Origin of the sequence: Sphingopyxis italica, assembly GCF_011926545.1 — a bacterium.
Lineage (GTDB): Bacteria > Pseudomonadota > Alphaproteobacteria > Sphingomonadales > Sphingomonadaceae > Sphingopyxis > Sphingopyxis italica.
In genome coordinates, this window is the sequence record NZ_JAATIT010000002.1 from 113,113 (window position 1) to 226,316 (window position 113,204).

Sequence of the window (113,204 nt, forward strand, 5' to 3'; positions counted from 1 at the left end):
CGCCGGCGCTCTCCGACCCGAAAAGCAGGACGTCGCCCGCGCCGAACTCGAAATCGGGAAGCGGCGTCGCGCCCGCGGTCGTCAGCAGGACGACGCGCTGCCCGCCGATCACGGACCATTGCCGGAACGCGTCCCATCCCGGGTGCCGCCGGACGTTGGCGCGCACGGCATAATCCATGCCAGCCCGCTTGAGCGCGGCGTCGCCGAACGGAAAACCGCAGGGTTCGATGATATGCGCCGGCGCGCCGAAACAGGCGGCGGTGCGCAGGATCGTGCCGACATTGCCGGCGATGTCGGGCTGAAACAGGGCGATTTCCATGGTGCCGCCATAACGGCGAAGGCGCCGCGAATCGAGAGGCTTGGCTGCATGGGGGCGAGCCGGCGACGGAAGGGGAAATTGCCTGTTGGCAAGCCCGGACAGTGCGGCTATCAGGCCCGCAATTCCCGGAGGGGCCGCCGGGTTGTGCGCTTTCGTGCGCGTGCAACAGGGGCGGCCATTACTTCGAGAACTTTGTTAGTTCACCCATGCAAGGGCAGTCGAATGGCCAGTGAATCTGAACTCAACGCCGGTATCGAGGATGGCGTACGCCGCCGGGATTTCATCAATATTGCGGCAGTGAGTTTCGCTGGTGTCGGTTCGGTCGCGGTGGTGCTGCCGCTGCTCAACCAGATGAACCCGTCGGCCGACGTGCTCGCGCTGTCGACGACCGAAATCGACATTTCGGCGATCCAGCCGGGACAGGCGATCAAGACCAGCTGGCGCAAGCAGCCCGTGTTCGTGCGCAATCTCGTTGCCAAGGAAATCGCCGAGGCCAAGGCCGTTCCGCTCGGCGACCTGCGCGACCCCGAAACGATCGACCAGCGCACCAAGCCCGGCAAGGAAAACTGGCTGATCACGCTGGGCGTCTGCACCCACCTCGGCTGCGTGCCGCTCGGTGCCGCGGAAGGCGAGAACAAGGGCGATTTCGGCGGTTATTTCTGCCCGTGCCACGGTTCGCACTATGACACCGCGGCGCGCATCCGTAAGGGCCCGGCACCCAAGAATCTGGTCGTGCCGCCCTATGATTTCACCAGCGACACCGTCGTGACGATCGGCTGAGGAGCGAGATAAGATGAGCTTTCCCTGGGCCAAACCCTATGAACCGACGCATCCGCTGATGAAGTGGATGGACGAGAAGCTGCCGATTCCGCGCCTCGTCTATAATGCCACGGGCCCCGGCTATCCGGTCCCGCGCAACCTCAATTATTTCTGGAACTTCGGCGTTCTCGCCGGCGCCGCGCTGATGATCCAGATCATCACGGGTATCGTTCTGGCGATGCACTATGCCGCGAACGCAAGCGTCGCGTTCAACTCGGTCGAGCATATCATGCGCGACGTGAACGCCGGCTGGTTCATCCGCTACGCGCATATGAACGGCGCGAGCATGTTCTTCATCGTCGTCTATCTCCACATCTTCCGCGGCCTTTATTACGGTTCGTACAAGGCGCCGCGCGAAATGGTGTGGCTGCTCGGCGTCGTGATCTTCCTGCTGATGATGGCGACCGCCTTCATGGGCTATGTCCTGCCGTGGGGTCAGATGAGCTTCTGGGGCGCGCAGGTGATCACCGGCTTCTTCTCGGCGATCCCGCTGGTGGGCGAACCGGTGCGCCAGTGGCTGCTCGGCGGCTTCGTCCCCGACAATGCCACGCTCAACCGTTTCTTCTCGCTGCACTATCTGCTGCCGTTCGTGATCCTGGGTGTCATCATCCTGCACATCTGGGCGCTGCACATTCCGGGTTCGTCGAACCCGACGGGCATCGAGGTGAAGGGCGAACAGGACACCGTCCCGTTCCACCCCTATTACACCGCGAAGGACGGCTTCGGCGTCGGCGTCTTCCTGCTGATCTTCGTCGCGCTGACCTTCTTCAGCCCGAATATGCTCGGCCACGCCGATAACTATATCCCGGCGAACTCGCTCTCGACCCCGGCGCATATCGTTCCCGAATGGTATTTCCTGCCCTTCTACGCGATCCTGAAGGCGTTCACCTTCAACTTCCTGTGGATCGACGCGAAGCTGTGGGGCGTCATCGCGATGTTCGCATCGATCGCGCTGCTGTTTTTCCTGCCCTGGCTCGACAGCTCGCCGGTCAAATCGTCGAACTATCGTCCGCTGTACCGCATCTTCTTCTGGATCCTCGTCATCGACGTGCTGCTCCTCGGCTGGTGCGGCATGCAACCCGCGGAGCAGCCGTGGGTGATCCTCAGCCAGATCGGTGCGATCTATTATTTCGCGCACTTCCTGGTGATCCTGCCGATCGTGTCGCGGATCGAACGCCCGCTTCCGATGCCGAATTCGATCACCGAAGCGGTCCTCGCCAAACACGCCACCGACGCGCCGTCGGCTTCGGCAACGGCCTGAGCGCCGGACTTTAATAGGAGCTGATACAGCCATGGTTCGTCCGCTCGGTTTTCTCGTCGGTCTCGGTTTCATTACCGCGCTGGTGCTCGCGATCCTCACGACACCGCTCAGCAATGAAGCCAATGCCGCGCACGAGTTTCACAAGCATCCCAAGCATCTGAAGCTGGCCAGCGACGGCATTGTCCTGCCGCACTGGGACCAGGCGCAACTGCAGCGCGGGATGCAGGTGTACAGGGAAGTCTGCTCGGCCTGTCACAGCCTGAGCCTCGTTGCGTTCCGCGATATTCAGGATCTCGGCTATACCGAGGGCCAGGTGAAGACCTTCGCCAAGGGTTTCCAGGTGCCGTCGATCAACCCCGACACGGGTGAACCGGCGACACGCGACGGCATGCCGTCGGATTATTTCCCGTCGCCCTATGCGAACGAGGTCGCCGCGCGCGCCGCGAACAACAATGCGCTGCCGCCCGATCTCTCGCTGATCACCAAGGCGCGCGAGGGCGGCAAGGACTATGTCTATTCGCTGCTGACGGGCTTCCAGAACCCGCCGAAGAATCTTCCCGCGGAGCTGAAGCCGGGCACGGGGCTGCACTACAACCCCTATTTCGCGAACCTCAACCTCGCGATGGCGCCGCCGCTGACCAAGGGTCAGGTCACATATGCAGACGGCACCGAGGCTTCGGTCGATCAAATGGCCAAGGACGTCACCGCGTTCCTCGTCTGGACCGCCGAGCCGAAGCTGATCAAGCGCATCCAGGTCGGCTATGCCGTCTTCTTCTTCCTGCTGATCTTCACGGTGCTGACCTATCTGTCGTATCGGAACATCTGGGCCGACAAGAAGCATTGATCGATACGGGCAAGGGAAGGGCGATTGTGACCACATGATCGCCCTTCCGCCCCGTCCGGACCTCGACCTCGCGTCGCTGGTCCGCACGATCCCCGATTTTCCAAAGCCGGGCATCCAGTTTCGCGACATCACGACGCTGATCGGCGATGCCGCCGGTTTCAGCGAGAGCGTGCGCCGGCTGAGCGCGCGCGCCGCGACCTATCGCCCCGATCTCATCGTCGCGGTCGAAGCGCGCGGCTTCCTGTTCGGCGCCGCGATGGCGACCGCGATGGGCCTCGGCGTGGTCCCGGTGCGCAAGGCGGGCAAGCTGCCCGGCGTCACGATCGGTGTCGATTACGAACTCGAATATGGCGTCGACCGCCTCGAACTGCACGAAGGGGCGGTGTTGCCGGGGCACCGCGTCATCCTCGTCGACGATCTGCTCGCGACCGGCGGGACGATCCTTGCCACCACCGCCCTGATGCGGAGCGTCGGCGCCGAAGTCGCGGCGGCGCTGTTCGTCATCGACCTTCCCGATCTCGGCGGGTCACAGCGTCTCGCGGCGGCGGGGCTGACGTGCGAAACGCTGATCGCCTTCGACGGGGATTAACGCCCGCGATGCCAGTGGGTCGGTTTTGGGGTGGAGAGCTGCCATAGCCCTCTCCCCTTCAGGGGAGATGGTTGGGAGAGGGGGCCGAAGCGGCTCATGCCCCTCTCAACTTCGGCTAGCCGGTAAAACCGGCAAGCCTTCGTATCTCTCCCCTGAAGGGGAGAGAGCAATTACGCTTCGGCCGCAATCGGTCGCTACCGGCTATTCCCCATTTTCGTCATTCCCGCGAAAGCGGGAGCCCAGGGATGGGCCAGCCTGCGCGCGCTCTGGGTTCCCGCTTTCGCGGGGATGACGAGGTCGGGGAGGCAACTGCCGGCCGCTGGCAGTCATCCCGCGCAAAGAAAAAAGCCCGCGCCGAAGCGCGGGCCTCGCCCCCGTGGCAAGCGGGCCGTTCGTCAGAAGGGCAGCCAATTCTGCTTCTTGCGGAATTTCATATAGCCGATGTTCGCGCCGAGCCGCGCGCCGACCCCGACGCGGATCGGGATCAGCACCACATCGTCGCGGCGCAGATAGCTCGCGTTGAAGCCGCCGACCAGATAGGCGGCGCCTTCGCCCGCCGGATAACGCCTGTAGAGGTCCTCGCTGTCGAAAAGATTATAGACGAGGATGAAGGTGTTGGCCGCATTGGCGCCCGCGTCGAAACCGATCGACGGGCCGGTCCAGTAAGCGGGAAGTTCGCCCTCGACCTTGTGGTGGAGCGTTCCCGACCCATAGCGCACCCCGAACACCAGTGCCCCGCCGGCTTCGCGCCCGACGATATAGGCGTTGGGCTCGCCCTGCTCCTTGAGGATGTCCTCAATCAACCCCGCCAGGCCCTGCGCACCCTTGCCGAAGATGCCTTCGGCGGCACCGATCAGATCGTCCTGCTTGTAGGTCGAGCTATCATCGGCGGCGACGTCGGTGGCGGTCATGTCGGCGGGGGCGTTGGTCGGCGCCACAGTGCCGTCGACCGGCACCTCGCTCGTCTGCTGATCGCCGGTCGCGAGGTCGCTGTCGTAAGAGAGGTTCGTCGTCGTCGTGCTGGTCACCGGCGGCGGCGCCGGATTGTCGAGGTCGGAATCGATCTGCATGTTGCTGGGGTCGATCTCGCGCATCTGTGCCGCCGCGGGCAGCGGGGTCAGCGCGAGGCCGAGCGATGCCATCGCCGCAAAGGCAAGGCTGGTGAACGTCTTCCGCATATTGGACCCCCAAAAATCGAACCGCGCCGTTACGGCGAAACCTGCGTTAATCATGACTCGCTTTGGCGCGCGGGCAATGAACGGGCGATGACCCGAGTCGAATTTGCGCCGGATCGAATCATTCGGGCGACGAAAGGACAGCGGCGGCACGAAAAAAGCACAATCTTTGGCGTTGCGGGGCGCGAAGCGCATGGCTATAGCGACCCGCCTAGGCCAGACTGCCGTTAGCGCGGCAGACCATGCGGAGACGTGGGTGAGTGGCTGAAACCAACGGTTTGCTAAACCGTCGTACTGGTAAATCCGGTACCGAGGGTTCGAATCCCTCCGTCTCCGCCACCTTTGCAAACTTTCCAGTTCGCGCCCGTTCACACATCGTTGATTTTCTGCGGTTATTTCGGCCAATCAGTATTGGGCTTGTTCGCGCCGGTTCGCGGGCGTCCATGCAAATCCATGGTACAGGCCATGGTATCGGTTCGGACATCCATGGTATCGGAGACTGCCGTGCTTAACGACGGGAAGATCAAAGCGGCGAAGGCGCGCGAATCTGCTTATCGCCTCGGAGATAGTAGGCAGCTCTATCTCCTGATTACGCCATCTGGCGGCAAGCACTGGCGAATGAACTACACCTTTGGGCGGAATTCCGCGGGAAAGCTTGTTCAGAAGACGCTGAGTTTTGGTTCTTATCCTGCTGTCAGCCTCTTGGACGCGCGCGCTAAGCGCGATGAAGCCAAGCGAGTACTGAGCCAGGGAAGGGACCCAACGGAAGAGCGCAGGGCCGTTGAACGGGCCGAGGCTCTCGAGAGGCAGAATAGTTTTCGCGCGGCCACCGAAGCCTGGTTCGAGCTTCAGAGCGGATGGTCTCTCCAGAAGCTGCGCGAATCAGCAATGGAGAACGAAGGCAAATGGTCGCATCTCCATGCCGACATTTGGACTGTCGACCCCCTCGCTCGTTGGTCGGCAGTTCACTCACGCGATGTCTGGGTGAGCTTGGAACGCGATGTTCTGCCTGTGATCGGGGACGAACCGATCGCCAAATTGAAGGCGCCAGCAATTCTGGCTCTGTTACGAAACGTCGAAAACCGCGGCGCGATCGAGACTGCGCACCGTCTGCGGCAGCGAATTTCAGCGGTGTTTGTGTATGGGATCGCCGCTGGCCTTTGTGACAGCGATCCTGTCGCCACGCTTTCAAAAGCCTTGAAGCCTGTTCCTGAGTCAAAGCACCAACCATCGATAGTCGACGAACAGCCCGACCAAGCCGGACGAATCACTGCCGTTCGTCAGATGTTGTTGGATTGCGAAGCGCAGCGTTGCCGAGCGCAGACCAAACTCGCGCTTCGATTGCTTGCTCTAACCGCAGTGCGGCCCGGGGATCTCATCGGTGCACGCTGGACCGAGTTTTTCGATCTCGGCGGCAATGAGCCGACCTGGATAATTCCGGCTGTGCGAATGAAGGGGACAAAGGCCAGGAAGGACAGCTCTGACTTTGATCATCATGTCCCCCTCTCGATGCAGGCCGTGGACGTACTGAATCAGCTCAGGCGTCTGACCGGCAAGTTCCTGTTTTGCTTTCCTGGCGAACGGCAGGCTAATCGCCCGATATCGGAGAACACACTGAGGGCGCTCCTCATTCGGGCCGATTATCATCAGCGCCACGTCCCGCATGGGTTTCGCGCTGCTTTTTCAACCATCATGAATGAGCGCGCCAAGGAGCTGGGAAATGATGGCGATCGTGCCGTTATTGATTTGATGCTGGCTCACGTTCCGCAGGCGTTGGGCGAACGAAACTCTCCCGGTACGCTGGTTTCGGGTTCCGAGGATGCTTACAATCGCGCGGCCTATAGGCCACGCCGCAGGCAGCTCGCGCAGGAATGGGCCGATATCCTATTCGATGGCTTCTGGCCGGCGGAAACCCTGCTAGATGGACCGATTCGATGGGCGGCAACCGGCCCAGGAAGGCCGCGGTAGCTCAATCTTTTGCTGCTCCAACAATTTCATTGTGACCGCTGCTCATCTCGCCAGCGATTTATCTCCACAAGACTCCATCTCGAAGATGTCCCTCCCGGTTTATAAGGCTTCGGAAATTTTTGCTGGCGGATTAGGGCATAAATCCGAGTTTTTCCGATGCCCGCGATGCGTTTGACAACGTTGAGCGAAACGAGAGGATCGTCGACCTCGGCCGGAGTCGATATGACCTCGAGAGAATTGGCCCTCGTGTTGCATCTTAGGCACGGTGTGGTCACCATGAACTGGTCTAGGTGTCTTTCCTCCATCGCAGCAGCTATCAATTTCAAAGCGGCTGGGCTGGTGGAGATCAATTTAGCCAGCTCTTCCGCGAGGCCGGTTGTGCCGCCATCGCTGTGCGCCGTAGACTTTGGCTTATGGAGGCTGTTGGCTGTTGAGTTCATACCCTAAACATAGTTCTAGGATGATATCGATCACCGGGGGGTGACATCGCGACAATGTTGAATTCTACTAACCAGCGGCTCGAAGTTATTTGACGCGTCGGCGGCTTCGCGCCTCACGTCGGCCGTTCCGACCTAGCTCGCGCCGTTCCCGAAAGCGGCCATTAGATGGGGGCATGGGCACCGACTTCTCGCCTAAGGTCGGTCATCCAACCCAGTCCGCCGCTCGCCGAAAAAGCGGACTTCAGTTGGCTCATGAGAGTGCGGCCGCATTTTTGGACTGTTCAGAACGGCAGGTTGAAAAGAGCGTGACCTCAAGCGGTCTTCTTTTGGATCGTTAGATAATCTGCTTTGGGAGCAGAGGGTGGTCGCCTCCATCCCCGTCTCAGCGTCACGGTTTTTAAGTGGTAAACGTCGTGCACAATCGTTCTCCTTGTGCACCCAGCGACAGCGAGGATTTTCCCTCTGCACCTTCGGTCGAGGAGCGCGGCGCTTGTTGAAATTTTCCCGACAACCTACAACGCCTGTTTGTTTAGGATCGAAGCGGCTAAGGCTATAAGGCTTGTTGCCGAGTGAATTTGGGGGTTAGGTGCCGATACTCGATTGGATGACGCGCGGTGATGATGTTCGCGCGGCTGCGGGGGTTCCGTATCGGCTGCTGGACGCGGTGCCCGCGTTGGACGGCGGCAATGCGACCGCCGAAAATATGCTTATTCAGGGCGACAACCTCGACGCTCTGAAGGCGCTGCTTCCCTATTACAAGGGCGCGGTGAAGTGCATCTATATCGATCCGCCCTACAACACGCGCTCTGCCTTCGAACATTATGATGACAATCTGGAGCACAGCCAGTGGCTGGCGATGATCTATCCGCGTCTGGTGCTGCTGCGTGACCTGCTAGCCGAAGACGGCAGCATCTGGGTTTCGATCGACGACAATGAGGGGCATTACCTCAAGGTCATTATGGACGAAGTATTTGGGCGCAAAAATTTCATCGTCAACGTGCTGTGGCAAAAGCGGATTGGGCCTGACAACAGATTGGCTATCGGAGATGCCCACGACCATATTCACGTTTACGGCAAGTCCGCCCCGCGTTTTCTAACGACTGCGAACCGGCTGACACTGACCGCCGAGCAGGTGGCGGAGTTTCGTAATCCTGACAATGACCCAAAGGGACCTTGGACCTCATCCTCAAACTTCTCGGCACAAGGTTATCGGCCTAATCAGATGTATGTAATCACTACGCCCGGCGGGGCGGAGTATTCGCCACCACCAGGTCGCTGTTGGGTCACCATCGAATCTGAATATCTCAAACTCCGCGCTGACGGCAGACTTTGGTTTGGTCGCGATGGTATGGGGATGCCACGGAAAAAGGTTTATCTGAATGAGCAGCAAGGAAGGGTAAGTTGGTCATGGTGGACCAACTCTGAGGTTGGCAATACGCAAGAGTCGAAACGAGAGATCAATGCTTTGTTCGGCTCAGCCGACGCCTTCGACACACCTAAACCCGAACGCCTGATGCAGCGCATTTTGCACATCGCCAGCAACCCTGGCGATCTCGTGCTCGACAGCTTCCTTGGGTCTGGAACGACCGCGGCAGTGGCGCACAAGATGGGACGGCGCTGGATCGGCATCGAGATGGGCAACCATGCCGAAACCCACTGCAAGCCGCGGCTCGACAAGGTGATTGCGGGCGAACAGGGCGGCGTGTCCGAAGCGGTCGGCTGGACCGGCGGTGGCGGCTATCGCTTCTATCGCCTCGGCGCGCCGGTATTCGACGCCGACGGGCACATAACGGCCGATATCGCCTTCGCGACTCTCGCCGCGCACATTTGGCTCAGCGAGACCGGCACCCCGCTGACCAAGGCTGCCGACACCCCCTTGTTGGGCGTGCATGAAGGCATGGCCTATGCGTTGCTTTATAACGGCATCCTGGGCGACCGGTCGGTCAGCGGTGGCAACGTGTTGACAGCCACATTGCTCGCGCGGCTACGCGAGGAGAGCCGCTGGGACGGCCCGATGACGGTCTATGGCGAATGGAGCAAGCTGGGTGCGGCCCGACTGGCGGACGCAGACGTGAGGTTCAAGCAGACCCCGTATGATGTGAGGGAACGCTGATGGAACTGAAGGATTATCAGCTCCGCGCGCTAGATGCACTGAGGACCTTTCTGGACCAAGCGGCAATACGCGATCATGCCCACGCTTATACAGCCGCCTGTGCAGTGGGCCAACCGGGCGCCTATGCTGCGACCTATTCCCCGTTAGCTGGGCTGCCGGACGTTCCCTATTGCTGCCTTCGCCTGCCGACCGGCGGCGGCAAAACCTTGCTCGCCGCCCATGCAATCGGCGTGGCGCGGGACACCTATCTCGCCCGGCGATTCCCGGTCGTGCTATGGCTCGTCACTTCAACCACCATTGCTGAGCAAACGCTGGGCGCGCTCAGAAAGGTGAGCCATCCTTATCGGCAAGCGTTGGAAACGGCCTTTGGTGGTGCTGTGCGCGTCTATGGCATCGATGAGCGAAGGCAGCTTCGCCCGCAAGACATGGCGGATGCGACGACCGTGATCGTTTCGACCGTGCAGGCGTTCCGCGTGCGCAACGCCGAAGATCGCAACGTCTATCTCGACGACGAGGAACTAGAACCGCACTTCGCCACGCTGCCCACCAGTGCCGATGTTACCCGGCACGAGGATGGCCCGCGCCGGGGCAAGCCGATCGCCAGCTTTGCCAATCTGATGAAGTTGCATCGTCCGCTTGTGATCGTTGATGAGGCGCACAATTTCACCTCCACCCTTTCCGGTGAGACGATGGGGCGCATCGCGCCTGCAGCGGTCGTGGAGTTTACGGCGACACCTGTGCGCTCGAACGTCATCGTGTCCGCCACTGCCGCGGAGTTGAAGGCAGCGGACATGATCAAGCTGCCGATCCACCTTTCGCAGCATGGCAGCTGGCAGCAGGCGATCGCACACGCAATTGATAATCGTGCTTGGCTCGAAGGCATTGCCGTCCGAGACGGCGGCGGTATTCGACCAATCGCGCTCTATCAGGCGCAGCCCGCGCGCGAAGGCGCCGAAGCGACCGTGGATGTCGTCAGACGTCACCTGATCGAAGATTGCCGTATCCCAGAGGACCGGATCGCGGTGGCCACGGGCAACCAACGTGAGCTAGATGGTATCGACCTATTCGATCCGGCCTGCACGATTGAGCACGTCATCACCGTCGATGCCTTGAAAGAAGGTTGGGACTGCTCCTTCGCCTATGTGTTCTGTTCGCTTGCCAGCATTCGCAGCGGCGGCGCCGTGGAGCAGTTGCTCGGCCGCGTGCTGCGCATGCCGTTCGCAACGCGACGCTCGTCAGAGGAACTGAACCGCGCCTATGCCCACGTATCCGAGCGCAATTTCTTTGATGCAGCCGAGGGCTTGAAAGATCGACTTACCGAAATGGGCTTCGATGAGCGCACAGCACTGGAGGCGATCGTCGAACAGCCCGCGACTTTCGAGTGGCGCGAAGACCAATCGCTGTTCACGCGGCCGGAGTTGCCTGTGCTGCACGTCCGGGACCGGCCCGATCAGAGCAATTGGACCCCCGAGATGGTCGCTGCAACCCGGATGGCAGATGACGGAGCAGGTGGAGTTGCGATCACATTCGATACGTCTGCACCGGACGAGGTGCTCCGCGAAGTAGTCACAGCAGTTACAAGCGCCGAAGTCACGCCGACGACGGCGGTGGAGGCTTTTATCGCCCGTCGCGCGGAGTCGCTATCACCTGCTGAGCAGGGCGAGGTCCTGACGTTGCCCCGGTTGGCGATTGAGCGGGATGGGCAGCTCGAAATCGTCTTCCCCGAGACGCTGGTCGACGTGGGAGGATGGGATCTCCGGCAGGTCGACACAGGCCTGCCCGGCTTTGCTTTGACCGAGCGCCCCGACACATTCGAGATGGATGTGGATGGCGACCAGGTGGTCTACAATCGCATCGACGCCGCCGCCGAATTGGCGCTCGACGACGCGACCGATTGGGACGTGGCCGCGCTGTCTCGTTGGCTTGATCGCACGACGCGCCAGCGCGACGTCTCCCAGCCTATATTTCTCGAGTATTGCCGGCGCGTTGTTGAAGGGGTTGTGGAGCGTATCCCGCTGGCGCAGCTTGTGCGCGGTAAATTTGCGCTGCGAAGGGCCATCATCGCAAAAATCGTACAGCAACGCCGCGAAGCCGGCATGCGGGGCGTACAGTTGTTGATGACGGATATCGCACCTGTTCTTTCCTTGGGTGACAACGGCTTCAGCTTCTCAAAGGCTGGCTATGATCCGCGCACGCCGTATTCGGGGCCGTGGCGACCACGGAAGCATTTGTTCGCGCAGGTCGGCGACCTGAGGCATGGCGGTGAAGAATGGATGGCCGCGGTGCAGATCGACGACCACCCGGCTGTGCACCGTTGGGTTCGGAACGTTGATCGGACAACTTGGTCCTATGCACTGCCAACCTCGACAGACCTGTTCTACCCCGACTTCGTCGGCGAACTTACTGATGGGCGTAAGCTCATCGTCGAATACAAAGGGGCTGACCGGACGGACAACGCGGACAGCCGCGAGAAAAGGAACATTGGAGCGCGGTTGCAGGAGGTCAGCGAGGGCAAGGTCGTGTTCCTTTGGGCGGAATTGGATCGCAACGGGTCCGTCAATCGACAGATCGACGCAGCGATCGAGTGAAGAATTGATTCGGGATGAGCTAAGCGAAATACAGCGGCTGAGGGTGAATGGCGGCAATTAGAAGTAAGCTGATACCTTAAGCGGGTGCTCAACTCCTTGAGCTCAATGGTTAAAGGCGACTGAGATCGGCGATGAATGAAATTTGACCTCGAGCGGATCAAGGCGATCCCGATAGCCACGGTTGCATCGGACCTTGGCTTCGTTCTCTCCCCTAAGGGAGCGGGACGATGCCGCTTTCCTGGTCATCCAGATCAACGACCTTCGTTTTCCCTGCGTCCAGCCAGCAATGGTTTCAATTGCTTTGGCTGTCAGCGTTCCGGAAGCGTAATTGACTTGGTGATGGCGATGAACAGTATCGATTTCGCTCCTGCCTGCCGCTGGCTCAATGATAACTATCTCAGCGGAAATGGCGCTTTGTCGCGTTCGCGGGCCCCCCGATTAAAATCTACAGAGACACTGCCGGTATCGGTGCAACCTTCGTCTCACAGGGTTGACCCTGAGATCTATGGTTGGATCCTTGACCAGTCGCCGCTTACCGAGAGCGGCCGATCCTACCTTCAACGAAGAGCATTCAGTGCAGAAACGATTGCACACTTTCAAATTGGTCAGATCGGTGACCGCGCAACATTGTGGCGATCGGCGATAGCAACATTTGGAATGGCGCGTTTGGATGGAGCAGGTCTCGTTATTGAGGGGCGCTACGGGCCCCTCCTTTGTTTCCCTTCTCAATACCTTCTCTTTCCGTTCTTGCAGGACGGAAGCGTCGTTTACCTCCAAGCTCGTCGCACAGACGATCAAAAGCAATATCGCTGGTTTTGCCCTGCGAAGATTCTGCCCCCGCCATTCAATCTTGACGCGCTCGGTAAGCCAGGGCCAACTATTACAGTCTGCGAAGGCATCACCGACGTCCTCTCCGCGCACGAACTCGGCATGCTTCCTATCGGACTTCTTGGCGCAACGCGCGAACTCGAACCACAGATAATCGACTGCCTCATAGGCCGAAACGTCGCGATCTTCACTGATGCCGATCCGGCGGGCCGTGGACTGGCCAAGAGACTCCGTGATCGTCTCGCAGCGCGTGGCATATCCGTGGTCACGAAAAATTTGCCGCCTGAGGCGAATGACTTGAACGATTATCTCCGATCGCGGCGAGGGATCACATGACTTGGTTTGACCTTCTTCTCTTGCCAGAGAACTTGCTCTGGGCATGGCGCAAAGTGCGTCGCTGCTACCGTATGGCGGACGGACTCTACGATCAGGCTGAGGTTGCAGCGTTCGAACTGAATCTGGAAGCTGAGTTAGCCGCCATTCGTCACGACTTCGCGACAGGAAACTGGAAGAACCGGCCAATTAGGTTGGTCCCTCAACCAAAAAAACCGGACAAGGATGGCAGGCCACAGCTGCGGCAATACTTTGAAGTCGCTGTTCGCGATCAAGTAGCATGGGTCGCACTCGTAAATGTGCTGGGCCCGGAGTTGGACCAGAAAATGCCAGCCTGGAGCTATGGAAATCGGCTGTATCGAGCCGCTTGGTATGAAGAAGAGACCTCCGAAGGGCGTCACTCGAGGCTGAATATCGGCCCATATCGGCACTCAGCCGGTTATCTCTACCGCCACTTTAAACATAGTTGGCCCCTCTTTCGACGCCACATCTCACTCACGGCACGAAAGATGGTCGGTGAAAATATTGAGGAAGAGGATCTTGATGCCGGTGAGCGATTAGCACTCGCGCAAAGTGATGGCCTTGCCTACTTCTATCCTTCGTTCTGGAACCGCCCATCTTCCGCCAACGACACACTGTATGCTGCATCTCTCGACCTCAGCAAATTCTATCCGTCGGTTAAAGTCGCCGCTATCCATCGTGGCTTCGATGCTTTGGTTGACGGTTTCACTGATGAACCCCGCCTCTCATCGCTCCTTGCTGCAATGCTTCGTTTCAGCGTCGACGATGGAGGCCTCGACCAAGCGCTCAAGGCCAAAGTGGTTCCGATTGCGCCGGCGGGGCCTTTCGACGGCATCCCAACGGGCTTGTTCGCCGGAGGTTTCCTCGCAAACGTGGCCATGCTGCCGATCGATTCCGAGGTCGAGAAGCTGTTGCTTGAGCATCGCGATATCGCTCATTTTCGGTTCGTTGACGATCATGAGTTCCTCGCTTACGATTTCGACCGTCTTCTAGAGTGGATGAGAGAATATGCCCACTTGCTCGCTCGACACGGCATCGGTGTCGAGATTGAACGAGACAAATATGTGCCGCCGGAACTGAAATGGCTGCTCGATCCTGATCAGACAGATGCACCGATGGATCCGGCGGAGCTTCGATCGGTCGCGATTTCCTCCGCATCTGTCGATGGTCGCAAGCCTACGCAGCTAATGACGCGAACGTTGGCCCAAGTATCGGTGTTAGCGGCGACCGACTTTGACCTACTAACCGACGCGGGCCGCAGCCAGCGGCTGGAACAGCTCGAATGGCTGTTGCTAGCAAATATTCCAGATCAGGAAATCCGCGGGGACACACGGATGGCCTTCGCTGCGGCACGGATTGCACATCTTACCCCTGCTTTATTTCGCCCAAACGAAGAGCTTTTGTTTGAACATCGTCGGCTCCAAGCAGTCACCCGCGGCAAAAAAATCGGAGATCAGGATCCAGCTATTGTCAAACCTATCCTAGATCGCATCGCCGAACTTGAGGACGTTGAGAAGGGCAGTTGGAGCGCACTCGTAAAACGTCATTTTGGGCTGCTGTTTGAGGCCTTTGCGACTCATCCGGACAAAGTCAGACTTTTTACTCGGTTGGTCGATTATTGCCGGGCAACCGGACATGACGGGTTCGACCGTATGCGCCGCTGGATGAACGAACACGCCGACGACGATCACCAGTTCCTAAAATTGTACTTGGGAGCAATGACGTTGCACGTCCTCTCCCGCCACGTTTTAACCGCCAGCGTCGCGCTGTCGCGGCCTGATCTGCTCCACCGTGAACGTGGGGCGGCGCGAGCCTTCCTCGAAAATCTGTTGCGCGCAGATCTTGAGGCTTTCGTCCCCTCTAACGATGCTGCCAAGCTGCAACGATTTCAATGGAATGCTCGTCGGGAATTTCAAGCCGCTTTGTTGCTTGGATCGGCCGAGATTGCGGTGACTGACCCAGCGCTCTCCAATGAGCTACTCGTCAGCGCGATCGGATCAGAGAGGGCATCAGGTGCCAGCTTCGCCATCTTGCTCGAAATGACCGGAGCTCCGCTAGGCGTTTGGTTTCACTGGCTATTCGCGACCACTGACACACATCGCACGCAGCCCCCCGGATACTGGGCAATAGCCGCAGCGAGCTACGAACCAAGCCGTCCTGAGGACTGGAATGGCCTGAGACGTTATCCCGAGCACCTGCCCCCTGCTGCTTGGAAGCGGTTGGCCGAGGATCCTTTCCTTCTCAAGAGTGATGACGAGGGCTGGCTACTGGACGCAGCACGGACGCAGCCAGACAGCTTTGCGAGGCTGCCGGACATATCTCCAGTGATAGGCGACGTTCGTGCGCGGACTTCTCATACGCGCGCCACTCCTTCGTTAGTCGAATGGACCAGGACGACGGCAGCGATGAACCCCAGTGATCCACGGCGATCAGAGTGGACCGCTCTAGAAATTGTGCGGCAGATTCTTGAGCCTATCTTTGATCCCGAAGGGCCCGACATGGATTGCCTTGACCGGCTTCACCCAGAAGACGTGAGCATTCCGTCTGAATGGCTACCTACTGATTGGAAGGTGCTGCCGGATGCAACTGACACAGGCGACAAAATTACGTGGGAAACCTGGCAGAGTACGATGCGCCTCAGCAAGATCGTCCCGTCAGCCGGGTTGAAGGACTATCGCTATCATGAGGTTTTGACATCCGTCGAGGAACGCGCGTGGCCGCGAAGACTACGAGCACTCGGGCAAATTCTCTGGGGTATATTACGACAAAGTTTCATCTTGCCGGCGGCGTGGAACGTTCGCGGGCAGGAGCAAAGTTTGATCGAAATCGTTTCCCGCGATGTTGAGCGACTTCCAATCTCTTCCTTCACCATCGCTATACTCCGAGCCTGCCTGCTCCCTCGAAGTCGAGAATCCTCTATGCTGACACAGTTCCCTATGCTGTTCGGCAATACGAAGGGCCAGTCAGCCGACGACACCGAGTTTGATCAACTCATTGCAGGCCCGGATGCGCTGTTGGCTCAAATCAAGCTGGCACAGGATGTATTGCAGAAAAGCCAGATGACCGTGCTTGAGCATGAACCCCGGCAGCTTATTCCGGTGCGACTGCGTCAGATGGGCGCCTTTGTCGACGGGATGCCAAACGAGGAAGAGCTGGGGCTATGACGACTTCATCTGGGCCCACGCTCGCCTCCTCCCTCAAAGTCGGCATCATCCAGACCTCGCTTGATCCTGCCGCTGCTTGGTTGGGGATACCCAAAATGTCCTCCTGCGAGGAGGAGCGAGCGATCACAGAGATCCGCGGATTCTTTGCAGCATTTCACCAAGAGCAGCCGCCGCCGGACATTATAGTTCTGCCAGAATTATCGGTGCCCACGGGGTACGAAGCGACTCTCAGTAGGATGGCCGACAAAATGCAGTCGGTTGTAATTGCTGGACTCGACTATCGGGCAGGAGAGAAGCTCGGAGAGGTTCACAACGAAGCGTTGCTCATCGTTCCAAAACGGTGGCGCAACCGTAGAATGGGCGCCAAGGTTACCACACGTCGTATCGGTAAGACTTATGCTGCGCCGGAAGAAGATAGGAAGCTCAAGAGCATCTTGTGCGAGTTTAAGCGCGATCCATCAGTCTGGCTGTTCGATGGGGACGAGGTTGGGACCTTCGGCGTGATGGTCTGCTACGATTTTTTAGATCTCGAGCGGATCGCGATGTATCGCGGCAAGGTCCAGCATCTGTTTATACTGGCGCTCAACAAGGATGCGACATCGTTCCGTCACGTCGCGGAGGCAGTTGCGCGCATGGTGTTTTGCAATGTTATCATATGCAACTGCGGGCATTTTGGTGGTTCGCTCGCCGTCTCGCCCTACCGGCTGTCCGAGCGTCGCACCATCTATAAGCATGCAGGAGCGGGGCTGGCCACCGCCCAAATAATTGAATTGCCCGTCGAGAGGCTGGGCCTGCATCAAAAGGGAGGCGACCCGCTCAGGGACGGCGTGAAAGAATTCAAGAGTTTGCCGCCTGGTTACGAGTTCTCCGAAGTCCTCCTCGAAAAGCTGGCAAGCCTCGTCTAATGAAGTTACTTGATCTCCTCAAATCTCGAATGAGCGTCGCGGAAGAGGGAGAGCATCTTGCCCAGAGGCTTTCTCGGATTCCAGGCTTTCGCGTATTGCGTGAACTGCAGTTAACCGGACTTGTCGATCAACTCGCCCACCGATCAGACGACCTTCGGACCGTCGCTATCGTTGATACGGAGACAACGGGGCTCGATCCTAACTGTGATAAGGTCGTGGAGATCGCCATCCAGCGGCTCAGCGTCGACTTATTCGGTCGAATTGTCGAGGTTGAACGTCCTCGGTCCTGGCGCGAGGATCCAGCTCGACCGATGCCCCCGCGACTGACTTTGCTCACCGGTCTTACTGATGAAGACCTCGCTGGATGTGCGTTCGACGACGACGCAATAACAATCCTCCTCGGAGAGGTTGACATCATCGTCGCGCACAATGCGGCGTTTGATAGACCTTTCATTGACCTGCGCTTTCCAATATTACGAAACAAGGCGTGGGGGTGCAGTCTTTCGCAGCTCGATTGGCTTATCTTAGGTTTCGATGGACGTGCCCTTGGACATCTGTTGCTTCAAGCCGGATGGTATTTTCAGGGCCATCGCGCTGAACAAGATGTGCAAGCGTTATCAACGCTTCTGGGCTGCGCTGCGCGCGATGGCCGGACGATAATGTCGCATCTTCTAGAACGCTGTGATCGCCCCAATTTTCTCGTAGCAGCGGTTGGGGCTCCTTTCGATGCCAAAGACCTCCTAAAGGTACGAGGATACCGGTGGAATGCTGAACGCCGCCATTGGTGGCGTGAAATCGATGAGGACGACATTCAGGGCGAAAAAATCTGGCTCGATCAGGTCGTGTACAAATCGTCCAATGGGCAACCAACGTTAACGAAAATCACCGCTAGCGAACGTTTTTCTAGGTTCGTGAACGGCAGCTAGCCGACGATTGTGTTCCGCGGTCGCCACAGCAGCCGACTGAGCGACGCCGGCCACAGGCTAACTGTCCGTTGAAGACAACTCAGAGGAGGACTCCTAGAAAGTGTCGAGGAACAGGAGTTCGGAAAGGTCGGTCGCGGGCTGCCACACGCCTTGTACGCTTTCGAGATAGCGCTGGCAGAGGCCTATAATCTTGCGGCCATCCCCAAGCGCGACCTGCGCGGGCGCGATCTCCATACGTTGAGACAGGAGCGAGTTGCGGAAACCTGAGCTAGACAAGAACAGGCCGCGGTCGGACGCCCGCATGGCGACAACTTCCGCGAAATGTGTGACCATCCCGATGCCGACCTGGGAAGGCGCTGACCAGTGCTTCACTTCAACGAGATAAATTTTCGCGCCTAAATAAAGTTCAATATCGAAACCTCCATCCTTTGCGGGACGCGTCAGGCGCGTCTGAAATCCAATCCCTTCGAATGCGGCAGCCAATGCGCGTTCCAGATCTCGCCACTCGAAGTTCGAAAGATCGCCTGGGCAAACGGCAAGGCGTTTAGCCAAGCTTGCGGAAAAATCGCGAATAATGTCAGGAAATGCCAATAATTCTGTGGCTGATTCTTTCTCGTGGGGGAGCGTTTGTGCCAGTTCATGTACATAGCGCTTGAGGAACGGTAAGCCTCTTGGCTTCGCCGCGATGCGCTCCTCTTCGATCAGCACTTCCGTGCGATCACGCGTATAGCGCCAGCTTCTACCGGTCGGGGGAAAGCTTCCAAGAAGCTCAAAGATTTGCAAAGGACGAATGCCCGTGACAGTCAAATCCGATGCGAGCCAAGGTCCGCTGGGATCGGAGTCAGGATTACTATAGAGGTTGGCGTCTATCGCACTGGTCATGGTGTCAGCGCCCGTGAAATCCATGACCAGAGATCATTTCCGAGCCCCCATAGTTGGCCAGTGGGATCTTCTTGCCAAGTGTTTGGGATTGTCCATCGGCCGTTCCAAGGAAGTGCCAGTGCCGGTGCTAATTCCGCTCGGTTATTGCCTTCGTCGTCCGAATACACAACGGGGGCGGCGATCGCGTCAAAACCTGCCGAATGTGCTGCGTTTAGCATCTCCAGAATATCGGCAATGTCGTCTACGCCCACATGGCTTGGGAAAATAATGAGTTCTCTCTCGCGCCAACCGGGATCGTTTCCGTCGAGCGCGGCGACAACTGATCGCCATTTACCCTTTTCTACTTCCTGATATGAGCGGCCAAAGATGAAGGCATCCACGTGCCGCCCCGCGGTGGTGACCATGTTTCGACGAGCTTTTTTGTGCAGGCCGATCTTCCGCCCGATTGCTTGCGAAACCAAGCTCCGAATGATCGTGGATTTGCCATGGTCGTTATTTGCCATTGGGACCACGAAGAGGCGTCGGCAGATATACATAGTTCCTCCCGCAGTAAGATCGTACTTTCAAGCTTAGAGCGATGCCGCCAGCGTTGCTGCACCGATTATCAAAATGTGATTGGAGCGCGGTGGCTCCGAGATAATCCGGTACGGCAGCGACTACTCAACAATTACCGGCAGTTTAGCAATTGCTGAGCGACATAATCGGACCGCACGATAAATCGTGCGGATGTCCGCTCTTGTTGTGTTTCGCGCGGAAACGGAAGGTCTCCAAACGTTGAGAGTTTCGGACGCCGCTAGGCGTCGGAAAGTCTTCGGTGCCCGAACCGCGGTGGTCATGGGCGGAGCTATGGGGAAAGCTGTTTTGCGCTGATGGTGGGATAGCCCCGTGTTGCCCAAAAGCGGACGTGCGCGATAGCGGACTGTCTGGATTTAGATCGCAAAAGCGGACGCCAAAAAGCGGACGGACCGATTTTGCGGTTCCGGCGTCTGCTTTTTGGCAGCGCCGGCGCGAGCGGGTCCGCTTCCAGGCGCGGGTGTGCCCGGGAGGAGGAAGGCGATGGGCCGTGCCGGATCACGGCGTAGGTGTCCCGGGTGCGAGGGATGGCGGTGGCGGCGCGCGAGGCTGATAACGGCGCTCGAACACCTCGATGACGATCATGATGCCGCCACAGCACGGGCAGGTCGGTCGGGGCTCTGCATCGTCGGTCGGTTCCTCGGACGGGGGAGGCTCGACATCGAGCAGACGTCGCGCGCGTTCGAGATGATCCTTGCGGCGTGCGCTGGCGAGGAGCCCGTAGTGGCGGATGCGGTGGAATCCGCGCGGCAGGGTGTGGAGCAGAAAGCGGCGGATGAACTCGTCGGCGGCGAGCGTCATGACCTGCTGGCGGTTGGCGCCGCCCTGGCGATAGTCCTTGTAACGGAAGGTGACCGCGGCATCGTCGAAGCGGACGAGGCGGCTGTTCGATATCGCAACGCGGTGGGTGTAGCGGGACAGATAGGCGAGCACGGCCTCGGGGCCTGCGAACGGCGGCTTGGCATAAACGACCCAGCGCTTCTTGCGGACAGGCGAGAGGTGCCTCAGAAACGCACGCCGTTCGGCGAGCTGCGTCATGCTGCCGAAGAAGACGAGCTGCCCACGGTCATGGAGGGCGCGTAGCCGGGTCAGGAACAAGCGGCGGAAAAGGGCGCCGAGCACGCGCACGGGCAGGAGGAAGGCCGGGCGTGCGGATATCCAGCGCGTTCCATCGCGCGAGATGCCGCCGCCCGGCACGATCATGTGGATGTGAGGGTGATGGGTGAGCGCAGAGCCCCATGTGTGAAGCACGGCGGTGATGCCGATCCGGGCGCCGAGATGCTTGGGATCAGCGGCAATCGTCAGCATCGTATCGGCCGCCGTCTTGAACAGCAGGTCATAGACCAGCGCCTTGTTGTGGAAGGCGATCGCGGCGACCTCGGCGGGGAGGGTGAAGACGACGTGGAAATAGCCGACCGGAAGCAGGTCGGCCTCGCGGGCCTCGAGCCAGGTGCGTGCGGCGGCGCCCTGGCATCTGGGGCAGTGCCGGTTCCGGCAACTGTTGTACGCGATCCGCCAGTGGCCGCAGTCGGTACAGGCCTCGACGTGCCCGCCGAGAGCGGCGGTGCGGCAATGCTCGATCGCCGACATGATCTTGAGCTGGTGCAGGCTCAGATGCCCGGCATGGGTGGCGCGATAGGCCGGTCCAGCAGCCCGGAAAATATCGGCGACCTCAAGTGAGGTACGCACCGCTCAGCCGTCAGGGACCTCCTCGTCCGGCGCGGCCAGCGCAAGCCTGTCGAGCGGACTGACGACCGACCGAACGGTCTTTGTTGCGACCTGCGCGTAGAAGGCCGTCGTGTTTATCTTGGCGTGGCCGAGCAGGACCTGGATGACGCGGATGTCGACGCCATCTTCGAGAAGATGGGTGGCGAAACTGTGCCGCAACGTGTGCGGTCCGACCCGCTTGCCGATGTCCGCGGCCTCGGCGGCCTCGACGACGACGCGGTAGAGCTGGCGCGTGCTGATCGGAGCCGCTGCGCTCTGTCCGGGAAAGAGCCAGCCGTCGGGACGCAAAATGCCCTGCTGCCGCCCGGCGCGCCACCAATCGCGCAGGAGAAGAAGCAGTCCGTCAGGCAGCATCGCGTTGCGGTACCGCCCGCCTTTACCGCGCTCGATCCGCAGCAACATGCGCTTGCATGCCCTTGCGCATATCCGTATGACCCATCGCTATCCACACCCGCGCGCCGGGCGGGATCATCGCAGCGCCTTCAAGGCCGCGGCTGTCAGCACCGGCGATGCCGAGGCCGCGATGCTGACCCGGGCGCCGCCCGGCAGCTCGATCAGAATCGCGACGCCCGGCACGGACGAAGGCGGCTGCAGCTCGTCGGCCACGATAGCCTCGGCGAAAACGGGACCCGGCAACGCCGCGCGAAACTTGCGCCGCCATGCATAGATCAGGCTGGTCGAAACATCATACCGGCGGCTAACCTCGGCAACGCACGAGCCCGGCGCAAACGCCTCGTTCAGGATCTGAAGCCGCTCATCCTCACTCCACCGCCGACGCCGCTCGGGGCCGCTAAACAGCGTTACCTGGCTCATATCCGTCCTTAAGCTCGCTCATACGAGCACGCTTATGAGCGCGCGAAACCCCAGCCTACAACACGGCCCTCACCGGACGGGTACCATGCAACGCCAGTCAGTTCGGCAGCTTTACGTCCACCGCGGGCAAGCGAACGACAGACTCAAGGCGCCCATCACCGCCACGAAGATGAGGGCATTGCTTGTCTGCTCCGATCGCCGCTCGATCGCCATTGTTCACGAACGACAAGCTGGAGCTGATGCTCCACTTACGTAACTAACACTATTATCAGATCAATAGTTATGATGGGATTTTCGAGGCGCTCGATAGCGCGGAGAGGGAGTGTGACTTTTTGGCGACCAGTGATCATTTTTCGTTAGTGAGCTGTTGATCGCGTCTGCGTTCGCCAGCGGCGCACTTCCCAAATGAAATTCCGGCTGGATATCCCAAAGCTGCGAACCGCCAAGGTCTGCCGTTGGCAAGGCAATATGGTCTGGCGCGATCCAAGCACTTGCCTTTTTCTTCGTAGCTCTGATCAGATCTTGGCCCGGAACATTTCCTATTTTAGTATGCAACTCAAAGGACCCCCGAAGATCATACGGATGCCCCTCCGGGCTAAATGCCGGTGGATATTGTGACGTGATCCAGACGGCCGAGCGCGCCACGAGGATCAGCTTCGCGGCGTCTTTATTCTTAGATCCGGCAAGGCGGCCAAACCAACGTTCATGGCGCTTTGGCCATTCCGTTCGCCCCGATACTATACTTGGAAGCAGCCGCGAAAACGATAACAGCCGCAGACCGGCAAACGCAATTTGTTCGCCGCCCGTCACACCTCCGGCGAGAGCGGTGGTAACGAAAACCCGCATCTCGCTTCGAAGGCTGGCATTTTTTGGATCATGATCCTTGAATGCGCGTTTTGGCTTAGCTCTGCCCATGCACGACCTGATTAAATCAATCCGTGGAGCTAGATAGCCATAGAAAGTGCGGAGTTCGTGGAGCAGGTCAGGCTCGCTCAGGCCCGAGCGTGCGACATACGCTTCCTTTTCGAACTTTTCGCTAAACTCCCTGAGCTGGCTTATGATTTCTAATGGCCTTCCTTTGGACTTTTTATCCGAGAAAACGCCGTCGAGGGCTTTTTCCAGCCCCGCGCTCATCAGAGCAAAATTGTCGATCAAGGCGCCCATTGATCGGCCTTTAGCTTCTTTCTCCTCTCCGAACTGAAATATCTCAATTGCCCGTTGGCGCGCTGCGATAATCTGAAGCTGAAGCGCACCATAGTAGCTCGCAGTTGAGAAGAGCAGATGATTGAAATTCAGAGTATCTAATTTGGGGGTCAGTCGCGAAATTGCTAGCGCGGCCTCATGATCGCCAGCCAAGCATTTGATCGCTAGCTCCGGATGTGATCGATGAAAATCAACGAACCGGTGCGCATCTTCGCTGGGATCAAGCTTGAGTGCCTCAGCAATCATCTCTGCGCCCTGTGCGTGACCGTTGCACAGCATCCTTGACAGAGTTTCGCTGAAGGCGGGGGCATCTCCTGCAAAAAGCGTTCTCGCTTGTTGCTCTGGCATTCGCACACGGTGATCGAAAAGATGACCAATCGGCAGTTGTGCCATGTCAGGGAATTGAAAGAGCTGCCTCTCAAACTCGTCCCGGTTAATTCCGCCATTCAGTCGCTCATCAATTTCATCGCGGATATCGGCAGCTAGTCGGAAAAAATCGAAACTCGATGCGGGATCCATTAATGCCATCGCCTGCTTCAGTTGTACAATCATTCGCTCGCTCAATCGGTGGGATGGGTATTCCGACCTAGTCGCCTAAAAACGCAGATAAAGCATTAATGCGATGTAGCCCCCCGTGGGAGGGATCACGCAAAATGCATACGGCTGACCTGTCGAACAGAAGGCAATCCAGTCTTCACGACAGGAGAAATGGAATGCATACTCATGAAGAATTTGGCGCATTGATTGGAAAGTCTCTGGTCGAAGCCGAGACTAGCGCCGATGTGCCCCGGGTTGCTGCTGCGCAGTTTGTTGGTGCACTCATGGCTGAACATCCGTCGGTAAAACTTCCCGCTCTGCTCGCCAACGTCGACGTGAGGCAGTGGATGAACGACGCTCGCGTGAGCGAAAGCATGTTGCGCACTGCCCTTACCGATGCACGCAAGACAAGCCGGGAAAGCGCGCGCCCAAAGGACGTCGTTCGTGTTCCGCCGCGCTTGCGGAAGAAGGTCAAAGGCGATGGCGACACCAAAGCGTCAGCGAAAGCGAATGCTCCGCAGTCGGGCGCGCAGGATACCTATGTTGTGCAGAATCTTCCGCTAGACCTGCTCTAACGAACAAGCGTTTCGCGCTCGCCTATGTCTCAGGTGAGCCCGCGCTTCCTGAAAATTACATCGAAATCTTAGCCACGTCTGTCGCGCATTACCGGCGGGCGTGGGCATCGATCATCCTTGAAAGGCATTATCATGGCGATGCTTGCATCAAATGCAGACTTTACAAACCCACGAACAAAGCGCCGGCCTATTGTGAGCTTCCTTGGCGATAAAGGGGGAACTGGAAAGAGTTTCGGAGGTCGAGCGGCAACCGGCTGGTTTGCCGCGAATGGGTATCAAATAGCGGCATTCGATGCTGATGGGCGCAATGGCCATTTGTCCCGCTATTATGAGCAAAGCATTGGCGTGACTCGTGTAACGCTGCGCGATCCGTTGGGGTGGACATCTCTTTACAATCATTGGGAGCAGGCAGACGACGACAGTGTGATTGTCGTCGACTATCCCGGCAATATTGGCGCCGAAATGGCCCAGGAAGCCGCGCGTATGAAGAGAGTCGCTGCAGCACTGGATCGAGATCTAATCAGCATCTGGGTTGCAGCAGAGGAGGAAGACTCGATCTGGCTCCTCGAGACCGCTTTGCAGGTCGCCGATGCTCGCCATACGGTATTCTGGATGAACGGCCGTTTCGGTTCCGACCCATCGAAGTTCGAGCTCTGGAATGGTTCGCAAACACGAGCCCGCTTCATCGGGAACGGCGGTATCGAAGCGTTTCTACCTGTCCTACCGATCTTCGTTCGAACTAAGATTGCGAGAGCTCGCGCGCCGTTTCATGACCTTTCGTCGGCGGCCCTTGGGCTCACCGATCAAATTGATTTTGATCTGTGGTGGAGCGCCGTGTCAATGCAGCTTGAACCGCTTGTCGATCTTCTGGGAGGTCCGGCATGAGCGACCTTGCAAAACAGATCATGCGCGATGTTCTGAACCGCGCACCCACCGCTGAAGACTACCGGCAGCTCAATCAGCTTTTGGACGCACTGCCCGCCGAAATACTGAAGAGCCCGGCGGCAATGTACGAAATCGTCGGCCGAATGAACTTTCTTCAGCAACTCGAGGCGACAATCCAAAAGGCCGGGCGACACGCACAGCAGCAGATCCATCATGACCTCCCGATCCGCGTCGACCAGGCAGCGCTCATCGCGGTCAACAAGATCCGCGACACGCTGCCACGAGACGCGGCAGCTTCTGCGCGGCGGCTGTACAAGTTCGCAACCATGGGCACGCTCGCTATCGCAATTGTCACCTGCAGCGCGGGTTGGGTACTCGGCGCCAATCACGTGAAAGCGAAACAAGCAGCGACGCACGCGGCCTCCGATCGCGAGTTCGGTCGGTGCATAGATGCATCCACGGCAGCCTATGCAACAAGTGCGCGGCGCGGCGTTAGGCCGGCGCCAGTCACCAGTGACACGGTGCGCAATGATCTGATGATCTGTGCTGCAGAGTACGCCGACCGGCGCGCAGGAAATCACTAGAGAACTCGCAGCCCCTGACGACTTCTCGTCAGGGGCCCGCCGGTGGCGACGACATGCGTCGCCACGTCCAAGACAATCACGGATTCAAACGGAAATAGGGAGGAAAGAGCAAGGGCTGGCCAACGACTACCGCGCCGCTGCAGCGGCGCTTTGGTCCGCGCTCTGTCGCTTCGCTCTGTCGCTTGTCACGCGTGGCCCGACCTTGTTGGGGAGGACTCTGTCCTCCCCAAACCCCTCCTCAGAGACACCAGAATTTCACCCTAGGGGAAAGAAAATGACCGGACAGAGCGGATCCGAAAATCGCCAGAGACAAATCGTCCGCAGCACGCGCTGGGACGAACAAGAGTTCGCACAGCTCCAGGCGATCGCCGCATACTCAGCATGCAGCGAGGCCGAGGTTCTACGCCGGCTCGTTCGACGAGCGAACAAGCAAATCGTGGTCTCACGCGACCTCGTCCGTGCCGTCCGGCAGCTCGGGAACAACGTCAATCAGATTGCGCGGCGCATGAACTCGAACGAACAGGTTCGTTCGGACGAACTTCTCGAAGCGTACCGAGAACTGCTCCATGCCGTGAAAATCGCAAAGTCATGATCAGCAACATCACGTGGGGTTCCGATTTCGCCGGGATCGTTAGATATCTGGTCGAGAACCGTGACCATGAAGTCCTCGACCTGCGATGCGTGACATCCGTCGAGTTCGCCGCAGACGAGATGGCGGCAGTTGCTGCACTCAGCACGCGCGCGAAAAATATATTGCTGCACATCTCACTGTCAGCAGCGATCGAGGACGGCCCGCTCGACGCGGGCCAATGGCTGCATTGCGCCGACGAAGTCACCGCGGCGCTCAGGTTGGCCGGTCTCCAACGCGTGGTTGTTCGCCACAAAGACAAGGCCCACGACCATGTCCACATCTTCTACTGCACCATTGACTCTGAGACTGGTCAGACGCCCCCAAAGCGCTGGTTTCTAAAAAAGGGCAATGCGGTGCGAAACATCGGCCCGCATGCACTGTCCGATGCGGAAGTCGATGCCGTTCCGCTGTCCGCCCGGGCCCTTCGAACATATGATTTTCGCGCACTCGCGCGCGTGATGGATACATGCCGAAAATTGGAGCGGCAGCTTGGACTTCGGGCTCTTCGAACGCCGGCAGAGGCGGCGCAAGCACGCTTGGCGGGGGGAGCCAAAGACAAAATTTCGGCACAGCAAAGACGGTCTGATCGGGTGGGGTCGATACCGCTCATGGCTCGCGCCGAGGAAATACGAAACGCTCTTGATACGCCCGACTGGACATCGAAACGAGACGCGATTTGCGCCCTCGGCTTAGACTTCGAACCTATATATCGAACCACAAAGGCGGCCGAAGAACTGCGCGGTCTGATCATCTTTGATGTGAATGATCGGGGCAACCGCATCCCGGCATCGGACCTCGATTTGCCCAGCCGCAAATATGGGCTGCGCCGTCTTGAGGCGCGACACGCGGGCGATGTCGAAAGTTTTGAACGCTGGTGGCCGAAGCGTAGAACGACGGGGGCAGGGACATCGCTTGGCCAGGGCACTGATCGCCAGCGGCTTAAGGAAGGCTTCGATCTTTTGGCGCTACAGCATGCTGCGGCCGAGCGGGAAAAGCGTCTTTCGCGCAAAAGGCTAAAGAAGAAACAATCGCTGGAACGTGCACGCAAGCGGAAGGCTTTGATGATGCGCAGGCGCGAGGAGGCGGCTCAGCTTCCTCCAGGTGAACGCCGCGAATTCTATCGCCGGTTTTCGCTTGAGACATCGAAGCCGGAACTTGCGCTCCTGGGCAAGCTCCACTCTCGGCAAACACAGGTGCTCGCACGCTGCCGAAAACCAACATGGCAAGAGTATCTGAAACTATGTGCGAGTGCCGGCGACCTCGCCGCCCAGCGGTTGATCCCTAAGGCTCGCCCGAAGCCTTTGGAACGCGTTGCAATGAGAAAGCAGACGATTGTTCGCGAAGATCAGAGGCTTCCTCAGCCTCAGGCTGCGGTTCCGCCGGTTGCGCAAAAAGGCCCCAACCCCGGTCTCCCCGAACTCGATACGGCGGATCTTCTACTCGCGTACCAAGCGACGAAGCAGCGTGGACGCGATTGATTACCGGGCTCAGCGACGATATACACGGCGCGAAGTTTCTAGCTGGAGGAAAAGAAAATGATCTCCAAAGAGGACGTTCCGGGCGGCTGACCCCGCCGATTTCGTCAACATGAGGCGGCCTAAAATCAGATGGGCTTGGCACAATACGCAGACGACGGACTCTTCGCTCCCAGCAAGATTGCCAAAGCATTGTGCACGACGAGCGCAGAAGTCGCCCGTTCAGCTGGCCTTGGCCGCGACGCTGTCCAACGCAAAGATCGAGTGCGCTCGGATAAAACCCAGCGCCGTCTGCGTGAACTCGTCGAGATACTCAACAAGGTCTGCGGCCGTTTTGGTTCGGAGCTCATGGCTTACGCCTGGTATCGATCTGAGCCCCTGCCGGGCTTCTCAGGCCAGACAGCCATGCAACTCGTCCGAGAAGGGCGGGCCGACGAAGTGCTCGAGTACATCGACGGTGTCGATGCAGGCGTTTACGCCTGATCTCTTCCGTGCACTACCAAGACGAGCTCTTGCGGGCTTTGCTTTTGGCGCTTTGATACAATCCAGCGCGAATCCTCCTTGATATGGCCCCCTGCAATATCTTTCTTGACCAAGCTCTGAAATGCGACCCGATGAGCTTCGGTCAGGTGGGGCGATGAATTAGTGGATACATCGTCGAAGGGCGGCGCAGGATAATTTGCGTCGCCCTTTTTACAATGGCGGGGAAATCCGTTAGCCTTCTCTCAGGCATGCGGCCAATTCATTGTTCGTGGCACCGAAGTCGGGGCTATTTTGCCTTCGTGCGGCCTCGCGGATTTGGTTTGCGTCCACCGCCACGGCCCTTGGTTCCAAGGCCGATTTCTTTAGCTAGCGCCCGGCGCCGTTCCGCGTAAGTGGGGGCCACCATCGGATAGTCCTTCGGAAGGCTCCACTTCGCCCGATAATCTTCGGGCGTCATGCCATAATGCGTCATCAGATGGCGACGCAGCATTTTCAATTTTTTTCCGTCCTCAAGGCAGACAATGTAGTCAGGCTTTACCGAAGATCGAATTGATACCGCTGGTTCCTGCTTGATCTCGGGCTCTGGCTTCACGGCAAGGCCTGCAAGGGCGTGGTGGACGGATTGTATGACAAGTGGGATGTCTGAGATCGCGACGCTGTTATTGCTGACGTGGGCAGCAACGATGTCCGCGGTCAATGTTACGAGCGTCTCCTTGTCATCCATCATATATTCCCTTCGGTACGGTCCCCGGTCATAATAATTCGAGTGCGAACTTTGTCGCGGAAAAATCCACAGACATGAGGCAGTGTTGCCTGAGTTTCGACCTGGTTCCAAGCATGCATGGTTAACCCTATTGGGCAATGGTGTTCGGATTCTCTGACAAATCGAGTATATTGAGTTCATGGCCCACGAGCTTGATGACATCCGCGCTGCAGGAAGTTGCCCTGGCTGTGGGCGAGAATTCAGCGTCAGTTATAAAACGCTACGACTAAAGCGGACGATAGAATGTCCCGGCTGCGGTGAAACTATCCGATTGACTGACGATACTCCCATTTCGGCCGTCCAGCGCCTCATCGACGAGACGTGAGAGGTTGTCCCGCCGCGGGGTCGCTACGCAGCGGGACGATCTGCGCATACCTGTGTCCAATGAAAATTGGGTAACCATGACACTGATTACCCTGAGCCTTTATGTTGAGGGCATGAGAGGACGGCGTCACTATCACTAGCCACGTTACTATATCCGGCGGCGCTCCAACTATCGGAACTCTCGAGGAGGTTCTGCTGGTGGCCTTGTAGCTGGTGCAATGTAAGCGTGGCGACGAAACCGCGTTTATCAGTCGGGGCGGGCCGCGGCGTTGACGGCGGCAGCTATTCCCTGCGCCCGTCGCTTGGCGAGCTTTGCCATGCGTGCGTTGATCTCGTCGGGGCCGATATCGTTGTGATCGAAGACGCCGCCATACCATTGCACCATGGACGCGCGTTCGGGATGGCGCGGCTTGGCCATGGCATCGAGGAACTCCTCAAATCCCGGGGTGCCGCCGACATCTTCGGGCGGAGCCCGCCGTTCGCCATCGACGAAGCGCGGGTAATCGATGCCGGGAATGGCGGGTGTGATCTCTTCGATCTCGATGCGATGTCGCCAGTTGTCCCCGAAATCATAGGTGTAGGCGAAGCTGGTGATGCCGCGCTCGACGAGCTTGCCGATGCGCATATTGGCGGCGTCGCGGGTGCGGACCATGAAAGCATCGTCATCATCGAAGCGGATGCCATAGGCGGCATCGCCCACGTCGAAACGGAACAGATGGTAGTTCTCGAAGAGCATGCAGGCTTGGATCGCGAGGTGCAGGGTCTTAAGACTGTTGGTGACGGGAAGTTCTACGCGGCGCCAGATGACGGGTTTCATGTCTTCGAGCGTGATGCGAATCCGGGCGATCTGATCGGTCATGCCGCCATGCTGACGGGTGCGGTCTGTGCTGTCCAGTTCCACGGCATGAGCCCGTCCACAGCGGGACGCGGGCCAGCCTGATGCGATCTTCTCGATGACATCGGCGATATAAGCCTGCGGTTCGACGTCATTGAGCTTCCCCGTCTCGATGATCGAATAGATAGCGGCGGCGCGTTCGCCGCCTGCCTTCGATCCGGCGAACAGGCAGTTCTCGCGGCCGCTGGCGATGGCGTGGATCGCGCGCTCGGCGGATATTGTCGCGATCTCGGCCATGACCTCGGCAAACGACGGTGCCGGCGTGCGCGTCGCTCCCGTCAGATCGCCGCTAGTGCCTGCCGACGCCACGTATAGAGCATCCCGCTGCCGATGACGTGCCGCTCGCAGGTCGCCGAGGCCGATCCGTCGGGGCCGAACGCCTCGCGCGAGATCGCCAGCTTCTGTTCCACTTACCAACCACGACGACCTCCAACGACCGCGATCCGACTGCTCATACGATCACTCATATGACCGGTCACAAGAGCACTCGCCGCCGTCGCTCCGATATCCTCGTCTATCAGCGCTCCTCGCAAAGAGCGGCTCTCAGCATCCCGCAACAGTTTCCTGCAAGGCGGCCTTCAGAACACGGTTACATAAACGGTGTGCGGCAAGCGACATGTGCTGCCCCCCCCGGCGACTGCAGAAGGGATGACGGTTATTCGCCTTGGCTTTTGCGTCTGCCAATCGAGCGCCCCACGAGCCAGCCAATCAAAAGCCCCGATGCCATGATCAGATAGCGGACAATCGTGCTGGAATGCGAGGCGAAGAGGATCGCGGCAACCGCGGCGACACCCATGCCCACGAAAATCCCCGCCATTGCATATTTATCTTCGGTCGATCGTTTTCCTGCCATCGTCTGCTTCCTCCCCTTGACCAACGACCGCGCTCATACGCGATCACTACGACGAACATTATAGCAGCCAGCGCGCAAGCGGCCGGGTTCAAAAAGCGACGCTTGGGTCACGCTGTCCTCGCGAAGGTCGCGATCCGGGCGCACCGATCGACCGAGACCTTGTAGCCGGCCCGTTGCCAGGATTTGCATTGCGCATGGCGCGTCGTTCGAACGTCCTCATTCGCCCACCATTCATTCTTTTCATAAGCGGTGGGCGGCAGGCCGCCGACCAATTCTCCGATCTGATCGAATGTCAGCGACACGCGCACTTTGTCGCTGCGCGCCAGATAGTCCGCGAGAGGATCATATTTCGCCAAATTTCTCTCCCGGACCGAATAAATCCGGGGAAGAATGGCGCGGAGCGTGTCGGTTTGCAATCCGCGCAGCTAATCATCCTGGGAACAGTCGACGGTTGATGCTGGGCCCAACCTCGACCGATCCGTCACATCGACAGCGGGCGCTCTCCGGTCCACAGCAAGGACAGCTTCTCGGCGATCGCCTTCCAGCGCGCGACGCCTTCGCCATCGCCCGCGAGGGCCAATGCACCGATGCGCTCGGCGATCCAGACACCCGCCTGTTCGCCATGCTGTTTCTCGACGGCAAGGGCGCAGACCCACAGCTCACGCTCGGATGTCATCATCCGAGCAGACATCGCACGGCCGACAGGATCCCGGCAACAAGCGAGCCGAAGACGACCGCGGTCACCGCCCAGAACTCAAGCATGTGAGCCCGGGCTTTCCACTTTGGCTCACGCCTCACTCGCAGCGATGCCCCCGCCAGTACCGATCCCAGCGGGCCGCATAGCCGTCGCGAACCATCGCGCAGGAGATGTCGCCCGATTGCGGCGAGACGCAAAAGACGGCAGTGCGATTGCCGCCGGCGCCACCTGCTGAACGACACCGCATCGTCGGGCCGGTGACCGTGATATGCCCGGTTGAGCGCGTGCCCGTGCGCTTGCCGACCAGGCCGACCAGATGATCGCGAGCCGCGCGGGGATCGGCGGCGGCGCAAGGATGACCGGGGCTGCACGTCCCGTCCATTTCGCGAGCCGCAATGCCCGACAGCCGGACATGCGGCCCCTCGGCGCACCAGATCGGGCCATCGCCATCCCATACGGCGGTAGGAGTGCAGTCGAACGACTGGCCCGACGGGACGATCGAGGCGAGGAATAGAGCTGCGGATATCATGACGCCTCTATTCCAAGCCTGCTCAGATCATGCAATCGCGGCGTGTCGCCGTCACCGAACCAAAAGCCGAACCCTTCGCCTGACCCTTTTCGAACAGGTCGAGATGGACCGTGGCACCCGCGCCGAGGAGAGGGCCATTGGTTTCGCAGATCTTGCGAACCAACTGCCGGCGCCCGCTGTCTGTGAGTATCGCGCCCTTCTGATCGACCAACGCCGTGAGCATGAGGCGATCGCCTTGCGCTTCGATCTTCGACACCGTGGTTTTGTCCATGAACGCCAACGGCGTCGACGTATCGCGCGCAGTCCTCGCCACTTCCGCGGACAGATCGACGGGCGCGGCAGGTGTGACAGACGCCATCGGAATGCCGACATCGGTCGCGGCTGCTTCTGGTGCCGCGGGCGCAGTGACGACCGCCTGCGTGATCGTGAACGCCGGTGCGGGCGTCCCCGGCTTCACCAGCCGGAACGAGAAGGGATAGCGCTCGCCATTCCAGTCCAGGTCGATCGTCACGACCTTCGGCAGCTTCTTGTCCTTGATCTTGGCTAGGACGATCTTGCCGCCATAGCTGTCGTCGGGATCGACGGTCGAAAGCTGGACGACCGAGTTTGCGAGTTCGGCGCGCGTCCGGTCGAGGCGTTGCTGCACATTATAGATCGCATAGCCGGTACCCGCGGTGATGGCGGTAGCCTGGATCTGGCCGGCGACGCTCGGTGCGCTGTAATAGCCATGATAGGTGGCCCGCGGCGTATAGAATGTGCTGTGATAGGTATCGCGCTGGCTGGCAGCGCCTGCCGCGGCAAGCCCGCCGAGCGCCGCAAGGCCGATCTGCGTCCACATCGCACGGTTCTTTGCTTTCTTTTCGAGCTCCTGCCGCGAAAAGACAGCCAGGGTTTGGTCGCCGGCCCTGATCGAGAAGTTCGAGATGTCGATATTCGCGGGCACATGGCCCGCATTATATACGCCGACGTAGAAGGCGAGGCTGCCATGGTCGACGGGCAGCGGCTGAATTTGAACAGAACCCTGGCGGTTGAACAGCTCGACCGTCGCAACGCCCTGCTCGTAGCGAACAGTTTCCGCGCCGACTTGCACCGGCTGAACGACGAACTTTTCCTTCGCGGCAGCCTGGCCGGTTACAGTCAGCGCCATGCTGAACAGGACGATCCCTGCAATATTCCGATACATTGTTACCCCTCCCCGAAATCAATCAAGGTGGGCGCACTTAGATAGAATTGGTTACGGCGAAGAAAACGGGTTCGCAGCTATTTCGGCTATTTGATCCAAATTGGTGCAGTGCGCTCTTGGCGCCCCGAAATCGCCCTGTCGAAGATTGTCCTGCATCGAGGGACGATGAGAGTGGCGCGGCGCGATCACGCACCGAAGTTTCAACGGAAGAGAAGGCGCAGGCTGGCCCTGCGGGAAGGATGAAAACATCTGGCGCTGGGGCTGCCGAGAGCCCCGGCCCCCGGGCTCGTGCAACACGAGTAAGTCCAATGACGATGATAAATTCGCCGGGTAGCGCAATCGATCTCATGATCGAGCCGCACCCAAGCATGTTCGGTCTCGTGATCAAGGGCAGCGTCCCGCTACCGACCGCGACGAGAACCGACATCAAGCTCATGCGCTACCTGGCATCGCTAATGCACAGCCGCGCGAGCCGCGATGTGCTGAATATGGCTGGGCTGCTTGCCGACAGCCTGTTCATCGAGACGCCCGGCGTCATAGTGCGGGCAACGGCTTGCGCCTCGCCCCTGTTCCTCGGCGAGATGGAAGCCGAAGCGATCGCGGCCCGGCATCCGGTCGTGCTGCTGCGGCATTCGCAGGGCCAGTCGGCCAACGATGTCACCATCGACCTCGTTCTTCCGGGCGACGCCGATCTTCGATGGCTTCAGGGCTATCGGCTGTTCCGCGGTCTCGCGGGGGACAGCTGCATCGTGCCGACGGGCGACGGACCCTCGGTCCGATTGCTGCCTCACGGGCTGTTTCTGACCGAGCACGCGCCATACGCCGACGACTGGGACCGGACCGCCGGCATCGAGCGCGCTAACGCGCATCTCGACGCGCATCTGCGCGGAGGATGGTCATGGCGATGAAAAAACGACCCGCGCCTGAGGGACTCGATTTCGTGCCCGTCGAAGGCGGCAGCGATCCCCATATTGCTTTCGGGGTCGTTCGACGTCGGATTGGAAGTGGGGCGATCCAGACCGCGCCCGGCTCGGTGCTCCGGCGTTTGTCGCCGGGACGCAAGGCCGACGTCGCGGCGCCATGGGAACCCACATGCTACCGCTGGGACGTCCTGCTTCCACCGATGGCGCATGACGATTGCCTCGATCCGAAGCGCCTCTGCGAGCAATATGAAGCGCAGGCCTGTGAAGGCCTCAAAGACCTGCTCGTTATGATGACGATCCGTTTTCCTGACGCCGACCGGATCCATGCCATCTGGGAGGATGTGCGCGCATTTGCTCGCGAACGGCTTTGCCGCGAGCGTAATCTCGCCGTCATCGCCGCCTTCCACCTGCCGGTCCAGATTGGGTCGACGAATCCGCCGCATGTTCACCTGATGGCCTTGGCGCGCGAACTCAAAGCTTATGGTTTTGCGGACTTTGTCCGGCCGTTTGCGGCCGACGCAGGCAAGGCGATGTTCGCTGCGGAGTGGGCCGAGTGGCAGGCACATCAAGGATGCACCGCCGGCATCTGACGCGCCGACGGCCTGCCGCCGCGCCACGACCGGCGCCGAGAACAAACCCGAAAGAAGACTGCTCAGCTGTGGCTGGAGCGAAGAGAGGAAAGCAGCCGCTGTCCAGCCAGCGCTGCCAAGGACTGGATCATATATGTCAAAATACCCCACCGCCATCGACCGCGCCGAAGAAATGGAAACGCTGAGGGCCGCGCTCGTTATCGTCCGGATCGCCGAGCTCGAGCTCGACGAGAAAGCGCCGATCTTGCCTGTCAAATGCTCGCACTATCTGATCGCGGCCGATGCCGATCTGCTGATCGTTCCAGCCAATGCTTCGGCCGTCGGCAATCATCATGCCGTCGAGAACATCATGTGCCTTTCTCGCTGCGACGCGCTGATGGTCTATGTCGCGCGGCCGGGGACCGGCAAAAACCGGGTTGTTGTCGACATCGGGATCCACGGCCTCGTGCCCGTGTGGCACCGCGAATATCGGCCCTGCCTGATCGATCGCGTGCTCCATTTCGTGCCTGACCAGGATGCGAGCGGCCCAGCATTCAAGCTGACCAAGCGCGGGTTGAAGCAAGCGGCCGATTTCGACGCGCTAAACCCAGATGGAATCTGACCCGCGACGTGCCGGGTTGCACCGAAAATATGAAAAGGAAAATGTGATGCTAGTGGTGACGGTCGAAGTCTGGCCCTGGGGCCGCGAGGAACGGAAGTACAAAATTGGCGAGATCACGGCCGCGAATATCTCGAACGGTCGCATCGCAACCTACGAGGTTCGCGTCCATTGCGATGGCTACGAGCCGGAAGGCCTGCCTGCCATCGATGAAGAATTCCTGCTTCGCGATCATGACCGCAGCGCCGGTGCGCTGGCGCTCATCCGTGACGCGCTGCTCGTTACCATCCCGTTGCCTGAAGAAGGCGATGGCGCGTCCGATGCCGGGCCCGGGTCAATCTCACCGGACGTGTGAGAGATGGACAAGCACCCCGGTTCCCCGAACTCTGGCTCCGCCGCAAGGACTGCTATCGCACGGTTCGCGCCGGCGAACCGGCGACGCCTGAGCGGGGCTGGCCTGCGCACCTTTCTTGCCATTGCCGATCTTTGGAGCCTGACCGAGGAACAGCGCCGGCTGATCCTCGGCTATCCGGCCCGGTCGACCTATCGCGGCTGGGTCAAGAAAGCTCGCGAGCATCGGGACATCACGCTGAGCGTCGATGCCCTGATGCGGATTTCAGCGATCTTGGGCATTTATAAAGGGCTTAGAATTCTCTTCGCGGATGACGATGAAGGTGTCACCTGGCTCCGGACGCCGCCTGATGCGCGCATTTTAGGGGGCGGACCTCCGATCGATCTTATGATCAGCGGCACGCAGGATGCTCTTCTCACCGTACGCCGCTTGATCGATGCCGCACGCGGCGGGCTCTACAGGTACCCGACATCAGATGAGCGGGATTGGCCGCCCGATGACGATAGCGAGATCAAATTTGTCGGCATGGAAGATGAGGCCGGGGGGAGCGAGGGACTCGAACCCCCGACGCTGGGTTTCTGATCCCACAAACCAGAATTTTTCAACACGGCATAATCGGCTGAAATCCACCGAATTGCGGACATTTGAACGAGACGGTCCTTGGACGACCACACAAACGACGACATATTTGGCGCCTTGCTTCGGTGATTTCGACAACAGTGTTTCGATTTGGTCACATGCTCCGCCAAGGCCGCCCGCCTTTTCCCCGTCCCCCGCGCCGAGAGACACCTTCGGGCGAATTGCACAGCTTCCCTTGAAGGGCTTTCCGAATATCCCTATAAGTGAACCGTTCAAATCGAACGATTGGCTCGATTTGCCGAATGGAGATAATTATGCAAACCATCACGGCCAATGAAGCGAAAACCCGCTTCGGCGAACTGATCGACCGTGTGCAGCGCGAACCTGTGCGGGTGACCCGGCGTAATCGCGTCGTCGGCGTAATGGTGTCGGCAGAGGACTATGCTGCCATGCGAGACTTTTACGCCGACAGGCTCGCGCGCACTCTCGGCGAAACCGCGCGCGAAGCCGCTGAAAAGGGTCTGACCAAGGACGAGCTCGCGCGACTGCTTTCCGATGAAGGGTGACGCGTTCGTTCTCGATACCAATGTCCTTATTAGCGCTGCCCTGTCGGCAGAATCCGCGCCTGCAAAAGTGACATTATGGGTAATCGCCCATGCGCGACTGATCTTCGCCGAACCGACGTTCGATGAGTTTCGTACGCGCCTTTGGCGTCCGAAGTTCGACAGGTATCTGACCATCGAACGCCGCAACCAGATACTCCATGACTTCAGCGCGATCGCCGAATGGGTCGAGATTCAAGAGGTGTCTCCTCCCGTGCGCAGCCGCGATCCCGATGACGATATGTTCGTCGCTGCGGCAATAGCCGGCTCCGCTCGTTGGCTGGTCAGCGGTGACAAGGATCTTCTGGATATGACGGCGCCAAAGGGTGTCACAATCCTCTCACCCGCGGCGATGTGGGAACTGATCTCCAAACCGGCCCGAAGCCTCTCCTAGGCGCCCCAAAGACGCGACTGTGAGTTCCACTCCATAAAGCGGCGATCCTCGGGATTCATATAGGCTTGAGGACGCTTTTCGACGACGACCAAGAAGGTGTCGCATGGCTTCTTCAGCTACATGATGCTCGGGTTTTCGGGGGAGCAGCGCCCATCGATCTCATCACCGGCGGAACTCAAGATGCGCTGTTGACCGTGCGTCGCTTCTTGGATGCTGCACGCGGCGGACTCTATATGGCCCCCTCCTCGGACGAGCGCGATTGGCCCCTTATGACGATAGCGAGATCAAATTCGTTGATAGGGAAGAGTGAGCGGCGCATCCGCAAAACCGGCCCACGTCCCCTCGGGCATCATGCTGAATCGCGGCGAAGCTTCCGTGCCATTCGTTCGTTCCTGATCGCTGCCTCGTGAAGACGGACTGCCAGAAATGGATCGTCGGTCGCGCTCGCTTTCAGGCGAGCGACACGGGCTAGCTGTTCGTAATAAATGGCGTCGCGCTCGGGCTCCATGTCCAACCCGGTATCATAGTCGAATCAACAAATGGCTAAGATAGAGGAGCCCTCGACAGCCAAACTCGCAACGACATAGAAAGCGCGCATTGGAGGCCAAGCATTCCGAGATGATTATGCTTCTATCATAGGCACGCCATGACGTGACAGCGGGAAGGGTTAACTTCGTGGGGTTGTGATTATCACGAAGAACCGGGCGAAGGGGGGGGGGCTGTTGAAAACTCGCGGCCTCAATCCAAATGCAAAGTTTATTTTTCTTGAGTTGGCTTGCAGTTGACCAACGTCACAACCGCAAGTGGCGTCAACATATCGTCGTACTTCTCTGAGATTATACAGCAAAAACAGGTAGATGGATGAGCGATGGCGGCATTCGATCGTTTTCGCGAAACGACTGTCCCGTCTTGAGACCCTAAATTTTTTTAGGTTGGTCATCGGTTTTGTTTCGTTTGTTAATAACTTATTAATTGATGCAACGAGTCGCAGGCCCCATGTCACACAGATGAGGGGCAAAAAATGTTGCATCCGGGGGATCTACGGGGGTGTGTGATTCGTAAATTTTCGATGTTTGCTGCTTTGGCGGCTGGGGGAGCGTTGGCGTCGGTCCCGGTGCATGCGCAGGATCTTGTGCATGAACCGATCAGCCCGACGTTTGGCGGCAATCCATTTAACTCCAATCATATCCTCGGCACGGCTAACGCGCAGAACGACTATCGCGACCCGCGATCCACCAGCTCGTCATCGCAAGCGGACATATTTGCGCGACAGTTGCAATCGCGTCTTCTGTCGTCATTATCGTCGCAAATCGTCGACGCGATCTTTGGTGAAAATCCGCAAGAGAGTGGTACCATCAGTTTCGGCGGACAGACGATCACCTTCTTTCGATCGCTAGATTCCGTCACCTTGACCATTACCAATGACGATACCGGGGAAGAGACCCGGATCGTTGTCCCGCTGTTTGTCGAGGTGAACTGATGCACCGGAGATTCCAGATCGCGGCGATGGCTCTGGGCGCGTTGTCGCTCGGGGGTTGCATGACCGTTTCTAAAAGCGGTCGTGACACTTTCGCAGAGAGCACTAGCCTTGCCTACTTTCCGAAAAAGACACAGACGCAGCTGCTTCTCAACGGCTTGCCGCCGCCTGAGCGCCAGGTCGCGATCGCCGTCTATGGCTTCACAGACCAGACGGGGCAATTCAAGCCGACCGAAGCGGGACAAACACTATCGCGCGCGGTCACGCAGGGCGCCGGTGCGATGCTCGTCAAGGCCCTTCAGGATGCCGGCAAGCGCAAGTGGTTCACTATCGTCGAGCGCGAACGCCTAGATAACCTTCTAAAGGAACGCCAAATCATCACCGAGATGCGCAAGCGCTACCTTGGTGAGGAAGAGCCTGATCGGCGTGCGCTGCCGGCGCTTCTGTTTGCTGGCGTCCTGCTTGAGGGCGGCATCGTAGGCTATGATACCAACACAGTGACCGGCGGCGCGGGAGCGGCGTTCTTGGGCATCGGAGGCCGTACTGAATATCGCCAAGATACGGTGACGGTCTATTTGCGCGCGGTGTCGGTTCGTACCGGTGAAGTGCTGACGACCGTCACCGCGTCGAAGACGATCGCCTCACAGGCAATCGGAGCGAGTGCTTATCGCTTCGTCGCGTTCAAGGAACTGCTCGAAGCCGAGTGGGGCATCACAAGCAATGAACCCGATCAGGTCGCGCTCCAGCAGGCGATCGAAAAGGCAGTTTACGGGCTGGTGATGGAGGGTGTTGAACTGGACCTATGGCAGTTCAACAACATGAAGGCCGCGTCACCGATGCTCGCTTACTACCGCAAGGAGCGCGACGGCCAGTATGAAGCGCGTGATATCCAGGAAGCGGTCGAAAAGGCCGGTTCGCTGTCCGCGCTAAAGATAGTCGAAGACAAGAGGAGGGATGACGGGGGATCCTGAACAAGAATTAAAATGGGGTTCGTTTAATTTCTCCGGGCGGATCCCCGACCGATAAGTCGTAGGAGAATGGCACGCAAAGAAGCGGCAACTTCGATGCGTGCGAGTATAGGCTGCGATAACCTTTGTGAAGCTCGGCGTCTGTTGCGCCGTAGCGCGATGGTTATCGCCTTTTTGAAAAGGTGATGCAACCATGAAGAAGTCAATTTTGGCAAGCGTTTCCGCCGCAGCACTCATGATGGGTGCTCCGGCGGTTGCCCAAGACAACACCAGCACCGTAACTCAGTCGGGTGACGGGCAGTCCGCAACGGTCAACCAGACAGGTGCCAACGACCTTTCGACGGTCACGCAGTCGAACGCCGACAACACGGCGACGGTTAACCAGAACGGGGGCCTTGGCGGTACGTCGCTCGTCACCCAATCGGGCGCCGGCAACACCGCCACTTTGAACCAGACCGACGACGGCGCCGACCTTTACGGTCAGGGCTTCGTTCCGCCGAGTTCGACCTCGACGATCGACCAGTCGGGCGACGACAATAGCGTGACCGTATCGCAGAACACCCAGACGCAGCTGTTTTCGAACGATTCGATCGTCAGCCAGTCGGGTGACAGCAACATCGCTTCGGTGGACCAGTTCGACGACGAGCAGGATTCGACGATCAACCAGACGTCGAATAACAACATCGCCAGCGTGACGCAGGGCCAGAACCTTCCGGGTTCGGACACGACCTATAACAATGCCTCGGTGATCAACCAGGGCGGCGGCGATTTCAACGACGCCAGCGTGTCGCAGACCGGTTTTGACAACAACAGTGATGTCAACCAGCAGGGTGCGGCCAATACGGCGACCGTCATTCAGACGGGTTCCGGCAACACGTCGGACCTCGACCAGCTCGGTAGCGATGCGAGCGCCACGGTCAATCAGGGCGGCTCGGCCAACCTCTCGACCGTGCTGCAGCAGGATGACGCCGGCGGTATCGCCAACGTCGATCAGTCGGGCGATGCCAACACCTCGTCGATCGTGCAGAACTCGGTGGACTCGATCGCGACGGTCAACCAGTCGGGCGACAGCAACGAAGCCGATCTGACGCAGGGACGCAACGCGGGCAATCCCTACCAGACCAACAGCCAGCAGGCGTTGATCGACCAGTCCGGCAACAACAACCGCACGACCGCGAGCCAGACGGGTTCATCGGGCGATTTGAACGTCAACCAGAGCGGAAACGAGAACGAGGCCGATGTTGTCCAGTCCGGTTTCGACAATTCGGCCGGCAACGATACGGCGCTGGTCGGGATCGACCAGTCGGGCAACCTGAACGACGCCATCGTCACGCAAAGCGGCCAGCTTTCGGACGCCTTCGTTTCGCAGGTCGGCGACAGCAACCTCGCGACGATCAGCCAGTCGATCGGCAATGCCCCGAATCCTCCGGGTGGTGCGGATCCGCGCGTTGCAACGGCCGACATCAGCCAGATCGGCGACGACAATGTCAGCAGCATTTCGCAGTTCGGCGGCAGCAGCAGCATTTCTGCGCGGCTGATGGATGCGAGCAATGTCCAGTCGGGTTCGCGGAACGACAGCATGATCAGCCAGACCAACAGCCTGATCGCGGGTGCGTCGGCCGAAAACCTGGCGTCGGTGGTGCAGAACGGCGACGACAATATCTCGTCGGTAACTCAGGATGGCGCGTCGCTGACCGCCGAAGTGCTGCAGGCGGGATCGGGCAATGTGTCGACGATCCTGCAGAGCGGCACCGACAGCAGCGCGAGCGTGTCGCAATATTCGAGCGGCAACACCTCGTCGGTTACCCAGTCGGGCGCAGGCCACAGCGCCACCGTTACGCAGGGCGTTAGCGGCGGTCCCGCGATGTGATGGGATGAGAAGGGCCGGGCGCCTGTCCGGCCCTTCGATCCTCCTCGGTCAGCACAGCCTTAAAAGGTATTGATCATGAAAAAGCTTATTCTGACATCCGCATCGGTTGCGGCGCTTGCGATTGCAGCGCCCGCCGTTGCGCAAACTAATGGCTCGACGGTGCTGCAAAGCGGCGCCAACCAGACGGCCACCGTGGCGCAGGACGGCGCGAACAGCGACTCGCTCGTCGAGCAGTCTAACGCCAACAACGTCGCGAACGTCCAGCAGAAGGCCGCGACCGACTTGGCGGACAGCAAGGTCTTCCAGACTGGCACCGACGAACGCGCCAGCGTCATCCAGGCGAGCGGCGCCGCGCAGTCGCGCGTCCAGCAGTCGGGCGGCGCGCAGAATGCGTCGGTCTTTCAGGACGGGTCGAGCAGCTCGGTGATCGAGCAGAGCATGCGCTACAACGAAGCCAGCGTCAGCCAGACGGGCGACGAAAACACGAGCGTGGTGCTGCAGTCGGGCGTCAATGGCGCGGTCGGCGATCCCGACGGCAATTATGGCTCAGCGGATGCTGCAGCGCTCGTTGGCGTCACGCAGTTCGGTGACGGCAACGGCAGTGTGATCACCCAGACGGGCGACAACACCGTCGCCGACGTGCTCCAGCTTGGCAACGACAACGTGTCGAGCATCAATCAGGCCGGCAATTTCTCGAACGCCGCGGTCAGTCAGACGGGCGACCGGAACAGCGCGACGGTCGTGCGCCAGAGCGCCGACGGCACCGGCGACGGGAACCCCGCGAGCGCGCCGGTCGTGCCCGACGTGTTTGCCGATGCGCTGGTAAGCCAGAATGGCGACGACAATGTCGCGTCGATCACGCAGGATGCGGTTCCGGCCTTTGCCTCGATCACGCAGAATGGCGACGGCAATGATTCGTCGATCGTGCAGACCGGCACCGCATCCGGCGCGGTTGCGACGACGCTCCAGACAAGCGACGACAACACCTCGCGCATCCAGCAGAGCGCCGGTGCGACCGCCAGCGTCACGCAGGGCGGCGGTGTCAACGGGATCGGCGGTCGCGAATGGGACGGCAGCGACCTGCCGCCGCCTCCGCCGCTTGGCAGCGGTGGGACGCTGTATCTCAACAACGTCTCGTTGATCGACCAGTCGGCCGATGGCGCGAGCGCCACGGTGAACCAGAACGGCATCCTCAACCGTTCGAGCATCAACCAGAGCGCCGCGGCGAGCGCCGACGTCGCGCAGGCTGGCGTGTACAACACGTCGGTCATCGGACAGAGCGGTACCGGATCGGCGACGGTCGACCAGAGCGGTGCGCACGCGCGCAACGCTTCGGTCATCGCGCAGTCGGGTAGCAGCGGCTCGGCGAGCGTGACGCAGGTCGGCGCCGATCTGGCGACACCGGAGAACGCGCCGACCAACGTGTCGTTCGTCGACCAAAGCGGTTCGGACAACAGTGCGACGCTCTTCCAATCGGGCGACGAGAATCTGTCGACGATCAACCAGTCGGGCGATGATACCGTGGCGAACGTTTCGCAGACCGGTACCAACCTGACCTCGACCGTCAGCCAAAGCGGCAGCGTCACGCTGGCCGAAGTCACCCAGTCGGGCGATGAAAATAGCTCGACCGTGACCCAGACCGGCGCGTTCAACGGCGCCGAAGTGACCCAGTCGGGCAGCGGCAACGGATCGACGGTGACCCAGTCGTCGACGGCGCTGAGCGGCGCGATCGTCACGCAGGCGGGCGAGGACAACAGCTCGACCGTGACGCAGGGCTTCGTCGGCGGCCATCAGGCCAATGTCCTGCAGGATGGCACCGCCAACGTCTCGACGATCGACCAGGCCGGCCTTGGCAACAGCGCCGGCGAATATGTCGATGCCAACGCTGTGGGTGTGACCCAGTCGGGCCGCCAGGGCCAATCGAGCATCGTCCAACGCGGCAGCCTGCAGAGCGCCTATGTCGAACAGCTCAGCACCAGCGAGTTCGCGCGTTCGGAAATCGATCAGGGCGGCAGTATCGGCTCGGGCCATTCGGCCAGCGTCGTCCAGGCCGGACTTGGCGTCGATTCCGAAATCAAGCAGCGCGGCTATGGCCAGACCGCCACGGTGTTCCAGGGCGGCGAGGAAAACAGCTCGGTGATCGATCAGGGTGCCAATTTCGGCTCGGATCATGTCGCCGACGTGACGCAGACGGGAAGCAGCAACTTCTCCGATATCCTCCAGCGCGGGGACGGGCACACGGCGACCGTTCTGCAGTCCGGATCGGGCAATGAATCGCTTATTGACCAGTTCGGAAGCGACAATGTCGCGGCGGTTACCCAGGCCGGCATGAACTCGCTGTCGACTGTGACACAGAGCGGCAGCTCCAATTCCGCTGTCGTCAACCAGGGACCGGCGGGTATGTGATGGTGGTGCGGGGCAATCTCAAAAGGATTGCCCCGCCCATCGCAGTTCTTGGTTAACCATGATATGATCGACGAGTGGAACTGCTCATGAAAATGGGAAAACCGGATTTGTCCGTATGGAAGCTGATGCTGCTAGCAGCCGCAACGATAGTGGCGACGGCGCCGGTGGCTGCCGAACCCGGCGGCGGGACACCCCCCGTCGAGGAAATCGCGGCGACCGACGATCGCGGCGCCTTTATCGCGCAGATCGGTGCGACCAACCGGGCGTCGATCGAGCAGGATGGCTCGGAACCCTATGCGCGCATCGCGCAGAACGGCGACGATAATCGCGCCGAGGTCCGGCAGCGCGACGGCGGCAATCATTATGCCGAGATCGGCCAGATGGGCGACGACAATCTCGCCGCGATTCTGCAGCGCGGGAATGGCGCCAATGTCCTCAGCCTTCTCCAGGCCGGGAACGCCAATCAGGTGAGTATTTCGCAGTCGAACGACGGGACGGTCTATAATGCCGCGGTGATCAGTCAGACGGGGCAGGCGAACTCGCTTGCGCTGGTGCAGGATGGCCAGGATAATCAGGCGAGCCTGACGCAGAATGGCGACGGCAACATGATGTCGGCGACGCAGACCGGCGACGCGAACCGGCTGGCGTGGACGCAGGACGGCAATGGCCTGTCCGATCTTCAGATTCAACAAAGCGGCGGATCGACCTTGCAGATCCAGCAGACCGGCGCACAGGGCGGGGGCGGCTAGAAGGACGGGTGCAATGATCGGCTATTTCGCTGCCTTGATGATGCTGGCCGAGCCAGCGCCGGTTTCGGTCGAGCAACTCGATCAGAACCCGTCGGCGGGGACTCTTGCGCCGGTCGAGCAAGTGTCGCGGGGCGACAATTCAGCCTTTGTCGACCAGAAGCCCACCTTGGGCGAAAAGCCGGAAAATCTGCCGCAGCTTTCGACGACCGATACCGAGGTCACGCTCGGCCGCGTCGACGGGATTGACCGGTGCAGCGCCGAACTCCTGTCAGCCAAGGATGCCGATTATTGCCGGCGGCGGATCGAGACGCGATCGGAAGAATTTGCCACGCGTCCCGCGAGCACGCTAACCGCTGAACAACGGCTGCTCGGCGAGCGGCTGACGACGTTGCGCGGGGCGGGGATCGACGAGGCGGCGCGCGCCCCGGGGACTAATCCGTCGGCTGACGACCGCGAACTTCAGGCGCTGGCATCGATCACCCTGACGGTTCCGACCGGCGAGCCGAACGCCGAAGGCAAGCCGACCGACGGCAGCGACCTTTCGGTCGAAACGCAGGCCTTGCTTGAGGCGATTGTTGCGCGGCTTGCGAATCCGGGAGGCAATTGATTGTGCTGCTCTTGCCAGCCGCCGTTCTGCCGGGCCTGTTCTTCGTGGCGATGACGCCCGCGGCCTCGCCGCGTGACGCCGTCATGCTGGAGGTCGAACGCGACGGCAATCTTGTCCAGCTGCAGCTGATCGGTGAGTCGCCGGTGACGCAGAGGGTGCGTTACGAAATGACGTTCACGGGGCAATCCACCAGCCACCATCGCGGCAACGCGACGCTCGAAGCCGGGCAGCGGCAAACATTGTCGACGATGCGCATGTCTGTGGGTGGACGTTGGTGCGTAAAGGTTGCAGTCGAAGAGGGGGGTGGACGGCGATATGAACTTAGCGGCGGCGAATGTTGAGGTGGGAGGCCGCGGCAGCGGTGGCGGTTCGACACCGTCTACTTCGCAAGAAGACGATCTGGATCGCTGGCTGCTGATCCAGAAGGAAGCAGATCCGGCTCTAGCCGATCCGGACCAATTGCCGGTCGCGACGATCTTGATCGTCGATGACCATCCGATCACGCATTCGGGCCTGCAACTCCTGTTCTCGATCGAGCCCCGATTCCAGATCGTTGGCGGGCTGCATAGAGGAGCAGAGGTTGCATCTTACCTTGCGAATAATCCGGTCGACCTTGTCATCCTCGACCTCAACATGCCCGATTTGCGCGGGGTGAGCGTGCTCGCGGAAATTATCGGGTCCCACGATATGGCCGTGGTCGTACTGACCGGCGACAACAACAATACGGAGATCGAAGTTGCGCTGAAACTCGGGGCGCGTGCGGTCGTCAGCAAATCCGAACCCGCCAGCGAAATTCTTGCGGCGTGTGATGCGGCGCTTGCGGGAGAAATCTATATTTCGCAGACAATAACCTGCGGCCTTGGATGTGAGGAGCAGGCGCCGGTGTTGCTCTCACCGCGGCAAATGGCAGTCCTCCATTATCTGGAACAAGGATACAGAAACAAGGAAATTGGCTATCGCCTGTCGATCGCGCCCCCGACTGTCTCGTTCCACATCGCCGAACTCAGGAAAAAGCTGGGAGTGGGGCACAATCGTAAGATTGTCGAACGCGCGCAGACGCTGGGTCTCATCTAAGATTGCACAACAGGCCGACGCAACACCATTTCATCATAAGGCTGCTTGGTGAGGTTGCAGGACAAGTGGTCCGTCATCGCTCTCTCCGCAACCGTGATTGCTGGCTCTGAATGTCAGTTCGATCTCTGGCCCACGCCGTAAAGATTTTGATGTTCCTTGTGCGAGCTTTGCAGTAATTGCCCCGTGACCAACTCAGACGCATTTGTATGCGTAAGATTATAGAACGGTTTAGAGACTGACATGCCTGTTTTAGCGACGTTTTCTAACACGGGCGAGGAAGGGGCGGCGCAACGCCTTAGGCTTTCTCATGAAAGTTCGGCAGGTGTTCGAGGCGACGTTATTGTGCACTGTTTGGCATCTGGTTCCGCGCTGCTCGAGAGTGACAGAGCTTGGGTGATAGGCGAACAGATCGACTTCAACTTTGCAGACTCAGCCATTGGGATCGTGTTTTGGACAAGCGGCAAACTTGCAATATGTGTGTTCGATCAGGCAATCAGTGATGCCACTTTGGCGCTTGAAATTTTATCAGGCGCAATTGGTCCTGAGCTCATTACGAGCGGATATTTCCCCGAGTTGCGATTTCATGCCCAAGCCGAAGGGAGCGGTTTCGCAGAGCGCTTGTACCGCTTAAGAGTGGAAAGGGGGCTTAAACAATTGGACATTGCGGAAAAACTTCGAGTTAGCACCGCTGCAGTGAGTGGCTGGGAATCGGGAAGGTCAGTTCCCCGCGGTTCGCGCTGGGCCGAGTTGGCCGAGTATCTGGGCGTTCAATTGGCCGAACTCATAGGCGACGATTCGAACGATTTGCGAAAGCTGGTCGCTACAAGCCGTATCGATATTGCTCGTCTGGCTCGAACCACGCCGGACAAAATTCGTATATCCCTCGACCTCTGATCGTAGTTGTCTCGCAGAATGACCGCGAAGCACTGCCTGGTCACGTGGGCTTCGGCCAACAACCATGCTGTGCTCGCATGAGGGGGAGATCGCCGGGTTGGCAAGCTTGCCATTCTGAACAGGCCTAGGCAATTGGTGCCGCCTACATCTTTCATAAGTTCGTGCACAGACACTTCGCTCCTTCATTTAACGGCTTCTTAGTCACTCCTTCCATAAAAGCGGCGACGGAAGGATCGACTATGCGCGCAATTTTGACGACCTCGGTAATCGCTGCGGCGTATCTCTGTGCTGTGCCGGCGCAGGCCTCGAGTCTCGGGAGCGAGTCGACTGGCACGATGAACATAACCGTCGTTATCCCGCCGCTCGCTGATGCGGTTCGCGCCCAAGAGAATGGCGCGACGGGCCTTTGGTCAATCGTCAACGGCAATAATGGCCTTATGATTGATGCGCCGAATAGCGTAACAGGGGATGAAGACCTGAAAGTCGCTCTGCTCACACCCGCGGCGCCGCATCTCCAGATCCGCTCATTCGGTGGGCAATTTTCATCAGCTTGGAAAACGGTTGATCGCTCCGGCCGTCTCAGTCGGGCAACGCTAAATATCCCGCTTCAGGATCTTTCAGTTTGGGACTACAATCCCCTCAATGCGAGGTCCAAGCTCTACGTTATCGGCACGATCTAGATAGATTTATCCCATAAAGGGACACTAAGTTGGCTTTTGGGGCTTTGCCCCGCGGCTATGGGTTTGACCGAAAAGCACTTTGAACCTATCCGTCCGTGCCGAGTCAGAGGGACCACTTTGATTCGATGGGGGTTCTAATGCGTTCTTGGAAAATTGTCGCCGCTGCGAGCGCAGCCCTTGCGATTCCTATTCCTGCGTCGGCAAATTTGTCGATAAGCAAGCTTTGGGTTGATTTCAAAGAGGGCGACCAAGAGCGCAGCGACCTCGTAATCCGGAACGATAGCCAAGATCGGTATTATGTCGCTGTGACTGTGGCAGAGATTGTCGACGCTGGAACTGAGCTGGAAAACAAGCTTGTCGAGACTGACCCGGATAAGCTGGGCCTCTTGGTCACGCCAAATCAAATTGTTCTCGAGCCAGGGGCAATCCGCTCGATTCGCCTCGTCTCCTTGAATAAGTCCCTAACCAGGGATCGAGTCTATCGAGTGCTTGTGGCGCCGCAGGTGGGCGCGCTTAAGGTGAAAGACGCCGGCGCCGAAAATCGCGGCGTCGCAATTAAGATGCTGGCTGCTTACGACGTTTTGGTCATTGACCGGCCAAAAGCCAGCGAAGCAAAGGTCGAAGCACAGCGTTTGCCCGGCCAGGTCATTTTGACGAACTCGGGAAACTCCAATGTTTTGGTCGCAGAAGGCTTCGTCTGTCCAGGTGAGGTTCGCACGAACCCAGACAAAGAGCGCTGCAAGCCCCTAGAAGCTCAGCGCTTATATGCTGGCAATACCATGTCTGTAAGCCTTGATCAGCCCTCAGATCGCCTCTTCTTGAAAACCAAGGCAGGTTCCGACACTCCGCCCGTCGATCGCGAGTTTTAATATTAGTCGCTGGCGGACGGATAGGTGCAATAGCCTTAACCAATTAACTTAACTAATGCCTTATGGTTCAGTTCGGGGCTCCGCCTCCGGGCTCGCTTAAATTCGTAGAATTCAAGCGTTTTTCAGAAAAAATCCTTGGTTAATTATAAATTAGTCCTTTAACTCCCAGGCCGGATAGCTTAACTAATGATTAAGAATCGGCGAGGGGCTGATTCTGGAGGGTCGTCGTGCGTCGATGCTTTCCTCCAATGATAGGGAGATTTTTTATGAAGAAGTCAGTTCTGCTTTTCGCAGCTGTCATGGTCGCAGCAGCTTCGGCTCCGGCGTCGGCAGCCACCGATGGTACACTTTCGGGCTCGGCCAGCACCGGGACGCTGAACCTGAATGTCCAGGTTGACCCGATGGTCAGCATCCGCGGTCTCGACGATATCTCGCTGACGATCGACGCTGCAACGATCGGCTCGAACTTTGGCACGACCAGCGGCATTTCGCAGTTCTGCGTTTATTCGAACGCTGATGCCCTGGGGAGCTACAAGGTGAGCGTGAACGGTCTCAACGGCGACGGGCTCGGCAATCCCTATGGCCTGTCGGGCAATTCGAGCGGAACCCAACTGAATCACACCGTCGGCTACTACGATGCGGCAGCTTACAATTCGATCGCTGCAACGTTTATGCGCCCCAACGTCCAGAAGACGATGGAAAATACTCGCGCTGGCCAGAATCGTGCGACCGATCTCGCATGCTCCAATACCGGTGGTCAGAACGCCTCGCTTCGCGTCGGCATTCGTAACTCGGTGGCGCTCGCAGCGCTGGCCGACACTTACACCGGGACGCTTTCGGTCGTCGTCGCCGTTCCCTAAGCAATAAGTTAAGAAAAGGGCGAGGTGAATCTCGCCCTTTTTTTATCTCAGGTCAGTGTGCTGGGGGGCGCAATGAGACGTTTTTTTTGCCTCGTGATTATGAGCGTGGCTTTGCAGGCCAGCCCGGTTTATGCCGACGCGCAGGAAGGCGAAGGCACAGCCGCGATATATGTTCAGCGGCAAAATTCGACACCAATGCGGTGGTCGGGCGTGGGCGAACTTCGATCGCAAAATGATCTTTGCATAGTCACACAAACCGGTCGTTTTCGTCTCCGGCTTCAGATCGGAGGGAAGCAGGGAAGCGACGCAATACCTGATTTTGAAGTCACTTTCAGCACCACTGCGGGTGATCGTTTGACGCGTCGATCAAGCGAAAGCGACGTCCTAGTCTTTGAAGGCCGTGCTACGCCCGTTGCTGACTGCAAGGGAGTCGTCAACGCCAACCTGCAATTCCGGTTTACCGAGCGAGAGCTCTCTGGGGCCATTGCTGGGAACTATCTGCAGCAACTAGTCATTAGTATCGAACCCGTGTGATCGTTGCATTGGGCCGTTATCCTCATCTTTCTTCGATGCGGCGGAAGCTTCTGCTCGCGAGCTGTTTTGGCGCCCTCGGTGTCCTTGCGTTCCCGGTCAGCAACGCAAGGGCCGCGGTGGCGGCGCAGTCTGTTTCGGACGCTATTGACCCCGCCAACGAGGTGGTTGTCCCTCAGGTTCCGATAACATTTGAAACCGAAGCACCGCCGGGTTTTGCTAATCTTGTTGCGCCGCTCGATACACTGTTCGATGTTTATTACTTGGGTAATCGCTTGGGTTCATTTCGGGCAGTTCTCGACAACGGACGCATTGCATTCGCTGAGCCCCAAAAGCTTGTTGATGCCTTGTCGGGGCGCATTTCACCTGCGGCCATCCGGAGGCTTGTAGATAAGCCCCAGATGATAAATGAAAGCTTTCGTTGTTTCCCTGGCCAAAGTACGAATTGCGGCATTTTGCCTCCCGGCCAAGAGGGGGTGATCGTCGACCCGGAACGCTTTGTGGTCGAGTTGTTCTTCAACGCCGAAGACGTTATCATTCCTCCCACCGATGAGATTATATTGGGCCCTGCATCGACGGGCCCGTCACTGATACAGACAATAAACTTCTCCGCTGCGACTGCCGGTGGAAACAGTTCTCGTGTCCGTTTTGGCGCAACGCTGGATACCGCGGCCAGCGTCGGCCAGTCGGCATTGCTTGCGCGCACGATCATCGATGATGACCAAGGAACCCGCCTGCTGGAAGCTACCGCTCAGCATGTGTGGGCCGGCAGGATCGCTCGCGCAGGACTTTTTGAGGATTATTCTACTCGGTTGTTGACCTCGTTTCGAATGGTTGGTGCTGAATTTGCAAGTTTCTATCCGCGCAAGGCATATGAGGCTGGAATTGCTACCCCGATTCAGATCGTGCTCCCTCGCGAGGCTGACGTAGAACTCCGCCGAAACGGCGTCCTTATTTCCGTTCGCCATTACGGAGCAGGAGCGCAGGTGCTCGATACGTCGGGCTTGCCGGAAGGATCCTATCCGCTCGAAATCGTCGCGCGCTCTGGCGGAACAATAATATTCGAAGATTCCCGCTCCTTCACCAAGGCACAAGGCCTCCCCGTGGCAAATAAAACTGAGTTCAGCCTGAAGGCTGGATTTTATGCGCCAGAAAATTTCGTCGGAACAACGATTCGTCGTGACGAGCCATTTTTCCCCCGTATCAAGAATTCGCCTGTGTTGGGCGCGCGAGCGAGGCGCCGAATTGGCAATACCAGTGCAATAGACTTGAGCGTACTTCACATTGATGATCGGAATTTTGCTGAAGCTAGCTTTACGACGATCCGCGGAAATCTTCAGGGACTCGTTACAGGGGTATTGGGTGATGACGGCTCTTACGGCGCGCTTGCAACAGGAACAATGACGGTCAAGGATGTCCGTTTCACGTTGTCTGGTAGATACGTGAAGTCGGACATCGACGGTTTCCAGCTATCCAACGTCGATGATTATCGTCCTTTCGCACGCTCCGAGAAATCTGTGTTCGGTTCAGTCCAACTCTCACTATTTGGGGGATCGCTGAGTACCTCTGTAGGTTACACCGACTTTGAGCTGCTAGAAGACGATTATTCTCTTGATGTTCGCTACTCGCGAACGATTGGCGTGGGTTCCTACCGCCCTTTGCTGTCGGTTTATGGCCGGACGTCCAATCGTGAAACGCGCGTTGGCGCTACTCTGAGCTTTCTCTTCGGCCTGGATCGCCGCACAAACGCCTCAATTCGAGCGGGCGGCGAAATAGTGCCGCGGGCCCAAGGTCAAACGCGCGAGGGGTTCTCGCCCGTGCTGGATGCAACGGTTTCGCGCGTGGATCGCATTGGCAGCGCCGACATGGTCAATCAGATCGGTGTCTCAACGAATGCGGACACGGATAGGGCTTACGCAAGTACAGATGTAAGGGCGTCATTCGGTCAGTTCGACGCAACCGCGCAATATCAAGATACCCCCGGCAGCGGTGGTAGCTTCTCGTCGATTTTTGCCAATGGCCGAACTGGTTTTGCGCTGGGCGGAGGCAAATTCAAATTTGGCCTTGCCGATGTGGGACAAGCAATAATTCTCTCCGACATTAACATCGATTACAAGGCATCAACGTTGAACGAAGGAGCTGGCGATAGCGGCTATCGAATTAAAGTAAATCGGCAGCCCTACGATCGTATCAAGCCAGGTCAAACATCCGCCGTGGGTGTCGCAGCATATGAAGAATATGAAGTCGAACTTGAGGCTGAAAACGCTCCTCCGTATGATATAGACACGTCTATACGTCGTATTACGCTATATCCTGGAAACGTGGCGTATTTGAAATATGAAGCACGAAATAGTTTTGCTGTTTACGGCCGAGTTGTGGATCATTCTGGCAAGCCGCAAGCCAATGCAGCCATCCGGTCTGGATCGGACCGAACCACCGCAGATAGCAATGGATATTTCCTGCTCTCAGTATCCCAAGATGACGAGGTCGTGATTGATATTCTTGATGGTTCGGTTTGCAAACCGATAGCCCTCTCCTCGATTGTTGATCTGAGCGATCGGAAAAAGCTGTATCGCGCCGGTGAAATCATTTGTGATGGTACGTCCGGGACCGCTTCGCCAGTAGAAGGCACGCCCGTAGGTGCTAGCAATTCGACGGGTCAAGTCGACCTGGTTGCAACTCTAACTGCAGCAGACGGCACGCCTCTGAGCCTCACGACAGCGGTTGTTACGTCTCAGGATCATCCTGATTTTGGGGAAAGGCTGCTTTGCACAAATCATGTCGGAAAGTTTGGAATAGCCGGGCTTATGGCCGGAAGAAATTATGAAGCGACTATCCGCGGTTCGGACGAGAAGCTCCGCTTTTCTATTCCACGCAACTGGCAAGGACTAGTCCGGCTCAATACGCTAGGCGTCTCAAAGGCGCGATTGTGAGTTCCAACTCCACCGTGCACTGCCCGGTTTTGGTGTAGCCTGTTGAAGTTGTCGTCCTGATTGCCAGGGCGGGCGACCATGCAACAATCTGGGGTCATCGACCTACGGGCCATCGGGGCGCCCGAGCGTGAGCGGGCTGTGTTCAGCTTCTGCAGTGCGGGGGGCGGCTGCCAAGTGTGGAATCTCATCGTTTCATTCTAATAAGTCGTCGACCGACCGAGACGTAGCGAGAGCTATGATGCGTCCATGGTATTATCCATGGTATCGTCCGTGAGAGTGAGGAGAGTTTTGAATGAAAACAGATATATATACTTCTTGTTTGGTTGACTCCGTCTCCGCCACCTAATTCCCAAACGATCGAAACGGGCCGCCCCACACGACCGGTCCGGCCATGCCTCCCGCTGCCCTATATGCCAGACCCGCGCGTTTCTCGGTCTCAAAAGCCAGAATTCTTATTGTAATTGAGAATCGTTCGCGATAATGTCGCTTGCATCGATCCCGTCCAAAGCTTTCCAGAGCCGATGCACGCACCCACCTCTTCGCGACCGGCGACCGGCAAGAGCCGGAAGGCCTTCTGGCTGAAACAGCTCCATATGTGGCACTGGATGAGTTCGGCCGTCAGCCTGATCGGCCTCTTGCTGTTCGCGGTCACCGGCTTCACGCTCAACCACGCCGCCGACATCGAAGCGACGCCCGTCGTCACCGAAGGCGCCGCGACGATGCCGCCGGCGATGCTCGCGCGGCTGAAAACCGCCGTTCCCGCGGCCGAAAAGGCACCGCTGCCGCCCGCCGTCGCCGACTGGGTCGAAGCGCGCTTCGCGGTCAAGGCGTCGGGCGAAGCCGAATGGTCGGCGGACGAAGTCTATCTTGCCGCACCGCGCCCCGGCGGTGACGCGTGGGTCGCGATCGACCTCGCGACCGGCGAGGCGACGAGCGAGGTCACCAGCCGCGGCTGGATCTCCTATCTCAATGATCTTCACAAGGGCCGCAACTCGGGCGGCGCGTGGAGCCTGTTCATCGACATCTTCGCCTTTGCCTGCCTCGTCTTCGCGGTCACCGGCCTGTTCCTGCTCCAGCTTCATTCGGCGAAACGCAAAAGCACCTGGCCGCTCGTCGGCATGGGCCTCGCGATCCCCGCCGCGATCGCGATCATCTTCATCCATTAGGGAGACCCGTCATGCAGCTTTCCACCCCCGCGCGCATCCTCGGCGGCACTGTCGGCGTCGGCGCGATGCTCACGGCGCCCGCGCTCGCCGCCGCGCCGGGAACGATGGACGTCACGGTCAACATCCCGCGGCTGAAGGTCGCCGAATATCACATGCCCTATATCGCGATTTGGGTCGAGAAGGAGGGGGCGAAGGCAAGGACGGTCGCAGTCTGGTACGATCACGATATGAAGGCGAACGAAGGCACCAGATGGCTGCGCGACGTGCGTCAATGGTGGCGCGCCGCGGGCCGCGCGATGACCTTCCCGGCGAACGGCATCACCGGCGCGACGCGCGCGCCCGGCGCGCACAAAATCTCCTTCACGCGCGCGCAATTGGGCGCGGCCGCACCCGGCCGATATGTGCTGGTGATCGAAGCGGCGCGCGAGGTCGGCGGCCGCGAACTGCTGCGCATCCCCTTCACCTGGCCGGCAAAGGCCGGGGCGGGCGGGCGCGCTGCCGGAACCACCGAATTGGGGGCCGTTTCGGTCGCCTTCCGCTAAAGTTTGAAAGGACAGGGGTATGAAAAAGCAGATTTGGGGCTTCGCCGCGACCGCCGCGCTGGCCACCGCGATGGCCGTTCCGGCGTCGGCGCACCGCCAGTGGATGATGCCTTCGGCGACCGTGCTGTCGGGCGACGATGTGTGGGTCACCGTCGACGCCGCAATCTCGAACGACCTCTTCTATTTCGAACATCATCCAATGCGCCTCGACGCGATGAAGGCGTGGGCGCCCGACGGCAGCGAGGCGGCGATCGAGAACAAGGCGACGGGGCGCTATCGCAGCACCTTCGACGTCCATCTGACGCAGAAGGGAACCTGGCGCATCGCGTCGATCTCCGACGGCGTGATGGGCAGCTATGACCTGAACGGCAAGACCGAGCGCCTGCCGCGCGGCACGACGACGGCGAACCTCGCCGAGCGTATCCCCGCGGGCGCGGCCAATGTGCGGACCGCAGAATCGAACAATCGCAACGAGATTTTCGTGACCGTCGGCGAACCGACGACGACCTTGTTCCAGCCGACGGGCAAGGGCATCGAGCTGGTTCCGGTCACCCATCCGAACGACCTGATCGCGGGCGAGGCCGCGACCTTTCAGTTCCTGCTCGACGGCAAGCCCGCGGCGGGCCTGCCGGTAACGGTGATCCCCGGCGGCATCCGTTATCGCGACCAGCTCGGCCAGATGGACTTGCAGACCGGCGCCGACGGCAAGGTCGAGGTCAACTGGACCGAGCCCGGTCTCTACTGGCTCAATGTCACGACGCCGCGCGCAGCACGTGAAGCAGGTGCAGCGGCGCCGACGGCGCCGCAGCGCCGCGCGAGCTATGTCACGACGCTCGAGGTGCTCGCGCCCTGACCGACCGCATCCTGATCCCCCGCGCGTTGACGCCCGCGGCCTTTGCGGCGCGCGACGCGCGCGCGGGTATCGAAAGCTTCGCCGGCGAGACGATGGGGACGAGCTGGTCGCTGCAAGCGGTGGCGCCGCCCGTCGCGATCGTGCACGGCGTCGAGGCGGCGTTCGACCTGGTGGTCGGACAGATGAGCCAGTGGGAGGCGGGCTCCGACCTCTCGCGCTTCAACCGCGCTCGCCCCGGCATATGGCGCGAGGTGCCGGGCGAACTCGCCCATGTCGTCGGAGCCGCGCTCGAAATCGCGCGCGCCAGCGACGGCGCGTTCGACGCGGGCCTCGGCCATCTGACCGAAGCGTGGGGCTTTGGCAGCGGGGGGCCCGTCGATCGTGCGCCGCCCTCGACCGGCGTGTCCGCCGCGAGGACGATCGACTTCGATCCCGCGACGCGGCGCATCCGGCGCGGCGAAGGCGCGGCGCTCGACCTGTCGGGGATCGCCAAGGGCTATGCCGTCGACCTTGCCGCCGATTGGCTGCTCGACATGGGCGTGCGTCATTTCCTGCTTGAGGTCGGCGGCGAATTGCGCGGTGAGGGGATCCGCCCCGGCGGCCAGCCTTGGTGGGTCGATGTCGAGATGCCGCCGTCGTCGTCGATCGCGCCCTGGCGCATCGCGCTCCACGACCTTTCGGCCGCGACCTCGGGCCATTATCGCCGCGGTTTCAGGGCGGATGGCCGGCATTATTCGCACAGCTTCGACCCGGCGACCGGGCGGCCCATCGTCAACGGCGTCGCGTCGGTTACGGTGCTCCATCGCAGCTGCATGATGGCCGACGGCTGGGCGACCGCGCTGACGGTGCTCGGGCCCGAAGCGGCGACGGCGTTGGCCGACGAACAGCAGCTCGCGGCATGCGTCATATCGGGCGACCGCGAATATGTTTCGCGCGCGTGGAGCGCGATGCTGGATTGAAGTCTAATCGTCATCCCGGCGAAGGCCGGGATGACGATATGAGGGTTCAGCTATCGGCCCAAAGCCGCAGCAGATTATGATACACCCCCGTCAGCTCGATCACCGAGCGATCCTTGCCGCCCAGCTCGCCGGTCAGCCGCTGCACCGCGCGGTCGAGGTCGAACAGCGTGCGGCGTTTCTCGGGATCGCGGACCATCGATTGCAGCCAGAAGAAGGAGGCGGTGCGCCGCCCGCGCGTGATCGGGGTGACGCGGTGCAGGCTCGACGAGGGATAGACGACGGCGTGGCCCGCGGGCAGCTTGACGCGCTGGACGCCATAATGATCCTCGATCAGCAATTCGCCGCCGTCATAATCATCGGGCGCTTCGAGAAAGACGGTGATCGACAGGTCGCTGCGGATGCGGAAATCGCTGCCGCGCTTGAGGCGGATGGCGTTGTCGACATGCGTGTCGAACTCCTGGCCTGCCCCGTAACGGTTGAACAGCGGCGGATAGATTTTGAGTGGGAGCGCCGAGGCGAAGAAGATCGGCGAGCGGCCTAGCGCCTCGAGGATCAGCCGGCCCGCCTGCTTTGCGGCGTCGCCATCCTCGGGCAGTTGCTCGTTATGCTTGGCGAGCGCCGACTGATGCCCCGACGTCGCATTGCCGTCGACCCATTCGGCGCCGTCGATGATCGCGCGGACGTCCGCGACTTCGGCAGGCGAAAGCAGATCGGGTACGGCAATCAGCATCGGCGGTCTGTCCCTTTGCGCTACCCTGACGCGCTGCCACAGCGCGCGGGTGCGATCAATGGCGGGAACGGCGCAAAGCCGCCCCCGCCATCCTTCGTCAGAAGCCGACCGAGACGGTCAGCACCGCCGACCGCGCATCGCCGGGGGTCGCCCAGCCATTGTTGCGGATGCGGGTGAAATAGAGCTTGTCGGTGAAATTCTTGACGTTGAGCTGCGCCGAAATCCGGTCGGTGAAATCATAGGCCAGATAGGCGTTGTGGACCCAATAATCGTCCGACTGGAACAGTAGCGGATCGGTGGTCGCGGTGGGCAAGTTGAAAGTGAACTTGCCCTGATAGGTGGCGCCATATCCGATCTTCAGCCCGAACGGCAGCTCATAGGTGGTGAACAGGCTGCCCGAATGTTTGGGCGTGTTCTGGAGCCGCGCACCGGCGACCGGATCGGGGAAGGCGGGCGAATTGGTGCAGGTGCCTTCGCCGGGATTGACGAGGCAGAAATTCGACACCGACTGCAAGATCTCGCTGTCCAGATAGGTGTAGTTGGCGGTGATCGACCAGCGGGGCAGGATCTGGCCGACCGCGCTCAGCGCGATGCCGTCGACGCGCGAATGGCCGTCGAGCACCTGATCGGGCAGCGTCGGATCGCCCGAATTGACGCGATAGCTGTCGCGTTCGTTGCGGAACGCCGCGGCGCTCAGCAGCAGGCGCCCGCCCGCGACCTCGGCCTTCACCCCGATCTCGTAATTCTTCGCGCCCTCCGGCTTGACGTTGCAATTGGCGTTGAGGCCGTCGCCGTTGGGCAAGGAGCAGGCGCCGTTGACCGACGACTGCGACGGGGTCCTGGAATTGCCATAGGCGGCATAGAGGGTGACCGCTTCGACCGGCTTGTAGACGAGCCCGATGCGGTAGGAGAAGAGATTGTCGCTATATTCGGCGGGGATTGTGACGCCCAATCCGGTGCGCCGCGACCCGCTGCTCTTTTCATAGCGGACGCCGCCGTTGAGCTCGAGCTTGCCGAGCTTCATCGCGTCGAACAGATAGAGCGAATAATTGTCGACCTCGCCGCGCTGGCGACTGGTGTAGGTGAAGTTGACCGGCCCGTCATAGAGGTTGCTGCCGTAGGAGAAGCCGTCGGGCAGGTCGGGGCCAACGACCACCTCGTTCGGGTTGGCGATGTTGACCAGCGGATAGCGGGTATAGAAGCGTGTTCCGTCGGCGTTAGTGAGCGCATTGCCACTGTTCAGCGTGTACTTCTCCCACAGCGCCGACGCACCGACGACAAGCGTATGCTCGATCGCGCCGGTGTTGAACGTGCCGCGCAGGTCGACCTGATCGTACATCAGCTCGTTCGTCGAATCGCGCAGCGTTCCGCGCGGTCCGCCGATATAATAATAGCCGTCGGGCACGGTGAACGGCGCGCCCGACACGGTAATCGTGCAGCTGCCGCCGGTCGGAGTCACGCCGGTCGACAGGCAATATGTTCCCTGCGGCGGGCCGACGACGGTCAGCTGGCTGACCTTCTGCCAGCGCGCGAGGTTGCGGATCGACCAGCTGTCGCCGAAATCATGCTCGAAGATCGCGGTCGCCTGATCGACGGTGACTTCCTGCCGGTCGACATTGCGATAACCGAAATAGTCGCTGCGGTGAGCGCCCGGGACGAGGCCATCATAATAGGGCACGCCATATTGCGGGATATTGTCGTCTTCCTGGTGCAGATATTGCAGCGTCAGCTTGGCCGGGCCCGCCATGCCGATGCTGATCGACGGCGCGACGCCCCAGCGTTTGTAAGTATCGACGTCGCGGCCCGGCACGTCATTCTTGTGCGCCATCGCGTTGAGCCGCACCGCGATCAGGTCGTTCAGCCGCACATTCGCATCGACCGTGCCGCGGTAATAATCGTCGGTGCCGATGCCTGCGGTGCCGATGACGCGCGTCTCGTCGAGCGGGCGCTTGGTGACGATGTTGATCGATCCGCCGACCGATCCGGCGCCGCTCTGCACCGAATTGGCACCGTTGACGATTTCGAGCTGTTCAAGGTTGAACGAGTCCGACCGGCTGTAGGCGGCGCTGTCGCGCACTCCGTCCTGCGTGATGTCACTGCCCGCCGAATAGCCGCGGAAGTTGATCGAGTCGGCGGGGGGCGAACCGCCTTCCGCCGCACCAAAGGTGATGCCGGGAACCGTCGACAGCATGTCGCGCAGCGTCAGCAGATTCTGCTGCTCGATCGTCTCGCCGGTGATGACCGTGACCGTCTGCGGCGTGTCGCGCACCGGGCGCGTCGATTTGGGCGATTCCTGCTGCGTCTGATAATGCTGCCCGGTGACGAGGATCTGCTCGCGTTCGTCGCGGCGTTCGCGTTCGGATTGCTGTTCGGAAGACGCATCGGCGCCCGCATCGGCCGCCATGGCCGCGGTGCTGATCAGGCTGCCGACGCAGGAGAGCGCCAGGAAAGTGGCGGACGTCGTTGGCTTCACGGCTTTACCCCTGTTGTTATGGACGGGGAGGCCGCTATTGCGAGTCGATCGCAGAGTCAATAATAATGAGAATTATTCGCAACAATGTCGCAACGTCATTTGATCATGCGTCAAGATCGGCAAAATCACCGTCGCTCGAGCCACCAGCTTTGGCGCCAGCCATAGGAGCTTGCGATCGCGTCGCCCGCCGCATTGGTCGCGGGTCTGAAACGAAAACGGTCCTCGATCAGGGCGCATGTCGTCCGGTCGAGCGAAGCGTCGCCGCTCGACCGGCTGACGCGGCAGCCGGTGACGCGGCCGCTGGCTTCGATGGTGAAGCGCACCTCGACTTCGCCGCCGGCTTTCGCGCGGCTGGCCTCGCGTGGATAGTCGCGGTCGCGGATCGTGCCGCTGCGCCATGCCGCCTTCGTCCCGCCGCCCGTGCCGCTTCCCGAACCCCCCGCGCCGGTTCCATCGCCGCGCCCGCCCGCGCCCGATCCCGGCCCGACCTCCGGCGTTGCGCCGGCCGATGTATCGCTTCCGGCGCCGGGGCGCGTCGCCGCCACAACGGGTGGAACGACCGGCGGAAGTTTTGGGGGCGGGGCAGTGACGGCAGCGGCCTTGGCCCGCTTGTTTGCCGCCGATGCCTTGCCGCTTGCCTTCTCGCTCGAAACCTTTGCCGGGACGGCTGGGTTGCGCGGCGGCGGGGGTGCGGGAATGGCGATTGCGGTGATGGCTTCGCTGGCTTTCCGCACGACGTCGAGGTTGAGGCCGCTGGCAACGCCGAGGCCAACGGCGACGACGGCTACCACGGCGCCGCCGCCGGACACGGCCCGCTCCCGCCCAGAAATCTGTCCCGTATAGGCCATCTCGCCGCCTCTTATCGCGCGCCGCGGCACGCAACCGACGTCCGGCTTAGAGGAATTCGTCTAGCGTGGACATGAACCGGTCGAACTGGTCGTGGTGCAGCCAGTGGCCGGCATTTTCGAATTCGATCACCTTGGCGGTGCTGAAATGGTCGAGCCGTCCATCGCGCTCGGGATTCGAGGCCCAGCTGTTCGCGCCATAAAGCAGCAGGGTCGGGCAGGTGATCGCGCCCCATAGCGCGGCAATATCGTCCTGCGGCATGTCGAAGGCGGGCCAGACGTTGAGGTAGTTGTCGAACTTCCAGCCCCACGTCCCATCCTCGTTACGGCTGATGCCATGGATCGTCAGATGGCGCGCCTGCGCCTCGGTCAAATAGCTGTTTTCGCCCATCATCCGCGTGAGCGCGTCTTCGAGCGTCGCATAGCGGCGCGGGGTGCGCCCTGCGGCCTGACGCTTGTCGTCGATCCATTTGCGGAAGCGCTCGGCATAGCCCGTCTTCGCGCGTTCAGTGATCACCTTGGGCGAGGGGCCGAGTCCTTCGATCGCTACGAGCTTGCGGACATTTTCGGGGTAAAGGCCGGTATAGCGCAGCGCGATATTGCCCCCCATCGAATGCGCGACGATCGACAAGGGGCCAAGGTCGAGCTGGTGGATCAGCTGCGCGAGATCATAGACGAAGCCGTCCATGTCGTAATTGCCGTCGGGCGACCAGGCGCTGTCGCCATGACCACGCAGATCGGGCGCGATGATGTGGTAGCGATCGCGCAGTTTTTCGGCGACCCAGTCCCAGTTGCGGCAATGGTCGCGGCCGCCGTGGATGAGCAGCAACGGCGGGGCGCCGCGGTTGCCCCAATCGACATAATGCAGCTTCAGCCGCTGCGAGATGAAGCTGTTCGAGGTGGGGCCGGCACTTGCCATCGGATCATCCTTGCTGTCTGTCTAAGGTCAGAATCCATATATTCCGCGTTCGAGGCGTCGAAATGGCGAAGATATCGGGTTCGGGTGGATGCAGCGGGTAGCATCGCTACCCGCAAGGCCGACTGGACCCGAGATCGAAGCCATTTCGACGTCCCTTCGGGATTTGATCGATTTTGCCCATGGCGTCGTCGGCAAGTCTTGAAATATTGACATATTCCTGCGCCTTGCCTCCTCGCCCTGAACAAAATCGCTTCAAACCTCGATCGCGTAATATATGGATCCTGACCTTGGGTTTCAAAAGGCGACTGGTTTCGATCCGTCAACCCCGCATCGCGCGGGTCGCCGTCAACAATCGAAGAGAGGATGAGCGCGATGTCGACATTTCGGGATAATCTGCTGGCGGGAAAGACCGCCTTTGTTGCGGGCGGGACGAGCGGCATCAATCTTGGCATCGCGAAGCGTTTCGCCGAGCTTGGCGCGAAGGTCGCGGTCGCCGGTCGCGATCCCGACAAGGCGGCGCGCGCGGCGGAAGAAATCGGCGCGGGCGCGCTCGGCCTGTCGGGCGACGTGCGCGACTATGCGGCCATCCGCGCGGTGATGGAGCGGGTCGCAGGCGACCTTGGTCCGATGGACATCGTCGTTTCGGGCGCGGCGGGCAATTTTCTCGCGCCGGTGCTCGGCATGTCCGCGAACGCCTTCCGCACCGTGATCGACATCGACCTCAACGGCACCTTCAACGTGTTCCGCGGCTGCCACGATCTGCTGGGCCGGCCGGGCGCATCGCTGATCGCGATCACGGCGGGGCAGGCGGTCAATGCCTCGGCGCTGCAGGCGCATGCCTGTGCGGCGAAGGCGGGGATCAACCAGCTGATTCGCGTCCTCGCGCTCGAATGGGGTCCCGAGGTGCGCGTCAACGGCATCTCGCCGGGACCGATCGCCGATACCGAGGGGATGAAGCGCCTCGCGCCCGATGCCGAAACGCGGGCTGCGCATTATGACCGGATCGCGATGAAGCGCTGGGGCAAGATCGAGGAAGTCGCCGAATCGGCGGTGTTCCTCTGCTCGCCGGCCGCGGGTTATATCACCGGCACGATTCTCGACTGCGACGGCGGCAGCCAGATCGGCGACGCATCGCGCGGCGACTTGGCAAAGGGAATGGCTTGAATGCAAAAACGCCGCCAACCCGTTGGGGTGGCGGCGTTTTTAATGGTGGGCGTGGCAAGGATTGAACTTGCGACCCCTGCGATGTCAACACAGTGCTCTACCACTGAGCTACACGCCCATCCCTTGGGGTGACGCGCCCCCTAAAGGCCCCGGCGCGGCTTGGCAAGCATTTCCTTAGGGGCTGCTCCGGTTGCACCGGAACAGTTCGGCACCGGCCCGCTCCCCCACCCGGCCTCCCCAACGATAGTAGCCTATGGGAGGCCGGGTGGGGGAGCGGGCCGGTGCCGACTCCGCGTGAGCGGAAAGGACTTTATTGTTGGTTCGACCGGTCCGCGCGGCCGAACAGATTGTCGACCTCGCGCACCAGATCCTTGAGGTGGAAGGGTTTCGACAGGAGCTTCGCCTGCGGCACATTTTCCTCGGCGCGCAGCGAAACCGCGGCAAAGCCGGTGATGAACATCACCTGCGTCTGCGGTGCGGCCTTTGCCGTGTGCTGGGCGAGTTCGATCCCGTCCATTTCGGGCATGACGATGTCCGACAGGAGCAGGTCGAAGGTTCCCGAATCGATATAGGGGACGGCCGCGGTGCCGCGATCGACGGCGGTGACGTGATAACCGGCGGTCGTCAGCGCCCGCGCCAGATATTCGCGCATCACATCGTCATCTTCGGCCAGCAAAATGCGTATCATGTTAAAGTCTGTTCCCTGGTCCTTCGGCGCCGCCGGTTCCGCACGGCCACGCCCTCAAATCCATATCCGATATAGCGTCAGAGATTTAACAAATTGACGCGCGACGCTGGATTCGTCGCGCTTTTTTTGCCACCCGTAAGCGATGCCGACATACAGCATCCCGCCTGCCGCCATCGCTGTCAACCGTCCCCGGGCGAGCGGGCCGGTCGTGGTTTCGGTGCCGCACGCGGGGCGCATCTATCCGCCCGAGATACTCGCCGCGGCGCGAGTCGAGCGGTCGCAGCTCGAACGGCTCGAGGATGGATGGTGCGATCTTCTCGCTGCCGAGGCGCCCGTCGCGGGGGCCACCGTCGTGCAGGCCCTGTGGGCACGCGCGGTCGCCGACCTCAATCGCGGCGAGGGGCAGATGGCGCCCGGCGAGGTCGCAATGCCGCTGCGCGCGCAGTTTTCCGCGCCGGGCCGAAAGGAACGCGCAGGGCTCGGCGTCGTGCCGACACGCCTTTTCGATTGCGGCCCGCTGTGGACGCGGCCAATCGACAGCGCGGCGCTTCACTGGCGGCTCGAATCGTTCCACCGGCCCTATCACGCCGCACTCGCCGAGGCTTTGGCGGACGTGCGGGGTCGCTTTGGTCGTGCGATCCTGATCGATCTCCATTCGATGCCTTCGATTCCGGTCGGGCAGCCGGGTCACGGCGCGCGAATCGTCGTCGGCGATCGTTTTGGCGACAGCGCGGGTGAAGGAGTGATCGATCGGGTGATGGCATCCGCGGGGCGCCTGGGTGAAGTCGTGACGCGCAACCAGCCTTATTCGGGCGGTCATATCATCCGCACGCACGGCCGGCCGAGCGATGCGATTCACGCGGTGCAAATCGAAATCGACCGCAGCCTCTATCTGACGGCCGAACGTCTGCCCGACAGGGTGCGGGTCGCTCGGCTCGCCCGCTGGTTCGCGGACCTCGTCGGCGATCTTGGAGAGACACGACCCGACGCCGAAATATTTCCGCAAGCTGCCGAATAAAAAACCACCTCGTACCGAAGTACGAGGTGGCCAGGGTCCAGGGAGGACGCGTCCGCGCCAAAGCTGACGGGACACTCGCCGCGATGGAAAGGGGGAAAACCATAGCGGCGTAGTTTGAATTTAGGGGTTTGTGCGCCAACTTACAAGAAGAGACAGTGCAGAATCTGCAATATGCAGGAAATTGGTCGGGGAGAGAGGATTCGAACCTCCGGCCCCTGCCTCCCGAAGACAGTGCTCTACCAGGCTGAGCTACTCCCCGACCGATCTGCGCGCCGACCGAGGTCGCCGCGAAGGCAGGGCGGTCCTCTAGACGCGCAATCTGCGAACTTCAAGCGTCAATCGGCACATTGAAGAGGATTGCCGGAACTAGAGCATTTCGGCAGTTCGAAAGCTGAAATGTCCATCCGCAACGAAAATCAGATGATCGACCAGATTGATGCCCAGGGTCCGCAGAAAGAGCGCGGCATTGTGAGTCGCGCTCATGTCGGCCTCGCTAGGCGCGGCGATGCCCGAGGGGTGGTTATGCGCCATCACCACCGTCCTGACCCCGCCGCCGAGCAAGGCCCGCCAGCTTCGCGGCGGGATAAGGCAGCGGCCCGTCGCATCGCCATCGACACATTCGAGGCGGACGAGGCGGTCGAACGCGTCGAATCCGACGAGAAGCAGCGTTTCGCGATGATCGTCGAACAGCGGGCGCAGCAAATGGCGCGCCACGTCATCCTCGGATCGGGACGGCACGAATCCGGCTGGTGCGGAGGGTTCCGGTTTTTTGCCGACGGGCTCGAACAGGGTCATCGCCGGACCCATGCCCTTCGGACGCGCGATTCCCAACGCCCGACTGCCCCGCATCGGAGGCTTTATAGGCGCAATCCCGCTGGTCCCTTGTCCGCGCGCGGTGCGGGGCCTAGCAATGAGAGGGCAAAGCCGGGAGCATGTCTTGTCTGATTCCATCCATTATGAACTGCAATATCTCGACCTGATGCGCCGCATCTGGGTCGAGGGCGACGAGCGCGTCGACCGCACCGGTGTTGGCACGCGGTCGCTGTTTGGCGAGACGATGCGATTTTCGCTCGCGGACGACGCGATCCCGTTGCTGACCACCAAGCGCGTCTATTGGAAAACCGCGCTGCGCGAGCTGCTGTGGTTCCTGACCGGCGACACCAATATCCGGTCGCTGGTCGCGCAGGGCGTGAAAATCTGGACCGACTGGCCGCTCGACACATATCGCCGCGAGACCGGCGAGGCGATCAGCGCCGAGGATTTCGAGGCGCGAATCATCGCGGATGAGGATTTCGCAGCGAAGTGGGGCGACCTCGGACCGGTCTATGGCTACCAGTGGGTGAACTGGCCGCGCTACGAGCCGGCGGGTGACGGGCTCTTCCGGCGCGCAAGCCAAGGGCACAACCAGATTGCGGCGCTGATCGATTCGCTGAAGAATAACCCCGGCTCGCGGCGGCACATCTTCACCGGCTGGAACGTCGCCGATCTGGATCGCATGGCACTGCCGCCGTGCCACATGACCTATCAATTCCATGTCCGCAGCGATGGCGGCCTGTCGTGCCTGCTTCTTCAGCGTTCGTGCGACCTCGGCCTCGGTTTTGCCTTCAACGTGTTCGAGGCCGCGCTACTGACGCGCCTGATTGCACAACAATGCGACCTTCGTGCACACGAACTGGTGTGGACGGGCGGCGACGTTCATCTCTACCTCAACCACGCGGAACTGGTCGAGCAGCAGTTGTCGCGCGTGCCCAGCGGCAGCCCCAAGCTGCGCATCCTGCGGCGGCCCGGCAGCATTTTCGACTATAAATTCGAGGACTTCACGGTCGAGGATTATGCCCCGCAAGCGCATATTTCCGCGCCTGTCGCGGTCTGACGGTCGCCGTTGCATTCGTATGGCGGCCGTAATAATATGTCGCCACGGTGAAATATAACTAGGCGCTGATTCGCGCTTCGAAGGACGAGGATATGCCCGAGACGCACCCCAAAAAAGATGTGGGGCGCCCGGCGAGCAATCTGCCGCCGCTGTCGCTTCACATCCCCGAACCGCGCTATCGTCCCGGCGACACGCCGGACTTCGGCGATATCGACATTCCCGCGGTCGAAGCGACCCCGCGCCCCGGCGAAGCGACCAAGCCCGATGCGATGCGCGAGTTGAGCTATGGCCTCGTCCGCGTGCTCGATTTCGACGGGCAGGCGAAGGGACAATGGGATCCGAAGCTGACTCCCGAGCGGCTGCGCATCATGCTCCGCTATATGATGCTGGTCCGTGCGTTCGACGACCGCATGTTCCGCGCCCAGCGTCAGGGCAAGACCAGCTTTTATATGAAGTGCACCGGCGAAGAGGCGACATCGGTCGCCTCGACGATGGCGCTCGATCGCGGCGACATGTGTTTCCCCAGCTATCGCCAGCAGGGTATCCTGATCGCGCGCGACTATCCGCTGATCCAGATGATGAACCAGATTTATTCGAACCGCGGCGACCATCTGCTCGGCCGCCAGTTGCCGATCATGTATTCGGCGCCCGAACATGGTTTCTTCAGCGTGTCGGGCAACCTCGCGACGCAATATCCGCAGGCGGTGGGCTGGGCGATGGCCTCGGCATCGAAGGGCGACAGCCGGATCGCGACCGTATGGTGCGGCGAGGGTTCGTCGGCCGAGGGCGACTTCCACTCGGCACTGACCTTCGCGACGGTCTACAACGCGCCGGTGATCTTCAACGTCGTCAACAACCAGTGGGCGATCTCCAGTTTCTCGGGCTTCGCGGGCAGCGAACGCACGACCTTTGCGGCGCGCGCGGTGGGCTATGGTATCGCCGGGCTGCGCATCGACGGCAACGATCCGCTCGCGGTCTACGCCGCTACGCAATGGGCGGCGGATCGCGCGCGGACGAACAACGGCCCAACGCTGATCGAGCATTTCACCTATCGCAGCGAAGGCCACAGCACGTCGGACGACCCGAGCGCCTATCGCGCCGCCGACGAAGCGACCGCCTGGCCGCTCGGCGATCCTATCGCGCGGCTCCGCCAGCATCTCGAAACGCTTGGCGAATGGGATACCGAGCGGCACGAAGCGCAGGCGAAAGAACTCGACGAGCTGGTCAAGACGACCCAGAAGCAATCGGAAAAGCTCGGCATTTTGGGCCACGGCATGCACCAGCCGTTCGAGACAATGTTCGAGGATGTATTCGAAGAGATGCCGTGGCACCTCCAGGAACAATGCGCTCAGATGCTCGCCGAGCAAGAGGCCAAGTTCGGCCCCAACTGGAAGCCCGAATGATGCCAGAATCCTCCAGTTCTGCGACCAAGACCATGAACATGATCGAGGCGATCAACAGCGCCATGGACGTCATGCTCGAACGCGACCCGAACATGGTCGTGATGGGCGAGGATGTCGGCTTTTTCGGCGGCGTCTTCCGCGCCACCGCGGGCCTACAGAAAAAGCATGGCAAGACGCGCGTGTTCGACACGCCGATCAACGAATGCGGAATCATCGGGGTCGCGGTCGGCATGGGCGCCTATGGCCTACGTCCGGTCCCCGAGATCCAGTTCGCCGATTATATCTACCCCGGGCTCGACCAGCTGGTCAGCGAAGCGGCGCGCCTGCGCTATCGTTCGGCGAACGACTATATCTGCCCGATGACGGTGCGTACTCCTTTTGGGGGAGGCATCTTCGGCGGCCAGACGCACAGCCAGTCGCCCGAAAGCATTATGACGCACATCTGCGGCGTGAAGACGGTGATCCCGTCGAACCCCTATGATGCGAAAGGCCTGCTGATCGCGGCGATCGAAGATAATGACCCCGTCGTCTTCCTCGAGCCCAAGCGCATCTACAACGGCCCGTTCAGCGGCTATTATGACCGACCGGTCGAGCCCTGGTCGAAGCATGATGCGAGCGCGGTGCCCGAGGGCTATTACCGTATCGATCTCGGTAAGGCGGCGACGGTGCGTTCGGGCGAGGCGCTCACCATCCTCGCCTATGGCACGATGGTCCATGTGACCAAGACGATCGTCGAGGAAATGGGCATCGACGCCGAAATTCTCGACCTGCGCACGCTGTTGCCGCTCGACATCGACGCGATCGAGACGTCGGTGAAGAAAACCGGCCGCTGCCTGATCATCCACGAAGCGACGCGGACCTCGGGCTTCGGTGCCGAGCTTGCGGCGCTGGTGCAGGAACGCTGCTTCTATCATCTCGAGGCGCCGGTCGAACGCGTTACCGGCTTCGACACGCCTTATCCGCATAGCCTCGAATGGGCCTATTTCCCCGGCCCGGTGCGCATCGCGACCGCGCTGACCAAGATTTTGAAGGACTGACGCCATGGCCCGTTATTCATTCCGCCTGCCCGACATCGGCGAAGGCATTGCCGAGGCCGAAATCGTTGCCTGGCATGTCAAGATCGGTGAGCGCGTCGAGGAAGACGCGCAGCTTGCCGATATGATGACCGACAAGGCGACCGTTGAAATGGAATCGCCGGTATCGGGAATCGTCGTCGAACTGGCGGGCGAGGTCGGCGACCTGATCCCGATCGGGTCGACGCTCGCGGTGATCGAGACCGATGGCGACGGTGACGGCGATGTCGAAGCGCCGCCTGCCGATACGCCGGCCGAACAGGAAATCGTGGCGGAAACGCCGGGTGCAGAGGAAGCTTCGGCGGCAGAAGTGGCCGAAAAGCCCTCTCCCCTTCAGGGGAGAGGGTTGGGAGATGGGGCCAAAGCGGCTCCTGCTCCTGCCGCTGTTCCCCTCTCCCCTGAAGGGGAGAGGGAGAGGAAGGCCGTGCTCGCATCGCCGGCCGTCCGCGCCCGCGCGAAGGACCTTGGTGTCGATCTCGGCCAGGTGCAGGCCGAGGGCGACCGCATCCGCCACGCCGATCTCGACGCCTTCCTGCGCTACAGCGGCGGGCAGGGCTATCACGCCCCAGGCGCCAGCCGCGCCCGCGCCGACCAGCCGATCAAGGTCATCGGCATGCGTCGCAAGATCGCCGAAAATATGGCGGCATCGAAGCGCGCGATTCCGCACTTTACCTATGTCGAGGAAATGGACGTCACCGCGCTCGAAGAGATGCGCGCCGATTTGAACGCCAATCGCGGCGGCCGCCCGAAACTGACGATGCTGCCCTTCCTGATCGTGGCGATCTGCCGCACGATCCCGCAATTCCCGATGATCAACGCCCGCTACGACGACGAAGGCGGCGTGGTGACGCGCTATGGCGCAGTGCATCTCGGTATGGCGACGCAGACTGACGCGGGGCTGATGGTCCCCGTAATCCGCGACGCGCAGGACAAGAATGTGTGGCAATTGGCGAGCGAGATCACGCGTCTCGCCGAAGCCGCGCGCACCGGCAAGGCGAAGGTCGAAGAACTGACCGGCGGCACGCTGACCGTCACCTCGCTCGGCCCGCTCGGCGGCATCGCCACGACCCCGGTGATCAACCGTCCCGAGGTCGCGATCATCGGTCCGAACAAGATCGTAGAGCGTCCGGTCTTCGACGGCGACGAGATTCGCCGCGCGAAACTGATGAACCTGTCGATCAGCTGCGACCACCGCGTCGTCGATGGCTGGGATGCCGCGAGCTATGTCCAGGCGCTGAAGAAGCTGGTCGAGACGCCGGTTTTGCTGTTCGCGGACTGAGTTAACCTCATCCGTTCGTGTCGAGCGAAGTCGAGACACCCAGAAGGCGCGCGCTGACGATGGGCATCTCGACTTCGCTCGATGCGAACGGGGTTGTGTTTCCTTTACAGCCCTAATCCCGCGAAACTCGTCTGGTCGAACTTCAGCTTGAAGGTCACATAGGCGCCTGAGCGTGAGAAGCGCGCGTCCTCGAAATCGCGATCGTGGAAGCCCGCGAAATTATAGCCGAAGGTGATGTTCGCGTTCGTCATCGGCGCCAGCGTCACCGTCGGCCCGCCCGCCCAGCTCACGGTATCGGCGTCGGTCCCGACGCGCATAGTACCCGAGGCGCCGACGTCGACATGCTCGCCAAGATTGAAGCGGAAGTCGGCGCCGATCAGGTTCGACCAGCCCTTCACATCGTCTGCTCCGAAGCGGTCGAAATTATAGCGCGTGCCCCAGAAGAAGCCGATTTCGGCGCGCTCGTACCAGCCTTCGCCGAACCCGCGATCGCCGAGCGGAGTCCAGTTCACCGACAGGCTGTTGAGTAGGCGTCGGCTTGTCGCGTCGCCGTCGATCATGAGCGTGCCGCCGACCGGGCCGGGCTCGCCCGCGACGGCGTCGCGTACCTTGTCCGAGCGGAATTCGCTCTTGTTGAGCCATGAAACCCGCGAATCGGCCGGACGGTGCGCCCAGCTCATCTCGAAATTGATGACCTCGGTCGTCGGCGTGGTGCCGCTGCCGCCCGCCTTGGCATAGGTGAAGAGCGCGCCGAGCGCGCGGCCTTCGCCGAGCTGGCGCAGGCCGCCGAGGGTGAGCCCGTAACGGTTGGCGAGCTCGCCATCGCGATATTCGGCTCGGCCGGTCAGCGTCCAGCGGTCGGCGCGATAGGTCGCGCCGGTGCTGATCGCGAGGAAGTCCTCGGTCAGCGTGCCGCCCGCACCAAGGAAACCGCCCGAGGCGACCGGATGCCCGGGGTTGAGCACATCGCCGGCGCGAATGCCGCCGATCGTGCGATTTCCGTCGACCGACACATCGACCGACCAGCGCTCGCCGAGCTTCAGCGACTGCGACAGGCCGTAGGCGGCGAAACTGCGCGGGCCATATTCGCCGATCTCTTGTTGGTTCGCGGTGGCGAGAAGGCGCGCGCCCGGCCAAGGCGTCAGATCGAAGCCGAGCCGGGCGGTGCGCACCTTGATCGTATCGCCGTCGGCGATCTCGTAGCTGCCGACGAGATTGACGTCGCGCGTCACCGCAAAACGCGCGCCGAGGCGATGGCGTGCCGGGAAGTCGACGCTCGCATCTTTCCCGCCCAATGCGAATTCGGTCTGCGCGTCGAGTTCGAGGCGCTTTTTGAACAGCCGCCGCGTCGCGCCCAGCTGGACGATGTTCGACCGGTTGCGCGTGCCATCGGTCAAGCGATCGTCGGCGTGGGTCAACCCGGCACGCATGACGCTGCTGCCATTATCATATTCGGCGAGCGCGCGCGCGGCACGGCGTCGCGCGCTGGTTTCGAGATAATCTTCCTGCCACGCGCTGCCGGTCACCGACAGGTTGCGGCTCACTTTCAGGCGCGCGTCGAAACCGAATTTGCGTGTGCCATTCTCGCTGCTGTTGAGCTGGCCGGTGCCGAAACCCGCTTCACGCTCACGGACGTAAGCGAGGAAGTCGGCGTTGCTGCTGTGATGCTCGGCCTCGATCAGCCATGCTTTCGCGGTGCCGCTGGCAGTCGTGCCGCCGTTGACCGCCTTGGCGTCGCTGACCGCGAGTTCGGCACGCACCTCGGTTTCGATATTGGGGCGATAGCGCGCATCGATGCCGCCGAGGTTCGTTTTCCGATTGCCATCCTCGTCGTGGACGAACGTCGCACCGACACGCAATTTTTCGTCGTTCGACTGGTAGCTCACGTGGCCGCCGGCGTTGAGCACGCGCTGGCCGACACCGTCGACCTCATATTCGGCGACGATGAATTGCGGATCGAGCGCAGAAGAACGGCTGAGCACCGGTTCGCGGAAGCGGATCGTGCCCGCCAGATAGTCGATGTCGTAATCGACATGGCGCGACAGGCTGACGCTCTCGACGATGCGTTCGCTGTGCAGCCGGTCGCGCGTTTCAATGATGATCCGCTCGCTGTTCGGCAAGATGTCCTTGGCGCCGAGCTGGTACGGGCCAGTCAGGCCATTGCCCTGAATCTCGTCACGGCGGAAGCGATAGGGGGTGTCGGCGACAAAGGCGGTCGCGGCGAGGTTGCGCCCGCGATACTCGGCCTTACCGCCGTTGAGTGCGCGCTGGTAGCGGGCGAGTTCGGGTTCCGAGATGCCGGTCTCGATATCGCCGAACATCGCATAGAATTGCGGGCGTTCGAGGCGCAGGTAGAGCTTGCGGACCGAGGCGGCGTCGTAGCGCGTCTCGTTGCGGTCGGCGTAGATGGTGTAATAGGCACGCGGATCGATCACGCCGCCGAACCGGGCGTCGTCCTTGTCCTTGTCGCTGTCATAGGCGAGCGTCATCAGCCATTTTCCGCGCACGCGGCCCTTGGCATAGAGCGCGAGGCGCGCATCGGCGTTGAGATCGTCGAGCGTTTCGGCCACCGGCTCCATCCGGTCGCCCAGCATATTATAGCCAAGCGTGCCGGCGGCAAAGCCGACGACGGTCCACGGGCGATCGCCCGGATCGAGCCAGGTTTCGATCGTTTGCTTGCGCACCACCTTGTCGTCGCGGAAGGTGAATTCCATCGCGAGCGTGCCCGACGCCGTGGTCGGTTCGAGTTCGATAGTGGCGATGCCGTCGTCGCCATCGATCTTCCACACCGGCTGCGCGCGCTCGAGGCCCGCAAGTTGGCGCGCCTGCTGCGCATCGGCTTCGACCGCGGGATAATAAGGGGCAGGGACGCTGAAATCGCCCGTCAGCCCGGCGCGGATCGGCTTGCCGTCGCGGTCGGTCAGGCGCACCGCGATCACCGGGCGCGTGACGCCATCGGCGACCAGAATCGACTTTTCGCGGATCAGCGACGCGCGCATCGGGGTGATCGAATAATGGACGTCCCGCTCTAGCGTTTTGATCGTGGCGCCATTCGCATCCTTCACCTCGGCGACGAGGCGGTTTTCGCCTTCGCGAATTTCGAGCCCGCGCCACAGGCTGACCGCGACGCCGCCGTCGGGCGACTTGCTCACGCCTTCGAAGGTCAGTGCGTCGGCGGGCTTGCCGTTGACACGAAGCGAGACAGTCTGGCCGGGGGCGTGCTTCACGGCCGCCCGGATCGCCTTGGCACGCGGGTTATGGTCGATGTCGGGGAAGAGCCAGCCGATGCCCGGTTCCTGTCCCGCGAGCCAGTCGCGGCCGGTGCCGGCGGCTTCGGGATCGGACAGCACCTTCCGCGCTTCGACCGCGACGAGGTTCGGCGCCGCGCGCGGTGCGCTTGCGACGGCGCGGAAATCGGCGCGCTTCAGCGCACCACCGCGGCCTTCGACGAAGCGCGAGATCGCGCTGCCCGCGCTCTGCGTCGAACGCGCGCAGTCGATCGCTTCGCGGTCGAGTGGCAGCGTCGAAGGATCGATCTGCACGACATGCAGGCCCGGCCGCACGCCCTCGAAATGATAGCGGCCATCCTCGTCGGTGACGGTGTAGCTGCCGTCCTGCAGCATCACGCGGATGCCCATGATACCGTCCGCCTTGCCCGGATCGACGCTGCAACCGCCATCGACGATGCGGCCGATGATGGTCATGCGATCACCGAGCTGGTCGCGTTTGATCGCAATCGTCGCTTCGGCGATGTTGCTCGTCGACCCGCGGTTATCGGTCGCGCTCGCACGGTTGAGCGCATTGCCCGGCTGCGCCGACACGATCACTTCGGCCAGATAGGTGAGGAGAACCGAGCGCGCCGCCGCGATGCCGGGCAGGGTGACCGCGAATTCCCGGCCGTTGGATTGGACGGCGGCGTCGACGCGCACGCCATCGACACGCACCGTATCGGCGCGAAGGCGCATACCGGCGGGCAGCAGATCGCGCACGGTCACTGCGCCGGTGCCCCGGCGTGTGTCACGGTTTGCGACCTCGATACGATACTGGATCACGTCGCCAGGCACCGCGACCTGCGTCGAGGTCGTCTTGCGCAGGACCAGCGGCAGCCCGGGCTGGTCGACCGGAATGTCGACGCGCACGGGAGCGGGGCTGTTCAGCGTGAAGGGGCTGCCATAGCTCGCGCCGGTGATCTCGAACGGCTGGCCGTCGTCGGGGCGACGGAGGCCCGCGAGGTCGGCCGCGCTCGATTTCGACGGCGCGGTATAGGGCGCGGGCGGCACGACGATCAGTCGATAGGTTCCCGGCGCGAGGAAGGGAAAGCGATAATCGCCCGGCGGGAAGTTGTACGTCGTTCCGCCCGCATCGGTGACGCTCTGGCCGGTGACGACGCTCGACGGATAGGCCGAGACACCATCGTCGCCGAACACCTGCGCGGGTTGGCCGGTCGCGGCGTCGACGATCGTGACGCGGCTGCCGGGCACGGGGGCGCCGTCGCCACTATCGAACACGATGCCGAACGGATCGACAAGGAAGTTGATCGTCGCGAGCGCGACGAGGCTGGCGTTTGCCTGGTCGGTGACGCGTAGCGTCAGCGGGGCCCCCGGATTGACCGACAGGCGGCAATCGCCCTGCGTCACGGCAGGCGGAACGCCGATCGTATTGATGATGCCGACGAATTCGCCGCTGTCGTTGGCGGTCTCGGTCAGTATAATCTGCTCGCGGTCGCCGTTTTCGAGTTCGAGGGCGACGGTCAGCGTGTCACGCTGCTGCGGATCGGCGTTGGCCGATGCGAGCGTGACCCCGACGACGAGAGCTTCGCCGGCGCGGAAATTGTCGGTGCTTTGCAGCGAGGCCGGAGCGGTCGAGATGCCTTCATACACGCCGCCGAGCGGGATCGTGCTGCTAGCGCTGCGCGTCGCCGCGCGGGTGCAGCCCGTCGGTGCCAGCGCGACCGATTTGTCGCCGCCGCCGTTTATCAGGCGATAGGTTGCGATCACCGGCGCCGCCGCCGGACGCGGCGTGACGGTCACATCGACGCGGTTCGACAGCGCCTGACCGGGTTGCCCGTCGTGCGTCCACTGCGCCGAAGCGGTGTTCGTGATAACCTGCGCGCGCGCCGTCGGTATCGCGGGCATTGCTGCCGCGACCAGAGCGGTCACGAGGCCGGAAAAGGTCATGCGGAATGCCATGCAAGCCCCGAAGGGAACCGCGGACGCCGGTTTACGCCGGAACGCCCGCTGCCCCGTTCGTCACTCGATCAGTTGACGGTCGCGCGGAAAACGAGCGTGCTGGCGGTGCCCGCGGCGATCGAGGCGATCGTGCCCGACACGTTCGGCGCCGCGTAACCGCCGCCCGCCGCGCCGTTGAAATCGCATGTCCCGCCGGTGACGGTGCCGCCCAGCAGGATCGAACCCGCATTGAACGTCAGCTGGCCCGGAACCGGGTCGGTGATCACCACCGACGTCGCCGCGGCGCTGCCGCTATTGGCGACCGCGATGCAATATTCGATAACCGCGCCCGGGATCAGTTTCGGATTGCTCGTCGCGTTGACGGGGTCCGAGATGATGCGGCTGGTCTTGGTGACCGCCAATGTCGCCGTCTGCACCGTGTAATCGTCATTGTCGCTGTGCGACCCGTCGCGCGCCGCATCGCCGGCGGCGCCGGCCGTGACGTCGGCGAAGACCGTGTCCTTGCCGGCGGTGTTCGCGCCGGTGGTTTCGGTGATCGCTCCGCCCTGGGTGCCGATCAGGCCCCCTTCGCGCGCCGTGGCGCGTAGCGCCACCCCGGCGACCGCATTGTTCGCGAGGCCCGCCGGAATATCGGCAACGACGAACAGGCGGACCGCCGTATCGACGACGAGTTCGTCGATATAGCCCGTGATCATCGTATCGCCCGCGTCCCAGCCGCCGATCGTGCCCGATGAGCTATTGTCGCGATAGATGCGGACGTTATTGGCGTTGAAGCTGTCGGTGCCGCCGTGCGATGCGGTGCCGCCGGCAATTTGTGTCGCCGTCAGCGCGAAGTCGAGCGTCTCGTTCGACATGTTGGTCAACTGGAAGGTCGTGACGGCATTCGCCTGTCCGGGTACGACGGGCGTCGTGAGATCGGCGACTTCCTCGACGAGCAGGTTGATCTTGCGGTCGACGGTGAAATTATTCGACGCCGACTGCTGGCCCTGCGCGACGCCACCGACCTGATAGTCGACGGTGGCGGTATTGGTGATCGTGGTGCCCGCGGTCGTGCCAGCGGCAAAGGCCGGCGCGGCGGCGACGCTCGAAAGCGCCGTCAGACCGATGGCACCCATATAAGTCAGCTTGCTGGTCATAGCTGAGCTCCTGGGCTTTATGTGGCCGCCGTTTCCCCACCGCTGGCGACCGTCAAGCGGTTTTATTTCACTTCGTTATTTGACAACTCCCCGAAACATGAGCTTGCCCGTGCCGCCGACCGGGATCGGATTCTGGAAAGCCCAGCGAATGTGTGTCACGTCGGCGGGCTGCGCCGCGCGGCGCGTGCCGCCCTCCATCGGAACGCTGAGGTCGGAAAGCAGTCCCCACTGCTTGCCGCCGTCGATCGAGACGAATGGCCGCGTATCGCCCGCGTCCGCGAAGCGAACCGCCGAAGGCATCGGGTTGGTGATCACGAATTTGTCGGCCGGCTGCGCGCCGGCGTTGCGATAGTTGAGCACGAAGACGAGCCGGTCGCCGGGAACGACGACCTTCGGTTCTTCGAGCAATATGCGTTGCTTGCCCTCGGCGTCGGTCAAGACGCGCTCGACGAACACATGATTGTCGAGCGCGACCTGGTTCGCGGCGAACGCCGGACCGGGTATCAGCGCGGCGAGCAGAAGGAAAAGGACGGTGCGCATGGGCATCTCCATCAATCGATCGTGGTGCGGAAGGTGACGGTGCGGGTCTGGCCGCCGGCAACGGTGCCAAGCGCGACATTGATCCGCGTGCCGTTGTAATTGCCCGCGTCGGCATCGGCGGCGTCGGTGAGCGCGCTGCCGCCGAGCGTGATCGAGCCCGGGGCGTAACTGGTGTCCGCCGGAATATCGTCGGTGATCGCAAGGCCGCCGACCGAACCGCTGCCCGCGACGGTGGCGACGATCGTGTAGGTGATCGTCGCACCCGGGATCGGGTCGGCGGTGCTCAGCGAATTGGTCACGACGGCCGATTTGACGAGCGTCACGGTCGCGGCCGAGACGACGAAAGTGCCCGCATCCTGCCCGTCGGCGCCGGTCGAGCCGACGACCGCGTCGCCGCCGCCTTCGCCTTGTCCCGCAAAGCTGTCGCCGGGGTCGCCGGTCCCGGTCTTCGCCGCCGCAACGAGGCTGACGATGCCGCGATTCCCGTCGGCGACGCTTCCCGGTGTCGTTGCGAGAACGAAGACGGTGACGCCTTGATCGGGGTTGAGCGACGGATCGTTGGCGCCCGGGGTATAAAGCGTGTCGGTGCCGGCGTCGAAGAGGCCGTCGCCATTGTCGAGATAGATTTGGGTGACGACGGGGTCGTAATTGTCGCCGCCGGCGTTGGCTATCGTCGTCAGGCCAAAAGCCTCGACGCCGTTGCCGTTGTTCGTGACCGAGAAGGTCAGCACCTGCGAAGTCGCGCCGGGCGTCGTCGGGACGTCGCCCGGGTTGCTCGAATCGACGGTGACGTCGAGCAGTTCGTCGACGAGCAAATCGACGCGGTTCGAATCGACTGTCGTCGTGCCGGCGCCGGTATCGAAGCTCGCGCTCGCCGTGTTGCTGATGGTGGATCCGGCGCGCGTGCCGGCGGCTTCGGCCTGCATCGGCAGCGCGAGCGCGGCGAGCAAGGCAATGGTCGAACAAGAGGGAAGAAGCCGATGCTTCGCGCCCCCCACAGGCGCTATCATCATCACTTTGACTCCGAATAGGTTGGTCCTTGGAGCCGTCTCTCGTGGATAAAGGGTAATTTCTGGTTAAAATGCAGGTAGAAGAGCGCGTTTTGCTCCAAATGGGGACAGACCCCGACTTTGCTCCGCGCGAAACGGGGCGGCTGGCGCGGCAAGTAAAGCGCGCGTAAGGTGAGGCGGTTAACAAGGAGAAGCGGGGTGGCGGAGGACCGGGGCAGCAAGGATGTGCGTCCGCCGCGCGTCAATCCGCTGCACCAGATCGAGATCGACGATTTTCGCCGCGATCGGCTGCTTGCCGCGCTCGCGCTGATCCTCGGCGCCGCCTTTTGCCTCGGTCTGCCCTTTGCTCTGCAAGCCGGCGCCGAATTCTTCCTGCCGCTCACCGCTGCGATCGTTATCGCGATCGCGCTCGTGCCGCTGCTCGAATGGCTCGAACGTCGCGGCCTGCCTTCGGCGCTCGCGGCGTTCTTTGCGCTCGTGACCTTTCTCGCGATCATCAACGCGGCGCTCGCGATCATCGTCGTGCCGGCGACGGGCTGGTTCGCGCGCATTCCCGAATCGATCCCGCGCATCCAGAGCAATCTGGCGCCGCTCATCGACTTTTATTCGACGCTGCAACGCTTCGTCGACCGCACGCTGATGTCGGTAGCGAGCGGGACCGAAGCGACCGCGCAGGCCGTCGCCGCGACCGCTCCGACATCGGTGGTCGACTATTTCATCACGTCGGCGCCCTCGGCGGCGATCCAGCTGTTCTTTGCGGTGCTCGTCATCTTCTTCTTTCTCGCAGGCTGGACGCGGCTGCGCAAAGGCACGATTCGCCGGCGCGGCAGCTTCGACGGGGCGATGCAGACCGCGCGCGTGATCCAGAATGTCGTCGACGCGACCGCCGACTATCTGGCGACGATCACGATGATCAACGCCATTCTCGGGCTCTCGGTCGCGCTGCTGCTGTGGGCGCTCGGCATGCCGTCGCCCTTCATGTGGGGCGGGATCGTCAGCATCTGCAATTTCGTGCCCTATCTGGGGCCGATCGTCGCTGCGGTGCTGCTGGGGCTGGGCGGCCTGATGACCTTCGACGCGGTCGGGCTCGCGCTGCTGCCCGCGCTGATCTTCATCGGCGTGCATCTGGTCGAGGCGAATCTGATCACGCCTCTGGTGCTCGGCAAGCGGCTCACGATCAATCCGCTGCTCATTCTCGTGTCGCTGAGCTTCTGGGGATGGGTTTGGGGAACGCCGGGGGCGCTGCTCGCGGTTCCCTTGCTGCTGATCTTGCAGACCGTGCTCGCGTCGACCGGAACGCCCGATCTCGCGGGTTTCCTGTTCGAGCATGGCACGCTGACCACCACCGATGAGGTGCGCGACCGATTAAATCGCACGCAGGATGAAAGCGACGGTTGACAGGCCGGGGCGGGCGCCATATTGGCGCGGCTCCCAAGCGCACGCGGGTGTAGCTCAGTTGGTTAGAGTGCCGGCCTGTCACGCCGGAGGTCGCGGGTTCGAGCCCCGTCACTCGCGCCATTCCTCGTCTTTTCGGACGGAATGGTCACCGCAGCTTGGGATTTTCCATCACTGGAAATCATGGATTGGCGCCGCTCTTTAGCGGCGCCAAGTCCCCAGTTCCATCCAGCGCAGCAGCGGCTTCAGCGGCGCGATCCACACGATCCCCGCCACGAGATAGAAAACCGCCTGCACCAGCACCGGCCAGGTGCCGACCCATGGCGAAAGGCTGGCGACGATCGCGGTCCAGCCGCCGATCAGCGCGAGGATCAGGAACATGCCCGCGGGCTTGCGCCAGCTCGGTTGGGGATTGCCGTTGAACCGATCTTGGCTGTCCTGATTCACAAACGATCTCCGCAAAGGATGAATTCTTGTTCGGTCAAAATCGCGTCGAGCGCGATGTCGGTCGATTCGCGCGGGGTAGCGTCGATTTCCTGTACCGACCAGCCGATACCGATGCGCAGCGCGCCGGAATGCGCAGCGAAATAGCGGTCATAGTGCCCGCCGCCCTGGCCGATGCGGCCGCCCTTGCGGTCGAACCCGACGAGCGGGCAGAAAATGATGTCGGGTGTCACCAGAGCTGCATGATCTGCCGGCTGCTGCGTGCTCCAAGGCCCTTTTTCCAACGGCTCGCCCGGTCGCCAGCGACGAAAGTCCATCGCGTCGATGCGCGCGGCATGGTGGGGCAGGGCGAGCGCGCCCGCCTCGGCCACGCCGGCGAACATCGGCAGGATATCGGGCTCGTCGCCCCACGCGACATAGGCTCCGACGACGGCATGACCGGCGAGCCGCTCGGAAAGCGGCGCGGGCAGGGCGCGGAAAGCGGCCAGTTGCGCCATGCCGTCGAGATTGGCGGCGAAATGCTTGCGCCGAAAGCGCAGTTTCTCGCGCAATCTCTGCTTTTGTTGGACCAGATCGGCGGACAAGTCGGTCATCGCCTCCTCTGGGCTCTGGACATCCGCGGGTCGGTTGGCGGGACCGCCGAGGTCGTTTGCTGGAAAGTCCTCTGACGCCAGTAACGTCAGGTGGGGACCATGTACGTCGGACCAGGGTCCGGGCAGGGACAGCCCCCTAGGATGATGTATCGCCTCAGGGATTTTCGCAAAAGCTCGTGCCGGGCAGTACCCGCCACCTTTTATATAGGCGCGCGGACCCGCATCCTCAAGGGAGTTGCTCGACTTTTGCTGCGAGGATTTCGATGCGGTCGGCGATCTGCAACAGCGCGCGATCGTTCGGCGAGCCGGGCGAAGGAGCCGCGGGTGCCGTATTTTGCCGCGCCGCTTCCAGTGCCTTGATCGCTTCCTGCTCGCGCGCGATGGCTGCCTTCAATTCGTCGCGCGCCTGCGCCTCGCGGCTCTCGGCGAGCGCAATCGCCGCGCGCAGCGAGTCGGACTGCGGTTCGGTCTTTTCGACCTTGCCGCGTGCTTCCTGCATCTCGTCGGCGAGCATGAGCGCCGCGAACAGCAATTGGCGAGTCTCGGTCCCGCCCGGCATCGTGCGGACCTTTTCGTCGACGACCGATGCCAGCTGGGCCAGCTGCGCTTCCTGCCCGTCGGCGCAGTGGACGTCATAAGGACGGCCCGCGATGGTCAGTTTGACGTCAGCCACGGTCGGCCTCCGCGATCAGCCGGTCGAGCTCGCCGATAACGGCTGCAACCTCCGCCTTCAGCGCCGATTGGTCGGCGGGGGGGGCGGCGGCGGTGAGTGTGGGGGCGGGTGCGGGACGGTTCGCCCGGTCGGCCAAGGCCTTTTCGATGCGGCTCAGTGCGCGTTCGATGCGGCCGATGGCCAGGCTGGATTCGTCGAGATCGAGTTCCATGACCAAGGGTTAGCAGCGCGGGCGGAGGCGCGCAATCGCCTCTCCTCACCGAAATGCGCGTGAATTTGTGCCGCAAGCGGTTGACTCCTGACCCTGCCCCCGCAAAGGGCTGTCCCCACCGAATCCGGTCATCTTCACATCCTTTCCCGGGGGACATATGACACTGCCCGAACGTCAGCTCGCCAACGCGATCCGCGCGCTTGCGATGGACGCCGTACAGGCCGCAAACAGCGGCCATCCCGGGATGCCGATGGGCATGGCCGACGTCGCCACCGTGCTTTATTCGGACTATCTGAAGTTCGATCCGAGCGATCCGAAATGGCCCGATCGCGACCGATTCGTCCTTTCGGCGGGGCATGGTTCGATGCTCGCCTATGCGACGCTGCATCTGGCAGGCTATGCGCGGCCGACGCTGGGGGACATCCGCAATTTTCGTCAGCTGAACAGCCCGTGCGCGGGGCATCCCGAGAATTTCGAGCTCGACGGTGTCGAGACGACGACGGGGCCGCTGGGGCAGGGGCTCGCGACCGCGGTCGGGATGGCGATTGCCGAGCGGCATCTGAATGCGGTCTATGGCGACGATCTTGTCGATCATCGCACATATGTCGTTGCGGGCGATGGGTGCCTGATGGAGGGCATCAACCACGAAGCCATTGGTTTAGCTGGACATTTGCAGCTCGGCCGGCTGACATTGCTGTGGGACGACAACAAGATCACGATCGACGGGTCGACCGACCTGTCGACGAGCGAGGATATCGCGGCGCGTTATGCCGCGACGGGCTGGCATGTCGAAAGCTGCGACGGCCACGATCCCGCCGACATTCGCCGCGCGCTCGATGCCGCGCTCGCCGATCCGCGCCCGTCGCTGATCGCGTGCCGCACGATCATCGGGTTCGGTGCGCCGAACAAGCAGGGCACGTCGGCGACGCACGGCGCCCCGCTCGGCGCCGACGAGATCGCCGCAGCGCGGATCGAGCTGGGCTGGACCGCCGAGCCGTTCGTCATTCCCGCCGATATCGCATCGGCTTGGGCGGCCTTTGGCGAGAAGGGCAAAGCACTTCATGCCGAATGGAATGATCGCCTCGCAAATAGCGAAAAGAAAAGCGATTTCGAAGCTCGCCTGAGCGGCAAGATCGTTCCGGGCGATGCGTTCAAGGCCTATCTCGACGGGCTCGTCGCCGAACCGCCGAAGGTCGCGACGCGCAAGGCTTCGGAAAACACGCTCGGCGCCTTGACCGCCGATATTGCGGCGCTTGTCGGCGGCAGCGCCGACCTGACGGGTTCGAACAATACTAAAACCTCGTCGACCAAGCCGCTGACGAAAGACGATTATTCGGGCCGCTACATCTATTATGGCATCCGCGAATTCGGCATGGCGGCGGCGATGAACGGCATGGCGCTGCACGGCGGCATCGTGCCCTATGGCGGCACCTTCCTGGTGTTCGCCGACTATTGCCGCGCCGCGATCCGCCTGTCGGCGCTCCAGCAGCAGCGCGTCGTCTATGTGATGACGCACGACAGCATCGGGCTGGGCGAGGACGGCCCGACGCATCAGCCGATCGAGCATCTCCAGTCGCTGCGCGCGATGCCGAACCTACTCGTCATGCGCCCCGCCGACGCGGTCGAAACCGCCGAATGCTGGGCGCTCGCTTTGGCGCAGGAAAGCCGGCCGTCGCTGCTCGCGCTGACCCGCCAGAACCTCCCGCCGCTACGCCATGACGTCACCGAAAATCTTTGCGCCAAAGGCGGTTACCGCCTGCGCGATGCCGCGGCGGCGCGCAAGGTCGTGCTCGTCGCAACGGGCTCCGAAGTGTCGCTCGCGATGGACGTCGCCGACAAGCTCGAGGATGCCGGCCACGGCGCCGACGTCGTCTCGATGGTCTCGACCGAACTCTTTGACGAACAGGACGCCGCCTATCAGGCCGATATCCTGCCCGACGATGCGCTGATCGTGTCGATCGAGGCAGGCACGACCTTTGGCTGGGAACGCTATACCGGCCGCCACGGCCTGCGCTTCGGCATCGACAGCTTCGGCGCTTCGGCGCCGATTGAAGACCTATTCAAGCATTTCGGCCTTACCGCCGATGCTATCGCACCCCAGATATTGTCAAAGCTCGGCAACTAAGGACCAGCTTCTCCCACGCAGAAAGGATTTTTCGACATGGCAGTGAAGGTTGCAATCAACGGTTTCGGACGCATCGGCCGCAATGTGGCGCGCGCGATTCTGGAGCGTAGCGATCACGATCTCGAACTGGTGTCGATCAACGACCTCGGCGATGCCAAGGCCAATGCCCGCCTGCTTCGCCATGACTCGGTGCATGGCGCGTTCAACGGTAGCGTCGAAGTCGACGGCAACGACCTGATCATCAACGGCAAGCGCATCCAGGTCACCGCCGAGCGCGACCCCGCCGCTCTGCCGCACGCCGCGAACGGCATCGATATCGTGATGGAATGCACCGGCTTCTTCACCAACAAGGCCGGCGGCCAGAAGCATCTCGACGCGGGCGCCAAGCGCGTGCTGATCTCGGCCCCCGCTAAGGAAGTCGACCTGACCGTCGTCTATGGCGTCAACGACGACAAGATCACTGCCGATCACCTCATCATCTCGAATGCGTCGTGCACCACCAACTGCCTCGCTCCCTTCGCCAAGGTGCTGCACGAGGCGATCGGCATCGAACGCGGCCTGATGACCACGATCCACGCCTATACCAACGACCAGAAAATCCTCGACCAGATCCACGACGATCCGCGCCGCGCCCGCGCCGCCGCGATGTCGATGATCCCGACCTCCACCGGTGCGGCGGTTGCCGTCGGCCTGGTGCTGCCCGAGCTGAAGGGCAAGCTCGACGGTTCGTCGATCCGCGTTCCGACGCCGAATGTGTCGGTCGTCGACCTCACCTTCACGCCGCTGCGCGACACCACCAAGGAAGAAGTCAACGCGGTGCTCAAGGCTGCGGCCGAAGGCCCGCTGAAGGGCGTACTCGGCTATACCGAAGAGCCGCTGGTTTCGATCGACTTCAACCATGAGCCGGCGAGCTCGACGATCGACAGCCTCGAAACTTCGGTGATCGACGGCAAACTGGTGCGCGTGCTCAGCTGGTACGACAATGAGTGGGGTTTCTCGAACCGCATGATCGACACGGCGGGTGTGGTCGCCAAGTTTCTGTAATCTAAACCCGTTCGGACTGAGCTTGTCGAAGTCCTGTCCTTCTTGAAGGAAAGAGCGGCCCTTCGACAGGCTCAGGGCGAGCGGAGATATTTATGACTGGCTTTCGAACCCTCGACGATATCGGTGACGTCACTGGCAAGCGCGTGCTCGTGCGCGTCGACCTCAACGTCCCGATGTTCGAAGGCGCGGTCAGCGACGCGACGCGGATCCAGGCGGCGATGCCGACGATCCGCGAACTGTCGGACAAGGGCGCGATCGTCCTGCTGCTCGCGCATTTCGGGCGGCCGAAGGGCGCGAAGAACCCGACGCAGTCGCTCAGCCTGGTCATGGGCGGCGTCGAGGACGTCCTCGGCCATTCGGTGATGTTCATCCCCGAAGCGGTGGGTGAGGGCGCCAAGGCGGGTGTCGCGGTGCTTGCCGCGGGCGACGTCGCGGTGCTCGAAAATACGCGCTTCTATCCCGGCGAGGAAAAGAACGACCCCGCTTTTGCCGACGCGCTCGCCGAAATCGGCGACCTGTACGTCAACGATGCCTTTTCAGCGGCGCACCGCGCGCATGGCTCGACCGAGGGCGTCGCGCGCCGTTTGCCGGCCTATGCGGGCCGCGCCATGGAGGCCGAACTGAAGGCGCTCGACGCCGCGCTCGGCAATCCCGCGCATCCGGTGGCGGCGGTCGTCGGCGGCGCGAAAGTGTCGAGCAAGATCGACGTGCTGCGTCATCTGGTGAGCAAGGTCGATCATCTGATCATCGGCGGCGGCATGGCGAACACCTTCCTCGCCGCGCGCGGGGTCGATGTCGGCAAGTCGCTCTGCGAACATGATCTGGTCGACACCGCCAACGCGATCTTCGACGCGGCGGATGCGGCGGGCTGCACGATCCATCTTCCCTATGACGTCGTGGTGTCGAAACAGTTCGCGCCCAACCCCCCGACGCGAACGGTCAATGTGCATGAGGTCGCGGCGGACGAGATGATCCTCGACGTCGGTCCCGCAGCGGTCGAGGCGCTCGCCGACGTGCTCAAAAATTGCCGAACTTTGGTGTGGAACGGCCCGCTCGGCGCGTTCGAGACGCCGCCTTTCGACACCGCGACCGTCGCGCTCGCCAAGACCGCCGCGGCGCTGACGCGCGAGGGCTCGCTGATCTCGGTCGCTGGCGGCGGCGATACCGTGGCGGCGCTCAACCATGCCGGGGTTGCCGGCGACTTCACTTTCGTTTCGACCGCCGGCGGCGCCTTCCTCGAATGGATGGAAGGCAAAGCGTTGCCGGGCGTCGACGCGCTGAAGGCGTAGAACTTCCGCCCGCGTTGCATCCGGCCCAAGGGGTCGCTATGGGCACCGCCACATACGTATGCAAACCACCGGAGATCCTATGACCACCGTCCATGCCGCCATGCTCGACCAGATCAAATCGGGACAGGGTTTTATCGCCGCGCTCGACCAGAGCGGCGGTTCGACGCCCAAGGCATTGAAGGGTTACGGGATCGAAGCCGACGCTTTCGCGAACGACGAGGAAATGTTCGGCCTGATCCACGACATGCGCAGCCGCATCGTCACCGCGCCCTGCTTCAATGGCGAGAAGGTGATCGGCGCGATCCTGTTCGAGCGCACGATGGACGGCGAGGCGGGCGGCAAGCCCGTTCCCGCGCTTTTGTGGGAACGCGGTGTGGTGCCGTTCCTTAAAGTGGACAAGGGTCTCGAGGATGAAGCCGATGGCGTCCAGTTGATGAAGGCCAATCCCGGCCTCGACGATCTGTGCGTCCGCGCGGTCGCCAAGGGCGTGTTCGGCACCAAGATGCGCAGCGTCGTCAACCTCGCGAATCCTGCAGGCATCAAGGCGATCGTCAAACAGCAGTTCGCCGAAGCCGCGCGCATCGCGGCGCACGGGCTGGTGCCGATCATCGAACCCGAAGTGAATATCAAGAGCGCCGAGCGCGACGCCGCGGATCGGCTGCTGCTGAAAGAAACGCTGGCGGCGCTCGACGCCTGGACCGGTGCGCCGGTGATGCTGAAATTGTCGCTGCCGACCGAAGCCGGCCTGTTCCAGCCGCTCGTCGATCATCCGAAAGTGCTGCGCGTCGTCGCGCTGTCGGGGGGCTTTGCGCGGCCCGAGGCGTGCGTCGAACTGGCCAAGAATCCGGGCATCATCGCGAGCTTCAGCCGCGCTTTGCTCGAGGATTTGCGCCATAAGATGAGCGATGACGAGTTCAACGCGTCACTCGGCGGCGCGATCAGCGAAATTCACGCGGCCTCTGTGGCCTGAAGTGATGGGAGAGAGGTGGCAAGCCGTCGACGATTATATCGCCGGCAAATTGCTGGACGCGGATGACGCGCTTGCCACCACCCTCGCGAACAACGCCGCGCAAGGCCTGCCGCCGATCGACGTGTCGGCGGCGCAGGGCAAGATGCTGTTCCTGCTCGCGCAGATGGCGGGAGCGAGGCGTATCCTCGAAATCGGGACGCTCGGCGGCTATTCTACGATCTGGCTGGCGCGCGCGCTGCCCGAAGGCGGATCACTGGTAACGCTCGAACTCGAAGCGCATCACGCCGCGGTCGCGCGCAAAAATCTGGAAAATGCGGGGCTTTCGGAGCAAGTCGATATCCGCGTGGGTCCCGCGGCCGACAGCCTCGCCGCGATGACCGGCGAGGCGCCCTTCGATTTCGTCTTCGTCGACGCCGACAAGCAGAGTAACGCCCATTATGTCGAGGAAGCGATCCGGCTCGGGCGTTCCGGCACGACGATCATCGTCGACAATGTCGTGCGCGAGGGCGGGGTGCTGGAAACGGACAGCGAGGACGAACGCATCATCGGCACGCGCGCGCTGTTCGACATGCTGAGCGGCGACCCGCGGCTCGACGCGACCGCGGTGCAGACGGTCGGCGCGAAGAAATGGGACGGGTTCGTGCTCGCGCGGGTGCTTTAGAGCCCGCCCGCGAAGCGGAACGAGAAGCGATAATCCGACGGCTTGATCGTCACATTGGTCATCTTTTCGGGACGCACCGATTCGAGGGTGAATTTGCCATCGGCGAGCTGCGTCTCTTCGCCCAGCGTGACTTCGAACGGCTGCTTCTCGCCATTGCCGCGCAGCCACAGCATCTTCACCCGCACGCGCCCGGCCCAGACGCAGCGCGCGTTCATCGGGCAGCGGCTGTCCTCGACCACCTCGACCGGCTGGACGAGCGGGCCGTCGACATAGGCTTTCTGACCGAGCGCGACGTCGCTGCCGCCCGGAAGGGGTGCGCCGGCGGTCGTCGCGCACGCCGAAAGGGCAAATGCGGCGGATAGGGTCAGGATCGCTAGGGACTTGTTCTGCATTTGCCCGTCTGTGACCGCGCCGCTATGAACGCGCCATGAAAACACCGACCTGCCAACTTTACCTGATTTCGCCGATCGACGTCGGCGGCGATTTTCCCGGCCAGCTTGCCGAAGCGCTGGGCGCCGGACCGGTCGCGGCGTTCCAGTTTCGCGTCAAGGATATCGACCAGCACGCGGCGGCGCGGCTTGCGGAGCCGCTGCAAGCCCTCTGCGCGGCGCATGACGTGGCGTTTATCGTCAACGACGATGTCGCGCTCGCGAAGCGGCTGGGCGCCGATGGCGTGCATCTGGGGCAGGGCGATGGCGATCCCAGGGAAGCGCGCCGCCTGCTGGGCCCGCAGGCGCAGATCGGCGTGACGTGTCACGCGAGCCGGCACCTTGCCATGGAAGCGGGCGAGGCGGGGGCGGACTATGTCGCTTTCGGAGCCTTTTATCCGACGACGACCAAGGTGGTCGAGCATCACGCCGATCCCGAAATTCTCACATGGTGGCAGGGTATGTTCGAGCTGCCCTGCGTTGCGATCGGCGGGATCACCGTCGATAACGCGCGCACGTTGATCGAGGCGGGGGCGGATTTTCTTGCCGTCGCCGGCGGGGTTTGGGCGCATCCCGAAGGTCCCGCGACGGCGGTGCGGGCGTTCGGCGCTCTCTTGAACGATCAGCCCGCCGGATAATCGCGTCCGGGCGTCCGCGGCTCCTTTTCGGGCGCAGAAGGCGCCGCCGCATCCTTGCGCCAGCCAAAGAGGCCGGCGCAAGGCGCCCCGCGCGACGAAGTTGCTGCGTTGCCGCGAGGGAGCGGCGGGGTAGGGCCCGAACGATCGATATTCATCATGGCCGCCGATATGGCATTGATGTCGTGCGTCCTATTGGATCGATGCGACAAATCGGTTTCGCTTCGTCGCCTTTTCGCTTGCGTGAAATGCGGCGTGCCGCAACACAGCGGGCGGGGAGAAATTTATGGCCGAAACCACCGCAGCGCCGACGTCACGCGGGCGCGAACTGACGATCCGGGCTGTTTTGCTCGGCGGGCTGCTGACTTTGGCGTTCACCGCGGCGAACGTCTATCTGGGGCTGAAGGTCGGGCTGACCTTCGCGACCTCGATCCCCGCGGCGGTGATCTCGATGGCGCTGCTGCGCTATATGGCCGGATCGACGATCCTCGAGAATAATATCGTCCAGACGATCGCGAGCGCTGCGGGCACGCTGGCGGCGATCATCTTCGTGCTGCCGGGGCTTGTCATGGTCGGTTACTGGCAGGGCTTCCCGCTGCTCGAGACGACCGCGATCACGATGCTCGGCGGGATATTGGGGGTGTTGTTCTCGGTGCCGCTGCGCCGCGCGCTCGTCGTCGATTCGGATCTGCCCTATCCCGAAGGGCGGGCGGCGGCCGAAGTGTTGCAGGTCGGCGCGGCGAGCGCCGAAGGGGCCGAGGAGAACAAGGCGGGGCTGTCGGCGCTCTTGTGGAACAGCCTCGTCGCGGCGGGGTTCATGCTGCTCACGCAGATGAAGCTCGCGGGCGCCGAGGTCGCGCGCTGGTTCGCGGTCGGCAGCGGCGCCACCGGCGTCGCGGGCGGGCTCGCCTTCGCACTGTTCGGCGTCGGCCATCTCGTCGGGCTGTCGGTCGGCATGGCGCAGCTTGTCGGCCTGATCACCGGCTGGTGGGTGCTGCTGCCGATCCTGACGCAAGGTGGGGCGGGCGATCCCGAAACGCTGGCGAACACCGTGTTCCGCGCCGACGTTCGCTTCTTTGGCGCGGGCGTGATCGCGGTCGCGGCGCTGTGGACGCTGGTCAAGATCGCAGGGCCGGTGCTCGGCGGCATCCGCTCGGCGATGGCGGCGAGCCGCGCGCGGCAGGGCGGGCAGGCGCTGGCGATCGAGGAACAGGATATGTCGATCCGCTGGGTGTTCGGCGGGTCGCTGTTCCTGATGCTGCCGATCGGGGCGCTGCTCTGGTTCGAGCTTTCGGGCGGGCCGCTCGCCGGCGCGTCGTTCGCGCTGATCGCGGGCGCGATCCTGTTCATCATCATCGTCGGGCTGATGATCGCGTCGGTCACCGGCTATATGGCGGGGCTGATCGGCGCGTCGAACTCGCCGGTGTCGGGGATCGGCATCCTTGCGATCATCGCTTCGTCCCTGCTCCTCCTCGGCCTGCTCGGTCGCGGCGGCGGAGAGGCCGAGGTGAGCGCGATGGTCGCCTATGCGCTGATCGTCACCGGGCTCGTCTTCGGCATCGCGACGATTTCGAACGACAATCTCCAGGATCTGAAGACCGGCCAGCTCGTCGGCGCGACGCCTTGGAAACAGCAGGTCGCGCTGATCATCGGCGTGATCTTCGGCTCGCTGATCGTTCCGCCAGTGCTGAATGTCCTCAATGAAACGCTCGGTTTTGTTGGGGCGCCGGGGGCAGGGCCGAATGCGCTGGCGGCACCGCAAGCCGGGCTGATTTCGTCGCTCGCGCAAGGCGTGCTCGGCGGCGATCTGAACTGGACGATGCTGATCTATGGCGCGCTCGCGGGGGTCGGCTTCATCATCGTCGACGCGCTGCTCGGCCGCGCGGGCAAGCTTCGGCTGCCTCCCTTGGCGATCGGTATCGGCATCTATCTGCCGATGGCGGTGATCCTGCCGGTGGTGATTGGCGCGGTCGGCGGCTGGTTCTATGACCGCTGGGCGGCGAAGCGTCCCAACGCGAGCTTCGCGCACCGCATGGGCGTGCTCACCGCGACGGGGATGATCGTCGGCGAGAGCCTGTTCGGCGTGCTCTATGCCGGCATCGTCGCGGGGAGCGGCAGCGATGCGCCGCTCGCGGTCGTGGGCGACGGTTATGCGCCTTATGCACCGTGGGTCGGCCTGATCCTGTTCGTCGGGCTGGTGTGGCTCAGCTACAAGCGCACGCGCTTGATGGTCGTGGCGACGCCCTGACACGCGGCTTGCCCTTCGGCGCGCGCGCGGCTAAAGGCGCGCACCTGATAGCGGTGCCCGGCGGGCGCGGCTTTGCTCTTTCCATTCTTGTTCAGTGAGTGTGCGCGATGAAGATCACCGGCGTTGAAATCCGTCCCGGCAATATTATCGAATATGAAAAGGGCATCTGGAAGGTCACCAAGATCCAGCACACCCAGCCGGGCAAGGGCGGCGCCTATATGCAGGTCGAAGCCAAGAATCTGATCGACGGGCGCAAGCTCAACAACCGTTTCCGCAGCGCCGACACGGTCGAAAAGGTCCGCCTCGACACCAAGGATTTCCAGTTCCTCTATGCCGAGGGCGACGACCTGGTGTTCATGGACAAGGACAGCTTCGAACAGATCAACATCTCGAAGGACGTCGTCGGCGAAGCGCATGAATTCCTGCAGGACGGCATGGATGTCGTGCTCGAGCTTTGGGAAGAGCGCCCGATCTCGGTCGAGCTGCCCGAAACGATCGAAGCGACGATCGTCGAAGCCGACGCGGTGGTGAAGGGCCAGACGGCATCGTCGTCGTACAAGCCCGCGATCCTCGACAATGGCGTGCGCGTGATGGTGCCGCCGCATATCACGAGTGGCACGAAGATCGTCGTGCATGTGTACGACCGCGAATATGTGCGGCGTGCGGACTGAATAGGTTCCCCTCCCGCTTGCGGGAGGGGTTAGGGGAGGGCCTGTTCGGGGAGCAGGCCTTATCCCGAAGACATTCCCTCCCCCGACCCCTCCCGCAAGCGGGAGGGGGGAGATAGAAAATGGCCGTATCCGGCATCATCACCGTCATGGAACGCGCCGCGCGCAAGGCCGGCACAAAGCTGCGCCGCGACTTCGGCGAGATCGAGCATCTGCAGGTCTCGCAGAAAGGGCCGGCCGATTTCGTTTCGAAGGCCGATCAGGCGGCCGAACGCACGCTGTATGACGAGCTGACCCACGCGCGTCCGGGCTGGGGCTTCAAGATGGAAGAAGCGGGCGAGATCGAGGGCGATCCTGGCAAGCCGCGCTTCATCATCGACCCGCTCGACGGCACTTCGAACTTCCTCCACGCGATTCCGCATTTCGCGATCTCGATCGCGGTGCAGGAGCCGAAGCCCGGTGGCGGCTGGGGCGACGTCACCGCGGCGCTGGTCTATCAGCCCGTCACCGACGAAAGCTATTGGGCCGAGCGCGGCCGCGGCGCGTGGCTGCACGACCGGCGGCTGCGCGTCGCGTCGCGCCGTCACCTCAACGAATGCCTGATCGCGACGGGTATTCCGTATATGGGTCATGGCAATATGGCGCAGTGGAGCCGCATTTTCGGTGCGGTCGCGCCCGAAGTCGCCGGCATCCGCCGCTTTGGCGCCGCCAGCCTCGACCTCGCATGGGTCGCGGCGGGGCGCTACGACGGTTTCTGGGAAAGCGACCTGCAGGTCTGGGACGTGGCGGCGGGCATGTTGCTCGTGCGCGAGGCCGGCGGCTTCGTCAGCGATTTTCGCGGCGGCGACCGCGCGATCGACCGCAGCGAATTCATCGCCGGCAGCGCCGCGGTGCATTCGAAACTGCAAAAGCTGGTCGCCGGCGCGCTGCGCAACGCCTAATTTCATCCGTCATCCCGGCGAAGGCCGGGATCTCAACGTCGCGTTATTTCGCACCGGCGAGATCCCGGCCTTCGCCGGGATGACGGATAGTCACTTCTCGAACACATACGCCCGGAAACTGTCCATCAGCGACGCCCAGGTGTTGAAGGTCTCGCCGACATTCTCGCGCGGGATGCCCTGGAAATCGAGGTCGACGTCCATTTCGAGCACCGGATCGCCGGCATCGTCCTTATAAGCGCGGGCGAAGCGCTTTTCCTTGTTCCACTGGTTGAGCCGTTCGAGCGTGACGTCCTTCGCGTCGCTGAATCCCATATAATATTGCAGCGTCTTGCACCGCTCGCCCGCATCGCAGTTCATAAAAAGCACGAGGAATTTGAGGCCGTTCCGGTTGCTCTCGATATAGGGATCGTCGCCCTCCTTGGCGACGATCGTCGCGGGCCAGCCCTGCGACTCGACGATCGCCTTGATCGTCTCCGGATTCGCCGCGTTGATCAGTTCGGCGTACGCGGGAGTCGCCGAGAAAAGCGCCAGCGGGGCGAAGGCGAGGGCGGTACGAGTGGTGATTGGTCCCATGAAAGCTCCCTTTGTCGATTTAGCGCCTCGAAAGCGCGGCATAGCGACCCTTTTTCGCTGGCGTATCACAGCGATAGGCCCGCTCGCCAGCGTGCAATAGGTTTTCGGTTACGCAGGGAACGAAAATCCTGCCCGCGGTGCTTGCGACACGCGGCGCGCTGGCCTAAAGCGCCCCCCATAAACGGGTGCCAGGCACCCCAAAACAACAGAACTGCGAGCTCCCATGGTCGATCTGACGCAATATTTGCCGATTCTGATCTTTCTGGTCATCGCCGTCGGCCTGTCCTCCGCCTTCGTGTTCCTGCCCATGGGCGTCGCGCGGCTGACCGGGGCACACAAGCCCGATCCGGCGAAGCTGACCGAATATGAATGCGGTTTTCCCGCATTTGAAGATGCGCGCAGCCAGTTCGACGTGCGTTTCTACCTCGTCGCCATCCTTTTCATCATCTTCGACCTCGAAGCGGCCTTCCTCTTTCCCTGGGCGGTCAGCCTCGAGGAAATCGGCTGGGCCGGCTGGGCGACGATGATGGTTTTCCTCGCCGAATTGACCCTCGGCCTTGTATATGCCTGGAAGAAAGGGGCGTTGGACTGGGAATGAGCAGCTCGATCATCCTGCCGCCCGGCCAGATGCCGGTTGCCCCGGGGACCAACCCCGATGCGGGCTTTTTCGACGACCTTAATTCAGAAGTCGGCGACAAGGGCTTTCTCGTCACCTCGACCGAGGATCTGTTCAACTGGGCGCGCACCGGCTCGCTGTGGTGGATGACCTTCGGCCTCGCATGCTGCGCGGTCGAGATGATCCACGTCAACATGCCGCGTTACGACATGGAACGCTTCGGCGCCGCGCCGCGCGCGAGCCCGCGCCAGTCGGACGTGATGATCGTCGCGGGAACGCTGTGCAACAAGATGGCTCCGGCGCTGCGCCGCGTGTACGATCAGATGTCGAACCCGAAGTACGTCATCTCGATGGGCAGCTGCGCCAATGGCGGCGGCTATTATCACTACAGCTATTCGGTGGTGCGCGGCTGCGACCGCATCGTGCCCGTCGATATCTATGTCCCCGGATGCCCGCCGACCGCCGAAGCGCTGCTTTACGGCGTGATGCAGTTGCAGCGGAAGATCCGTCGTGTCGGGACGATCGAACGCTGATGGCTCATCCCGCTCCTCTCATCGCACCGCGCGCAACCCTGGCGGCCGAACTCAAGACTTTGCTCGGGGCCGATCTGCTCGCGCACGTCTTCACCGTCGATGAAGACAGCATCACGGTCGATCGCGACGCGATCGCCGGGGTGATGGTCGCGCTGCGCGACAACCTCGAATATCAGCAGATGATGGAGATCGCCGGGGTCGACTATCCCGACCGGCCCGAGCGGTTCGAGGTCGTCTATCACCTGCTTAGCGTGACCAAGAACCACCGTCTGCGCGTGCGCGTGTCGACCGACGAGGCGACGCCGGTGCCGACGATCGTTCCCGTATGGCCGAACGCCGGCTGGCTCGAGCGCGAAGTGTTCGACATGTATGGCGTGCTGTTCGCGGGTAATCCCGACCTGCGCCGCATCCTGACCGACTATGGTTTTCAGGGGCATCCGCAGCGCAAGGACTTCCCGCTGACCGGCTATACCGAGCTGCGGTACAGCGAAGAAGACAAGCGCGTCGTTTATGAGCCGGTGAAGCTGGCGCAGGATTTCCGCAATTTCGACTTCATGTCGCCGTGGGAAGGCGCCGACTATGTGCTGCCCGGCGATGAAAAGGCCGGCGGGACGGGCGAAGCGCCGGGGAAGGGTGCGCCGACGCCGATGACCGCGGCCGAGGTCAAGAAGGCCGACGAAGCCAAGGCTCCGCCGCCGCCGACGCCGAAGACGACCGAAAGCACGACGCAGACGGGCGCGGGCGCGAAGGCCAACATCAAGGCGGCGAAGACGAGCCGCGACGGCGCGAGCGCAAAGACCGCGACCAAGGCCGCAAAGACGCCCGCGACCGCCAAGGCCGAAAAGGCGCCGACCAAGCCGCGCGCGCCGCGCAAGCCCAAAGCAGGAGGTGACGCATGACCGACTCTCCGAACGTGCATCATTATGGCGGCGACCTGTTCGAAGGCTATCCGGTCGATACCGCCGATACCGCGGGCGATCAGGCCGTTACCAATTATACGATCAACTTCGGCCCGCAGCATCCCGCGGCGCACGGTGTGTTGCGTCTCGTGCTCGAACTCGATGGCGAGATTATCGAGCGCGTCGATCCGCACGTCGGGCTGCTCCATCGCGGCACCGAGAAGCTGATCGAATATAAGACCTATTTGCAGGCTTTGCCCTATTTCGACCGGCTCGACTATTGCTCGCCGCTCGGCATGGAGCACTCGTACGTGCTGGCCATCGAAAAGCTGCTCGACCTCGAAGTGCCCGACCGCGCGCAATATCTGCGCGTGCTGTTCGCCGAGCTGACGCGCATCTGCAACCATATGCTCAACATCGGGTCGCACGTCATGGACGTCGGCGCGATGACGCCGAACCTGTGGGTGTTCGAGCTGCGCGAGGATTGCCTCAATTTCTTCGAACGCGCGTCGGGTGCGCGGATGCACTCGGCCTGGTTCCGCCCCGGCGGCGTCCATCAGGATGTGCCCGAACGGCTGCTCTACGACATCGGCGAATGGTGTGAAAAGCGCCTGCCGAAACTGTTCGGCGACGCGATGAGCCTCGTCATCGACAACCGCATCTTCAAGCAGCGCAACGTCGACATCGCGACGGTGAGCAAGGAAGATGCGCTGGCATGGGGCTTCTCGGGCCCGATGATCCGCGGCAGCGGCATCGCGTGGGATTTGCGCAAGTCCCAGCCCTATGACGCCTATGCCAAGATGGACTTCGAGATTCCCGTCGGCACGCGCGGCGACTGCTATGACCGTTTCATGGTCCGCGTGCAGGAAGTCTATCAGTCGGCGCGCATCATCCTCCAGTGCATCAACGAAATGCCGTCGGGGCCGATCGCGAGCCTCGACCGTAAGGTCGTGCCGCCGAAACGCGGCGAGATGAAGCAGTCGATGGAATCGCTGATCCATCACTTCAAGCTGTACACCGAGGGTTTCCACGTCCCGGCAGGCGAAGTCTATGTCGCGACCGAAAGCCCCAAGGGCGAGTTCGGCGTCTATCTGGTCAGCGACGGCAGCAACAAGCCGTACCGCTGCAAGATCCGCCCGACCGCCTTCAGCCACCTGCAGGCGATGGACATGATGTCGAAGGGCCACATGCTCGCCGACACGACAGCAATTATCGGCGCCATTGACGTCGTTTTCGGAGAGTGTGACCGGTGATCGCATTGCTCGACACAATCCAGAAAATGGCCATTGGCGCAGCCCTCGTGCTGCTCGCTTTGCATTGGACTCGCGGGTTTGAAGTGAATGACGAGATCACGCTCATGAATCTTGTTTGGCCCATTGCTCTTCTTGGCAGGTTGGCGCTTGATAAACGCTCGAAAGTTGTCGCCCATGGCTGACGCACCCCAAATTCCCGACGAAGCCGAAACCCGCGCGCGCTGGGGCGCGTTCGCATGGACGGCGGAAAATGCCGAGCAGGCGAAGGCGGTCATCGCGCGCTATCCTGCGGGGCGTCAGCGCTCGGCGGTGATGCCGCTGCTCGACCTCGCGCAGCGTCAGGTCGGCGCCGAGACGCAGACGCAGGGCTGGTTGCCCGTGCCGGTGATCGAATATGTCGCCGCCGCGCTCGATATGCCGTTCATCCGCGCCTATGAGGTCGCGACCTTCTATACCATGTACAATCTCGTTCCCGTCGGCCGCTATCATGTGCAGGTCTGCGGCACGACGCCGTGCCTGCTGCGCGGGTCGGACGATGTGATGGCCGCATGCAAGAACCGCGGCATGGTGAAGGGCAAGACGACGCCCGACGGGCTGTTCACGCTCACCGAGGTCGAGTGCATGGGCACCTGCACCAACGCGCCGATGGTCCAGATCAACGACGATAATTATGAAGACATCGATTACGATAGCACCGTCCGCATCCTCGATGCGCTCGCCGCGGGTGAGACGCCGAGGGCGGGGACGCAGATCGCGGGACGCCATACGAGCGAGCCCGAGGGCGGCCCGACGACGCTGAAGGAAATGGTCAAGGCCAACCATGATTACCGGAAGGAGTGGTGAGCATGACCAACGCTTCATTCCTTCGTCATGCCGGACTTGATCCGGCATCCACCGCAGCGCTGAAGTCATGGACCCCGGATCAAGTCCGGGGTGACGATGTGGGGGAAGGCGCATGAGCCTCGCTGACAAGGATCGCATCTTCACCAACCTCTATGGCTTCCAGCCGTGGAACCTCAAATCCGCGCAGGCGCGCGGCGATTGGGACCAGACCAAGGATCTGATGAGCCGCGGCCAGGACGCGATCATCGAGGAAATCAAGGCGTCGGGGCTGCGCGGCCGCGGCGGCGCGGGCTTCCCGACAGGGCTCAAGTGGAGCTTCATGCCGAAGGAGCCGCGCGCCGACCGCCCGAGCTTCCTCGTCATCAACGCCGACGAATCCGAACCCGGTTCGTGCAAGGATCGCGAGATCATCCGCCACGATCCGCACAAGCTGATCGAAGGCGCGCTGATCGCCGGCTTCGCGATGCGCGCGCGCGCGGCTTATATCTATATCCGCGGCGAGTTCATCCGCGAGGCCGAGACGTTGTTCGCGGCGGTGCAGGAGGCGTATGACGCTGGGCTGCTCGGCAAGAATGCCGCGAAGTCGGGCTATGATTTCGACGTCTTCGTCCACCGCGGCGCCGGCGCCTATATCTGCGGCGAAGAAACCGCGATGATCGAAAGCCTCGAGGGCAAAAAGGGCCAGCCGCGCCTGAAACCGCCGTTCCCGGCGGGGGCGGGCCTCTATGGCTGCCCGACGACGGTCAACAATGTCGAGAGCATTGCGGTCGTCCCGACGATCCTGCGCCGCGGTGCGCCGTGGTTCGCGAGCTTCGGTCGCGAGAACAACAAGGGCACCAAGCTCTTCCAGATCTCGGGTCATGTCGAGCGCCCGTGCGTCGTCGAAGAAGAGATGGGCATCACCTTCCGCGAACTGATCGACAAGCATTGCGGCGGCATCCGCGGCGGCTGGGACAATCTGCTCGCGGTGATCCCCGGCGGCTCGTCGGTTCCGCTGGTTCCCGCGGCCGAGATCATGGACGCGCCGATGGACTTCGACGGGCTGAAAGCTGTCGGATCGGGCCTCGGCACCGCCGCCGCCATCGTGATGGACAAGTCGACCGACGTCGTCCAGGCGATCAGCCGCATCAGCTATTTCTACAAGCATGAAAGCTGCGGCCAGTGCACCCCGTGCCGCGAAGGTACCGGCTGGATGTGGCGCGTGATGGAGCGGCTGCGCACCGGCGATGCCGACATCAGCGAAATCGATACTTTGTTCGACGTGACCAAGCAGGTCGAAGGCCACACCATCTGCGCGCTCGGCGATGCCGCCGCGTGGCCGATCCAGGGCCTGATCAAGCATTTCCGCCCCGAAATCGAGCGCCGCATCCGCGAGAATGGCGGCGCGCTGGAGGCAGCGGAGTGATCAAGGCGATCGAAAAAGATCACGTCTGCGTGCGTCGAGACGGGAAACAGGTTCCCGTTCGGCTGGCAGCGTACAAGAAGAAGGGCAATTACAAGGTTTCCAAAGGACCGAACGTTGTTTCGGCCGAGGTTACCTGTGCCACGTTGGATGAAGTCATGCAGTATGCGAGCAAGGGTTACATGATCCGGATGCATAGCGAGATCATGGAATTTGAAGGCAAGCGGCGCCGTATCAATGGCCTCTATAGCTCCGACAATATCGAGGTGATCCGCTAATGCCTAAAGTCACCGTAGATGGCGTAGAACTCGACGTCCCGCAGGGCGCGACCGTGCTGCAGGCGTGCGAGCTGGCGGGGAAGGAAATTCCGCGCTTTTGCTACCATGAACGCCTGTCGATCGCCGGCAATTGCCGCATGTGCCTCGTCGAAGTCGCACCCGGACCGCCGAAGCCGCAGGCGTCGTGCGCGCTGCCGACCGCCGAGGGGCAGGTGATCAAGACCGACAGCCCGATGGTCAAGAAGGCGCGCGAAGGGGTGATGGAGTTCCTGCTCATCAACCACCCGCTCGACTGCCCGATCTGCGATCAGGGCGGCGAATGCGATTTGCAGGACCAATCGGTCGCCTATGGCCGCGGCGCGACGCGCTATGACGAGAACAAGCGCGCGGTCACCGAGAAATATATGGGTCCGATCGTCAAGACGGTGATGACCCGCTGTATTCAGTGCACGCGCTGCGTCCGTTTCGCGGAGGAAGTCGCGGGGGTCGAAGATGTCGGCGCGATCTATCGCGGCGAAAATATGCAGATCACCTCCTACCTCGAACGCGCGGTGGGCAGCGAACTGTCGGGCAATATCGTCGACCTGTGTCCGGTCGGCGCGCTCACCAGCAAGCCCTATGCGTTCGAAGCGCGCCCGTGGGAGCTGACCAAGACGCTCGGCATCGACATGATGGACGCGGTCGGCACCAATGTGCGCATCGACGCGCGCGGCCGCCAGGTCCTGCGCGTGCTGCCGCGCGTCAACGATGACGTGAACGAGGAATGGGCGAACGACAAGACGCGTCACCATGTCGATGGCCTCGTCCGTCGTCGCCTCGACCAGCCCTATGTCCGCGTGAACGGCGCGCTCCAGCCCGCCAGTTGGGCCGAGGCGTTCGCCGCGATCAAGGCGGTGAACGCCGGTTCGTCGGTTGCGGCGATTGCTGGCGATCTTGCCGACTGCGAGACGATGTTCGCCGCGAAATCGCTGGTGAACGCACTCGGCGGAACCTTGCTCGAAGGACGCCAGACCGGGCTCGATTATGACGTCACCAGCCTGTCGGCGGTCAATTTCAACACCGGCATTGCCGAGGCTGAAAATGCCGATGTGATCCTGCTCGTCGGCACCAACCTCCGCTGGGAAGCGCCGCTGATCAACACGCGCATTCGCAAGGCGGTGTGGAAGAAGGGCGCGAAGGTTTTCGCGGTCGGCCCCGAGACCGACCTGACGTACAAGACCGAGTGGCTCGGCGACGATGCCTCGCTCGTGACGAAGCTTCCCGCGCATGTGCTCGACGCGCTGAAGGGCGCCGAGCGGCCGATGCTGATCTTCGGCGGTGGCGCTTTGTCGGTCCCCGGCGTCCACGGCGCGGGCCTCGCGCTCGCCAAGTCGGTGAACGCGGTCAAGGACGGCTGGAACGGTTACAACGTCGTCCATTTCTCGGCCGCGCGCATGGGTTCGCTGATGCTCGGTTACGGCTTGCCGGGCGGCATCAAGGATGTCATCGCCGCGAAGCCGCAGCTCGCCTTCTTCCTCGGCGCCGACGAGGTCGATTTCGCGTCGCTGCCGGGTACCTTCAAGGTCTATGTCGGCCACCATGGCGACAAGGGCGCACACGCCGCCGATGTCATCCTGCCCGCCGCGGCATGGACCGAGAAGGACTTCACCACGGTCAACACCGAAGGCCGCGTCCAGCGCAGCGAAAAAGCGGTGTTCGCGCCGGGCGACGCGCGCGAGGATTGGAGCATTTTCCGGGCTTTGGCCGATGCGCTTGGCGTGTCGGTCGGCTTTGACAGCTTTGCCGAATGCCGCGCGGCGATGATCGCCGCGGTGCCCGCGCTCGGCGTCGAAGGGATGGCCGACTATGGCTGGACGGTTCCCAAGCTGCCCGCGAAGCCCGAGGCACGCGCGATCCCGTCGCCGATCAAGGATTTCTACCTCACCAACGCCATCTGCCGCGCGTCGCCGACGATGCGGCGCTGCTCGGAAGAGCTGGTCCATGGCGCAGACTTTGCGGAGGCCGCGGAATGACCCCGGTGCATGCGATTGCCAGCGTGTTGCTGGTCGGGATGGGCTATTCGGTCTGGCGCGGCTTCAATCCGCGCACGTCGGAAAAGCCCGGCCCGCATAATGGCTGGAAGAACCAGGACGGGGCGCGGAAATGACTGAGTTCTTCCAAGACTTCCAGTTTCTCGGGCTGCCGTGGGAATGGGCGCGGATCACCATGTCCTATGAGGCTGCGTGGGCGTGGGCGACGATCGCGGGCATCCTGCTCATCGCACTGCCGCTGATGCTCGCGGTCGCGATGATCATTTATGCCGACCGCAAGATCTGGGCGGCGATCGCGCTGCGCCGCGGTCCGAACGTCGTCGGTCCCTTTGGCCTGCTGCAGTCGTTCGCCGACGGTTTGAAAGTGTTCCTTCAGGAAACGATCATCCCGACGGGCGCGAACCGCGGGCTGTTCCTGATCGCGCCGATCATCACCTTCACCGTCGCACTGATGGCTTGGGCGGTGATCCCGTTCAATTCGGGCGCGGTGCTCGCCGACATCAACGTCGGACTGCTCTACATCCTCGCGATCTCGTCGCTTGGCGTTTATGGCGTGATCCTGTCGGGCTGGGCGTCGAACTCGAAATATCCCTTCTTCTCGGCGATGCGCGCGTCGGCGCAGATGATCAGCTATGAAGTTTCGATCGGTTTCATCCTGATCGGCGTCGTGCTGTTCGCTGACAGTTTCAACATGAACGAGATCGTCAAGGCGCAGCAGGGCCATGGGCTCGGTATCGTCAACGCCTTCGGCTTCAACCTGCTGCTTTTCCCGCTCGCGGTGATGTTCCTGATCTCGTCGCTCGCCGAAACCGCGCGCGCGCCGTTCGATCTGACCGAAGCGGAAAGCGAGCTCGTCGCGGGTTACCAGACCGAATATTCGTCGATGAGCTTCGCGCTCTTCTGGCTCGGAGAGTACGCCAACGTCCTGTTGATGTGCACGCTCAATGCAGTGCTCTTCTGGGGTGGATGGCTGCCCCCGATCGACTGGGCGCCGCTCTATGCCGTTCCGGGCATCATCTGGCTGTTCGCGAAGATCCTGTTCTTCTTCTTCGTCTTCAGCTGGGTCAAGGCGACGGTCCCGCGTTACCGCTACGACCAGCTGATGCGCCTCGGTTGGAAAGTCTTCCTGCCGATCTCGCTTCTCTGGATCTTCCTGATCTCCGGCTATCTGATGCTGACGAGGTATGGGTGATGTTGGCGTCAGCCATTATGCTTCTCGCTGCTGAAGTGCTAATTCAGCCCTACAATGAGGCACCAAGTGTGAGGCCTGCTTGGGACCCCCAACAGCTGAATTGGATGAAGCCGTTGGATTGGAACTGTGAGATGCATTCGTCTGAGGGGAGTAAGTTTGTTGTCGAAGGCCACTTCGACAAGCCGAACGCTTTTTCCCGTGGTCAGGGAGCGCCTACGCGTCCGGTTACCATAACAATTTCAAAACCCTTACAGTTTGTGGGTAGTGGTACAGCATTGATGGGTTGGTCTTCCGATCAAGCTGGGACGCATAAGTTTGAAATCAAAAATCCAACGGCGGTTTATCAGGTCGAAATGGATTATATCGAGCCAGATCAGCGGGGCTATATGAAAATTTTGTCGTCTACTCGGCAGTCTTTTGGTGGTGCGTCTATCTGGCAACTTGAGGGCGTCGGTGTGTGCACTACAAAAGCGTCAAAGATGAAGGGGGACGGGCAATGAATGTCGCCCATCTCATCAAATCCTTCACCTTGTGGGAGTTTGTGAAGGCGCACGCCCTCACGCTGAAATATTTCTTCAAGCCCAAGGCGACGATCAACTATCCGTTCGAGAAGAACCCGCTCAGCCCGCGTTTCCGCGGCGAGCATGTGCTGCGCCGTTATCCGAACGGCGAAGAGCGCTGCATCGCGTGCAAGCTGTGCGAAGCGGTGTGTCCGGCGCAGGCGATCACGATCGAGGCCGAGCCGCGCGAAGACGGTTCGCGCCGCACGACGCGTTACGACATCGACATGACCAAGTGCATCTATTGCGGCTTCTGTCAGGAAGCGTGCCCGGTCGATGCGGTGGTCGAGGGGCCGAACTTCGAATTCGCGACCGAAACGCGCGAGGAGCTGCTCTATGACAAGGCCAAGCTGCTCGCCAACGGCGACAAATGGGAACGCGCGATCGCGGCGAATCTTGCCGCCGACGCGCCCTATCGATAAGGGCGCGCGGATATGATTCAGGTCATCGCCTTCTGGCTCTTTGCTTCGATCGTCATCGCTTCGGCGACGATGGTCATTCTGGCCCGTAACCCCGTCCACAGCGTCATGTGGCTGATCCTCGCCTTCTTCAACGCGGCGGGACTGATGCTGCTCGCGGGCGCCGAGTTCATCGCGATGCTGCTCGTCATCGTTTATGTCGGTGCGGTCGCGGTGCTGTTCCTTTTCGTCGTAATGATGCTCGACATCGATTTCGCCGAGCTGCGCGCGGGTTTCGTGCGCTATCTGCCGCTCGGCGCGCTCGTCGCGATCATCCTAGCAGCCGAGCTTATCGTTGCTGTTGCCGCATGGAGCGCGGGCAAGGTCGACCTCGCGGCACGCGCTGCGCCGGTCGTCAGCGACAAGAGCAATATCCAGCAGATTGGCGAGCTGCTCTACACGCGCTACATCTTCCTGTTCGAGGCGGCGGGCATTGTCCTCCTCGTCGCGATGATCGGCGCGATCGTGCTGACGCACCGCCAGCGTGGCGGCGTGCGCGTCCAGAATATCTCGGCGCAGAACCGGCGCCGTCCGCAGGACGCGACGCGCCTCGTCGATCCGGGCGTCGGGCAGGGGATGGAATTGTGATTTCGGTCGGCCATTATCTCGCCGTTTCGGCGGTGCTGTTCACGCTCGGCGTGCTCGGTATCTTCATCAACCGCAAGAATATCATCGTCATCCTGATGGCGATCGAGCTCATCTTGCTGGCGGTGAACATCAATCTCGTCGCGTTCAGCGCGGCGCTCGGCGATCTCGTCGGGCAGGTCTTCTCGATGTTCGTGCTGACCGTTGCGGCGGGTGAGGCCGCGATCGGTCTTGCCATTCTCGTCATTTACTTCCGCGGCCGCGGCACCATTGCCGTCGACGATGCCAACCGGATGAAGGGGTAAACCGGTGATCCAGGCGATCGTTTTTCTGCCGCTGCTGGCGGCGCTTGTCGCGGGGCTCGGCCAGCGCGTGATCGGCAATGTGCCGTCCAAAATCCTGACCACGGGCGCGTTGTTCACCAGCTGCGCCTTGAGCTGGCCGATCTTTCTGTCGTTCGTGGGCGGAAGCGGCGAAGCGACGGTGACCCCGGTGCTGCACTGGGTTTCGTCGGGCGCGCTCCAGTTCAACTGGGAATTGCGCGTCGACACGCTGACCGCGGTGATGCTCGTCGTGATCACGACGGTGTCGGCGCTCGTCCACCTCTATAGCTGGGGCTATATGGAGGAAGACCCGGACCAGCCGCGCTTCTTCGCCTATCTCTCGCTCTTCACCTTCGCGATGCTGATGCTCGTGACCGCGAACAATCTGGTCCAGATGTTCTTCGGCTGGGAAGGCGTCGGTCTCGCATCCTATCTGCTCATCGGTTTCTGGTACAAGAAGCCGAGCGCCAATGCCGCCGCTATCAAGGCGTTCGTCGTCAACCGCGTCGGCGATCTGGGTTTCATGCTCGGTATCTTCGGCACCTTCCTGGTGTTCGGCACCGTCTCGATCCCCGAGATATTGGCGGCCGCGCCGGGCATGGCGGGTTCGACGATCGGCTTCATGGGGATGCGTCTCGACACGATGACGATCCTCTGCCTGCTGCTGTTCATCGGCGCGATGGGCAAGTCGGCGCAGCTGGGCCTCCACACCTGGCTTCCCGACGCGATGGAGGGGCCGACCCCGGTGTCGGCGCTGATCCACGCCGCGACGATGGTCACCGCGGGCGTCTTCATGGTCTGCCGCCTGTCGCCGATGTTCGAAACCGCCCCCGTTGCGCAGGGTGTCGTGATGTTCGTCGGCGCCGCCACCTGCTTCTTCGCCGCGACCGTCGCGACGACGCAGTGGGATATCAAGCGCGTCATCGCCTATTCGACCTGTTCGCAGCTCGGCTACATGTTCTTCGCCGCGGGCGCGGGCGCTTATGGCGCCGCGATGTTCCACCTGTTCACGCACGCCTTCTTCAAGGCTTTGCTGTTCCTCGGTGCCGGTTCGGTGATCCATGCGATGCACCATGAACAAGACATGCGTTATTATGGTGCGCTCCGGAAGCAGATCCCGATCACCTATTGGGCGATGATGCTCGGCACGCTGGCGATCACGGGCGTCGGTATCGCGGGCGTCGCGGGCTTTGCCGGCTTCTATTCGAAGGACGGCATCCTCGAGGCGGCTTTCGCGAGCGGCGGTGGCGGCGTGATCGCTTTCTGGGTCGGCGTCTTCGTGGCCTTCCTCACCAGCTTCTATTCGTGGCGCCTCGTCTTCCTGACCTTTTACGGCAAGCCGCGCTGGGAGCAGAGCGAGCATATTCAGCACGCGGTGCATGGCGATCACGGCCATGACGATCATGCCCACGCGCACGCCCACGGCACGCACAGCGACGGCACCGCGGGTTATCACCCGCACGAAAGCCCGCTTTCGATGCTGATCCCGCTGGTTATACTGTCGATCGGTGCGGTGTTCGCGGGCATCGCGTTCCACCACCAGTTCATCTACCCCGAAGAGGGCATGGCGTTCTGGAAGGGTAGCCTCGCGTTCGACGAGCATCTGATGCACGCCGCGCATGAAGTGCCTTTGTGGGTGAAATGGACGCCGTTCACGGCGATGGCGATCGGGCTGTTCCTCGCGTGGAACAGCTATATTCGCAACACGACGTTGCCGGCGCGCTTCGTGGCGCAGTTCAAGCTGCTCCACCAGTTCCTGTACAACAAATGGTATTTCGACGAGCTCTACAACATCCTCTTCGTGAAGCCCGCCTTCGCGATCGGCCGCTTCTTCTGGAAGCGCGGGGATGAAGGCACCATCGACCGCTTCGGTCCCGATGGCGCCGCCGCGCTCGTCGCTGGGGGGACCCGTCTCGCGGTCCGGCTGCAATCGGGTTATGTTTATGGATATGCGTTTGTGATGCTGCTCGGTCTTGTCGGCCTCGCCAGCTGGGCCATGGTGAATTTCCTGTGAGCGGCTTTCCGATCCTTTCGTTGATGCTGGCGGTCCCCGCGGTCGCCGCCATCGTCTGCCTGTTCGCCGGCGACAAGATGGCGCGCTTCGTCGCGCTCGGCGCGACGCTGGCGACCTTCGTCCTCGGCTGCATCCTGTGGGCGAATTTCGACGTCGGCGGCGCGCAGTGGCAGTTCACCGAACGCGCCGACTTGTTCGGCCGCTTCCAATATGCGCTCGGTATCGACGGCATGGCGTTGATGCTGATCATGCTCAGCGTTTTCCTGATGCCGCTCTGCATCCTCGCCAGTTGGGACGCGATCAAGAGCCGTGTCGGGCTTTACATGGCGATGTTCCTGATAATGGAAGTCGTGATGATCGGCGTCTTCATGGCGCAGGATCTGCTGCTCTTTTACATCTTCTTCGAAGCCGGCCTGATCCCGATGTATTTCATCATCGGCATCTGGGGCGGTGCGAACCGCAAATATGCGGCGTTCAAATTCTTCCTCTACACGCTGCTCGGATCGGTGCTGATGCTGATCGCGATGATCGCGATGATCGGCGAAGCGGGCACGACCGACATTCCGACGCTGCTGAACTATGACTTCCCGGCTGCGATGCAGACGTGGCTGTGGCTCGCCTTCTTCGCTAGCCTGGCGGTCAAGATGCCGATGTGGCCCGTCCACACCTGGCTTCCCGACGCGCATGTGCAGGCGCCGACCGCGGGCTCGATGATCCTCGCGGGCGTGCTCTTGAAGCTCGGCGCTTATGGCTTCCTGCGCTTTATGATGCCGATGTTCCCCGACGCGTCGGGGCAGCTGATGTGGATCGTTTTTGGCCTGTCGATGGTCGCGGTGGTCTACACCAGCCTCGTCGCGCTGGTGCAGAGCGACATGAAGAAGCTGATCGCCTATTCGTCGGTCGCGCACATGGCGATCGTCACCGCGGGTCTCTTCGCCTTCAACCAGCAGGGGATCGAAGGCGCGCTGATCATCATGCTCAGCCATGGTGTCGTCTCGGCCGCGCTCTTCTTCTGCGTCGGTGTCATCTATGACCGGCTGCATACGCGCGAAATCGATCGTTACGGCGGGCTCGCGAAGAATATGCCGGCCTATTCGATCTTCTTCATGCTGTTCACCATGGCGTCGATCGGCCTGCCGGGCACCAGCGGCTTCGTCGGCGAATTCCTGAGCCTCGCGGGCATCTATGAAGCCTCGAGCTGGGTCGCTTTCGTCTGCACCACCGGGATCATCCTCGGCGCCGCATACATGCTCTATCTCTACCGCCGCGTCGTGTTCGGCGAACTGACCAAGGACGATGTGAAGGCGATGCCCGACCTAAACGCGCGCGAATGGACGATCATGGTGCCGCTGGCCGCCGTGGCGCTGTGGATGGGCGTCTATCCCGAAAGCTTCCTCGCGCCGATGCGCGGCGATGTGACGACGGTCGTTGCGCGGCTTGCCCCGGCGAAGCCCGCGGGCGACGCGCGTCTTGCCGCCGGCAAGCCAAGGGCGGCCGAGGCACACGGTGAAACCGCCCACGGCTCGGCCCATGCGGGAGGCGTCCAGTGACCGCCGATCTCGCTCTCATCTGGCCCGAACTGATCCTGACGATCGGCGGGCTGATCACGCTGATGCTCGGCACCTTCGTCGGTGACCGCAATGTCGGTCTCTACCAGCTGAGCTCGCTGCTGACGCTCGCCGCCGCCGCGGCGGCCGTCGTCGCGCTGATCGGCGTCGAGACGACGGTGTTTTCGGGCACGCTTTCGGTCGACGGCTTCGGCGGCTTCGCCAAGCTGCTGATCTACGCCGCGAGCTTCATCTGCATCGTCATCGCGCCGCGCTTCTTCCGCGGCGGGATGCGCGCCGAATATCCAACGCTGATCCTGTTCGCCGCGCTCGGCATGGGCATCATGGCCTCGTCGCGCGACCTGATGACGCTCTATGTCGGGCTCGAGCTCAACAGCCTTGCCGCCTATGTGCTCGCGAGCTTCATGCGCACCGACGAACGGTCGAGCGAAGCGGGGCTCAAATATTTCGTCCTCGGCGCGCTCGCCTCGGGCATGCTGCTTTATGGCATCTCGCTGCTCTACGGCTTCACCGGGACGACCGATTTCGCCGGGATCGCGAAGGTGCTGGGCGGCGAGCTCAACATTGGTCTCATCTTCGGCATCGTGTTCGTGCTCGCGGGCCTCGGCTTCAAGATCAGCGCCGTGCCGTTCCACATGTGGACCCCCGACGTCTATGAAGGCGCACCGACCCCGGTGACGACCTTTTTCGCCACCGCCCCGAAAGTGGCGGCGATGGCGTTGATGACGCGCGTCGTGATCGACGCGATGGGCCCCGCGGTCGGCGCGTGGCAGCAGATCATCATCTTCCTGTCGCTCGCCTCGATCATCCTCGGCGCGGTCGGCGCGATCGGGCAGAAGAATATCAAGCGCCTGCTTGCCTATTCGTCGATCAACAATGTCGGCTATATGCTGATCGGCCTGGCGGCGGGGACGCAACAGGGGGTCGAAGGCGTGCTGACCTATCTGCTCGTCTATGTCGTGACGACGCTCGGCAGCTTCCTCGTTGTGTTGCAGCTGCGCGACGATCAGGGCAACCAGATCGAGAGCATCCCGGCGCTCGCGGGCTATTCGCAGCGCCGCCCCGGCCTCGCCGCGGCGATGGCGGTGTTCCTGTTCAGCCTCGCCGGCATCCCGCCGCTTTTCGGCTTCTGGCCGAAATATCTGGTGTTCGAGGCCGCGGTGAACGCGAACCTGGTGCCGCTGGCGGTCGCGGGCATCGTCGCCTCGGTGATTGGCGCCTTCTATTATATCGCCATCATCAAGACGATGTATTTCGACGACAAGTCGGACACCGAATTTCCAAAGGGCGGCGGCGCGATCGTCGAGGATGCGGTGATCACCGCGAGCGCGCTGTGGCTCTCGGTCATCGGCTATCTGTTTATTCCCGTGCTGGCGGTCCTTTCGGCCAGCGCGGCGGCGGTGTTGTTCTGATCCCGCCGATCGAGCGGACCCGGCAGACAGGCTCGACCAACGCCGACCTGCTGGCGCGGCTGGCGGGCGGCGAGCATGTCGGCGAGGGGCATTGGCTCGTCGCCGACCGCCAGACCGCCGGACGCGGACGGCTCGGCCGCGCGTGGGGCGACGGGCACGGCAATTTCATGGGCTCGACGGTGGTCCAGCTCCGCGCGGGGGATCCGATAGCCGCGACGCTGGCGCTGGTTGCCGGAGTCGCGCTCGCCCGGACCGTCGCGACGCTCGCCCCGATGGTCGATTTCCAGCTGAAATGGCCGAACGATGTGCTGATAGACGGCGCCAAATGTTCGGGCATATTGCTCGAACGCACGGGCGATGCGGTGGTCATCGGCATGGGGGTCAATCTCGTGTCGGCGCCCGAGCTGCCCGACCGTCCAACCGCCTGCTTGGCCGACAAGGATGCGCGGATCGATCGCGACCGCTTTGCCGATGTCTTGGCGGTCGCGATGGTCGATGCGCTGTGGGTCTGGCGGCAGGAGGGCGTGGAGAGCGTCGTCCGCGCCTGGCTGCCGCTGGGGCATCCCGTGGGAACGCCGCTCCACGTGTCCGAACAGGGGATCGACGGCTTCTTTGATGGCCTCGCGCCCGACGGCGCGCTACGCTTGCGCCTGGGCGGCGGGGAGATCATGCTGATCCATGCGGGCGATATCGAATTGCGCCGTCCGGTCGAGGAGGGGAATTAGATGCTGCTCGCGATCGACGTCGGCAACACCAATGCCAAATTCGCCATCTTTCGCGGGCAGGAACTGCTCGCGCGCTGGCGGATCGCGACCGACGACCGGCGCACCGCCGATGAATATATGGTGTGGCTCGACCAGTTGATGCGGATCGAGGGACATGAACGTCGCGAGGTCGACGCGGTGATCATTTCCACCGTCGTCCCGCGCGCGCTCCACAATCTGCAATTGCTGGCGGTGAAATATTTCGGCGTCGATGCGCTCGTCGCGGGGCGCGAGCCGGTGACCTGGGGCATCGCGCTCAAGGTCGACGAACCGCAATCGGTCGGCGCCGACCGCGCGGTCAACGCGATCTCGGCGCAGGCGGTCGAGCCCGGCAAGGACAAGCTCGTCATCAGCTTCGGCACCGCGACGACGCTCGACCATATCGGGCCCAACGGCGCTTATATGGGCGGAATCATCGCGCCCGGAGTCAATCTCTCGCTCGAAGCTCTGGTCGCGGCCGCCGCCAAACTGCCGCGCATCGCGATCGAAGCTCCGGCGACGGACAGCGTTATCGGGCGGACTACCGAAAGCCAGATGCTGATCGGCGTCTATTGGGGCTATGTATCGATGATGGAGGGGCTCATCGCGCGCATGAAGGCCGAGATCGGCAAGCCGCTCACCGTCGTCGCGACGGGCGGCCTCGCGACACTTTTTCAGGAACAGGCGCACCTGTTCGATCGTATCGAGCCCGATCTGACGCTGAACGGGCTGATGCACCTTTATCATCAACGGAAGACAACGATATGACGACTCCGGGCAAGGAGCTGCTTTTCCTCGCGTTGGGCGGGTCGGGAGAGATCGGCATGAACGCCAATCTCTACGGCTGCGACGGCAAATGGATCATGGCCGACCTCGGCGTGACCTTTGGCAGCCACGATTATCCGGGCATCGACATCGTCATGCCCGACCTCGAATTTATCGAGGATCGCAAGAAGGATTTGCTCGGCATCATCCTGACGCACGGGCACGAGGATCATATCGGCGCCATCCCCTATCTCGCCGCCGAGCTTGGCGTGCCGCTCTATGCCAACCGCTTCACCGCGGGGCTGATCGCGCACAAGCTCGCCGAAGAGGGGCTGGAGAAAGAGGTCGAGCTGAAGGTCGTCGATATCGACGACAGCTTCCAGCTCGGGCCGTTCGGTATCCGCCTGATCCCGCTCGCGCACTCGATCCTCGAAATGAGCGCGGTGGTGATCGACACGCCCTATGGCCGCGTCTTTCACACCGGCGACTGGAAACTCGACGAGGAACCGATCCTCGGCGTTCCCGCGACCGCCGCCGCACTCACCGCGGTGGGCGACGAGGGGATCGACGTGCTCGTCTGCGATTCGACCAACGCCTTCAACCCCGAAGCATCGGGCAGCGAAGGGGGCCTCCGCGCCGGGCTGGAGCAGGCGGTCGGCGCGGCGAAGGGCAGGGTGGTCGTCACCACCTTTGCATCGAACGCCGCACGTCTGGCGACGCTGGGCGCGGTCGCGAAGGCGACGGGACGCACGCTGTGCGTCGCGGGCCGTTCGCTCGACCGCATCCTCGGTGTCGCGCGCTCGGTCGGCTATTTGAAGGATTTTCCGCCGACGGTCGATTTCGACGAGGCGATGCGGCTGCCGCGCGACAAGGTGATGGTCATCGCGACCGGCGGGCAGGGCGAACCGCGCGCCGCGCTCGCGCGCATGGCGGCCGACATCCACCAGATCAAGCTCGAGGCGGGCGACACCGTCGTCTTTTCATCGAAGCAGATCCCCGGAAACGAAGTCGCGATCGGACGGATTATGAACCAGCTCGCGGCGAAGGACGTGCTGACCGTTACCGAGAAGCAAGCGCATATCCACGTCAGCGGCCATCCGGGGCAGCCCGAACTCGCGGCGCTTTATGGCTGGCTGCGGCCCCAGCTCGTCCTGCCCGTGCATGGCGAGATCCGCCATATGCACGAACAGGCGCGCTTCGCACTCGAACGCGGTGTGCCGGATGCGCTGGTGCAGGAAAATGGTGACCTGGTGCGGCTTGCGCCGGGGCCGGCGAAGATCGTCGAGCGTGTGCGAGCGGGGCGGCTGATCCTCGACGGCGACGTCATCCTGCCCGCCGATGGCGAGACGATCAACGAGCGGCGCAAGCTTTCATTGAACGGCCACATCACCGTTGCCGCCATCTTCTCCGGCAAGCGTTTCGTCGAAAGCGCGATCAGCTATCGCGGCGTGCCGGTCGAGGATGAACGCGAAGCCTTTATCGACGAGATGCGCGAGGCCGCCGAGCAGGCCGCCACCGGCCCCGCGCGCGACGAGGAAAAGCTGCGCGAGGCGATCCGCCTCGGCGTGCGCCGAATCGCGACCGACTGGACGGGCAAGAAGCCTGTCGTCGATGTGATGCTCGTCGATATCTGATCCGGGGACAATCGCGATGAAATGGACTTCGGCGCTCGCCATCTATCTGCTGTTCTGGGCGTTCAGCGCCTTTTTCGTGCTGCCCTTCCATGGCCGCCGCGCGAGCGATGACGCGACGCCGCTGGTGCGCGGGCAGGAGCCGGGGGCGCCGGCGTCCTTTCGGCCCGGGCGCATATTGCTGCAGATGACGATCGTCGCGACGGTCGCCTTCGGGCTTTATTATGTGGCCTATGTGAACGGCTGGGTGAACCCCGACGTGCTGACCGGACGGGCGTAAGCTACCGATCGTTTGGATCGCCCCTTGCGTCCGCTTTGGGGTGGATTGCGACATTCCCATTCGTCATTCCCGCGAAAGCGGGAACCCAGAGCGTGCGTCGGCTGATCCCACACTGGTTCCCGCTTTCGCGGGAATGACGAGCTATGAGACCCGGGACGCGCCTTCCTGGTGCTCGACGTCGAAAAGACAAGGCAGGCCC

The 113,204-nt window shown here is 61.8% G+C and carries 113 protein-coding genes, 4 tRNA genes and 2 pseudogenes (1 of these 119 running past the window's edge); 83 read left to right on the forward strand and 36 right to left on the reverse strand.

The annotated features are described in order from the left end of the window. Positions 1–319, reverse strand: the 5' portion of a protein-coding gene (locus GGR90_RS08165) for a tRNA (cytidine(34)-2'-O)-methyltransferase (RefSeq protein WP_167920962.1). The gene continues 140 nt to the left of window position 1, outside the view; the window shows 319 of its 459 coding nt (coding positions 1–319); the start codon lies at positions 317–319; its stop codon lies beyond the left edge, outside the window. A gap of 222 nt (positions 320–541) precedes the next feature. Between GGR90_RS08165 and petA the strand changes: the two genes are divergently transcribed. Genes petA through GGR90_RS08185 form a run of 4 tightly spaced genes read left to right on the forward strand, consistent with a single transcriptional unit; the run spans position 542 to position 3,832 of the window. Next, complete coding sequence (gene petA / locus GGR90_RS08170; RefSeq protein ID WP_167920963.1) at positions 542–1,099, forward strand: ubiquinol-cytochrome c reductase iron-sulfur subunit; 558 nt, start codon at positions 542–544, stop codon at positions 1,097–1,099. 13 nt (positions 1,100–1,112) lie between these two features. Beyond that, positions 1,113–2,399 (forward strand): cytochrome b, encoded by a 1,287-nt coding sequence (locus GGR90_RS08175; protein ID WP_167920964.1) that lies wholly within the window; start codon positions 1,113–1,115, stop codon positions 2,397–2,399. Positions 2,400–2,430: 31 nt separating this feature from the next. After that, a complete protein-coding gene (locus tag GGR90_RS08180) occupies positions 2,431–3,243 on the forward strand; it encodes a cytochrome c1 (RefSeq protein WP_167920965.1) in 813 nt (270 codons plus the stop codon). A 34-nt stretch (positions 3,244–3,277) separates the two neighbouring features. After that, a complete protein-coding gene (locus GGR90_RS08185) occupies positions 3,278–3,832 on the forward strand; it encodes an adenine phosphoribosyltransferase (protein WP_167920966.1) in 555 nt (184 codons plus the stop codon). A 395-nt stretch (positions 3,833–4,227) separates the two neighbouring features. Here the strand turns inward: GGR90_RS08185 and GGR90_RS08190 are convergent, their stop codons facing one another. Then, on the reverse strand, positions 4,228–5,010 hold the full coding sequence (locus tag GGR90_RS08190) for a DUF1134 domain-containing protein (protein WP_167920967.1): 783 nt from the start codon (positions 5,008–5,010) through the stop codon (positions 4,228–4,230). A gap of 243 nt (positions 5,011–5,253) precedes the next feature. On the opposite strand from GGR90_RS08190, the gene GGR90_RS08195 reads away from it, so the two are divergent. Together GGR90_RS08195 and GGR90_RS08200 are read left to right on the forward strand one after the other, a co-directional pair. Continuing rightward, a tRNA-Ser gene (locus GGR90_RS08195) sits at positions 5,254–5,346 on the forward strand. Positions 5,347–5,460: 114 nt separating this feature from the next. After that, the gene (locus GGR90_RS08200; RefSeq protein WP_245198538.1) at positions 5,461–6,975 is read left to right on the forward strand and encodes a tyrosine-type recombinase/integrase; all 1,515 of its coding nucleotides are present in this window, start codon (positions 5,461–5,463) and stop codon (positions 6,973–6,975) included. Positions 6,976–7,001: 26 nt separating this feature from the next. On the opposite strand, the gene GGR90_RS19690 is transcribed toward GGR90_RS08200, so the two are convergent. Further along, positions 7,002–7,415: a helix-turn-helix transcriptional regulator gene (locus tag GGR90_RS19690; protein WP_342449916.1), complete on the reverse strand. Its 414-nt coding sequence runs from the start codon at positions 7,413–7,415 to the stop codon at positions 7,002–7,004. A gap of 586 nt (positions 7,416–8,001) precedes the next feature. Here GGR90_RS19690 and GGR90_RS08210 point away from each other — a divergent pair. The 6 genes from GGR90_RS08210 to GGR90_RS08235 all read left to right on the forward strand — a co-directional run bounded on the left by GGR90_RS08210 (position 8,002) and on the right by GGR90_RS08235 (position 18,293). Then, positions 8,002–9,528 carry a DNA methyltransferase gene (locus GGR90_RS08210; protein ID WP_167920968.1) on the forward strand — a complete coding sequence of 509 codons (1,527 nt, stop codon included), beginning with the start codon at positions 8,002–8,004 and terminating at the stop codon, positions 9,526–9,528. After that, positions 9,528–12,116 (forward strand): DEAD/DEAH box helicase, encoded by a 2,589-nt coding sequence (locus GGR90_RS08215; RefSeq protein WP_167920969.1) that lies wholly within the window; start codon positions 9,528–9,530, stop codon positions 12,114–12,116. Before GGR90_RS08210 ends, GGR90_RS08215 begins: the two co-directional genes overlap by 1 nt. A 135-nt stretch (positions 12,117–12,251) precedes the next feature. Continuing rightward, on the forward strand, positions 12,252–13,280 hold the full coding sequence (locus tag GGR90_RS08220; protein WP_167920970.1) for a toprim domain-containing protein: 1,029 nt from the start codon (positions 12,252–12,254) through the stop codon (positions 13,278–13,280). After that, the gene (locus tag GGR90_RS08225) at positions 13,277–16,462 is read left to right on the forward strand and encodes an RNA-directed DNA polymerase (RefSeq protein WP_167920971.1); all 3,186 of its coding nucleotides are present in this window, start codon (positions 13,277–13,279) and stop codon (positions 16,460–16,462) included. Before GGR90_RS08220 ends, GGR90_RS08225 begins: the two co-directional genes overlap by 4 nt. Next, positions 16,459–17,367: a carbon-nitrogen hydrolase family protein gene (locus GGR90_RS08230; protein ID WP_167920972.1), complete on the forward strand. Its 909-nt coding sequence runs from the start codon at positions 16,459–16,461 to the stop codon at positions 17,365–17,367. Before GGR90_RS08225 ends, GGR90_RS08230 begins: the two co-directional genes overlap by 4 nt. Positions 17,368–17,396: 29 nt before the next feature. Beyond that, on the forward strand, positions 17,397–18,293 hold the full coding sequence (locus GGR90_RS08235; RefSeq protein WP_167920973.1) for a 3'-5' exonuclease: 897 nt from the start codon (positions 17,397–17,399) through the stop codon (positions 18,291–18,293). A gap of 93 nt (positions 18,294–18,386) precedes the next feature. Here the strand turns inward: GGR90_RS08235 and GGR90_RS08240 are convergent, their stop codons facing one another. The 6 genes and pseudogenes from GGR90_RS08240 to GGR90_RS08265 form a co-directional block, all read right to left on the reverse strand. After that, entirely contained in the window at positions 18,387–19,199 is an 813-nt protein-coding gene (locus tag GGR90_RS08240; protein WP_167920974.1) for a restriction endonuclease, read from the reverse strand. Next, positions 19,172–19,678 (reverse strand): hypothetical protein, encoded by a 507-nt coding sequence (locus GGR90_RS08245; protein WP_167920975.1) that lies wholly within the window; start codon positions 19,676–19,678, stop codon positions 19,172–19,174. Before GGR90_RS08245 ends, GGR90_RS08240 begins: the two co-directional genes overlap by 28 nt. A gap of 568 nt (positions 19,679–20,246) precedes the next feature. Beyond that, positions 20,247–21,437, reverse strand: a complete 1,191-nt coding sequence (locus tag GGR90_RS08250; RefSeq protein WP_167920976.1) for an IS91 family transposase — start codon at positions 21,435–21,437, stop codon at positions 20,247–20,249. A gap of 3 nt (positions 21,438–21,440) precedes the next feature. Further along, positions 21,441–21,884 (reverse strand): annotated as a pseudogene (locus GGR90_RS08255) (tyrosine-type recombinase/integrase); the annotation flags it as partial. A gap of 60 nt (positions 21,885–21,944) precedes the next feature. Beyond that, complete coding sequence (tnpA, locus tag GGR90_RS08260; RefSeq protein WP_167920977.1) at positions 21,945–22,289, reverse strand: IS66-like element accessory protein TnpA; 345 nt, start codon at positions 22,287–22,289, stop codon at positions 21,945–21,947. A 273-nt stretch (positions 22,290–22,562) separates the two neighbouring features. Continuing rightward, positions 22,563–24,044: a hypothetical protein gene (locus GGR90_RS08265; protein ID WP_167920978.1), complete on the reverse strand. Its 1,482-nt coding sequence runs from the start codon at positions 24,042–24,044 to the stop codon at positions 22,563–22,565. Between the two features lie 161 nt (positions 24,045–24,205). On the opposite strand from GGR90_RS08265, the gene GGR90_RS08270 reads away from it, so the two are divergent. The 6 genes from GGR90_RS08270 to GGR90_RS08295 all read left to right on the forward strand — a co-directional run bounded on the left by GGR90_RS08270 (position 24,206) and on the right by GGR90_RS08295 (position 28,662). After that, positions 24,206–24,604, forward strand: coding sequence for a hypothetical protein (locus GGR90_RS08270; RefSeq protein WP_167920979.1), 399 nt, complete (start codon positions 24,206–24,208; stop codon positions 24,602–24,604). A 132-nt stretch (positions 24,605–24,736) separates the two neighbouring features. Next, complete coding sequence (locus GGR90_RS08275; protein WP_167920980.1) at positions 24,737–25,489, forward strand: P-loop NTPase family protein; 753 nt, start codon at positions 24,737–24,739, stop codon at positions 25,487–25,489. Continuing rightward, the gene (locus GGR90_RS08280) at positions 25,486–26,073 is read left to right on the forward strand and encodes a hypothetical protein (protein WP_167920981.1); all 588 of its coding nucleotides are present in this window, start codon (positions 25,486–25,488) and stop codon (positions 26,071–26,073) included. Before GGR90_RS08275 ends, GGR90_RS08280 begins: the two co-directional genes overlap by 4 nt. A gap of 274 nt (positions 26,074–26,347) precedes the next feature. Next, on the forward strand, positions 26,348–26,665 hold the full coding sequence (mobC, locus tag GGR90_RS08285) for a plasmid mobilization relaxosome protein MobC (RefSeq protein ID WP_167920982.1): 318 nt from the start codon (positions 26,348–26,350) through the stop codon (positions 26,663–26,665). Then, positions 26,662–28,182, forward strand: a complete 1,521-nt coding sequence (locus GGR90_RS08290) for a relaxase/mobilization nuclease domain-containing protein (RefSeq protein WP_167920983.1) — start codon at positions 26,662–26,664, stop codon at positions 28,180–28,182. The genes mobC and GGR90_RS08290 overlap by 4 nt, the downstream gene beginning before the upstream one ends. A gap of 129 nt (positions 28,183–28,311) precedes the next feature. Further along, entirely contained in the window at positions 28,312–28,662 is a 351-nt protein-coding gene (locus GGR90_RS08295; RefSeq protein ID WP_167920984.1) for an MbcA/ParS/Xre antitoxin family protein, read from the forward strand. 286 nt (positions 28,663–28,948) lie between these two features. On the opposite strand, the gene GGR90_RS08300 is transcribed toward GGR90_RS08295, so the two are convergent. The 9 genes and pseudogenes from GGR90_RS08300 to GGR90_RS08345 form a co-directional block, all read right to left on the reverse strand. After that, entirely contained in the window at positions 28,949–29,386 is a 438-nt protein-coding gene (locus tag GGR90_RS08300; protein WP_381449076.1) for a Ros/MucR family transcriptional regulator, read from the reverse strand. A 610-nt stretch (positions 29,387–29,996) separates the two neighbouring features. Continuing rightward, positions 29,997–30,608 carry a plasmid pRiA4b ORF-3 family protein gene (locus GGR90_RS08310; RefSeq protein ID WP_167920987.1) on the reverse strand — a complete coding sequence of 204 codons (612 nt, stop codon included), beginning with the start codon at positions 30,606–30,608 and terminating at the stop codon, positions 29,997–29,999. Further along, a pseudogene (locus GGR90_RS08315) lies at positions 30,605–30,881 on the reverse strand (transposase domain-containing protein); the annotation flags it as partial. The pseudogene GGR90_RS08315 and the gene GGR90_RS08310, both read right to left, overlap by 4 nt. A gap of 41 nt (positions 30,882–30,922) precedes the next feature. Next, a complete protein-coding gene (locus GGR90_RS19445; protein WP_167920988.1) occupies positions 30,923–31,054 on the reverse strand; it encodes a transposase in 132 nt (43 codons plus the stop codon). A gap of 245 nt (positions 31,055–31,299) precedes the next feature. Beyond that, on the reverse strand, positions 31,300–31,497 hold the full coding sequence (locus tag GGR90_RS08325) for a hypothetical protein (RefSeq protein ID WP_167920989.1): 198 nt from the start codon (positions 31,495–31,497) through the stop codon (positions 31,300–31,302). A 107-nt stretch (positions 31,498–31,604) separates the two neighbouring features. Beyond that, positions 31,605–31,853 (reverse strand): DUF7662 domain-containing protein, encoded by a 249-nt coding sequence (locus GGR90_RS08330; protein ID WP_167920990.1) that lies wholly within the window; start codon positions 31,851–31,853, stop codon positions 31,605–31,607. Between the two features lie 125 nt (positions 31,854–31,978). Further along, positions 31,979–32,176, reverse strand: a complete 198-nt coding sequence (locus tag GGR90_RS08335) for a DUF6961 family protein (protein WP_342449917.1) — start codon at positions 32,174–32,176, stop codon at positions 31,979–31,981. A 115-nt stretch (positions 32,177–32,291) separates the two neighbouring features. After that, complete coding sequence (locus GGR90_RS08340; RefSeq protein ID WP_167920991.1) at positions 32,292–32,723, reverse strand: hypothetical protein; 432 nt, start codon at positions 32,721–32,723, stop codon at positions 32,292–32,294. Between the two features lie 22 nt (positions 32,724–32,745). Further along, the gene (locus GGR90_RS08345; protein WP_167920992.1) at positions 32,746–33,906 is read right to left on the reverse strand and encodes a hypothetical protein; all 1,161 of its coding nucleotides are present in this window, start codon (positions 33,904–33,906) and stop codon (positions 32,746–32,748) included. A gap of 308 nt (positions 33,907–34,214) precedes the next feature. Here GGR90_RS08345 and GGR90_RS08350 point away from each other — a divergent pair, with 308 nt between their 5' ends. The 26 genes from GGR90_RS08350 to GGR90_RS08475 all read left to right on the forward strand — a co-directional run bounded on the left by GGR90_RS08350 (position 34,215) and on the right by GGR90_RS08475 (position 57,382). Beyond that, positions 34,215–34,814 carry a hypothetical protein gene (locus GGR90_RS08350; RefSeq protein ID WP_167920993.1) on the forward strand — a complete coding sequence of 200 codons (600 nt, stop codon included), beginning with the start codon at positions 34,215–34,217 and terminating at the stop codon, positions 34,812–34,814. After that, the gene (locus tag GGR90_RS08355; RefSeq protein ID WP_167920994.1) at positions 34,799–35,419 is read left to right on the forward strand and encodes a hypothetical protein; all 621 of its coding nucleotides are present in this window, start codon (positions 34,799–34,801) and stop codon (positions 35,417–35,419) included. Before GGR90_RS08350 ends, GGR90_RS08355 begins: the two co-directional genes overlap by 16 nt. 133 nt (positions 35,420–35,552) lie before the next feature. Then, entirely contained in the window at positions 35,553–36,020 is a 468-nt protein-coding gene (locus tag GGR90_RS08360; RefSeq protein WP_167920995.1) for a hypothetical protein, read from the forward strand. After that, positions 36,010–36,372 (forward strand): hypothetical protein, encoded by a 363-nt coding sequence (locus GGR90_RS08365; RefSeq protein WP_167920996.1) that lies wholly within the window; start codon positions 36,010–36,012, stop codon positions 36,370–36,372. The genes GGR90_RS08360 and GGR90_RS08365 overlap by 11 nt, the downstream gene beginning before the upstream one ends. Before the next feature lie 3 nt (positions 36,373–36,375). Then, positions 36,376–36,951: an MbcA/ParS/Xre antitoxin family protein gene (locus GGR90_RS08370; protein ID WP_167920997.1), complete on the forward strand. Its 576-nt coding sequence runs from the start codon at positions 36,376–36,378 to the stop codon at positions 36,949–36,951. Positions 36,952–37,262: 311 nt separating this feature from the next. Then, on the forward strand, positions 37,263–37,514 hold the full coding sequence (locus tag GGR90_RS08375) for a type II toxin-antitoxin system prevent-host-death family antitoxin (RefSeq protein WP_167920998.1): 252 nt from the start codon (positions 37,263–37,265) through the stop codon (positions 37,512–37,514). Next, positions 37,504–37,944 carry a putative toxin-antitoxin system toxin component, PIN family gene (locus tag GGR90_RS08380; protein ID WP_167920999.1) on the forward strand — a complete coding sequence of 147 codons (441 nt, stop codon included), beginning with the start codon at positions 37,504–37,506 and terminating at the stop codon, positions 37,942–37,944. Before GGR90_RS08375 ends, GGR90_RS08380 begins: the two co-directional genes overlap by 11 nt. Before the next feature lie 65 nt (positions 37,945–38,009). After that, complete coding sequence (locus GGR90_RS19760; protein ID WP_209023655.1) at positions 38,010–38,354, forward strand: antitoxin Xre/MbcA/ParS toxin-binding domain-containing protein; 345 nt, start codon at positions 38,010–38,012, stop codon at positions 38,352–38,354. A 611-nt stretch (positions 38,355–38,965) separates the two neighbouring features. Next, positions 38,966–39,424 (forward strand): curli assembly protein CsgF, encoded by a 459-nt coding sequence (locus tag GGR90_RS08390; protein ID WP_245198540.1) that lies wholly within the window; start codon positions 38,966–38,968, stop codon positions 39,422–39,424. Then, on the forward strand, positions 39,424–40,392 hold the full coding sequence (locus GGR90_RS08395; protein ID WP_167921000.1) for a CsgG/HfaB family protein: 969 nt from the start codon (positions 39,424–39,426) through the stop codon (positions 40,390–40,392). Before GGR90_RS08390 ends, GGR90_RS08395 begins: the two co-directional genes overlap by 1 nt. A gap of 235 nt (positions 40,393–40,627) precedes the next feature. Then, positions 40,628–42,259, forward strand: coding sequence for a beta strand repeat-containing protein (locus tag GGR90_RS08400; RefSeq protein WP_209023656.1), 1,632 nt, complete (start codon positions 40,628–40,630; stop codon positions 42,257–42,259). Between the two features lie 75 nt (positions 42,260–42,334). Further along, entirely contained in the window at positions 42,335–44,665 is a 2,331-nt protein-coding gene (locus GGR90_RS08405) for a beta strand repeat-containing protein (RefSeq protein WP_167921002.1), read from the forward strand. Between the two features lie 107 nt (positions 44,666–44,772). Beyond that, positions 44,773–45,414 (forward strand): hypothetical protein, encoded by a 642-nt coding sequence (locus GGR90_RS08410; RefSeq protein ID WP_167921003.1) that lies wholly within the window; start codon positions 44,773–44,775, stop codon positions 45,412–45,414. Positions 45,415–45,427: 13 nt separating this feature from the next. Further along, positions 45,428–46,021, forward strand: coding sequence for a hypothetical protein (locus GGR90_RS08415; RefSeq protein ID WP_167921004.1), 594 nt, complete (start codon positions 45,428–45,430; stop codon positions 46,019–46,021). Positions 46,022–46,023: 2 nt separating this feature from the next. Beyond that, on the forward strand, positions 46,024–46,362 hold the full coding sequence (gene csgH, locus GGR90_RS08420; protein WP_342449928.1) for a curli-like amyloid fiber formation chaperone CsgH: 339 nt from the start codon (positions 46,024–46,026) through the stop codon (positions 46,360–46,362). After that, positions 46,337–47,095: a response regulator transcription factor gene (locus GGR90_RS08425; RefSeq protein WP_167921006.1), complete on the forward strand. Its 759-nt coding sequence runs from the start codon at positions 46,337–46,339 to the stop codon at positions 47,093–47,095. Before csgH ends, GGR90_RS08425 begins: the two co-directional genes overlap by 26 nt. A gap of 240 nt (positions 47,096–47,335) precedes the next feature. Continuing rightward, positions 47,336–47,989 carry a helix-turn-helix domain-containing protein gene (locus tag GGR90_RS08430; protein WP_167921007.1) on the forward strand — a complete coding sequence of 218 codons (654 nt, stop codon included), beginning with the start codon at positions 47,336–47,338 and terminating at the stop codon, positions 47,987–47,989. 335 nt (positions 47,990–48,324) lie between these two features. Next, positions 48,325–48,669, forward strand: coding sequence for a hypothetical protein (locus GGR90_RS08435; RefSeq protein ID WP_167921008.1), 345 nt, complete (start codon positions 48,325–48,327; stop codon positions 48,667–48,669). 137 nt (positions 48,670–48,806) lie between these two features. Further along, positions 48,807–49,538, forward strand: coding sequence for a fimbrial biogenesis chaperone (locus tag GGR90_RS08440; RefSeq protein ID WP_167921009.1), 732 nt, complete (start codon positions 48,807–48,809; stop codon positions 49,536–49,538). A gap of 266 nt (positions 49,539–49,804) precedes the next feature. Beyond that, complete coding sequence (locus GGR90_RS08445; RefSeq protein WP_167921010.1) at positions 49,805–50,398, forward strand: hypothetical protein; 594 nt, start codon at positions 49,805–49,807, stop codon at positions 50,396–50,398. Positions 50,399–50,422: 24 nt separating this feature from the next. Then, positions 50,423–50,932 carry a hypothetical protein gene (locus tag GGR90_RS08450; protein WP_167921011.1) on the forward strand — a complete coding sequence of 170 codons (510 nt, stop codon included), beginning with the start codon at positions 50,423–50,425 and terminating at the stop codon, positions 50,930–50,932. A 116-nt stretch (positions 50,933–51,048) separates the two neighbouring features. After that, positions 51,049–53,862, forward strand: a complete 2,814-nt coding sequence (locus GGR90_RS08455; RefSeq protein ID WP_167921012.1) for a TcfC E-set like domain-containing protein — start codon at positions 51,049–51,051, stop codon at positions 53,860–53,862. Between the two features lie 521 nt (positions 53,863–54,383). Beyond that, positions 54,384–55,028, forward strand: a complete 645-nt coding sequence (locus GGR90_RS08460; protein WP_167921013.1) for a PepSY-associated TM helix domain-containing protein — start codon at positions 54,384–54,386, stop codon at positions 55,026–55,028. 11 nt (positions 55,029–55,039) lie between these two features. Continuing rightward, positions 55,040–55,570, forward strand: a complete 531-nt coding sequence (locus tag GGR90_RS08465; RefSeq protein ID WP_167921014.1) for a DUF2271 domain-containing protein — start codon at positions 55,040–55,042, stop codon at positions 55,568–55,570. A gap of 19 nt (positions 55,571–55,589) precedes the next feature. Next, positions 55,590–56,423 (forward strand): DUF4198 domain-containing protein, encoded by an 834-nt coding sequence (locus GGR90_RS08470; RefSeq protein ID WP_167921015.1) that lies wholly within the window; start codon positions 55,590–55,592, stop codon positions 56,421–56,423. A 26-nt stretch (positions 56,424–56,449) separates the two neighbouring features. Beyond that, positions 56,450–57,382 carry an FAD:protein FMN transferase gene (locus GGR90_RS08475; RefSeq protein ID WP_245198541.1) on the forward strand — a complete coding sequence of 311 codons (933 nt, stop codon included), beginning with the start codon at positions 56,450–56,452 and terminating at the stop codon, positions 57,380–57,382. 46 nt (positions 57,383–57,428) lie between these two features. Here the strand turns inward: GGR90_RS08475 and GGR90_RS08480 are convergent, their stop codons facing one another. The 4 genes from GGR90_RS08480 to GGR90_RS08495 all read right to left on the reverse strand — a co-directional run bounded on the left by GGR90_RS08480 (position 57,429) and on the right by GGR90_RS08495 (position 62,349). Next, positions 57,429–58,112: a Fe2+-dependent dioxygenase gene (locus tag GGR90_RS08480; RefSeq protein WP_167921016.1), complete on the reverse strand. Its 684-nt coding sequence runs from the start codon at positions 58,110–58,112 to the stop codon at positions 57,429–57,431. 97 nt (positions 58,113–58,209) lie between these two features. Further along, positions 58,210–60,516 carry a TonB-dependent receptor gene (locus tag GGR90_RS08485; protein ID WP_167921521.1) on the reverse strand — a complete coding sequence of 769 codons (2,307 nt, stop codon included), beginning with the start codon at positions 60,514–60,516 and terminating at the stop codon, positions 58,210–58,212. Between the two features lie 194 nt (positions 60,517–60,710). Further along, complete coding sequence (locus GGR90_RS19615; protein ID WP_342449919.1) at positions 60,711–61,394, reverse strand: energy transducer TonB; 684 nt, start codon at positions 61,392–61,394, stop codon at positions 60,711–60,713. 85 nt (positions 61,395–61,479) lie between these two features. Next, a complete protein-coding gene (locus GGR90_RS08495; protein WP_167921018.1) occupies positions 61,480–62,349 on the reverse strand; it encodes an alpha/beta fold hydrolase in 870 nt (289 codons plus the stop codon). Between the two features lie 372 nt (positions 62,350–62,721). Between GGR90_RS08495 and GGR90_RS08500 the strand changes: the two genes are divergently transcribed. Beyond that, positions 62,722–63,513, forward strand: coding sequence for an SDR family oxidoreductase (locus GGR90_RS08500; RefSeq protein WP_167921019.1), 792 nt, complete (start codon positions 62,722–62,724; stop codon positions 63,511–63,513). Between the two features lie 43 nt (positions 63,514–63,556). Here GGR90_RS08500 and GGR90_RS08505 read toward each other — a convergent pair. Beyond that, positions 63,557–63,631, reverse strand: a tRNA-Val gene (locus GGR90_RS08505). 192 nt (positions 63,632–63,823) lie between these two features. Beyond that, positions 63,824–64,201, reverse strand: coding sequence for a cell cycle two-component system response regulator CpdR (cpdR, locus tag GGR90_RS08510; protein WP_136174742.1), 378 nt, complete (start codon positions 64,199–64,201; stop codon positions 63,824–63,826). Between the two features lie 142 nt (positions 64,202–64,343). Between cpdR and GGR90_RS08515 the strand changes: the two genes are divergently transcribed. Next, complete coding sequence (locus GGR90_RS08515) at positions 64,344–65,219, forward strand: N-formylglutamate amidohydrolase (RefSeq protein WP_167921020.1); 876 nt, start codon at positions 64,344–64,346, stop codon at positions 65,217–65,219. Positions 65,220–65,401: 182 nt separating this feature from the next. On the opposite strand, the gene GGR90_RS08520 is transcribed toward GGR90_RS08515, so the two are convergent. Then, positions 65,402–65,478 (reverse strand) — tRNA-Pro (locus GGR90_RS08520). Between the two features lie 107 nt (positions 65,479–65,585). Beyond that, positions 65,586–66,050 (reverse strand): JAB domain-containing protein, encoded by a 465-nt coding sequence (locus tag GGR90_RS08525; protein ID WP_245198542.1) that lies wholly within the window; start codon positions 66,048–66,050, stop codon positions 65,586–65,588. 79 nt (positions 66,051–66,129) lie between these two features. On the opposite strand from GGR90_RS08525, the gene thyA reads away from it, so the two are divergent. The 4 genes from thyA to GGR90_RS08545 all read left to right on the forward strand — a co-directional run bounded on the left by thyA (position 66,130) and on the right by GGR90_RS08545 (position 70,847). After that, positions 66,130–67,092: a thymidylate synthase gene (thyA, locus tag GGR90_RS08530; RefSeq protein ID WP_167921022.1), complete on the forward strand. Its 963-nt coding sequence runs from the start codon at positions 66,130–66,132 to the stop codon at positions 67,090–67,092. 92 nt (positions 67,093–67,184) lie between these two features. Next, on the forward strand, positions 67,185–68,495 hold the full coding sequence (locus GGR90_RS08535) for a 3-methyl-2-oxobutanoate dehydrogenase (2-methylpropanoyl-transferring) subunit alpha (protein WP_167921023.1): 1,311 nt from the start codon (positions 67,185–67,187) through the stop codon (positions 68,493–68,495). Between the two features lie 32 nt (positions 68,496–68,527). Beyond that, positions 68,528–69,532 carry an alpha-ketoacid dehydrogenase subunit beta gene (locus GGR90_RS08540; protein ID WP_167921024.1) on the forward strand — a complete coding sequence of 335 codons (1,005 nt, stop codon included), beginning with the start codon at positions 68,528–68,530 and terminating at the stop codon, positions 69,530–69,532. Positions 69,533–69,536: 4 nt separating this feature from the next. Next, positions 69,537–70,847 carry a dihydrolipoamide acetyltransferase family protein gene (locus GGR90_RS08545; protein ID WP_167921025.1) on the forward strand — a complete coding sequence of 437 codons (1,311 nt, stop codon included), beginning with the start codon at positions 69,537–69,539 and terminating at the stop codon, positions 70,845–70,847. 104 nt (positions 70,848–70,951) lie between these two features. On the opposite strand, the gene GGR90_RS08550 is transcribed toward GGR90_RS08545, so the two are convergent. The 4 genes from GGR90_RS08550 to GGR90_RS08565 form a co-directional block, all read right to left on the reverse strand. Next, positions 70,952–76,024, reverse strand: coding sequence for a hypothetical protein (locus GGR90_RS08550; RefSeq protein WP_245198544.1), 5,073 nt, complete (start codon positions 76,022–76,024; stop codon positions 70,952–70,954). A gap of 80 nt (positions 76,025–76,104) precedes the next feature. Beyond that, on the reverse strand, positions 76,105–77,172 hold the full coding sequence (locus GGR90_RS08555; protein WP_167921027.1) for a DUF11 domain-containing protein: 1,068 nt from the start codon (positions 77,170–77,172) through the stop codon (positions 76,105–76,107). Between the two features lie 75 nt (positions 77,173–77,247). Next, the gene (locus tag GGR90_RS08560) at positions 77,248–77,712 is read right to left on the reverse strand and encodes a hypothetical protein (protein ID WP_245198546.1); all 465 of its coding nucleotides are present in this window, start codon (positions 77,710–77,712) and stop codon (positions 77,248–77,250) included. 11 nt (positions 77,713–77,723) lie between these two features. Next, the gene (locus tag GGR90_RS08565; protein WP_167921029.1) at positions 77,724–78,725 is read right to left on the reverse strand and encodes a DUF11 domain-containing protein; all 1,002 of its coding nucleotides are present in this window, start codon (positions 78,723–78,725) and stop codon (positions 77,724–77,726) included. Between the two features lie 195 nt (positions 78,726–78,920). On the opposite strand from GGR90_RS08565, the gene GGR90_RS08570 reads away from it, so the two are divergent. Both GGR90_RS08570 and GGR90_RS08575 read left to right on the forward strand, forming a co-directional pair. Then, complete coding sequence (locus GGR90_RS08570; protein ID WP_342449920.1) at positions 78,921–80,120, forward strand: AI-2E family transporter; 1,200 nt, start codon at positions 78,921–78,923, stop codon at positions 80,118–80,120. 43 nt (positions 80,121–80,163) lie between these two features. Further along, positions 80,164–80,240 (forward strand) — tRNA-Asp (locus GGR90_RS08575). 78 nt (positions 80,241–80,318) lie between these two features. Here GGR90_RS08575 and GGR90_RS08580 read toward each other — a convergent pair. The 4 genes from GGR90_RS08580 to GGR90_RS08595 all read right to left on the reverse strand — a co-directional run bounded on the left by GGR90_RS08580 (position 80,319) and on the right by GGR90_RS08595 (position 82,038). Beyond that, complete coding sequence (locus tag GGR90_RS08580) at positions 80,319–80,564, reverse strand: DUF2842 domain-containing protein (protein ID WP_342449921.1); 246 nt, start codon at positions 80,562–80,564, stop codon at positions 80,319–80,321. Continuing rightward, entirely contained in the window at positions 80,561–81,154 is a 594-nt protein-coding gene (locus GGR90_RS08585; RefSeq protein WP_167921030.1) for a 5-formyltetrahydrofolate cyclo-ligase, read from the reverse strand. The genes GGR90_RS08580 and GGR90_RS08585 overlap by 4 nt, the downstream gene beginning before the upstream one ends. Positions 81,155–81,380: 226 nt before the next feature. Next, positions 81,381–81,827, reverse strand: coding sequence for a cell division protein ZapA (locus GGR90_RS08590; RefSeq protein WP_167921031.1), 447 nt, complete (start codon positions 81,825–81,827; stop codon positions 81,381–81,383). Then, positions 81,820–82,038: a hypothetical protein gene (locus GGR90_RS08595; RefSeq protein WP_167921032.1), complete on the reverse strand. Its 219-nt coding sequence runs from the start codon at positions 82,036–82,038 to the stop codon at positions 81,820–81,822. Before GGR90_RS08595 ends, GGR90_RS08590 begins: the two co-directional genes overlap by 8 nt. A 157-nt stretch (positions 82,039–82,195) precedes the next feature. Here GGR90_RS08595 and tkt point away from each other — a divergent pair, with 157 nt between their 5' ends. From tkt to GGR90_RS08620, 5 genes are all read left to right on the forward strand, one after another. Next, positions 82,196–84,163, forward strand: a complete 1,968-nt coding sequence (tkt, locus tag GGR90_RS08600) for a transketolase (RefSeq protein WP_167921033.1) — start codon at positions 82,196–82,198, stop codon at positions 84,161–84,163. A gap of 36 nt (positions 84,164–84,199) precedes the next feature. Then, positions 84,200–85,207 carry a type I glyceraldehyde-3-phosphate dehydrogenase gene (gap, locus tag GGR90_RS08605; protein WP_167921034.1) on the forward strand — a complete coding sequence of 336 codons (1,008 nt, stop codon included), beginning with the start codon at positions 84,200–84,202 and terminating at the stop codon, positions 85,205–85,207. A gap of 92 nt (positions 85,208–85,299) precedes the next feature. Then, positions 85,300–86,496, forward strand: coding sequence for a phosphoglycerate kinase (locus GGR90_RS08610; RefSeq protein WP_167921035.1), 1,197 nt, complete (start codon positions 85,300–85,302; stop codon positions 86,494–86,496). A 100-nt stretch (positions 86,497–86,596) separates the two neighbouring features. Further along, a complete protein-coding gene (locus GGR90_RS08615; RefSeq protein WP_209023696.1) occupies positions 86,597–87,466 on the forward strand; it encodes a fructose bisphosphate aldolase in 870 nt (289 codons plus the stop codon). A gap of 4 nt (positions 87,467–87,470) precedes the next feature. Then, entirely contained in the window at positions 87,471–88,127 is a 657-nt protein-coding gene (locus GGR90_RS08620) for an O-methyltransferase (RefSeq protein WP_167921037.1), read from the forward strand. On the opposite strand, the gene GGR90_RS08625 is transcribed toward GGR90_RS08620, so the two are convergent. Further along, entirely contained in the window at positions 88,124–88,519 is a 396-nt protein-coding gene (locus tag GGR90_RS08625) for a hypothetical protein (protein ID WP_245198547.1), read from the reverse strand. The genes GGR90_RS08620 and GGR90_RS08625 overlap by 4 nt on opposite strands. Positions 88,520–88,554: 35 nt before the next feature. Between GGR90_RS08625 and thiE the strand changes: the two genes are divergently transcribed. From thiE to GGR90_RS08645, 4 genes are all read left to right on the forward strand, one after another. After that, positions 88,555–89,193, forward strand: coding sequence for a thiamine phosphate synthase (gene thiE / locus GGR90_RS08630; RefSeq protein WP_167921038.1), 639 nt, complete (start codon positions 88,555–88,557; stop codon positions 89,191–89,193). A gap of 283 nt (positions 89,194–89,476) precedes the next feature. Then, the gene (locus tag GGR90_RS08635; RefSeq protein WP_167921039.1) at positions 89,477–91,438 is read left to right on the forward strand and encodes an OPT family oligopeptide transporter; all 1,962 of its coding nucleotides are present in this window, start codon (positions 89,477–89,479) and stop codon (positions 91,436–91,438) included. A gap of 107 nt (positions 91,439–91,545) precedes the next feature. Next, positions 91,546–92,109, forward strand: coding sequence for an elongation factor P (efp, locus tag GGR90_RS08640; protein WP_167921040.1), 564 nt, complete (start codon positions 91,546–91,548; stop codon positions 92,107–92,109). Between the two features lie 119 nt (positions 92,110–92,228). Further along, complete coding sequence (locus GGR90_RS08645; protein WP_167921041.1) at positions 92,229–93,047, forward strand: inositol monophosphatase family protein; 819 nt, start codon at positions 92,229–92,231, stop codon at positions 93,045–93,047. A 90-nt stretch (positions 93,048–93,137) separates the two neighbouring features. Here the strand turns inward: GGR90_RS08645 and GGR90_RS08650 are convergent, their stop codons facing one another. Then, positions 93,138–93,620: a YbjN domain-containing protein gene (locus GGR90_RS08650; protein ID WP_167921042.1), complete on the reverse strand. Its 483-nt coding sequence runs from the start codon at positions 93,618–93,620 to the stop codon at positions 93,138–93,140. Between the two features lie 223 nt (positions 93,621–93,843). On the opposite strand from GGR90_RS08650, the gene GGR90_RS08655 reads away from it, so the two are divergent. From GGR90_RS08655 to GGR90_RS08760, 22 genes are all read left to right on the forward strand, one after another. Beyond that, entirely contained in the window at positions 93,844–94,218 is a 375-nt protein-coding gene (locus tag GGR90_RS08655) for an NADH-quinone oxidoreductase subunit A (RefSeq protein ID WP_167921043.1), read from the forward strand. Beyond that, the gene (locus GGR90_RS08660; protein WP_167921044.1) at positions 94,215–94,769 is read left to right on the forward strand and encodes a NuoB/complex I 20 kDa subunit family protein; all 555 of its coding nucleotides are present in this window, start codon (positions 94,215–94,217) and stop codon (positions 94,767–94,769) included. Before GGR90_RS08655 ends, GGR90_RS08660 begins: the two co-directional genes overlap by 4 nt. Then, positions 94,769–95,668 carry an NADH-quinone oxidoreductase subunit C gene (locus GGR90_RS08665; RefSeq protein ID WP_167921045.1) on the forward strand — a complete coding sequence of 300 codons (900 nt, stop codon included), beginning with the start codon at positions 94,769–94,771 and terminating at the stop codon, positions 95,666–95,668. Before GGR90_RS08660 ends, GGR90_RS08665 begins: the two co-directional genes overlap by 1 nt. After that, positions 95,665–96,921 (forward strand): NADH-quinone oxidoreductase subunit D, encoded by a 1,257-nt coding sequence (locus GGR90_RS08670; protein ID WP_167921046.1) that lies wholly within the window; start codon positions 95,665–95,667, stop codon positions 96,919–96,921. The genes GGR90_RS08665 and GGR90_RS08670 overlap by 4 nt, the downstream gene beginning before the upstream one ends. Next, the gene (locus GGR90_RS08675) at positions 96,918–97,103 is read left to right on the forward strand and encodes a hypothetical protein (RefSeq protein WP_167921047.1); all 186 of its coding nucleotides are present in this window, start codon (positions 96,918–96,920) and stop codon (positions 97,101–97,103) included. The genes GGR90_RS08670 and GGR90_RS08675 overlap by 4 nt, the downstream gene beginning before the upstream one ends. Continuing rightward, entirely contained in the window at positions 97,096–97,764 is a 669-nt protein-coding gene (locus tag GGR90_RS08680) for a complex I 24 kDa subunit family protein (RefSeq protein ID WP_167921048.1), read from the forward strand. The genes GGR90_RS08675 and GGR90_RS08680 overlap by 8 nt, the downstream gene beginning before the upstream one ends. Positions 97,765–97,876: 112 nt before the next feature. After that, on the forward strand, positions 97,877–99,169 hold the full coding sequence (gene nuoF / locus GGR90_RS08685) for an NADH-quinone oxidoreductase subunit NuoF (protein WP_167921049.1): 1,293 nt from the start codon (positions 97,877–97,879) through the stop codon (positions 99,167–99,169). Next, positions 99,166–99,444 (forward strand): hypothetical protein, encoded by a 279-nt coding sequence (locus tag GGR90_RS08690; RefSeq protein WP_167921050.1) that lies wholly within the window; start codon positions 99,166–99,168, stop codon positions 99,442–99,444. The genes nuoF and GGR90_RS08690 overlap by 4 nt, the downstream gene beginning before the upstream one ends. After that, complete coding sequence (nuoG, locus tag GGR90_RS08695; RefSeq protein ID WP_167921051.1) at positions 99,444–101,456, forward strand: NADH-quinone oxidoreductase subunit NuoG; 2,013 nt, start codon at positions 99,444–99,446, stop codon at positions 101,454–101,456. Before GGR90_RS08690 ends, nuoG begins: the two co-directional genes overlap by 1 nt. Further along, positions 101,453–101,590 carry a hypothetical protein gene (locus tag GGR90_RS08700; RefSeq protein WP_167921052.1) on the forward strand — a complete coding sequence of 46 codons (138 nt, stop codon included), beginning with the start codon at positions 101,453–101,455 and terminating at the stop codon, positions 101,588–101,590. Before nuoG ends, GGR90_RS08700 begins: the two co-directional genes overlap by 4 nt. Then, on the forward strand, positions 101,587–102,666 hold the full coding sequence (gene nuoH / locus GGR90_RS08705) for an NADH-quinone oxidoreductase subunit NuoH (protein ID WP_167921053.1): 1,080 nt from the start codon (positions 101,587–101,589) through the stop codon (positions 102,664–102,666). Before GGR90_RS08700 ends, nuoH begins: the two co-directional genes overlap by 4 nt. Further along, positions 102,666–103,166: a hypothetical protein gene (locus GGR90_RS08710; RefSeq protein ID WP_167921054.1), complete on the forward strand. Its 501-nt coding sequence runs from the start codon at positions 102,666–102,668 to the stop codon at positions 103,164–103,166. The genes nuoH and GGR90_RS08710 overlap by 1 nt, the downstream gene beginning before the upstream one ends. After that, positions 103,163–103,648 (forward strand): NADH-quinone oxidoreductase subunit NuoI, encoded by a 486-nt coding sequence (gene nuoI / locus GGR90_RS08715; RefSeq protein WP_167921055.1) that lies wholly within the window; start codon positions 103,163–103,165, stop codon positions 103,646–103,648. Before GGR90_RS08710 ends, nuoI begins: the two co-directional genes overlap by 4 nt. A gap of 12 nt (positions 103,649–103,660) precedes the next feature. Continuing rightward, positions 103,661–104,272 (forward strand): NADH-quinone oxidoreductase subunit J, encoded by a 612-nt coding sequence (locus GGR90_RS08720; RefSeq protein ID WP_167921056.1) that lies wholly within the window; start codon positions 103,661–103,663, stop codon positions 104,270–104,272. Beyond that, complete coding sequence (nuoK, locus tag GGR90_RS08725) at positions 104,269–104,574, forward strand: NADH-quinone oxidoreductase subunit NuoK (RefSeq protein WP_003051614.1); 306 nt, start codon at positions 104,269–104,271, stop codon at positions 104,572–104,574. Before GGR90_RS08720 ends, nuoK begins: the two co-directional genes overlap by 4 nt. 4 nt (positions 104,575–104,578) lie before the next feature. Next, positions 104,579–106,606: an NADH-quinone oxidoreductase subunit L gene (nuoL, locus tag GGR90_RS08730; protein WP_167921057.1), complete on the forward strand. Its 2,028-nt coding sequence runs from the start codon at positions 104,579–104,581 to the stop codon at positions 106,604–106,606. Then, complete coding sequence (locus tag GGR90_RS08735; RefSeq protein WP_167921058.1) at positions 106,603–108,156, forward strand: NADH-quinone oxidoreductase subunit M; 1,554 nt, start codon at positions 106,603–106,605, stop codon at positions 108,154–108,156. Before nuoL ends, GGR90_RS08735 begins: the two co-directional genes overlap by 4 nt. After that, entirely contained in the window at positions 108,153–109,586 is a 1,434-nt protein-coding gene (nuoN, locus tag GGR90_RS08740; RefSeq protein ID WP_167921059.1) for an NADH-quinone oxidoreductase subunit NuoN, read from the forward strand. The genes GGR90_RS08735 and nuoN overlap by 4 nt, the downstream gene beginning before the upstream one ends. After that, complete coding sequence (locus GGR90_RS08745; RefSeq protein ID WP_167921060.1) at positions 109,508–110,311, forward strand: biotin--[acetyl-CoA-carboxylase] ligase; 804 nt, start codon at positions 109,508–109,510, stop codon at positions 110,309–110,311. Before nuoN ends, GGR90_RS08745 begins: the two co-directional genes overlap by 79 nt. Beyond that, positions 110,312–111,097, forward strand: coding sequence for a type III pantothenate kinase (locus GGR90_RS08750; RefSeq protein WP_167921061.1), 786 nt, complete (start codon positions 110,312–110,314; stop codon positions 111,095–111,097). Next, the gene (locus GGR90_RS08755; protein WP_167921062.1) at positions 111,094–112,728 is read left to right on the forward strand and encodes a ribonuclease J; all 1,635 of its coding nucleotides are present in this window, start codon (positions 111,094–111,096) and stop codon (positions 112,726–112,728) included. The genes GGR90_RS08750 and GGR90_RS08755 overlap by 4 nt, the downstream gene beginning before the upstream one ends. A 16-nt stretch (positions 112,729–112,744) precedes the next feature. Then, positions 112,745–113,005, forward strand: coding sequence for a DUF1467 family protein (locus GGR90_RS08760; RefSeq protein ID WP_167921063.1), 261 nt, complete (start codon positions 112,745–112,747; stop codon positions 113,003–113,005). Positions 113,006–113,204: the final 199 nt, after the last annotated feature.

What these genes read in the sequence shown, in the direction of transcription:
- GGR90_RS08500 (WP_167921019.1), top strand. Translation starts at nt 62,722, where the DNA reads ATGTCGACATTTCGGGATAATCTGCTGGCGGGAAAGACCGCCTTTGTT.
- GGR90_RS08615 (WP_209023696.1), top strand. Translation starts at nt 86,597, where the DNA reads ATGCTCGACCAGATCAAATCGGGACAGGGTTTTATCGCCGCGCTCGAC.
- GGR90_RS08445 (WP_167921010.1), top strand. Translation starts at nt 49,805, where the DNA reads ATGAAGAAGTCAGTTCTGCTTTTCGCAGCTGTCATGGTCGCAGCAGCT.
- GGR90_RS08680 (WP_167921048.1), top strand. Translation starts at nt 97,096, where the DNA reads ATGGCTGACGCACCCCAAATTCCCGACGAAGCCGAAACCCGCGCGCGC.
- GGR90_RS08595 (WP_167921032.1), bottom strand. Translation starts at nt 82,038, where the DNA reads ATGGAACTCGATCTCGACGAATCCAGCCTGGCCATCGGCCGCATCGAA.
- GGR90_RS08400 (WP_209023656.1), top strand. Translation starts at nt 40,628, where the DNA reads ATGGGTGCTCCGGCGGTTGCCCAAGACAACACCAGCACCGTAACTCAG.
- GGR90_RS08665 (WP_167921045.1), top strand. Translation starts at nt 94,769, where the DNA reads ATGGCTCATCCCGCTCCTCTCATCGCACCGCGCGCAACCCTGGCGGCC.
- GGR90_RS08215 (WP_167920969.1), top strand. Translation starts at nt 9,528, where the DNA reads ATGGAACTGAAGGATTATCAGCTCCGCGCGCTAGATGCACTGAGGACC.
- GGR90_RS08755 (WP_167921062.1), top strand. Translation starts at nt 111,094, where the DNA reads ATGACGACTCCGGGCAAGGAGCTGCTTTTCCTCGCGTTGGGCGGGTCG.
- GGR90_RS08360 (WP_167920995.1), top strand. Translation starts at nt 35,553, where the DNA reads ATGTCAAAATACCCCACCGCCATCGACCGCGCCGAAGAAATGGAAACG.
- GGR90_RS08425 (WP_167921006.1), top strand. Translation starts at nt 46,337, where the DNA reads ATGAACTTAGCGGCGGCGAATGTTGAGGTGGGAGGCCGCGGCAGCGGT.
- GGR90_RS08550 (WP_245198544.1), bottom strand. Translation starts at nt 76,024, where the DNA reads ATGACCTTTTCCGGCCTCGTGACCGCTCTGGTCGCGGCAGCAATGCCC.
- GGR90_RS08540 (WP_167921024.1), top strand. Translation starts at nt 68,528, where the DNA reads ATGAACATGATCGAGGCGATCAACAGCGCCATGGACGTCATGCTCGAA.
- GGR90_RS08335 (WP_342449917.1), bottom strand. Translation starts at nt 32,176, where the DNA reads ATGATGACATCCGAGCGTGAGCTGTGGGTCTGCGCCCTTGCCGTCGAG.
- GGR90_RS08295 (WP_167920984.1), top strand. Translation starts at nt 28,312, where the DNA reads ATGGGCTTGGCACAATACGCAGACGACGGACTCTTCGCTCCCAGCAAG.
- GGR90_RS08485 (WP_167921521.1), bottom strand. Translation starts at nt 60,516, where the DNA reads ATGGCGGCCGATGCGGGCGCCGATGCGTCTTCCGAACAGCAATCCGAA.
- GGR90_RS08495 (WP_167921018.1), bottom strand. Translation starts at nt 62,349, where the DNA reads ATGGCAAGTGCCGGCCCCACCTCGAACAGCTTCATCTCGCAGCGGCTG.
- gap (WP_167921034.1), top strand. Translation starts at nt 84,200, where the DNA reads ATGGCAGTGAAGGTTGCAATCAACGGTTTCGGACGCATCGGCCGCAAT.
- GGR90_RS08290 (WP_167920983.1), top strand. Translation starts at nt 26,662, where the DNA reads ATGATCAGCAACATCACGTGGGGTTCCGATTTCGCCGGGATCGTTAGA.
- GGR90_RS08635 (WP_167921039.1), top strand. Translation starts at nt 89,477, where the DNA reads ATGGCCGAAACCACCGCAGCGCCGACGTCACGCGGGCGCGAACTGACG.
- tnpA (WP_167920977.1), bottom strand. Translation starts at nt 22,289, where the DNA reads ATGAGCCAGGTAACGCTGTTTAGCGGCCCCGAGCGGCGTCGGCGGTGG.
- GGR90_RS08240 (WP_167920974.1), bottom strand. Translation starts at nt 19,199, where the DNA reads ATGGATTTCACGGGCGCTGACACCATGACCAGTGCGATAGACGCCAAC.
- tkt (WP_167921033.1), top strand. Translation starts at nt 82,196, where the DNA reads ATGACACTGCCCGAACGTCAGCTCGCCAACGCGATCCGCGCGCTTGCG.
- GGR90_RS08625 (WP_245198547.1), bottom strand. Translation starts at nt 88,519, where the DNA reads ATGCAGAACAAGTCCCTAGCGATCCTGACCCTATCCGCCGCATTTGCC.
- GGR90_RS08430 (WP_167921007.1), top strand. Translation starts at nt 47,336, where the DNA reads ATGCCTGTTTTAGCGACGTTTTCTAACACGGGCGAGGAAGGGGCGGCG.
- GGR90_RS08480 (WP_167921016.1), bottom strand. Translation starts at nt 58,112, where the DNA reads ATGCTGATTGCCGTACCCGATCTGCTTTCGCCTGCCGAAGTCGCGGAC.
- GGR90_RS08190 (WP_167920967.1), bottom strand. Translation starts at nt 5,010, where the DNA reads ATGCGGAAGACGTTCACCAGCCTTGCCTTTGCGGCGATGGCATCGCTC.
- GGR90_RS08370 (WP_167920997.1), top strand. Translation starts at nt 36,376, where the DNA reads ATGGACAAGCACCCCGGTTCCCCGAACTCTGGCTCCGCCGCAAGGACT.
- GGR90_RS08225 (WP_167920971.1), top strand. Translation starts at nt 13,277, where the DNA reads ATGACTTGGTTTGACCTTCTTCTCTTGCCAGAGAACTTGCTCTGGGCA.
- GGR90_RS08300 (WP_381449076.1), bottom strand. Translation starts at nt 29,386, where the DNA reads ATGGATGACAAGGAGACGCTCGTAACATTGACCGCGGACATCGTTGCT.
- GGR90_RS08620 (WP_167921037.1), top strand. Translation starts at nt 87,471, where the DNA reads ATGGGAGAGAGGTGGCAAGCCGTCGACGATTATATCGCCGGCAAATTG.
- mobC (WP_167920982.1), top strand. Translation starts at nt 26,348, where the DNA reads ATGACCGGACAGAGCGGATCCGAAAATCGCCAGAGACAAATCGTCCGC.
- GGR90_RS08760 (WP_167921063.1), top strand. Translation starts at nt 112,745, where the DNA reads ATGAAATGGACTTCGGCGCTCGCCATCTATCTGCTGTTCTGGGCGTTC.
- nuoF (WP_167921049.1), top strand. Translation starts at nt 97,877, where the DNA reads ATGAGCCTCGCTGACAAGGATCGCATCTTCACCAACCTCTATGGCTTC.
- GGR90_RS08460 (WP_167921013.1), top strand. Translation starts at nt 54,384, where the DNA reads ATGCACGCACCCACCTCTTCGCGACCGGCGACCGGCAAGAGCCGGAAG.
- GGR90_RS08380 (WP_167920999.1), top strand. Translation starts at nt 37,504, where the DNA reads ATGAAGGGTGACGCGTTCGTTCTCGATACCAATGTCCTTATTAGCGCT.
- thyA (WP_167921022.1), top strand. Translation starts at nt 66,130, where the DNA reads ATGAGAGGGCAAAGCCGGGAGCATGTCTTGTCTGATTCCATCCATTAT.
- cpdR (WP_136174742.1), bottom strand. Translation starts at nt 64,201, where the DNA reads ATGATACGCATTTTGCTGGCCGAAGATGACGATGTGATGCGCGAATAT.
- GGR90_RS08275 (WP_167920980.1), top strand. Translation starts at nt 24,737, where the DNA reads ATGGCGATGCTTGCATCAAATGCAGACTTTACAAACCCACGAACAAAG.
- GGR90_RS08220 (WP_167920970.1), top strand. Translation starts at nt 12,252, where the DNA reads ATGAAATTTGACCTCGAGCGGATCAAGGCGATCCCGATAGCCACGGTT.
- GGR90_RS08435 (WP_167921008.1), top strand. Translation starts at nt 48,325, where the DNA reads ATGAACATAACCGTCGTTATCCCGCCGCTCGCTGATGCGGTTCGCGCC.
- GGR90_RS08230 (WP_167920972.1), top strand. Translation starts at nt 16,459, where the DNA reads ATGACGACTTCATCTGGGCCCACGCTCGCCTCCTCCCTCAAAGTCGGC.
- GGR90_RS08555 (WP_167921027.1), bottom strand. Translation starts at nt 77,172, where the DNA reads ATGACCAGCAAGCTGACTTATATGGGTGCCATCGGTCTGACGGCGCTT.
- GGR90_RS08465 (WP_167921014.1), top strand. Translation starts at nt 55,040, where the DNA reads ATGCAGCTTTCCACCCCCGCGCGCATCCTCGGCGGCACTGTCGGCGTC.
- GGR90_RS08245 (WP_167920975.1), bottom strand. Translation starts at nt 19,678, where the DNA reads ATGGCAAATAACGACCATGGCAAATCCACGATCATTCGGAGCTTGGTT.
- efp (WP_167921040.1), top strand. Translation starts at nt 91,546, where the DNA reads ATGAAGATCACCGGCGTTGAAATCCGTCCCGGCAATATTATCGAATAT.
- GGR90_RS08270 (WP_167920979.1), top strand. Translation starts at nt 24,206, where the DNA reads ATGCATACTCATGAAGAATTTGGCGCATTGATTGGAAAGTCTCTGGTC.
- GGR90_RS08710 (WP_167921054.1), top strand. Translation starts at nt 102,666, where the DNA reads ATGTTGGCGTCAGCCATTATGCTTCTCGCTGCTGAAGTGCTAATTCAG.
- GGR90_RS08440 (WP_167921009.1), top strand. Translation starts at nt 48,807, where the DNA reads ATGCGTTCTTGGAAAATTGTCGCCGCTGCGAGCGCAGCCCTTGCGATT.
- GGR90_RS08415 (WP_167921004.1), top strand. Translation starts at nt 45,428, where the DNA reads ATGATCGGCTATTTCGCTGCCTTGATGATGCTGGCCGAGCCAGCGCCG.
- GGR90_RS08325 (WP_167920989.1), bottom strand. Translation starts at nt 31,497, where the DNA reads ATGGCAGGAAAACGATCGACCGAAGATAAATATGCAATGGCGGGGATT.
- GGR90_RS08515 (WP_167921020.1), top strand. Translation starts at nt 64,344, where the DNA reads ATGCCGACATACAGCATCCCGCCTGCCGCCATCGCTGTCAACCGTCCC.
- GGR90_RS08405 (WP_167921002.1), top strand. Translation starts at nt 42,335, where the DNA reads ATGAAAAAGCTTATTCTGACATCCGCATCGGTTGCGGCGCTTGCGATT.
- GGR90_RS19690 (WP_342449916.1), bottom strand. Translation starts at nt 7,415, where the DNA reads ATGAACTCAACAGCCAACAGCCTCCATAAGCCAAAGTCTACGGCGCAC.
- nuoG (WP_167921051.1), top strand. Translation starts at nt 99,444, where the DNA reads ATGCCTAAAGTCACCGTAGATGGCGTAGAACTCGACGTCCCGCAGGGC.
- GGR90_RS08645 (WP_167921041.1), top strand. Translation starts at nt 92,229, where the DNA reads ATGGCCGTATCCGGCATCATCACCGTCATGGAACGCGCCGCGCGCAAG.
- GGR90_RS08535 (WP_167921023.1), top strand. Translation starts at nt 67,185, where the DNA reads ATGCCCGAGACGCACCCCAAAAAAGATGTGGGGCGCCCGGCGAGCAAT.
- GGR90_RS08265 (WP_167920978.1), bottom strand. Translation starts at nt 24,044, where the DNA reads ATGATTGTACAACTGAAGCAGGCGATGGCATTAATGGATCCCGCATCG.
- GGR90_RS08585 (WP_167921030.1), bottom strand. Translation starts at nt 81,154, where the DNA reads ATGACCGACTTGTCCGCCGATCTGGTCCAACAAAAGCAGAGATTGCGC.
- GGR90_RS08720 (WP_167921056.1), top strand. Translation starts at nt 103,661, where the DNA reads ATGATTCAGGTCATCGCCTTCTGGCTCTTTGCTTCGATCGTCATCGCT.
- GGR90_RS08280 (WP_167920981.1), top strand. Translation starts at nt 25,486, where the DNA reads ATGAGCGACCTTGCAAAACAGATCATGCGCGATGTTCTGAACCGCGCA.
- petA (WP_167920963.1), top strand. Translation starts at nt 542, where the DNA reads ATGGCCAGTGAATCTGAACTCAACGCCGGTATCGAGGATGGCGTACGC.
- GGR90_RS08310 (WP_167920987.1), bottom strand. Translation starts at nt 30,608, where the DNA reads ATGACCGATCAGATCGCCCGGATTCGCATCACGCTCGAAGACATGAAA.
- GGR90_RS08375 (WP_167920998.1), top strand. Translation starts at nt 37,263, where the DNA reads ATGCAAACCATCACGGCCAATGAAGCGAAAACCCGCTTCGGCGAACTG.
- GGR90_RS08565 (WP_167921029.1), bottom strand. Translation starts at nt 78,725, where the DNA reads ATGATGATAGCGCCTGTGGGGGGCGCGAAGCATCGGCTTCTTCCCTCT.
- GGR90_RS08395 (WP_167921000.1), top strand. Translation starts at nt 39,424, where the DNA reads ATGCACCGGAGATTCCAGATCGCGGCGATGGCTCTGGGCGCGTTGTCG.
- GGR90_RS08655 (WP_167921043.1), top strand. Translation starts at nt 93,844, where the DNA reads ATGGTCGATCTGACGCAATATTTGCCGATTCTGATCTTTCTGGTCATC.
- GGR90_RS08350 (WP_167920993.1), top strand. Translation starts at nt 34,215, where the DNA reads ATGACGATGATAAATTCGCCGGGTAGCGCAATCGATCTCATGATCGAG.
- GGR90_RS08345 (WP_167920992.1), bottom strand. Translation starts at nt 33,906, where the DNA reads ATGTATCGGAATATTGCAGGGATCGTCCTGTTCAGCATGGCGCTGACT.
- GGR90_RS08750 (WP_167921061.1), top strand. Translation starts at nt 110,312, where the DNA reads ATGCTGCTCGCGATCGACGTCGGCAACACCAATGCCAAATTCGCCATC.
- GGR90_RS08660 (WP_167921044.1), top strand. Translation starts at nt 94,215, where the DNA reads ATGAGCAGCTCGATCATCCTGCCGCCCGGCCAGATGCCGGTTGCCCCG.
- GGR90_RS08175 (WP_167920964.1), top strand. Translation starts at nt 1,113, where the DNA reads ATGAGCTTTCCCTGGGCCAAACCCTATGAACCGACGCATCCGCTGATG.
- thiE (WP_167921038.1), top strand. Translation starts at nt 88,555, where the DNA reads ATGAAAACACCGACCTGCCAACTTTACCTGATTTCGCCGATCGACGTC.
- GGR90_RS08185 (WP_167920966.1), top strand. Translation starts at nt 3,278, where the DNA reads ATGATCGCCCTTCCGCCCCGTCCGGACCTCGACCTCGCGTCGCTGGTC.
- GGR90_RS08470 (WP_167921015.1), top strand. Translation starts at nt 55,590, where the DNA reads ATGAAAAAGCAGATTTGGGGCTTCGCCGCGACCGCCGCGCTGGCCACC.
- nuoI (WP_167921055.1), top strand. Translation starts at nt 103,163, where the DNA reads ATGAATGTCGCCCATCTCATCAAATCCTTCACCTTGTGGGAGTTTGTG.
- GGR90_RS08545 (WP_167921025.1), top strand. Translation starts at nt 69,537, where the DNA reads ATGGCCCGTTATTCATTCCGCCTGCCCGACATCGGCGAAGGCATTGCC.
- GGR90_RS08340 (WP_167920991.1), bottom strand. Translation starts at nt 32,723, where the DNA reads ATGATATCCGCAGCTCTATTCCTCGCCTCGATCGTCCCGTCGGGCCAG.
- GGR90_RS08355 (WP_167920994.1), top strand. Translation starts at nt 34,799, where the DNA reads ATGGTCATGGCGATGAAAAAACGACCCGCGCCTGAGGGACTCGATTTC.
- GGR90_RS08670 (WP_167921046.1), top strand. Translation starts at nt 95,665, where the DNA reads ATGACCGACTCTCCGAACGTGCATCATTATGGCGGCGACCTGTTCGAA.
- GGR90_RS08560 (WP_245198546.1), bottom strand. Translation starts at nt 77,712, where the DNA reads ATGCGCACCGTCCTTTTCCTTCTGCTCGCCGCGCTGATACCCGGTCCG.
- GGR90_RS08650 (WP_167921042.1), bottom strand. Translation starts at nt 93,620, where the DNA reads ATGGGACCAATCACCACTCGTACCGCCCTCGCCTTCGCCCCGCTGGCG.
- GGR90_RS08610 (WP_167921035.1), top strand. Translation starts at nt 85,300, where the DNA reads ATGACTGGCTTTCGAACCCTCGACGATATCGGTGACGTCACTGGCAAG.
- GGR90_RS08390 (WP_245198540.1), top strand. Translation starts at nt 38,966, where the DNA reads ATGTTGCATCCGGGGGATCTACGGGGGTGTGTGATTCGTAAATTTTCG.
- GGR90_RS08235 (WP_167920973.1), top strand. Translation starts at nt 17,397, where the DNA reads ATGAGCGTCGCGGAAGAGGGAGAGCATCTTGCCCAGAGGCTTTCTCGG.
- GGR90_RS08200 (WP_245198538.1), top strand. Translation starts at nt 5,461, where the DNA reads ATGGTACAGGCCATGGTATCGGTTCGGACATCCATGGTATCGGAGACT.
- GGR90_RS08180 (WP_167920965.1), top strand. Translation starts at nt 2,431, where the DNA reads ATGGTTCGTCCGCTCGGTTTTCTCGTCGGTCTCGGTTTCATTACCGCG.
- GGR90_RS08365 (WP_167920996.1), top strand. Translation starts at nt 36,010, where the DNA reads ATGGAATCTGACCCGCGACGTGCCGGGTTGCACCGAAAATATGAAAAG.
- nuoH (WP_167921053.1), top strand. Translation starts at nt 101,587, where the DNA reads ATGACTGAGTTCTTCCAAGACTTCCAGTTTCTCGGGCTGCCGTGGGAA.
- GGR90_RS08700 (WP_167921052.1), top strand. Translation starts at nt 101,453, where the DNA reads ATGACCCCGGTGCATGCGATTGCCAGCGTGTTGCTGGTCGGGATGGGC.